Raw genomic sequence first — 115,343 nt, forward strand, 5'->3', positions numbered from 1 at the left:
ATGACAGTGACCCTCGACACTATCGAATTGCTGCAACCCTCTTCGACGCATCGCCGCCAAAAAGGTGGTGAGGGGACCGCGCTATTGCCCCATTTCATTGCAGGGCCCGAGAACGCGTTCGCGTTATTCGTCTGCCGCCAACAAGAATCGATCAGTCTGCGGGGAAATCCGTTATTGCTGGTCGGACCGACAGGGTGTGGTAAGACCACTCTGGCAATGACGATTGCCACGCTTGAACTAGAGCAGCACAACGGGGATGCATCGATGCTGTATCTGCCGGCAGCCGATTTCGCGAGAAACTACACCAATGCGCTTAGCGCTGACGATTTAGAGCATTTTCGCGAACGAACCGACTCGATCGATTTACTGGTCATCGATGACGTCCATTCGATAGCGGAGAAACCGTCCTCTCAAGAAGAATTGGCGGCCCGCTTGGAATCACGCGACCGCCGGGGGATGCCATCCATCTTAACGTGCCGGCGGCTTCCATCAGAATTTCGTGGGATCCGGCCATTATTAGCCAGTCGAATGCTACCTGGATTAACCGTTTCTTTGCGTCTGCCAGGGCAGGAAGCTCGCCAAACGATCATCGAACAATTGTGCCAGAAAAACTCGCTAAAGATCGACCCGGACTGGATCGATCTGCTTTGCCGAGGCTTACCCGATTCCCTCTCGGTTCGCCGGCTAGCGGCCGTCGTCAACCATTTGCGTCTGCTGGACGAGAACAAAAAACCTATCGACGCGGTCGCGATCCAAGCCGCAATAACCGTTGCCAGCGGTGGCAATGAACCGACCATTGGAGCGATTGCCAAAGCCGTAGCTCGCCGATTCCAGCTAAAAACGGCTGAACTGAAAAGCAGTACGCGACGTCAGCAAGTCGTAAGGGCTCGAGCCTTAGCGATGTACTTGGGCCGCCAACTTACCGCCTCCAGTCTGCAGCAAATCGGCGAATATTTCGGAGGTCGTGACCACAGCACGGTCCTCCACGCCTGCCGAAAAACATCCGAACTACTCGCCTCCAATAGCCAGTTAAGCCAGACCGCCGACGAAGTCCGCGAACAGCTCCAGACCGCATAAGAAATCGTTTTGACCGACTGACCGCGTGATCGAGAGCAGCCGTTTAAGCAAAGGAAATTGAATATCCGACGCCTGCAGGGAATTATCGAATCATTGGAGGTCGCTGAAATCGTAGCGGAAAAAAGGCTCGTCCCACGCGAAATGCGAAACGAAAAACCGATGAAACCGCCCACCCACAACGCTGAACGGGCCACTCCGCACTCACTCGCCAGGAAACGACATTCCGGCTTAAAAAGAAACAATGACACGATCAATGAACGGGTCGAATGGACGATGACGCCCTCCATTTCATTTCGCCACTATTTTTTTTGAACATCTCAAAGTTCCCAGTGGGCACAAACCGATTCTTTTTTTGCTGTGGATAACCCGTTCAGATTTCGTAGCGCCGCGGTGCAGCCAATTCCTGCGACTTCAACCGGCAAACGTCGACTGTCGAAAACGACCCTCTCGGTGAACATTTTCCGTCCAACTCTGAACGTTAACAGGACTGGTTATCCACCGGATGTTATCGTCCGCAACTGCTTGCTATCAAATAGGTTACAACCAGGAAAACGCCCTTTTCAACAATTTCCGCCGCCGCTTTACTACGACTACGGTTATTTTTAAATAGAAAGAGGCTATTTCTCTCTGAGCAATGGAGCTACGACACGGAGCGTCTGGAAGCTTTCCAGATGGTGGACGCTGTATTTCCTGCCACGGTTGCGATACAGTTTGGCGAAGCAAGAATCAAACATGAAACCAAGTGTTGATTGAGATCCGGAATGAAAATCATCTGTGAACGTGAATCCTTGGCCGCCGCTTTTCAGCTAGCGGCGAGCGTCGCTCCCGCTCGGTCCCCTAAGGAAATTCTTCAAAACGTGAAAATCAACGTGTCCAATGGCCAGGTCACGATGACAGCCACGGACATGGAAGTCGGGATTCGGCTGGATCTGGCGGAAGGGATCGAAATCGAAACCGAAGGGGCCGCCCTGCTTCCGGTCGCTCGGACCGGAGCGATTCTGCGAGAGAGCACCGATGAAAAACTGACGATCGAAACGGATGGATCGGGCGTTCTGATTTCAGGGAATCGCAGTAAGTTTAAGCTTCCTGGGGCGAACCCAGATGAATTCCCACGGGTCGTTGGTTTCGAGGAGGAATCCTACCACTCGATTCCAACGGGACTCTTTCGGCAGATGGTCAAACGGACGGTTTTCGCTACCGATGCGGAAAGCAGCCGATACGCGTTGGGAGGCGTCTTGCTGGAATTAGAAGGCGATTCGGTGCTGGCCGTGGGAACCGACGGTCGCCGATTGGCCAGAATGCAGGGAACGGGAACTTCCGTAGGCGATCACAAAACCACTGGCACAAGCACCATCGTTCCGACGCGAGCCATCCAGTTGATGGAGCGGGCCGTCGACGAGCAGGACGAACAAATCCAGTTGGCGGCTCGAGCCAACGATCTGTTGCTGCGAACCCATCGCTGCACGATCTATTCGCGTTTGGTTGAAGGTCGTTATCCAAATTGGCGGCAGGTTTTTCCACAGCGGGAAAACGCGTCTCAGATCGATATGACGGTCGGCCCCCTGTTTGCCTCTTTACGGCAAGCAGCGATTGTGACCGACCGGGAAAGTCGAGGGATCGATTTCACTTTTGCCGACGGGACCCTCAAGATGGAAGCCAACACCACCGGACTGGGAGAATCGGTCGTTGAAATTCCGATCGCCTACGAGGGCGAATCGGTGACTCTGACGATGGACCACCGGTTTGTGGCCGATTTTTGCAAGGTTCTGGATGCTGAAACGAATTTCATTCTGGAAATTGAATCGGGTAAGTCCCCTGCTCTGCTGAGCACCGAAGACGGCTATGGCTATGTCATCATGCCGATGGCTCGCGATCGATAATCCGATTTCGCTTGGTTTAACGGTTGCCTTCGGTTCCTTTGGAAAGAGAAAACCTGTGCGGAAATTGAATTCAGGAGATCCTGACGAGCGGCGTAACAGCCGTTATCCGCGAAAGATGGGATCCATCATGAATCAACTGATGGCCCGTCGAGGATACGCTCAGATCGGTGGAAATGAGCATTTGCGAACGATCATTGAACCGTTGATTGGTAAAGCCCTCTCGTCCCATATTCGCATTGGGAATCTAAAACGGGGCGTTCTTGAATTGTATGCCGCCGATTCAGTAACGATGCAGGAGCTGACGTTCAAGAAACGCAAGCTCCTACGTGGGATCCAGGCCGCCCTTCCAGAAGGCGGGTTCAAAGATATCCGCTTCCGCGTCAGCGTCTAAGAACTGACTTTCAGCGTGATCGGATTCGGGATTTGTTGGAACGCGTTGTAAAGTGCAATCCCATCGCGAAACCGTTTGCTCGGAACCGGTTCAATACATTTGCGAATCAAAGACGCAAACGGAGCGGCAAGTCCCCGCCGCAGTTTCGTGTATTCCGGCAGAGGCGGCGTGAAGGGGTATTCGGGCAGGACGCCGGCAAACAACCGGTAAAGGACCAGACCGAGCGAGAAAACGTCGCTGCGGAACGTCGCTTTCCCCATCGCTTGTTCTGGAGCGACATATCCCAAGGTCCCCGATCCCGACTGAGCCGCCAGCGGTTTTCCTAGTCGAGCCAACCCAAAATCGGTTAGGCAGATTCGATTGTGTGGAAAGAGAATAAAATTCTCGGGTTTGATATCGCGGTGAAGGACGTGATTTTCATGAGCATAAGCGACCGCTTCGATCATTTGCGAAGCGTAATCGAGGGCGGTCGCCCGAGCGATTCGCTTGCAGATTCGGTCGGCTAGCGATTGTTCGCCCATCGGGAAAACCATGACCAATTTGCCATCGATCACCCGAGCATCTTTTAGCCGGAGGATATTGGGATGGTCCAAGCGAGCCATGATGCGAATTTCTCGCGTCACGTCTTCAAGGCAATGGTAGCTATCGGTGAACGTATCGCTAGGAATTTTGATAGCGACACGTCGATGTTCCAGTTCGTCCATTGCCGCGTAGACCGTGGCAAAACCGCCTGAACCTAGTCGTTTCAAAAGTCGGTACTTGTCCAAACGAGTACCGACCCGAATCGTTTTCAAAGACGAATCGTTTTTGCCGCTAGTAAATAGCTTTAGGGCCGCCGCCATATGCTCAACATCATTGCGTGGATGAGACATCAATTTCCGTATACAACGGTTATCGGCATAGAGGGGGGGCGAGTAATAGCGATTTTGTTATTTCGGTCCGGGGAGAGTGTTTTATCCGGAAGCCAAGGCTGCAGCAAGCTGTTCATAAGTCCGTGAGGCATCCGTCGTGCTACCGGGATTATCCAGGGCAATCTGGTACAAATGCTGTCCGCACGGAGTCGGATATTCCCCGGTCACGCAAGCTTGGCATAACTTGTCAGCTGGCAGTTCAATGGCTTGGGCGATCGCTTCAACGGGAAGGTAACGCAGCGATTCGCAGCCAAGATGGTCCGCCATGCGTTGCTGATCTTCTAGGGTCAATTTGCCATTTGCGAAGTACTTTGGACCGATCAATTGATCGATCGTGCTCATATCGATCCCGTAGAAACAGGGGGCAATGATCGGAGGGCAAGCGACGCGGACGTGGATTTCCTTAGCCCCTCCCACTTCGCGAATTCGATCCAATAAAGCGTTCATCGTGGTACTGCGAACGATCGAATCTTCGACCAGGATCACTTTCTTACCCGCCAGAACCTCACGCAGCGGCGTGTATTTGCGGGCCGCTTTCGCTTTGCGAGCGATCCCGTTTTCAATAAACGTTCGCCCTGCGTAACGGTTTCGCATCAAACCTTCGCGGCTGGGTAGGCCTAGGTTAAAGGCCATCGAATCGGCGGCCGCTTTACTGGTATCGGGGACCGGAACAACGATGGTGTCCTCGGGGTCCCAGTCGAAGCGTGGGTCCGCTTTTTCCAGTTTGGCTAATTCTTCCCCAAGTCGAGTTCGACTGAGGTAGACACTTCGATCATCAAGCGTGCTGGCGACGTTGGCGAAATAGACCCACTCAAAGAAACAATGAGCCGTTTTGGGGCTGGGAGCGATCGATTCAATCCGCATTGAATTTCCATCGACCAGGATCGCATGTCCTGCAGGAAGCGAGTGAATCTGTTCCGGTTCGAATCCCAAGTTCAATAAGGCGACGCTTTCGCTGGCAGCCACAAAGACGCGGCCATCGTTTGCGTAACACATCGGTTTCATGCCCAGTGGATCACGGGCAATGATCAGTTCCCCTTTGGCGGTCAGCAACGCCATACAGTACGCGCCGTCAAAATCTTTGATGGCTTCTCGGATCAATTCAAACCAGTCGGGTTCACCACTCGATTCGCTTAGCAGACGGCCGATTTCATGGAGGATGATTTCGGTGTCAGTATCCAATTGCAAATGATGTTCACCATTCTCCGTCAAACGCTTTCGCAGCAGCCCGTAGTTGGCTAGTTGGCCGTTGAAACAAAAACTGAACCACTTTCTTTTGTGGATATGTTTTCGTTCAAAGGGCTGGGCGTAACTGCGGTCGTCTTCTCCACAGGTGGCGTAGCGGACATGCCCGATCGCAGCGCGTCCGGTCAGCTGCTTCATCAGGGATTCCGACTTCGCCCGATGGTTCAGGCGAAAGACTTCGGTCACGCTGCCGACATCCCGACGGGTTTTCAGGATTTGCCGTCGTTTGGCGGAATAGCTGGTCATCCCAGCGGCCAACTGACCGCGGTTTTGGATATCCAGCAGCAATCGCGGCATCAATCGCGAGATCTCGTCAGGTCCCTGTTTTGTGCAGATAGGGCTATCTGGCACATTATTCAGGTGATAGATCGCGGCGACACCGCATTCGTGAAACAACTCGCTCATACGTCGGTTCGCTTTTATTTCAGCGTGGTAATCATCAGTCGAACATCGTTTCCAAAGAACGAATGTAGTCAAGAGCGGCGTCGCTGTCGTCCACCGTCACACCACGTTCGCGGCCAGCCGCATCACAAGCGGCCAGTTCGAGCAAATCTTCGTACCAAGGTTGCTGCCTTAATCGGCGTCGGGCTCGAGCTCCTAAGCTACCATCACGCAGCCCATGGGCGAGCATATGATTCGCGATCAGCCACTCCGTTCTGGGGGTGATCAAACCATCTAACGCTTCTAAACCAGCTCCTACATGGTCCTCTGGATCGATCGCTTTGCCAATATCATGTAGCAGGGCTGCAAGTAAAAATTCTTCATCGTAAGGCATCGCTTCTCGAGCCAATTCAAAGACCTGAAGGCTGTGGTACAGGGCGTCCCCTTCAGGGTGGTACTTAGGATGCTGCTGAACCCGTTCCAAGGGGACCAGAAGGGCATCGTATATTCGCCAGCGATCGACAGGATTTTCTTGTTCCATCACCGATTTTCGAACATTCGATTCAGATTGTTCGGTTTCCAAGGCAATCATCCGGATCAATTCAGTCGTGGTTGCTCGAGGGATCGGTTTCCCATCGATTGAACTGCGGAAACGGTGTCCCAACAGGGAGGGATGATAGATTGTCAGTTCGATCGGATAGGTGTCGCGAATATGGATATGTGTAAAGACGCGGCACTCTCCGTCTTTAACAATCCGTTTGCGTTCCAGTTCACATTCCAGCCCATGATCTTCCACTTTGCGAGCGACCGCCGAAGGATTGCCGGTAAAGACATGGATATCGATATCGGACCCGTCGCGAACATGCCCTGTTAAGACACTGCCAATAAGACGCGGGTGGAACATCGCTAATTGCTCCATCCACCAGCAGGCTCGTTGCCGCATCGCCAACAACCGATCTTCGTGCCCCTGGTTGCCTTCGATCAGGCGTGCAAACAATCGGACTTCGTCCCGAATTTCTGCGTTGCTGGGTAGATCCGCGGGGCGAACCCAACCGGTGACAATCCGGCGGGCGGCTTTGCGTTTGGCTTGGAAATACTCGGACTCTTCGCGGGAATACAGCAGACGGGCTGCTTCCCACGCAATTTTGCGCCGTAATTTGGAGAGGCTCATTCGGTCGCGGCACGATTACCGCGAAGATGGAAGAGAGATTCAAATTCAAAAGAAGGTCCCCCCAGTATAGGCACCCGAACCACGACAGGAAAGGTTTACGAAGCGGAGCGGACAATTCGCCTCCCTTTCCTATCGTTGACGGTTCTTGATTGGCGGTCGACAATGGCTCTTTCTGTCCTGTATTGCATTCGTTTTCGCGCCGAGTTGATTCATGAACCAGTTGCAGTCTCAAGATCCAGAAATTTGGCAAGCCATTCGTGCTGAAGCTCGACGTCAGCAAGAAGGGTTGGAATTAATTGCCAGCGAAAACTACACCAGCTTGGCAGTGATGGAAGCTGCCGGCAGCGTGCTGACAAACAAATATGCCGAAGGCTATCCAGGACGTCGTTATTACGGTGGCTGCGAGCATGTCGACGTTATCGAATCCCTGGCGATTGATCGAGCAAAATCGCTATTCGGTGCCGATCATGCCAACGTCCAGCCCCACTCGGGATCTCAGGCCAACATGGCTGTCTATCTGACGGCATTGGAACCGGGCGACACCGTTCTGGGCCTCGATCTGGCGCAGGGGGGACACCTGACCCATGGGATGAAATTGAATATCAGCGGACGGCTGTACAATTTCATCAGCTACGGAGTCGATCGCCAGAATCAGCGGCTTGATTTTGACCAGATCGCCAAACTGGCCAAAGAACATAAACCCAAATTGATTGTCGCTGGGGCGAGTGCCTATCCGCGTGAAATCCCTCATGATCGGTTTGCCGAAATCGCTCGCGATTGTGGTGCCAAACTGATGGTCGATATGGCCCATTACGCTGGATTGGTTGCCGCCGGTCTGCATAACAGTCCTGTCCCGTTTGCTGATTTTGTCACCACAACCACGCACAAAACCCTGCGTGGACCTCGAGGTGGTTTGATCATGTGCCGTGAGGAATACACCAAAGGGATCAATCGAAATATCTTCCCCGGAATCCAGGGCGGCCCATTGATGCACGTCATCGCGGGCAAAGCGGTCTGTTTCGGAGAAGCTTCGCAGGACGCGTTTAAGGCCTACGGTCAATCGGTGATCGATAACGCACAAGCGTTGGCCGAAACGCTTCTCGGCGAAGGCCTGCGACTTGTCAGCGGAGGAACCGACAACCATCTGATGTTGGTCGACGTCACCGCGGTTGATTTGGGCGGCAAGGTGGCGGAAGCCACTTTGGAACGTTGTGGGATTACGGTCAACATGAACATGATCCCCTTTGATGAACGTAAACCGATGGACCCATCGGGGATTCGAATTGGAACCCCTGCCCTGACCAGTCGTGGCATGGGAGTTACAGAAATGAAACGTGTGGGCGGTTGGATCGCCAAGGCTTTGAAGAGTCCTCAAAATGAGTCTCAGCTGACCGAAATTCAAAATGAAATTCGTGAAATGTGCAAATCCTTTCCAGTACCCGCTGCGAATGCACCTGAGTACAGCCCCGAATAGCGTCTGATCACAGAATAGCGTCTGATCATACGCTCATCCGATTTTGATTTCTCCTTCCTTATTTCTGCCAATTGCGCATCAGGAAATCCCATGGCTAGCTCCAATCGAATTTTGATCGCTGACGATAACGCAGCGAATCGTGAACTATTGGAAGTTCATTTGGCGTCGATTGATTGCGAATTTGAAACGGCAGTGGATGGACAAGATACGCTCGATAAAACGGCAAGCTTTCATCCCGATTTGATTCTGCTGGATGTCATGATGCCCAAATTGAGTGGGTTTGAAGTCTGTAAGCAAATCAAAGAAAACCCGAAGACCAGCGGGATCATGATCCTGATGGTGACGGCACTGAATGAGTTAGGCGATATCGAACGAGCGGTTGCAGCGGGGACCGATGATTTCCTGAGCAAACCAATCAGCAAGGTGTCGCTGCTAAAACGAGTTGACACGATGTTGAAGCTGAAAGGGACGGTCGAAGAATTAGAGCGTCTGCGAATGTATATCCGCGATATGGAAGACGGCAGCCGCCCCTCCGCTTAATGGAGCTGTAATTCGATTAGGTGTCGCTGATTCTCCTGAAGCTGTTATCCCTCGCTAACGCATTTTGAAGTAGCGTTTTAGAGGTGATTGCAGTGGTCAATTGTCCTGATTTCCGTACTCTTGCGGATGCCTCAAATCATTTGGCTATTCCCGCACCTTTTTAGCTCCAAGTATCGAGAGTTCCGTTTCCGGGCTTGCTCCGGCGGACTCGCAATTGGCAGCTACCTTATTGGGCGATCAAAAGGTTGTTCTCCGCCAGCCCCAAATCGCCTAGGCGATTTGGGGCTGGCGGAGAAGGATGAAATAGCAAAGAGGCATGGGGGTAGCTGCCAGTTGTTGCCCCGGACCGGGACAAGCCCGGCGGAAGCAAACTAGCCAACTCCCAAAAGCGCAACATCAAAACTTACGCAGCGGGTTGGGATCTTTCGATATCTTGCCGTACAGCAGCAACCGTCACGCTCTCCGCAAAACGCGACACGAAAAGATCCACCAGCTTCGCAGTATTCAATCCAATGAAAAAACGCCCGTTGGTTTCCCAGCGGGCGTTTTTTTGCTTTAAGCAGAGATCAAAAGCTCTTCACGCGGTTAGCGTGTTGGATCGAATCCAGTTTGAGCGATTTCCTCTTCTTCCTGAATGATGATACGTGGAGTCACCATCAGCATCAGGCTGGAAGCGTCACGACCAATCGCCGTGTTGCGGAACAGACGGTTGATGTACGGCAGCTTGCTCATGATTGGCAAACCACGTTCACCGCGGCCTTCTCGCAAACGTTTGATTCCACCCAACAGGATCGTTCCTCCGTCCGGTACGCTAACGGTTGTGTTCACGCTAGTGAACGCAAACGTCGGCAACTGAACGGTCGAACCTTGGGTGATTCTTTCGTCTTCATCTTCTTCGACCGGTTCCCCAGTATCGGGGTCGGTCGTCGTGCTAGACGAACGCGTGGTGCTGCTACCGGTGTAAGTGAATGTATCGACGTCTCCGATCTGACTGAAGAACGGTACCAGAGTCAGGCGTACGAATCGTTTGTCATCGCTGACAACCGCTTGCACATTCAGTTCGGTACCTTCGTTCAAGACCACGATGATCGGCTGTTGAGCGACAGCAAAGTCACCGACAACCGGCGAGATACTAGTCACAAACGGTCGTTGTGAAACGTCTTGGATCGAAGCCGATTGACCGTCAAACAAAGTCACCTTTGGTGCCTGCATCACGTTCGTTCGGTTGTCCCCTTGGGCTGCTTGGATAAAGAAGAAGGCTTCAATATCACTCAGAATTGCAAATCCAAAGGTACTTAACGCTCCAGGGTCAACGCCACCGAAAATCGGCGAGACATTGAAGTTCTGGTTAGCGAATTTAATGTCAAAGTCGGACGTGAACTGACCGTTTGGACCAGCCAAACCGACAGATACCGAGGACCCACTATCATCAGCAGGCAGGATGCCGCCAGTGTTGTCATCGATCGAGAAGTCAAAGTCGACACCGATTTGTTCGAAGAACGAATCCGATAGCGAGATGAAGCGAACTTCAATCGTGACCTGGAGGTTCTGCAGACGACGCAAGCTGGCAAGCAGTTCCAAAATTTGGTCGTGCACGTCACTCGTCGTACTGATGACAAGGCTTAGGTTTTGATAATAGGGGGCCATCGTACTGGGGCCACCCATCGTGTCTTCCCAAGTCTCAGGAGCAATCGTTGTCTGAATCAACTGCATGATTGAACCAAAGTCAGCCAACGACCCTGCACCCGATGCACCACGCATTGGATTGGATCCGCTGCCAGGCATCATTGGGGACATCCCGTTGCCGTACTGAGCCAAAACGTTGGGGTTTTGGTTTGCCAGTGCTGGTTGAGGACCGCCCGCATTAGCGTGCATTCCCATTGCGGAAACCGGCATCACTTGAACATTGGTTGATGCGGTTGTCATCTGGTAGGCAGCCCGCAAGGCTCCCGCCAATCCATCTTCATAACTGGTTGTGAAGTTCGGGATCGGAGTCACCAAGTCGGCAACCTTATAGGTTTTGACAATCATCTTCCCACGTTTCACTTCGTTGGTCGTGATCTGTAGGACTTCGTTTCCGATGGTGTAGGTCAATTCGAATTGGCCAAGGATCAGATCCAGGGCACTCTTCAGCGAGATCGGTCGAGTCAGGTCCAGGGTGACTGGAGTGCTGCTATCGACTCGAGCAACGGCCAAAGCTTTCTCATCGACGAACATTGGAATCCCGGTGACCATTTCTAAGGTCTTGAGGACTTCACCAAGTGGTTGGTTGCGAAATTTGACATCGACTTCCGTGGAAAGCAGACGTTTGATCTCTTGTTCCGCAGGGCTCATCTTGTCGTTTAGATTGCTTAGCCCAAGACGTGCTTCGGAAAGGGAGGCCCATTCGTCAGCGTCCATGAAGCCCACCGATTGATCGGGAGCAAGCATGTCAAGGTTTTGAGCATCCTGAAGCTGCGTGATAAACGCATCTTCATTGTTGTCTTGGATCTCTTTCGCAATCCGGCGACGGACCTGGATCTGACTGACGCGGAACATCTGAGTTCCAATCGTCGAATCAGGGCTAAGGGCTTTCACCTGTTTGGCGATAACCTGAGCTTCAGCAAACCGTTGCTCCGACATCAACTGGTCAAACGTCTGGACCTTTTCGGCGATCAAATCGTCGATTTCAAGACGTTCACTTCGTTCGTTTTCAAGATCCGTACGGACCTGTTCGTTGCGAATGTCCAGTTCAATATCGGCTCGATTTTCTTCAACATACTTCTGCTGTTCGCGAATCGCACGGTCGACCATGGCCAACAACGTTTGCTTAGCGGAAGCGTCGACATCGGCGTCGACAACGTTCTTGCGTAGTTGATTGATCCGATCGAGTGCATCGAGAGGTTTTTCAATTCGGTCTTTGTAGGCGACACCCAGTTCACTGGTTACCTGACGGTACAGCCGTTGGCGATTCGCCAAAGTCTCTTGATCGACTTGATCAAGGGGTGACAACGCTTCCTGACTGTTGTTCGCAGAAGCAATCGGCTGCTGCATCAGTTGTAATTTCGCCTGTAGCTGACTTCGGATGGCCGAATCCAGTTGGGCTTCGTGTTGCCAAGCTTGAACAAACAAGCGGCGAGCCTCTTCACGGTTGCCCGCGGAAAGAGCGTCGACTCCCTGTTGGTAAAGCTGTGCTCCCACGCTTTCGGTTCCCGGAGGAGGCGAAAGTCGCGATGGTTCGGTTGCCTGAGCCGGGGTGGCGGCTGCGGGGCCCGAATTTGAACTGCTGTAGTCCGCACGCTGAATGTCTCCTGCAGAGCCAGTTGCTCCAGCAATCGGTGCGGTCGCACCTGCCTGCTGAACTGGATAAGGATTCATGTCACCGGCGGAACCGGTTGCACGACGTTTGGCGGCAGCTTCGACGTCAAGCGTTAGCTTGCCGATCGCTGAACGCATTGCAGAACTTTCTGCAGGCGTCAGTTGGATCTGCTTCGCTTGATTGGTCTTTTGCATCGCCGTTGCAATGTCGCCCTTGTCGTAAGCCATTCGAGCTTGAGCGATCAGGCTGGCAACTTGTTGTTGACCAGTTGTCGCGGGGGCTCCAACGGCAGGCAGCATGTTGGCGTCGATGCCAGCTTGCAAAAGGACTTGGCGGAGTTTTTCAGCATTCGCTTTCAAACCTGGCTCTTGAGCTGCCAAAGCAGCCACTTGACGATAGCTTCCAACCGCAGACACAAGGTCGCGGTTTTGCAATGCAACTTGTGCATTGCCTAACATTGTTTGACCACGCACCAGTGATGACTCACTGGTTTGGGGCGGCATGACCAACGGGGAACCCGGGGGTTCTACCGCGGTCGCTTGGGGCGCTTGGTAGGTGAGGACCGCAGCACATGCAGCAGCTACCAACCAAATTCTGTGTTTCGTAGTCCCAGTCAACGCGACACTCCTTCTTCGCGGTTGTGTTGGTGCAGCCTGTCCACGCGCGACAATTGCGAATTGCGGCAAGCTTGCCCGTTCTCATTCTCCGTCACCACAAACCATCCATGGTTGCAATAACGAGTTGCTCGGGGGGGAGTACCAATCCGCGGGCAGACCCGTCAAGGCCGGTTTTTTAGAAAGTGGGGAAAAACCCGTTTCTATCGGATTTGAATTCTCAGCAGATAACTGTCCGCAGTGATGTAAAGCCAGTTTTGTTTGCGATTTGGCCCACCAAGCGTACAGTTGCTGGTTTTTTGTCCCGTTAGTATGCGCCCCAATAATTTCCCCTCCGGAGAGAAAACATAGATCCCACCGGGACCGCTGCCCCAAATATGGCCGCTTTCAGAAACGGTCAGCCCATCGGGTAACCCAGGCAACTTGCCGACCTGGTCGGTGGCGTCATGCATGACCGTTCCCGCCCCCAAGGAACCATCGGCGGCGATCGGGAAAGACATCCAAATCGCATTGCTGGGATCGCTCTGAGCCACGTAAAGCGTTTTCTCATCAGGGGATATCCCAATCCCATTGGGACGTTCGAGCTGTTTGCTACCCAACTGGAGCGTACCGTCGGTTGATAGACGGTAGACGCCACAGAAATCGAGTTCGCGGCGATGGTCGTCGGCTCGCTCGGGTAAGCCATACGGTGGATCGGTGAAATAGATGTTTCCTTTGGAATCGACAACCAGGTCGTTCGGACTGTTCAGCCGTTTTCCCTGATAGGCATCGACCAATGTTCGTTTACCGCCATCTTTGGTCAGGACCGATAGCCGCCGGTCACCATGTTCGCATGCTAGCAATTGGCCTTTGCTGTCGAGTGCCAATCCATTGCTTCCCGGTTCCAACCCGTAATAGGTTGTCCCGGTGTAGCCGCTGGGCTGCATGAAGCGAGAAATTCCGGTGTTGGGATCCCAGCGGAAAATGGTGTTCCGGGGAATGTCCGAGAACAGCAGATGCCCAGCGTCTGGATTGTCTTGGTCAGTGACCCAGACGGGTCCTTCGGTCCAGGTAAATCCACTTGCCAGGACTTCGATTTTTGCAGAGGAGTCAAGGACAGCATCAAGTGCCGGATCGAGACGTTCGATCTGCCCCATGGTTTGCGGAGTCTGAGCATGGGCCGGTGATTTCAGGCCGAGCAACGAACCGATGAACAGCAACCAAACCACCGCAGAAAATCGCATTCGCATATCGTCGCCTTCAATTCAAATGGGGGGAAACAAGTTGTCCCCCCAATTGTAATCGATCTCAATAGCCATTCGGGCTCGGAGCCGAACCCAATGAATTTGATTTTTGGCTTTTGATGCTTGGCTTCTTAACCGTCGAAACGTCCCAGACAAAGCGTGACGTTCTGGCCGCCGAACCCAAAGCTGTTGTTCAATGCGTAGCGAACTTTGCCAGGGCGTGCTTCGTTTGGAATGTAGTCCAGGTCGCAAAGAGGATCTGGAGTGTGGTAGTTGATCGTTGGAGGCAGAACGGAATCACGGATCGTCAGCAGGCAGACGATCATCTCGGTGACTCCTGCAGCGGCAATCAGGTGTCCCATCATGCTTTTGGTACTGCTGATCGGGACGTTGGGAGCATCGTCACCAAAGACGGTTCGGCAGGCCAGCGTTTCAACCTTGTCGTTGACGGTTGTACTGGTTCCATGAGCGTTTACGTAGCCGATATCCGATGGGTTTAGGCCGGCATCTTTGATCGACATCCGCATACTCGCGATTCCGCCATGACCATCGGGCGGGATATCGGTAATTCGGTAGGCGTCGGCCGTCGTTCCGTAACCGAGGACCTCTCCGTAGATGGTGGCTCCACGTTTCCGGGCATGTTCCAGTTCTTCCAGGATTACCATTGCGGACCCTTCACCGAGAACGAACCCGTCGCGGGTCGCATCAAACGGCCGACTGGCGGTCGTGGGGTCATCATTCCGCTCGCTAAGTGCCGTCAGCAAATTGAATCCGGTGACACCAAACGGATGGATCATGCTATGCGTTCCGCCGGAAAGCATCACATCGGCGTCTCCGCGGCGGATGATTTCGGTCGCTTCGCCAACCGCTTGGCTGCTGGCTGCACAGGCGGTCAAGCAGTTGTAGTTTGGTCCCTGGGCATTAAACATTCCAGCCAGGTGGGCCGCTGGCATGTTTGGTTCTTGTTCCAATTCCATCGCGGGATTCAGGGTGCGTAGCCCTTCGCGAATGAATTCGGTCGCGTTGTATTCGCCACTTTTGAGGGCGGCGGACATCATGTTGGCAAACGCGGAGAAATCTTGGTTTCCTTCGCCGCTGCCCATGTAGATTCCGAAACGCGTCGGATCGATTTCGACATCTTGGATGCCACTATCGGCGACCGCTTGCTTGGCAGCACCCGCGGCAAATTTGGTGTGGCGGCCGCGATATTTCCATTCTTCAGCCGATTCACCGGAGTCCGTGATATCCCAATTTTTCACTTCAGCTGAAATTTTGGTTGGGAATCCGCTGGCATCGAACAGCGTGGTGTAACCGACGCCGCTTTCTCCCTTTTGAAGACGGGACCAAACAGTGTTTACGTCATGACCCATGGGGTTGATCATGCCGATACCGGTGACAACGACTCGACGACGCATGGCAAATGACGGATGGGGCAAGCGGAAAGGAGGGTAAAACGTTATTTACAAGTTTGACGAGATAGCCAAAGGCTGTCCATCGGCATCGACAGCGACATGAAACAGTTTCATCAGCCGAAGCATGACCAGCAGATCGCCATCTTCAAAGAGCGATTGGTCGCCAAAGCGTTTTTCATCCAAGAAAGCAAACATTAAATCGATCTCGGCCTGCAATTCACCGTTGATATGGCTGGTGCATCGGCAGGTTGCCCCTTGTTCTTGGACAAAATCCAACTGAGCCGCATACTCCAGCTGATCGCCAGGCTGAGCTAATTGGTGGTAGACCGCTTTGTTTACCTTCGCCAAGACGACACGTTTCTTGAAATCAAAGTGCTCCGCAACCAAGATTCCGCTCAATTGAGCGATCCCTTCGATGATCAGCGTTGGCGGGAGGAACGGGTGCCCGGGCGAATAATTGTCGATCGCCTCCTCGTCCAAGGCCACATTTTTAATCCCCTTGGCATGACTGCCGCTCTGGAATTCGGTAAAGCGGTCAAGCCACAGCCAACGCATGGGAATTCACTTCAAAAAAGAAACAACTGAAAAAGTGCATATCTCAAAGAAGAAAAAAGGTGCCTTGGGCATATCACCAAATGCCCAGGCACCTGTTACTTCAGATCATGTGGCAGCGAACTAAGCCGCTTTGGATTTGACGTACGAGCACATGTCTTGAACGGTCAACAAGTTGCCGAAATCTTGGACACGTGGGTTTTTTTCGAAGTTTTCGAGGTTTGCCCAAGGCATACGTCGCTTCAATTCCAACAATCCCTCAGGGGTGACCTTGCCGTCATCGACGTAGGTGCTGTTGGTAAGAATGTCTTCTGGCCAAAGTTCTTCACGAGGAATCTGGATATCGAAAGCTTTTTCTAGTTTGAAAACGATGTCCAAGAAATCGATCGATTCAGCACCTAAATCGCCAACCAAAGTCGCTTCAGGAGTGACTTCGTCTTCGTCAACGCCCAATGCGTCTTCTAGGGCTTCGCGAACCTTGGCGAAAATTTCTTCGTCGGTGTGTGCCATCAAATCGTTCCTGCAAAGAGGGAAATTGTACGTAAACGAGTATCTAGGAAGGGTTACGCTGTTGTGGAAGCTTCATCCAAAGAAAATTGATCGCCAAACAGTTCAGTGAATTGCTTTTTGATCCTTTCACGAATGTAAGCATCGGTTCCTAACCGTGCGTCATCCCCAGTCGATTGCTTTTTCATAACCAAGCGAGCGGAAACCGTGGTGCGGTCCCCTTTCGCTGCAGTTGCCTTGACCGTGATCAACGATCCATCTGTCTTAATTAATTCGGCAGTAATCTGGAGTGTCTCGCCCGGAGTTAAAAAATCTCCGAATTTGACGCTTTTCGCTTCGTGCAAAACAATTAATGGACTCTCGAATCGATCTCCCGTGCGGATCATCCAGATCGCCGCTTGATGCAAGGCTTCCAGCATCATGACGCCCGGCATGACCGGAAAACGCGGGAAATGGTCTAGTAAATAGTCTTCATCGGCTCGCAATGTCCGCGTCGCGACCAATTTACTACCGGGAACAAGTTCGGTGATTTTGTCCAGCTGGCGGTAACGCATAAACGGATTTCGGATTGGATAAAGAATTAAGGAACGCCATAGAATACTTAGACCTCATACCTTCCTCAACCGGCCTTTTCGTTTCCCTCCACTTTGCCAATCCGACTGAGGCCCTCAAAATAGGTTCGAAGTTCTTCATCTGTCAGTGACTCTTACTCCCCCTAATTAAGCAAGTGCCTTTAACCCCTTTCGAACCTGATAACGCTCCCGATCCACAACGTGTTCAATTGATCACCGAGATACAGACGGTGATTGTTAAAGTAGGAACTCGAGTCCTCACAGGTGGCTCGGGACAACTAAATCTTGAACGTATCAAACAACTTTCCGAGCAGCTTTGCAGGATTAGCAATGCAGGCTACCACACGGTCTTAGTCAGTAGTGGGGCCGTCGGCGCCGGGATGGGAAGGCTGGGAATGACCACCCGACCCACTGGGCTAGCAAAATTGCAGGCCGTTGCCGCTATCGGCCAGTCGTTGCTCATTCAGGCCTACGAAGACGCGATGTCGGAAATGGGCTACCACGCCGCTCAAGTCCTGCTGACGGCCGAAGACCTCAGACATCGCACGACCTACCTCAATATTCGCAATGCTTTGCTGCAAATTCATGAATTAGGGTCGATCGCCGTCATCAACGAAAATGACTCGGTGGCTGTCGAAGAATTGATGACCACCTTCGGAGACAACGACCGAATGGCGGCGGCCGTGTCGGGGCTCCTCCAAGATGCCCTGCTTGTCATGTTGTCCGATGTCGATGGACTGATGGACGGTCATCCCCGGGAAACGACCAGCCAGGTGATCCCCGAAGTCGAAACGATGGGCAAAAGTATCTGGAATTTGGTCCTTCCCCCAGATAGTGACGGAATGAGCAAAGGAGGAATGGCCAGCAAACTGCTCGCGGCTTCGACCGCAAACTCCTTCGGCCACTCGGCGATCATCGCCGCCGGACACACCTCCAATATCCTTGACCGGATTTTCGCGGGTGAACAGATCGGAACGCTCTTCCTTCCTTCATCCGAGCCTCTTATGGGACGGCGGCGTTGGATCGGGGATGCGGCCGCGATCGCCGGCCAGGTCCATATTGATGACGGAGCCACCGCAGCAATCTTTGATGGCAACAGCCTGCTTTCGATCGGAATTGTCCGCTGTAATGGCGGTTTCCAACGTGGCGATTGTGTTGAAATTTGTGAACCAAGCGGGCGAGTCGTCGCACGAGGGCTGACCAATTATTCTTCACAGGAATTGGAAAAGATCGCGGGCGTTCCAACCGATCGAATTGCCGATGTTTTGGGACATTGTCCCTACGATGCCGCTATTCATCGGGATAATATGGCGATTGGTGGCGAAGAAGAGACCTACGCAGTGCCGATGGACTTATAGGGGCGACTCACATTCGTCTTTAGTTTCGCGAGAGCGAATTTTTGGTGTTTGTGTTTCCGTTGATTATGCTTAAGGGAGCCCTCTGCGTCGCAGTGTGCGGTTTAATGGGGTATAATTAAGCAATGAGCGTTGGATTTCAAAAATGGTTGTCATTTTGACGGTACAGTGTGGCAGTAGTGCCACACTGTAGTCCTTTTCAGGAAACATTTTAAAATCCTTTTGTTTTTATTAGTTTTTTTAACTCCTTTGATAACCTTGGGTTAAGTGATGTAGGAAGTGGTAATCCCGGGGTTTGGTGCGGCGATTGCGACGAACGAATTTGCTGGAAAGGTCTCTAAGAAGAGAGCATCGTTCTGCTTTTAAAATTAACACCCGCAATGGATTGCCTGCGGAGAATCACCGATGACAACTTCATCTGATAATCGTACCCCCTCGGCTCCCCGACCAAATGGTGAGCATTGGGCTGAATTAAGCCAGACGTTACCAACGTCGTCTGTTGCACAATTAAGTGATTGGTTTGATACGCAACTGGCGGTTTTGGAAGAACGTCAGGCCCACTTTATTACGAAGCGGTCGCTTAAGAAAAGTCTGCGTCGTTAATCCGTTTTGCTGAAATCGCTGCAGGAATCCGTTGGGATTTTTCAGATCTTAATGTCCTCTGCTGCGATTTTCTCCGGGGCGGAGGAAGCGAAGGTATCAAAACCCTCGTGATGGACGTTGGTTTTCTCTACGTTAAAAACGGCGAGCCCGTCGAATTCGGAACCGCCGTTTCTCAGGGGCTGTTATTGCTTCTTCGCAATCAAAAACGTTGAACGTCTTGTGACACTTGTCGTCTAAATGATCGGCGTACTTGGTTATGGGCTGGGTTGAGGATTCGCTGCAACTTGTTTTGGCGACTTGTCTTCCCCACGCCTGTGTTCTTTGCGGAGGAGAAATCTCCGAAATCGACGAGCAGAATAGCGAACGATTTTGTACGGTTTGCCATCGCTATTTGCTAGCAAGTCGTCCTGTTCGATCCTGCGATCGCTGTGCGATGCCGCTCCCGGCCGGGGGCCAAACGGGCAGTCGCGACGATGCCCCAGACGCCGATCCCGCTGAGGAAGCACGTGCCGGCTGCGTTCACTGCCGGGACGATAAATTGGCTTATCACCACAGTTTTGCCCTTGGGACCTATCGAGGGGGCCTTCGCGAGGCGGTCATTCTGGCCAAGCAGGCGAATCGTCGGGTCGTTATGCAAGCACTAGCGGTGATGGCGGTGAAGGCCGACCGACAGGCATTGCTCGATTGCCGGTGTGACCTCGTGGTTCCCATCCCGTCCTATTGGCTGCGGCGTCTCCGCCGCCGGGGGACTCCAGCTCAGGTCATGGCGGAAGTCTTTGCAGAACAGCTAGAATTGCCGTCACGATCTTTCTTGCGACGAACCCGATCTACCCGTAAACAAGGGACCCTGTCGGTAACCGATCGGCGTAAAAATGTAGATGGTTCCTTTGCGTTAAATACGGGCTATGTTTTCAGGAGGGATAATGCAGCTTTGCGAAATCGGCACGTGTTGTTGGTGGACGATGTCCTGACAACCGGTGCAACCGTTAACGCGGCGGCAACTGCTCTTCGTAGAGCGGGGGCAGACGCAGTAACTGTGGCGGTTATCGCTCGAGCGACCGGTTGATAGCTTTTGGCACTCAACACCTAGCTATTAACTCTCAGCATTTTGCTCTTAGAATTTGAATTCGATACCCTCTCCCCTGATTGATTACCTAACCCGATGACACCAGTGCACAGCGCTTTGCCACCTGAGCCCAAACCAGGTGCCAGTCCTTTCCGACGTGCGGTCCTCCGCGGTCTGGGAGTGGTGATGCCGCCATTGTTGACGCTCGTTCTGTTCATCTGGGCATGGAACGCGATTGAGAGTTACATTCTTCGTCCGGTGGAAGCGGGGATTCGTTATACGCTTGTGTTGTCACTAAGCGATTCGATCACAACCCCGCCAAAGGATGCCGAGCCGCTTGAGCCGGGCGGGTTTTCCAAAGGGTATATCGCCGATGGAGTGACTTATATTCCCGATCCAACCGGGAAACGGTATCTGCGCAGCGACATTTTCCAGTATGTGAACGAAAATTTGGAGCGGATGGGCCCCTATCAGCCAGCTCCGGCAACCGCCAATGCCTACTGGCATCGGTATGTCGAACTCCGTTATTTGCCCCGCTACATGGTCGTACCGATCTTCTTGATCGTGTTCTTGATCGTGCTGTACTTCCTTGGGCGACTGTTTACCCATGGGGTGGGTCGTTGGCTGGTGAATCTGTTTGATAGCTTTGTCAGCCGATTGCCGGTGATTAGCAACGTTTACGGATCGGTCAAACAGGTGACGGATTTCGTCTTCAGCGATCGCGATATTGAATTCAATCGTGTGGTTGCCGTCGAATACCCCCGAAAAGGAATGTGGTCGATTGGTTTCGTAACCGGCAATTCAATGGCTGATATCACGGCCGCCGCAAATGAACCCTGCCTGAGCGTCCTAATGCCGACTTCGCCAATGCCGATGACCGGGTTCACGATCACCGTGCGAAAGAGTGAAGCGGTTGATTTGGACCTGACAATCGATCAGGCAATCCAGTTCGTTGTCAGCTGTGGCGTGGTGGTTCCGTCGAACCAGCAGATCGGTCAGTCGGGACGTTTGCAACTGAATTTGCCACCGACCGACTGATAGTGCGGCAGCACTTTCAAGGGGCTGCATTTCCATCGGCTTGGATTGTCGTCTTTCCCTGGGACGTGAAGTCGATAAGTGACGGATTCCAAGGCAGTCACGTAGCGACGCTCGCCCGAGCGTGGGCAGACCGGCAAGAACCACTGTCTGGCGACGGTAGCGTCGGCAGTTGCGTAGCTATTCTCGCTCGAGCGAAAGGCGACACGTTGCCAAGCCGCTCAACATAAATTCACAGCCTTCCTGCGAAAGAAGCTTTGAGGGGGCGTTCTTTGGGACACTCTATTCGGCCGGCATGGCTGCCAATTCGATTGCCCAGTCCGGAATTAACGTCGGGATTTCGCTGCGGACCGGGTATCCCCATTGTTGGTCTTCCGTCACGAGTAACTGTTCGATCGGTTCTGTGACGGCTCGTTGACCGCGGTCCTGAAGGGTGCCAGCGGTAACGCCTTGATTACAGCGGCTTACCAGATCATCGGAAGCTTGCTTGAGCGGTTGATTGGTGATGGGGCAACGAATAAGTGCTAGCAGTTCTTGGTCGATCATGGGCCTTGGGAGGGGTCCGATTCTATTGAGAATAAATCATGAAAAAAGGATTTGGTGCCGATAAACCATCGTACCATGCAATTTGTTGGATGCTGCGCTTGCTAGCGCAAGAAGATCTGCGGGAGAAGCGTGAAAACGCTCTAGGGACATTATGGTCACTTCCCTACACTCCCCGCTTCGGCGAAGGAACGTCGACCGAGAGAATCTATCCGATACAGTCTGCTGACGGAGATGGTGCATGGATGCTGCCAATCAACGACGTACGTACGTCATCGCGATATTGTTGTGTGGACTGGGGTATGGTTCACCATTTGCCTATGGGCAATCCTCTTCTGTTCGCACTCAAAATTTTGTAGTGAGTGCACCTTCGCCCGCTTTGGCGAAAGCCGTAGGCGATGCGGCGGAACAGTACCGGAGCCAACTTGCTGAATATTGGCTTGGTTATGAATTGGCACCGTGGGAAAATCCTTGTCCCATTCGTGTCGTCGAAGGACCTCAGTTAGCCGCTCAAGGAGTGACGCACTACGATATCCAACCGGTCCGAAATTTTCGGATGGAGGTGGTCGGTAGCTCGGAGCGTATTCTTGATAGCGTTTTACCGCATGAGATAACGCATACCATTCTGGCAACGCACTTCAAACAGCCTCTGCCCCGCTGGGCGGATGAAGGCGTTTGCACGATCGTTGAACACCACAGCGAAAAATCCAAACATGAATCCCATCTTCGGGAATTCTTGCGATCCCAACGCGGGATCGCGATGAACAAGCTGTTTTTACTGCGGGAATATCCGACCGATATCCACCCGATGTACGCTCAGGGATATTCGGTTTGCCGGTTCCTGGTCGAACAAGGTGGCCCACGCGTCTTTATGCAGTTCCTGGGGGACTACATCCAACAACGCAGCTGGACCGATTCGGTGCAGAAACACTATCAGTACGAATCACTGGCCGAACTTCAACAATATTGGTTGAAGTGGGTTGCTGATGGCAGCGGCGACGCACGCCAGTATGTGAAGGCTCCGCGACCCAATGCGGATTCGGATATTGTCCGTGTCGCGTCGGCAAGCACTCCGCTAGGACCGGCAAGCACTCCGCTCGGCTCGCTGGCTCCATCAGAAATCCCGTCTGCCACCGGTAGGGGCGATGCTCCCGCAACGGTTCGTGCGGCACGTGATGCTGGAAGCTGGTATCACTCTCAGCGAGACCAAATTCAACCTCGCTCACCAGGTGCTCCACAGCCTAAAGCTTCGACCGCTTCGGAAGATTCCCCCTACCAGCCGACGATTCGTCCTCGTCAATCCCGGCCACAACCGCACACGGTTGCTCAGCCACAGCCAGAACAAGGGATGGCACCCGCGCCTCAGTGGCCGGTTCCGACTTCAGGATCGACGAATACTACGGGTGCGTCGACGATCTGGCGATAGCTTACTTTTCTTCAGCCTTTTGATCGTCCTGCAGCAGTTGGACGATCTCTTGGTGTCCTTGGTTTTTGGCAAAGATAAGAGCGGTTTCACCATCTTTCTCTGCCAGCGTTTTGTCGGCACCACTGGCTAATAGGCGTTTGACGATTTCGGTCTGTCCCTCGGTTGCGGCGATCATCAATGCCGTCCAACCTTCATGACTGTCCCGCATGTTGACTTTGGCTCCTTCGCTAAGCAGTAGTTCAACGGCTTCTAAGTTCGGGCCGCTGGCGGTCACCATCAATGCCGTCCGATCAAGGACGCTGGTGTGATTGACGTCTGCCCCATGTTCCAGCAGTAGACGCATCACTTTGGTGTGCCCATTAAAGCCAGCGAACATCAACGCGGTTTGCCCATCGGGATCGGGAGTATCGACATTGATTCCTTGTTGAATCGCCTGTCCAATCGTGGCAATTTCTCCCGCCCCTGCGGCTTGAAAAAACTGTTCGTCGCTGACCGTCCGCTGTTTGGGGGACGCCACAGTGGGAGTGGATGCCTGCTCGGTAGTCCCTTCAGCAACGGTTTGGTTGGGAACTGGATCGGGCACGGGGCTGGCCTGCGGAACCTCCTTCGCTGTTTGGTCGGGGGTATCGGAACATCCCACCAACGCTAGACAACAAGCAACCGCAACGCCTTGCTTAAGGAGGTAGCGAGACATCGATTGGTGGTACTTGTGCATTTTGTACATACAGGATTTAGCTTGATAATCGGACAGATTGGGGAATCAGCCATGCTAATCGAGTTTACATTATTCCACTAGGAATATGTCATCCGCAGGGGGAAGCCGGTTCGCAGGGTTGAGGGTCAATTTCCCTACGGTCACAAATCGCATCGTGCCAGTGACCGCCGTCAGATCGTATTCGCCTCGCCCGGCCATCAACAGGTGGGCGGATTGAGCGTAGATCGAACCGGAAAGGACGCACGATTTTAACAGATCGTTAGCTTCGATGATCAACGGTCGACGATCGTCTCTTTCCTGGAAAAACAATAGATTGTTGTAGGGGCTGCCCGGATCGTTGATGCCGGTCAATTCCAGCCGACTGACCGCTTGAGCGATAAGGACGCTGGGCAACAGATCGACCGAGCCAACCACCGGTTCCAGAAGATCCAGTAAATCGCCGGAATCAGGGGTGGCGGGGGCACCTGCGGGAGCGCCGATGTAGAACATCACCCCTTCGCCGACGACGCTTCCGGTCAGCAATGCCAGCGAGTGTTTGGTGATCGGATGCCGCCCGGTTAGAAAATAGATACCAGGTTCGAATTTAACTTTTCCGGAAACGACTTGAATCCAGTCGTAGACGCCGGGATGCAGGGTGACGGTCGGTCCGATCAAAGGAAGCCCAACCACCGTCACTCCACCATACGAGCCACCTGAATTGCTAGGGATCGGTAGGCTGCGGTAGGGGTCCCGTTTGGGAAGTCGATTCGCTTTTAATACACAGTGCGATCCAGTGAGCGCCGCATAGTTCCCGGGATGGTCGACGCCACCAACAACGCGTATTTCTTCAGCGCGCAGGCCGACCAGTCCCAGACCGGGAAGGACGGAAATCCCATGGGGGGGCAAAAGGCCCAGCCCACATCGATGACCGTCTTCGTCCAGTGTCCCGTATTGGCTATTCACATGGACCGCTCCGTAGACGTCCAGTCCACCCAGCCCTTCTACTTCAAGACCAGCAAGTGAAGCGGAGCCTCCGATCAAAGCAGGAATGCCAAGGATATTGATCTGTTGATGTTGTGGATCGAGTGCGATCAGGGTTGATTCGATCCCCGATCCGCCGATGAAAGCAGTAGCCGTTGTATGGACCGGTTGACTGGCCGGCCCGGCAAAAAAACCACCAAATACCGACTTGTTAGCAATCATAAGGTCGACAGAAATGGCTTGGTCATTGCCCGCATAACGTCCGGCGATCGGTGGTGAAGTGATTTCTACGGTCGCTTCGGATAGGTCTCCGTGCGTATCGGCAAACGTGTAACCTCTTGAAATAGCCTGGTCCGCTGAATCGAATCGCAACAGATCGGCGGCGGTTGATAGCGCCAAAGCATCCGCAGAATTTTGCAGACGTCGGTGCTTTCCAAGCATCGCACTGCCGTCATAGACCATGGTCGCAACGGCGATAATCATTGACATCATCACCGCAATCGTGATAACGATCTTTCCCTGTCGTTTCGCAGTCCGCTGCCGACGATAAGAAGCTGGGACTGAGTGCATGGGTGTGGCAAACATTGAAGGTACCTCAGTTGACGACCAAAACTTCAGAGACTGCTGACAATCGAGTTTCGTCCCATGGGGCCAGCGAACCCACGATCGATTGGTGTGTGTATTCAAGGCGAATCGTTGCCGCCCCGTTTGCTCGTTCTCCGACATCGTGCCAGTCAACTTGTAAATCAACGTCGGCGGTTTTCATCGTCGGTAACAGCTGAAGCGCTTGATCGTTGATTCCAGTCAGTTGGTCGATGGAACCCGACATGGCGATCGGTTCCAAAAGAAGAGCTTCGTCGGGGAAATTGCCACTTTGAATCGACAAGGTTCGGCTAACGTTCCGAGCCGTCGCTGACAACGCATTCGAGCGAAGCACCAATAATCCAAGATCCAGACTAAAGAAAATCGCGATCAGAAAGGTTGGTAATACGATGGCGGCCTCGACGGCGGCCACCCCATGGCGGTTATTTGCACAACGTTGGCTGCGAAGTGAGGTCACGTTACGGAACCATATCGCAGGTCTATTTTCGGCTTGGATTCGATGCGAAGATTTCATTGTTTGCCCCTTGTTTTGGAATGTTTAGGCCGATTCCGTCGGTGTGGTTACAAGCTTTGCCCTAAGGAACATTACCTGTACCGGCGAATGGTTTGCCTGCGATGGATGTCGGTTTCCACGGGAATAAACTTCGACACGATCAGCGGCTTAAATTTGTATTCGATATCGACGGTCACCAAAAAGAACAGATCGTTCTCCGCAGTGGCGGTGATCGTGATCTCCGGCGCGTCCTCGGCTGGGACCTTCAATTGTTCTAGTTCTTCAGTCACGATGTCGCGGATCGATGTCTCCCAGGCCGCTTTCGTGTCGTCCACAAAGTTCTCGGACGCACCGTAAAGGGCTCCGCGTTCCGCAGCTTGAGTGACAATGATTTCCGCGTGGTAGATTCGCGAATAATCGATTGCAGCGGCTACCAGCAGCAACAGGACGGGCGTGATCACCGCCGCTTCAATTGCGGTTGAAGCATGACGCCGATTCGTGATTCGAGACTTTCTTGGTCGACGATGAAGCCCATAAGGCGTGCCGTGATTACTTTGCATCGGGGACTCCAAAGGCGATCGCAAGTTGGATGAACGCTGGACCCGCGACGACGATAAAGATCGCTGGAAGAATCAATAGCAGAACAGGAAACAGTATTTTGACGCTGGCGCGCTGCGCCATTTCTTCGGCGTTCGCTTCACGCTGGTTGATCATCATGCCAGCATGATCTCGCAACGCGTCCGAGATATTCGTGCCGTATCTTTGAGCTTCGCCGGTGTACATGGCGAGTGTTTTTAAAGCATCGAAATCGGTCCTCGCTGCAAAATTAGTCAGGGCTTCTTCTAAGGTTGCACCCATTGCAGTGTCCCGCTGGACGACGGCCAATTCGATAGCCAACCCCGGATGGGCGATCTCCATTTCTTCCGAAACGCGTTTAATGGTAAATGGCAACGTCATGCCAGCGTCTAAGCAAACGATCATCAGTTCCAGCAGATCGGGAATCGATTTTCGCAACATGCGATGTCGACGTTGGCCCATTTTCGTAACCCAGCCAACGGGCAAATAGGCTGCGACGACCATGATCGCTGCCGCAATGCATAGGGTGACGCCAAAGATCTGTGTCACTTCGCTAAAGAACAGCAGCAAACAACCGCAGGCCCCGGCAAGCAAGAAGATCACTCGAATCACAAGGTATCGACGGGCGGCACCCGGCGCATAATAACCAGCTCGGGAGAGCTGTTTTTGAACGGATGCCTTGTTCCCAAGATGGGGCATGATCGCATCAAGTCGCCGCCACCAACCGGTCGTTTTGCGGTCGGTCGCTTCGGCGGTGGTCGCATGGGCCAACGCTAAAGTTCGCTTGTGCAATGCTCGACCGTATGGGTCGACCTGCCGAAGCAAAATATAGAAAAAGCTGGCGGTGCTGACGAACGCAAGTCCGATGACGATCCATTGAGCGGTATTCATGGTATTTCCAGTGGTCCTTAGACGTCTATCCGCACGATGCTCTTGATCCACAAAGTTCCCAGGCCTTGAGCTGCGGCAGCGGCAACGAGGATCATCGGACGTTCGATCAAGGTTTCGATGTAATCAGGTGAAAGAAAGTACAACCCTAGAAAAGTTAGGATCGGCAACGCTAACAAAACGATGGCTTGCATCCGACCTTCGGCGGTCAAAGACTGCAGCCGTTGTTCGAACTTTTGACGTCGCTGCAACGTTTTTGACAAATTGTCGAACACGGAAACAATATCGCCTCCGCTTCGTGATTGGACCAACAGAGCGACCACGAACATTTGCAGTTCCATGACCCCACCACGTGCTCCCAAATCACGAAGGCTTGAATCTCGGCTTAGCCCCAGTCTCTGTTGGTCACAGCAGAGGGCAAATTCCGTAGCGATGGGAGCTTCGAAAGCCTTTGCAACCGAATTCATTGCAGCAGGAACCGTCTGTCCGGAGCGAACGGCGCGACCCAAAAATTGTAGGACCATCGGAAGCTGACGCGAAAGTTTGCGACGCCGTCGACCTCGTTGAAATTTCAGATAGAACAGGGGAATCGGCAGCCCAAGTGGAAACAATAGGATGCCGAGGATTCCAGCAAACAGAAAACCGAGTGCACTACTGATCACTCCGCAGCCGATCGCTAGGATGACAATCGTACGGACCGACGTTTCGACTCCGGATTCTTCCAACAACCGCTCGATCATACGAGTCGTCATGGCTCGGTTGTCGCCGGTCCATAAGCGTTCGCTCTCTTGCTTGAAGATCGAAGCTGTGGTGGTATTGTTGGTCGCTTTGCCCGAAGTCAAATCACGCAAACGAGATCGTAGCGTGGCGGGATAGCCACCCGCCCAAACCGTTACCGATTGGGACATCACAAAAACGACAGCCGAGATGCTGACAAAAACCAGCAGAGATATCAGCAGCGGAATCATATGGTTTTATCTCCCCAGATGCGATCGATTCGAGCGTCTGAATTTGGTGAGGCAGTGAATAGGTCTTTGGGGGGCTGCCATCCTTGGTTCATCAGTTTTTCAAGGCAATCCGGGACGATCCCGCATGCGCTGAAGTGGCCGATTGGTTTTCCTTCTTTGTCCACCCCTTCCTGATTCCACGTAAAGATGTCGTGGATATTGATGGCATTGCTCATCATGCCAGTGATTTCAGATATCTGAATCACCTTACGGGCTCCCGATGGCAGGCGGGCAACTTGCACAACCAAGTCGATGGAACTGGCGATTTGCCGTTCAATTAGTTGCATCGGTAGTTCCGGTGCGGCCAGGTTGGTCAACATGCTCAGTCGCGAGAGGGCTTCTCGACAATCGTTTGCGTGTAAAGTTGTCATCCCCCCGTCGTGACCGGTGTTCATCGATTGCAGCATGTCAAAAGCTTCTGCACCGCGACATTCGCCAACAATGATTCGATCGGGTCGCATTCGAAGTGCGTTTTTCAGTAGGTCACGACAGTTGATTTCGCCTTTGCCCTCTAGATTTGGTGGGCGTGTTTCCATTTTGGCAACATGCGGCTGCTGCAATTGGAGTTCAGCAGCATCTTCGATCGTGACAATTCGTTCGTCTGGCGAAATGAATGCAGAGAGGGCATTCAATAGCGTCGTCTTCCCTGCCCCGGTCCCACCTGAAACGAGAATGTTGGCTCCACCGCGAACCGCGGCTCCCAGGAAGGTCAGCATCTCTTTACTGATTGCACCGTGGGCGATTAGATCCGACGCGGTAAGGGGCCGGGTGGCCGCACGGCGAATCGAAACAAGGGCCCCATCGATTGCCAATGGTTTCACCACAGCGTTCAGACGACTGCCGTCCGGCAACCGAGCGTCGACAATCGGGCTCGATTCATCGATTCGGCGTCCGACACGACCAACGATCCGTTGGACAATTTCAATCAGGTGATCCAGGCTCCGGAAACAGGCCGTGGAGGGTTCGACCTTGCCCCGTCGTTCGACAAAAACACTGTTCGGACCGTTGATCAAAATATCGGAGATCGTCGGATCATTTAGCAATGGTTCTAGCGGACCGAATCCAAGCGTCTCGTCGACCAGTTCGTCGATCAACCGAGTGCGTTCGGCCTGGGTTAAGAGGTCGGTGTGTCCCCCACAGAGATGTTCCGCTGCGGCGCGCAACTGAGTCACCATGACTTCGGTGGAGACATTGTTTAGGACCCGCATGTCCATGCCACTAATCAATTTCTTATGCAACTGCACTTTCAATTCTGAAAGCCGTTTGGCACGAGCGTCTTGAGGGACTTTTTCGAGACTACGGATCACGGGAGACTTTCCTGACTATTTTGAGGTGTATAAAAGGAACAGCACTCTTCTTTAATTTGCGTGCGCCACGGCAAGGCCCAGCTTTTTAAGGATTCGATTGCGGAAACCCGTAGGTTCCTGGGGGACTTCGCCACTGATCAAACGCCGTGCGTTCAACAGTTGGGTTGACATTCCGCTGGTCGGATAACGGGTGATCACCGGTTGGCCAAGGTTCGTACTAACCGTCTGGGGGACCGGATCAAAGGAAACCGGATAGACCTTGACGTCATGCAACGCTTTGCGGATGTCACGGATATCGGGATGAACCCCGTTGTCAAAATCGACCGTGACCACATGGATGTGTTCGATCGGAATGCTCGCATCCAGCAACCGTACCAGTCGATATTTCGTACGCCAAAGCGCTGCAACATCCAGTCGAGAGCACAGCACAATGGAATCGCATTGCAAAATCGAATCGATATGATGATGGGTCGTGTAGTCGTCAAATGCGATTACGGTGGGAACGTTCTTGGCGCGCGAGTGCTGGAGCAGCGGCCGAGTGACGGTATCCAGAACGGGCGCATCTAAGGGAGCGCCGCGGCTTCCAGAAAGCAGTTTGACTCCTGACGGATGAGGCGTTAAAGCTTCGGCGATCATTTGATCGTCAATGCTTGGGTGGGCTAACAGATCATCCATCGAATACTGAGGATCTAACTGCAAACGAGCAGCCATTGCGGATCCCCAAAACCTTAATTCCAGCAAGTTACAGGTCCCTGAAACCTGTGCAAAATCCGCAGCAAAATTGATCGCTACCAAGTCTCCATCACTGACATCGCCGGTGGTGAGAACTGCGATTGCACTTGTGTTGGCAGTCGAATGACTACCTGATTTGATTCGGCTGACCAGTATCGGGATCTCGTTTTCTAGCGATCCATGAACGTCGATGTAGTCGTATGCTCCACTTCGGATGCACTCCACGACAACGCCTGGTTCGGCTACGGGGCCGACAACAATGATGCGTGCGTCGGTGCTACTTGCGAGACGCCGCACCAAGCCGAGATTGGCTTCACCTGCCTGCCGAATGCCAATGAAGATAAGGTCAATCGTGGAATCTTTACGAGCCTTATCAATCCAATCAGGATCGGATGAAACCGATTCGCAATCAATCCCGCAGAGGGTTGCGCTTTCTAAAATAGTGGCATCTAGTGAAGCGTCATCACTATAGACAATTCCAAACATAGGACTTATTCGATTTCGAGAATAGATTCGCACTGATGAGAGGAACCGCAGTGACAGAATGGTATTCTGGATATCTGTTGGTTGCCCCTCGAAGGCTAGAACGGAATCGAATGCTTGGTTTCGACTTTTCCTGCGAAAATAGGCTGTGGCAAAAAAACAACGCGAACGCAAAAAGCTAAAAACGGCATTTTTGCTAGAGAAAAATGGCAAGAAGACTCTTCAGGCGGATGTGTGCTTGCGGCAAACCGCATCGCCAACCGATCGGTGGGTGATCGGTAAGTGAGGCAGCCAAGCTGGATCCTCGTCGATTCAAGTGCCTGTAGATCAGCTACCGACGGTGATTCGTTCGGGGCTGTTTTTGGGTGTTTGCAGACGTCCCATATTTTAAAAAGGGGTGCACTGGAGGCAGGTCGAAGGACGTTCGGCGGCGTGGAGAAAATTGGATTGGATGGGCGCATAAAAAAACCGCACGAAGTCCGACAACTTCGTGCGGTTGATTGAGTCGAAGTGTTAGCGTTCCGGAGAACTAAGCACTTTTGCTCATTGGAAAGTGCTTTCCTTTTCCATTGATGACATCTTCATCAATGGTGTAGACGGTTCCTTCGGGTTGGTCAGGCAGTTCGTACATGATGTCTAGCATGACTTCTTCTAGGATCCCGCGAAGACCACGAGCCCCGACACCCTTATCGATCGCTTTCTGAGCGACTTGATACAAGGCTTCGTCGGTGAACTTCAGGTCACATTTTTCCATTTGGAACAATGCTTGGTACTGTTTTGTCAGTGCATTCTTTGGTTCCTTCATCACCTGAACCAAACCTGCGGCGTCGAGCGGACGAAGGTTGCTGACAACGGGTAGACGTCCGACAAGTTCGGGAATCAGCCCAAATTCTAGGATGTCATCACTTCGAACTTGACCAAGCAACGTGCCGACATCGGAATCGTCGCGATGGCTGGAACCACCACCGAATCCAAGCTTACGATCGCCTAGTCGTCGACGAATGATGTCGTCGATCCCGGTGAACGTACCACCACAGATGAATAGGATATTGCTGGTATCCATCTGGATGTACTGTTGTTCGGGGTGCTTTCGTCCACCTTGAGGCGGAACATTGGCAACCGTCCCTTCCAACATCTTCAAGAGGCTTTGCTGCACCCCTTCTCCGGAAACGTCTCGAGTGATGGAGACGTTGCTGCTGGTCTTGCCAATCTTGTCGACTTCGTCGATGTATAGGATCCCACGTTGTGCGGCTTCGAGATCAAAGTCGGCAGCGTGGAGCAGTTTCAACAGAAGGTTTTCAACGTCTTCGCCGACGTATCCAGCTTCGGTTAGGGTTGTTGCATCGCCGATCGCAAAAGGAACGTTTAGCATTCGTGCCAAGGAGCGGGCGAGCAGTGTTTTCCCACTACCGGTTGGTCCGACCAGCAGGATATTGCTCTTCTCGATTTCGACGTCGTTGCTACCTTCCCATTCATTGTTCAGTCGTTTGTAGTGGTTGTGGACCGCTACAGCGAGAACTTTCTTGGCGTCTTCTTGTCCGATGACGTACTGACTTAGGTGTTCTACGATTTCGCGAGGAGCCGCGATATCTCCAAACAGAGACTTAGAGGGTCCGCGTCGGCGTTGTTCTTGGTCCAGGATGGACTGGCACAATTCAATACACTCGCCACAGATGTAGACGTCTCCCGGCCCTTCGACCAGCGGTCCAACATCTCGATAGCTTTTGCGGCAGAACGAACAAAATGCGTTCTTCTTGGTCGTTCCACTGCCACGGCGGGCGCTAGGGGTTTCTTTGGAAGTCATGCACGGCTCCTTGCTGTGTTTGTCAAACGCGACGGCGGCGCGGCCCTGAGCCAAGCTCGAAACGTTGCGTCGTCATACGTGTCCGACAACGGACTGGGAAGGTCCACAGCTCGAATGCTTCCCGTCGACCCAGAATCGGTGGGAGAGCTGACGCAGAGGGTGTCTGCAATCAGCAACCGGTCTATAGGGGCAAAGCGGGTTCGGGGCATCCGTGTCCTCGAATTTCGAGCCAATCGTGGGGTTCAATCAAAAAATCAATATATAAAGCGGTGACGTCACATCACCCCTCTGGGGTTTGTAACGACGAGCGGTTTCACCTGCGGTCATCCTGACCACATTCGTATCGAAACCTTTGCCTCTCATTCGACGCCCATCGATAATCGCTTGGTTTGTTGCAGTTGCCCACAAGTCTGCCGCAATCATCCAGAGACGTTGAATGAGACACGTTCCTCACCGAAGTCTATCTTTCGGAATTTCAAGCTACGGTTGTCAACTCGCCGATTCGATTCTGGCTAATTTGCTAGCGATTAGCGAGTTAGCTCCCCGTCTTGGGCGGTGGAATCCCAACAACTTGCCACCATGAAAACTCCATTACCAAGCATGACAGTCATGTTCGGTACTGTAGAAGTAATCGGCATGCCCGGAGTTGTTGGTAGGTTCGTGCTACTCGGCAGACTTCGCTGCGTTGTAGTCGAATGATATGCAGTGTCCCATCCGAGGGTCCAGCGTTCTTGTTAAAAAAAGAAAAGAAAAACCGGTTTAGTGCTTGACGAATGGGCGTCCGGACGTTTTAGGTGACGCGAAATCGAGCCGATAGCAGGATGGCTGGGACCACTAACGCAAATAATCCGCCTCCCCAGGCCGGGCCCGCCCCTAACAACGCGATGGCGGCACAGAACGGGATTAAGGTCAGGATCGATATTTTGATCAGGATTTGGATCTTCGCGGGACTCGGGTCCGAGATCGCTCGAATGCCCCGCACAAAAACGGCCAGGGCAATCAATCCGATCAGCATGGGAAATGAGCGGCTTGGCGAAAGATGCCAGATTTCCCCTGGGGCGGCTAAGCGAGGCGCGAATGCCAACACCAACGCGCCCAGCATTGCAATGATCAATCCGATCGGAAGGACCGCCGATTTCTGCTGGGCCTTGGCTTCGTGACGTGCCATGCAGGTCACGCCCGTGATATACAACCCCATTCCGGCAGCAAATGCCAAGACGTGGGGTGCGGCAAAATCGTTTTCGCTTCCCGTCCCGATCCCCGCGAATTCCAGTGCCGCAGGCATTGCGGTAACGGCCCCCAATAAAAAACTAAGAAACCGACACAGCCCCATCACCACTGGAGCGATGATCGTTTGTTTTAGAGGCCCGTCGTAAGCGACGATCATGACCGCCAAAACAAGCCCCACGATCGCTGGTCGGAGGTTCCATACGTAGTCCGTTGCGGGGATTGCACCGCTTAACCCTGCGGCGCCAACCCCGGCAGCCAATAGGAACCAACCTGCGCGGCCTGCCACAGCAAGGGATAGATGCCCAGCTGGAAGAGGACGATGAGGGCGTTCCACACGGTCCTTTTCAACGTCAAACCAATCATTTAGCACCATCCCTGCCCAGTAAAGAAGAACCCCTGCGGCAACAACACATAACAACCGTCCGATCGGAGACCCGCTGTGGGCGACCAACACATACCCGGCGGTAACGTCCGCAAGAATGGTGAATGTGTTTGGGAAACGGACGAGCTGAGCCCAGCGATAGAGGGATGACGGACGGGACAAGTGTAGGTACCTCGGAACAAAGATGGGTGCAGGATTTTGCGATTGTAGCGAATGGAGCGAAGGGTGCCGTGGAGGGGGAAGAGAACTACCCAATTCTGTTTTCGTTTAAAGCGACCTCCTTAATCGCGACCTAGTCTTTTTGGAAGGCCGTGCAATCTGGGCGGCCGTGACCACAATCCTATTTCTTCTTGGAGTTTTTTCTATGGCTGGTCGTCTGAAACGCAAAGGATTTTCTCTATTGGAAATCATTGCTGCCGTGATCATCTTGGCTGTTGTTGCCGCGGCGACTGTGGCAACCGTTGCTCCGATGCGACAGAAAGCCGATGACAAAATGGTTATCCAAGAACTGGCAACACTGAACAGTTTGGCCAATACCTATTTCATCGAATATGGCAGCTTCCCCGCCAGCATCACCTCGCTGCGTACCACGGGTTACTTGGCTTACACCACGACCGAGGATAAAGCTCGTTATTCACGCTTGAATAGTCGTTACAAATACGATCGTTCAACCGGAACGTTTAGCGAGAAATAATCCATAGTGAATATTGCTCCTGTCCTATACCTTCCCTGTTGTCCAGCCCTTGTGCGGAACAACAGGGATTCGGATCGCGTTCACCGCCCTGGAGTGACATTGCTAGAAACGGTTCTTGCGGTGGTCATTCTTTCGGTCGCAATGGTGGCAACATCCGCACTGGTTCGCCCCGGGGTTTTTGCTTCGAGTGCAACACGTGGTGCTGCAGGGGACGCGGCCAGCTTGCTCCGGTTTGCTAGACAGGATGCGATTCTGAAACGTTCCGCCGTGGATGTCGAATTGGTGAGTAAAGGGGGCGTACAGCATCTGTTTATCACCGTTCAACCCAACGCCTTTGATTCGGGATCTCAAGTTCTATGGCCGCTTGCTTCGACCGTTCAGGTCACCGGAACGCCGACTCGAATCCGATTTCTACCCTCGGGCGACGCCGATTCAAGCCTTCGCTGGGACTTGATCGACGATTCTTCTCGACGCGAACTGCAAGTTCTTGCCGCCGGCGGTATCGTGCAGCAACGCTGATGGAAGTGATCGCGGCAACCGTGATCACCAGTTTGCTTCTGATCCCATCGCTTTCGATGTTGGACCAGACGAAGCGCCTAAGCAATCGTCTGGAGATCCGTGAACATCTGGTTTTTGAAGCGGAACGATTGCTCGATTTCCGCAAATATGAACTAGCGGATGACACACCGTTCATGCAGGCTCATGGACGAATCAGCGGGACGGTTTCTACCGGGTCCTTGGCTTCTCGAGGGCTCGCCCAAGGACGTTACCAGTTGACGACGATTCAAGATGGGACAGTCTCTTCCTCTGCGATGGAATTACTCGATTTACAAATCGTTGCTTGGAACGATGTCGATGGGGATCGATCGCTTGATCCCGACGAACCAAGCGTCCACTTGGTCAGCAAGTTAATGCGCCCTCCCCTTTAGGCATCGCGATCTGACGCCGGAGTTTGCTTTTTGCCTCTTCAAAAGTGCTCGTTCTATGTTGGTTGCTCATTATCCTTTACCGCTTGTCCGCACGCATTTTCATGGTGCATCGCCGCGGCAGGCGTTTAGCCTTCTAGAAGTGATCGCGTGTATTTCGCTGGTCGGAATCATGTTGATTCCGCTTGCCGGCATGATGCGGGCCTCTGCGCATGCTTGGGAAGATGTCGAAGCCGAAGGAGGTCAAGATGCCGATCTTCGGTCGGCTTGTCGCTGGGTCCAAAACACGTTGCGGAATGCGGATCAGGTTGTGAACGTTAACGCCGAATCGGTGCAGTTTACCGCCGCAGGCGAGCTCCAGACGATCCAGGTTCTGCGCAATCAACTGTGGTTGATCGCCCCCTCCAATCGGACGCTGATTGCGGACGCGATTGCAAAGATTGAATGCCAACCGCTGCGGCGAGCGTCCGATTCGCAAATCGTTGCAGTCGATTTTCAGCTGACCGCGGTCTCGGTCAGTGGAGTTTCGATTCCCAGTGTCGGTACGGTCGCAACGCTTGATGCATTGAGGCTTCGATGAACAGGTTCCACCAAAAGACAATTGTTGGGTGCTCGGTTATCCGTCGACGACGCGGAGCCGCGTTGTTGATTTGCATGTTGGCGGCCGCGGCGGTTTCCTTGTCGGCGATGGCCATTTTGCGGTCTCTTCATCGTTCGTCACTTCGGACGCAGAGTATTGAATCGATCGCGGCTGATCGACAGGTGGCGATGGGAATCGCCAATGCTGCGGTTTCCCAGTTGAAGGCGAATCCAACTTTGTCGGGGGACCTCTACTATCCGTCGCTAAGCGAGGACGCAAGAGTCGCGGTGACTCGCGTCTCTAGCAAGGAGACTTTGCTGACGGTTTGGCTTTTTCCGGCAGCCACACAACCGGCTTACATCCGCACCGTTGATCCCTCCAAACTGTAGATTTCTGATTTGGGCGTTGGTCTGGCAGAGGTAAACCGACGAGGGGACGTGTTCGTTATCGCGGCAAAGATCCGCCAGCTACCACTCCCAGTAGGTCCAAGGCCCAGGCCCCGAAGCTTCCGGAGGTTGTTCGATGAAGCCATCGCTGGCCGCTAACGCTACCAAGTCTCCGGATCCCTTTCCGGGCACAATGTTTGCGTTCCCTTGTGAATCGATTTTGACAAGACGCAGCCACCACAGCGGAAGCGTTTTTGAGGGTGGGTCTACCAATGGGATCGCAGGTGGATGGCGTTCGACGGCGCCTTGAAAACAAGCTAACAAAGGAAGGAGGAATCTTCTTGCTCCGACCGCGGCACTAACCGGGTTGCCGGGTAGTCCCAAAATTAACTGACCTTGCTTGGTGACGGCTGCCAAGATTGGTTTCCCCGGTCGCAACGGGACGCGGTGAAAAACAAGTTCCCCGCCGCATGCCAGAACGGCTGCCGGTACATGGTCATAATCGCCCATTGAAACCCCGCCGGTAAACACAACCACGTCGGATATAGCCAAAGCCTGGTTTAGTTTCGTCTGGATGTTGGGAAGCGAATCGATGACGCGCTGGACAGGATGCAGATGCACATCGGGTCGATGGATTAACATCGCCTGTAAGGTTGGTCCGTTCGAATCACGCAATTGCCAAGGCGTTACCGATTGTCCCACCGGTTGTAGTTCGTCACCGGTGACAATCACACTGACCCGGACCTGTTTTTGGACTTCGATTTGGGAAGCTCCAAAATTTGCGGCGGCTGCGATCGCGGCGGCGTTTAATAAAGTCCCAGCCTCCAAAACCACTTCACCGCTGGAAATGTTTTCGGCTTGTCGTCGGATGTTGTCACCATGCTTCGCCCGCCTAGCCGAATCCCGCAATGTGATCGAAGTCGCTGATTCTTTGGTCTCTTCGCGACGGATCACGCAGTCGAACTCACTTGGAACGATCGCTCCTGTAAAAATTCGGACGATTCCCTGGCTCGAGCCGGAGGGAGGCGCGTGCCCAGGGCGGCTTTCTCCGCAGACGTCTAAACTTCCAGGGTTGGCTAGGTCTTGCATGCGGAGGGCGTATCCATCCATCGCCGAAACGTCGGCGGCGGGGCTGTCACGGTCGGCGGTCAGCGACGTCGACAGGATTCGCCCGGTCGCTTGATCCAATCGGATTCGCTCGCTTGAAGTCCGCTGAATTTTGTCGCGCAGCTGTCGCACGGCCCCCGCTGGGGTCCATGGACTGGTGGGATGATTAGGATCGTTCATGAATGGCTGTCGAGGTATTGTTGGTATTGTTCGGGGGTGTTCAGATTCGCCGGTACCGTTTTCGGTAGGGAAACCAAAATTGGATTGGCATTTGCCAGCCAGCGGGAAAGACTGCGAGACTTGGAAGTCGCTAGTTGTTGCAGCGAATCGGAAAAACAACAGGGATAGATGGCAAGCATCGGTTCTGCAAACGATCCGTCAAAGGTCGCCGCGATCGGGCGATCGGGATGAAGTGAGAAGGTTCCAATTAACTCACTCAGATGATCGGAAGCGATGCCAGGCATATCGAGCGGGATGACCAACAGCCCGCGGATATTAGGATCCTGCGAAGCCCATTGGACGGTGGTCGCGACTCCTCCTGCGGGGCCCAGGTCCGGAAACCGATCGGGAATGAATTGTACGCATCGTTTTGAATCGGGTGCCGATTCGGATGAGTGTTGATCTGACGATCGGCCCGCTACCACAACTTGCGAACAGACTGTTAGCAGACGTTTGATCGCATGTTGCAAAAAACTGTCGCCACTGGGAAGCAACAACTTGGCCTTGTCGGATCCCATCCGCAGTGATTTGCCTCCTGCAAGGACGGTTCCGATCAACGCGGTTTGAGGCGGCAGTGGCTCGGGGGGAGGATTCGCAGAACTAGACATCGCGTGTTTCGGCTTTAGCAAGCACATCTTCCACCCAGCCGCGGTTCCGCATCATGGCTGGGAAACCGAGTGTCGGAGCCGTCAACAGGGCCACATGTCGCAGGTCATCGCCACTGCAGCTGGCTTCCAATGCCTTGCGGCAGTGAGAATGGGCGGCTCCCTCTTGTCCGGAACTTAGTGAGATCGCCAGTTTGACCAGTGCGACCTCGCGATCCGATAGCGGACCAGATTCCCGTGCTGCCTGACCCATCGCTTCGTAGGCTTGCATGAATTCGGGATGCGTTTGGTGCATCTGTTGATAGCGTTTGGGAATCATTCAATAGGTCCGGATGATGACATTTCAGGGCTTTCAGCTGCGGCAGGGCCGAGCGGTCCACGATCATGATTCGACCGAGGTCGCCGCTAGCGGTGCCATGGCTTCAGTTTAGCAAAGAACCGATCTTGGCATTTGACGTCGTTTTAAGAGGCCCATGGAATGGCTTTCTACGATCAAATCGGTTTGGTAACAGAGCGGCACTCGGATCCTTGCAGGCATTGCGAATTGGCAGGGAGGCCGTATCTCTCATCAGGGGGTTTCACCTTCTCCGTTCAACCATGACAATCAGGGTTTTGATGACCGCTGCTTCATGAGTGACTTAAATGTGCGGAATCACTGGAGCCATTTGGAACCGGCCCGATGGGGCGATTACGCCCGCTCAAATCCAGGGCATGGCGGATGCGATTCGTCATCGCGGACCCGACGACGAAGGGTTCTATAACGCCCCGTTTCACCGAGACGCAGCGGGCGACGTTCCAGGTGTGGGGCTGGGGTTTCGTCGGTTAAGCATTATCGATCTGGAAGGGGCTCGGCAACCACTCTGCAACGAAGATCAATCGATGTGGATGGTCTTCAATGGCGAGATCTACAACTACCCCACCCTGCGGCGAAGATTGGAGGGTGCTGGCCATCAATTCCGAACCGATGGCGATGGGGAAAATATCCTGCATCTTTACGAAGATGTCGGGCTGGATTGCTTTTCGCATCTGAATGGCATGTTTGCGATTGCGATCTGGGACGCGAATCGTAGAAGATTGGTTTTGGGCCGTGATCGTCTGGGGCAAAAACCGCTCTATTACACGATCCAAGATGGTCGTCTGTTGTTTGCCAGTGAATTGAAATCTTTTGCGACGATCCCGGGCGTTCTTGAAACGATCGATCCAGCGGCGATTGATGAATTCTTGACCTATCAATACATCCCGCATCCAAACACGATTTGGAAGGGCGTTTTCAAATTGCCGCCTGGTCATTGGGCTATCTATCAAGATGGGCAGCTGACGGTCAAACGATACTGGGACATCGCGTTTGATCAGGAAGAAAAGATCTCCGAACCCGAAGCGATCGAACAGCTGCGAGAATTGCTGACCGATTCGGTACGCTTGCGGTTGCAAGCCGACGTTCCTGTAGGAGCTTTTCTGTCAGGTGGGATCGATTCTTCGTTGATGGTTGCCTTGGCACAAAAACAGCGTACCGATCCGATTCGTACCTTTAGTATTGGATTTCCCAACAAGGACTTCGATGAAACCGCCTATGCCCAGCAGGTCGCCGATTATGTCCACACCAAACACACGCGTTTCGAAGTCCAGCCCGACGGCGTGTCGATTATCGATAAATTGGTCTGGCACTATGATGAACCGTTTGGCGATTCCAGTGCGATTCCAACTTGGTACCTGTCGGAGCTGACTCGCGGTGAAGTAACGGTTGCTCTGTCGGGGGATGGCGGCGACGAATTGTTTGGAGGGTATGAACGGTACCGGGCCCTCTGGCTCAGCCGAAAACTGCAGCAGGTTTTCCCGGTTCACAAACTGCCCGGTCTGGGGTTGATTCAGAAACTGCCCGATTCCTCCCGGCGGCGAAGCATTGTTCGACGCGGGAAGCGATTTTTAGAAGCGCTCGGCCAGCCTGCCCCTCGCCGCTATCTGAACTGGCTGCAGATTTTTCCGGAATCGATGCGCGCGGAAATGTATGCCGATGGCTTTGTATCGCAGCTGCCCGGCGAAGATCCTTTTGAATTTTTGCACGACGCGTGGAAGCGAAGTGATGGGCGTGACCTGGTGACGCAGGCGTCGATGGCCGATCTGCAGACCTACCTCCCGTGCGATCTGATGACAAAAGTAGACATCGCTTCGATGGCCCACGGGTTAGAGGTCCGTCAGCCGATGCTTGATTACCGTGTCGTCGAACTGGCGGCCCGGCTTCCGGTGGCGATGAAATTTCGTGGTCGTCGGGGCAAGCTGCTGCTCCGTTCGACTTTCGAAAAAGAAATCCCAGCTTCGATTTGGACTCGGCCCAAAATGGGATTCGGCGTTCCTATTTCCGATTGGTTCCGCAATGAGCTAAAACCGATGGTTCATGACCTGCTGTTGGACCCGAACGCCAAACTAAATCAGTACATGCGGCCGGAAGCGATCGCATCGATGGTCCAGCTACACGTTTCCGGTCAGCAAAACCACTCCTATCGTTTGTGGAATTTGCTGGTGCTGGAAAAATGGCTCCGCCGCTGGACTGGCGGAAGCCAGCCAGTTCAGTAGGGTAAGGATTCTGACCTGAGCGATGCCATCCGGGAGCGATATGTGTTATTACATTGGATGCTGAACGTTTTATGTATTGCTAAGGATTCGACGTATTTACGCGGTTGCAACCAAGGAGAGGGACATGCAGGATACACTAACCGTTATTTTGGCCGGCGGACGTGGCTCGCGTTTAGAGCCGCTGACCCGCGATCGAGCTAAGCCAGCTGTTCCGTTTGGGGGGCTGTACCGGATCATTGATTTCGCACTCAGCAATTGTCTGAACAGCGGAATGAAACGGATGCTGGTGCTGACTCAGTACAAAGCTCAAAGTCTTGACCGGCATTTGGACGTCGCTTGGCGGAACTATTTCTGCCGCGAACTGAACGAGTTTATCGATGTCGTTCCCCCCCAGCAGCGGATTGCGGACAACTGGTATCAAGGGACCGCCGACGCGGTCTATCAAAATATCTACGCGATCGAGCGTGAACGTCCGGAACATGTTGTGATCTTGGCGGGAGACCACATCTACAAGATGAACTATAAGGCGATGGTTGAATATCATCGGCAACAAGACGCTGATATTACGGTCGGTGCACTGCGAGCAACGGTCGATGAAGCGCGCGAGTTTGGGGTCATGCAGATCGACGAATCGCAGCAAATCATCGGTTTTCAAGAAAAACCAGCAAACCCTCAGCCGCTGCCCGACGACCCCAATGTCTGTCTGGCGTCGATGGGAATCTACGTCTTTAAAGCGCGTTACTTGTTTGAGCAGCTTTGCCGGGACGCCACGAATGAAGAAAGCCGCCATGATTTTGGTGCCAACATTATCCCGACCGCCATCGGCACTCACCGCGTTTTCGCATTCCCCTTCAAAGATGAAAATCGAGATGCAACGGGAGACATTAAAAGGGAAGCCTACTGGCGTGACGTGGGGACGTTAGATGCCTACTTCGAAGCCAATATGGACCTGATCCATGTCGACCCTCAACTGAATTTGTATGACCAAGCGTGGCCCATTCGTGGTTTCCAACCGAATGTGCCCCCCCCGAAGTTTGTGTTTGGCAGCAACAATACCGAGTCGGAAGGTGGGGAGCCTCAACGACGCGGCGAGGCTCTCGATTCCATCGTCTGCCAAGGAGCGATTTGCAGTGGTGGGAGTGTTCGACGCAGCATCATTGGTCCGGAAGTTCGCATCAATAGCTTTGCTACCGTCGAAGACAGCATCCTGTTTGAAGGTGTCGACGTCGGTCGTCATGCGAAGATTCGGCGAGCGATTATCGATAAAGGAGTATGCATCCCCGCAGGAATGCAAATCGGCTATGATTCCGAACAGGATCGTCAACGTGGATTTACGATCAGTCCCGGAGGTGTGGTGGTGATCGCGCGAGGTGAGCGTGTCGATACCGATCCGGTTGGCTCATTCTAATCCTGAATATTGACGCAGACTTTGTACGATTCGGAGCGATTTTATTGTGATTAGCCCGCTTACCCTGTTTGCACTTGGCCTAGTTATAGGTGCTTTGTTGCTTGTTGTAGGGGCGTACGCGGGGGTTCGGATCGGGACAAAACGGGCTCGGGCCGATCAGGCGGCCGACCGGACTCGCGTCTTAACTTTGCTTCAGGAATTGGGTAGCTGGACCCATGAATATTCGGGCAACGTTTCGCGGTATCAGGATCAGCTCGATGTAATTTCCAAAGCGGTTCAAGCGGAATCGCAGGAAGGCCCCAACAAAGTTATGCAGTTGTTGGAGCAAATCATGCGCAGCAACAAGGATCTGAAGAAACGCCTGGACGCTGCCGAATCTCAGCTAGACAAACAGACGCAGCAAATCGAAAGCTACCTTTCCGAGGCGCGTACCGACGGGCTAACCGGTTTGGCAAACCGCCGGGCTTTCGATCAACGACTGGAAGAAATGTTCTCGGCCTATCGAAAAGGAAATGGTCGCTCCTTCGTGTTGGCTTTGGTTGACATTGATCATTTCAAGCAAATCAATGATCAGTATGGCCACCAAGCAGGTGACGAGGTCCTTCGGCAAGTGGCAACCCTGATCGGAGAACGCTTAGAGGGTGCTTACCTGGTGGCACGATTCGGCGGCGAAGAATTTGCTGCGATCATGCCGACACCGCTGCGATTAGCGGCGGATCGAGCCGACAAGGCCCGCCAGATTTTGGCCGCTCAATCGCTCGATGCCGGAGACCTTTCCGTTGCGGTCACCATCAGCATCGGATTGTCGGAACTGCGTGACGATATGGTCAGTGGACCGTTGGTTCGCCGAGCCGACGAAGCGTTGTATGCAGCCAAGGGCCGGGGCCGAAATCGGGTCTACTTCCACGATGGTAGTGACACCATTCTAGTCGGAGCGCCCGAAGTCATTTCTTAGGTTTGTTCCGTTTTATTGTCGCCTTTCGCTCCATGAAAGTCGCTTTACGGGAGCGTTCTTTCGCGGGGCGAAAGGCGACATTCACTCTGCGGTTCTAATTGATCGCCAAATCGGATTCGATTGCCTCACGCATTTGGTTCACGCCATTCCGACTGTACCCTTCCCAGACTCCGGTGACCTTTCCGTCGCCATCGATCAGAATTGTGGTGGGGAACGACATCCCGTGACGGCCTAAAACCTTCGCTGCCGCGACGCGTGTATGTCCGTAAGGGTCGCAGTAGGTTGGGATTTCGATTCCGATCTGGCTGTAAAATTCAAGGGTCGCTGTGCGGAGGGATTCAAAGCTGTTGCTCCCTACCGAGGGCTCACACGAAACCGAAACGAAACGAAAATCATCGGCAGACATCAAAGTCACCTCTGAAGCCATTTCAGCGATTTCAGCGTATTCTTGCCGGCATGGCGGACACCAAGTACCCCAAAAATGGAGCAAGATCACAGGCTCTGCCGAACCTTCGGTCGGGGATATTTCCAGCGAAGCTGCCTGACCGATCAGCGGCATCACGGAAATGTCCGGCCCCGGCTTTCCCACTGCTGGGTGCTTTGTTGGGTTGTGGCTGTTCGTTAGCATCACAAAGACCAGTCCACCCACAGTCAAAATGGACACTAACCAAAAGATCCACGGACTGCGGTCAGCGATTTGCTGCTGCGGTGGAGGCAAGCCTTTATGATTGGAGTCAGGACTGGACATGAAAAATTCCCGCGAGCGGCCGATGAAAAACCGTATGATACTAAAACGCTACTTGGATAATGGTCAAGGCAAAGCCATTTCCGTCATCGTCTTTTGGACCTTCCTCGGGTTAGGGACTCTAAATGCGGTCGCACAGAATGAATCAAATCCCTCCAGCAGCGGCGTCATAACCGAAAACTTGCCAATTGTCGGGGACGTTCTGCAGGAGAAGGTAAAGCTGGCAGAGCCGCGTTTGACCGAAAGTAGTGGGTTGGCTTTCTCGATTCGAAATCCTGATCGGCTTTGGACTCACAACGATTCAGGCGATGGAGCTTGGCTATATGCGTTTAACCGACAGGGAAAAGCGACCGGCCGGTGGTTCTTAATGAGCGTCAAAGCGAACGATTGGGAGGATCTCGCTAGCTTTCAGGTCGATGGCCAATCGTACATCGTGATTGCCGATACCGGAGACAATGATGCAAAGCGGAGCGACATAAAACTCCATTGGTTCAAGGAACCCGATCCGGATGACTCGGGACGGCTTTTCCAAGGCCAAGTCCAGACCATTCGGGTCCGCTATCCATTTGGGGCTAGAGACTGCGAAGCAATTGCTGTCGATCCGAAGACCAAGTTGGTCTGGTTGGCGACCAAACGCTGGCTTCCTAGTTGCGATTTGCTAACCGTTCCGCTGGCCGCGTCGGATGATCTGGTTACCGCCACAAGTGCTGGCGTTTTGCCGTTACCCATGGTGACCGGGATGGATATTTCCGCTGATGGTCAATCGATGGTGATCGGAAGCTATTTGAATGCGGTTCTGTTTCACAAAAAGCAAGTCGCCGAAGACTGGTCAACTACGTTGCGTTCGGACCCACTCTCGTTGGCGATGCCAAAACTGAGACAAATTGAGGCCATTGCCTTTGATCTTCAAAAGAGAATTTGGGTGACAAGTGAAGGAAACCCCGCCTGGCTCGCCCCGGTTGCTGCGGAACCGGTAATGGAGAAGTAGAGGCGTTCTGCCGTGATGATTCATAATCCGGCATGTATCGGCAAACGCGATAACGCAGTGGTGTGGTCCCCCTCTCCTCGCTTTGGTTTGAGGCTCCTTAAGTAGGGATGAGTAGGGAAATGTGCCCGACGCTTGGAGGCAGTTCCATGCCAGCTTGCCTGCCTAGAAGCCAAGATTGGAAATTGAATTGCATCTCGACAACAACGTCCGCATCCGGTGGCGGCCTGAAAAGCATCGCTGCTATTTGTAAATTGTTCGTTTCACGGCGATTACTGAATCACCGAGAACCCGTACTGAAAGAAACACCATGTATGAAATTGAACTGAAGTACCGGATTTCGGACCCGGATACCTTCCGGAAAAAAATCGTTGCCCTGGGCGCCGCGGACGACGTTCCCTGGGAAGACCATGCGGATACTTACTTCGCTCATCCTTGCAAGAATTTTGCAGAAACGACGGAAGCTTTACGGATTCGCCGAATCGATGGGCATTCCAGGGTGACCTATAAGGGGCCTAAACAGGGTGGTCCGGTCAAGGTTCGGCAGGAATTGGAATGGCTGTTAGAGGGAGAGGACAAAGATGGTAGTAATCTGTTCACCCTGTTTGTGGCCCTTGGGTTCCAACCTGTGACAACCGTCCAGAAACGCAGGCAAAGCCTAGCGATAACCTGGGATGAGCATGCGGTTTGCGTCACGATTGACCAGATTCCTGAGGTGGGATCGTACAGCGAACTAGAAGTACTCGCCTCCTGCGACGCAGAAGTCCCGGCAGCAAAAGCGGCTTTGCAGCGGTTGGCGGAACAACTTGGCTTGACACAACCGGAGCCGCGGAGCTATTTGGCACTGCAGCTGGCTCGCCAAGAAGAAGGCCAAAACCCGGCGGATGGGCTTGAAAATCAAAGCAATGTTTGACTTTTCCTATCAACGCTGTCTAGATTGGTATCCTTAGCCTGTCCAAGTTTCTCTCGAATTACAAAGGTTGATCAATGCGTAAGATCCTGTCATCGATGTTCGCAGTTGCAATCGTCGCGTCAGCGACAGTCTGGGCAACCGAGCCAAATTTGGAAGGCGTGAAATGCGTCGTCGCGCCAAAAGCGGCCTCGGCAGACAAATCCGCCGAGTACAAAGAAGGCCACGTCTACTTCTGTTGTGGCGGATGTGCGTCAAAGTTTGCAGCCAACACTGAAGAGTTTGCTCCGAAAGCAAATCATCAGTTGGTGTCGACCAAACAGTATGAACAGAAGGCTTGTCCTTTCTCGGGTCAGCCCGTCACTGCCGATAAATCGGTAAAGGTTGCCAACGTAGAAGTTGGTTTCTGCTGTGGTGGATGCTTGAAAAAGGCATCCAGCGAAGAAGGTGATAAGCAGATCGCGATGCTCTTTGGAGATAAGACTTTTGTGAAAGGCTTTCAAGTCAAAAAAGAAAAGCCAGCTGTTCAGTAACGCTTGAACAGAACGATCCGAAATTTGCAAACGACGTCTCCTTTAAAAATGAGGCGTCGTTTTTCATTGGTATCTTCGCCTGCAGGCGATTGCTGGAGGATAAACCCATTCGGTTCCGGTTGTGATGACTGCCAGGGTTTTGTCGCTGATTGTTCGCGATCGCCTGCACGTTGTTTCACCGCGATCTTTCGCAATAAAAAGAGGCCTTCATTGGACCGGTGAAATTTTCTTTTCGGGCGTCATGAGGTAATACCGCAACCTACGTTTCAATACGAAAACTAGGGTATGCCCAAAATGAACAATCGAATCAAATCGAAAACCCAATCGAAGCGTGTATTCGGTTTGCGGATCGCCGAGAACGTGTTGCAATTGTCCGTTGCAACGCAGGGGTCCGATGGCGTGTATGAACTAGAAATCGACCAAGTTTTCAATCGTGGCGAGGCTGGCTGGTTCCAAGAAGAAGGTGCTCAACAGCTACGTGAGGGATTGGTCGAACTTGCGTCGAAATGGGAAATGCGGCATCAATCCGTTGCCGTATCTTTGGATGGTCATTTCTGTGTGACTCGAGTTGCGATGGGGCCTTCCGATCGCGTCGACGAAGAAACCCGCTCGCTTAACGGTCGTATCCAGCGTTATCTCTCCTTAGGGCCAGGAGAAAAGATTACCGGTTACGCTCGAGAGACACTGAACCCCGAAGTTGATTATTCGGTCACCGCGGTCGGAAATCGTGTCCTGATTCAAGAGATCTACCAGGCGCTCCGTTACGCGGACATGAGCGTCACATGGGTTGAACCTTCGCTGGTTTCGTTGGCCCGGCTGGTTGAGCGCGGTGGGATGGGAGACCAGCAACCGATTTTGCTTGCGGACTGTTCAGGAGATCAATGGGATATTGGAATCGCTTACCAAGGTCGTTTGCTTCTTGATTATCGTCCAGTCGCAGCACGGTCTGTTGAGGGGCTTCGAAATGTCCTGCTAGGTCACGTTTCACGACTGCGAAGGTTTTGTGACCGACATCGAGAGGTCGCTGCCGGCAATCTAGAACAGCTGCTTGTCTGTGGTGCACCTCAAATGGTCAGTGAGGCAATCGCAACGTTCCGAGGTCAGGATGAATTAGAGGTCTCTGTGATGCAGATTCCTGAATTGCCTAGTCTGTATCGGTTGAATACTCAGCAGACCCAAGATAATAAAATCGCCGCAGTCGCTGCCGTTTTGCCGCTGATTGACGATGCTGCGGAACCGCTGATCGCGGATTTATTAAGTCAAGTCCGACGGGATTCGGATCTGAGCATTTCTGCAATGGTCCTGCGACTTTTAGCCCCCATTTTGGTTGCTGCCGCGATCCTTTTACCGATGTGGGCTTTGGTCGCTAAAAAGCGAAACGCACTGCAGGACATGAATACCATGACACAAAATGTTGAATCCCAACTGGATGAAGCACAGGTGCGTATGGGCCAGTTAATGCAGAATCGGGCGCTGACCAATCATCTGAAACAGATCGATTGGATGACTCAGGAAACCCCGTGGCACGTACTGCTAAATCAAATCACCCGATGCTTGCCCGATTCGGCAAAGATCAACGAATTGCGGTGGTTATCGGGAAATGAGATTCTTATCGATGGTGCACTGCATGATGAAACCATGGTCTTTGACATTATTGGATACCTCAGGCGTTTGCCTTTGATCGAAGAGGTCGCGCTGCAAAGCACCAGTGGCGATGGATCGGACGGTCAGATCCGATTTGAAATCAAAATTCGTACTCGTATGCTCAACGACACTACCCCCCATAGTGAGTCCCCTCATGCGTAATCGGTACTTTCGTTATATCTGGGCGATCGTCCTATTCGGAGCGATAGGTACTGTGCTTCTGTTTGGTATTCGATTAGTCGATGAGTACCTTACGCTTGAATCGGAGGTGCGTGATATGCAACAGTTACAGCAACAGTGGGATGCGACACAAATTCGTACGCAATCTCTCCGAAGTGCGGAACAAAGAGTGGTAAATCTGTTAAATGAACTGCAGCCTCGCGAGGTCAGTGACGATCGGATCGCGGAGATTCGCGACCGAATCATTAACATTGTTCGGGACGCCGATTGCCAATTACGGAAAACACAGTTAAGTCCAACGGCGGTTCGCAGTTGGGCTGAAACGAATGATGATCCTCGACAGCCAGGATTTAGCATGGATCAGATTCCCTCGGGATATGATCTGCATGTCTACACATTGGAACTGCGGGTTCAAGGGCTTTTGGCAGCGATCCAAAAAGTCTTGCAGGCGTTGTCGCAAGAGCAATTCCTGATGACCACCGACGTGATGAACTTGTCGTTGGTGGATCAGCGCGGAGAGGTTGAGATGAGCCTTCGGGCGACGTTGTATGGACTGGTGAAACGGCAAGCAGAGACGCAAGACGATTTTTAGAGAGTTCCATGAAGGTGAAAGCACGTCGGATTGTTCTGATAGTTGATTTAACAAAATTGGATCGCCATGGATGGCGCAGCAAAAGGACAGCGCAGTGACAGGTGTCACCATATCTTTTTGATATGGGTGGGATGTGTCATTTCCGTGCTGATCGTTTTTCCGTTGCGTTCTCATGCCCAGACGCTGACGTTACCCTCTCCGACGTCAACGGACCTCTTAGAACCACCGGCTGTGGTCGTCGATCCGCCTCCGTCACGCTCGACCAACCGTGATGTTGAATCGATCCTAAAGACACCGGGAAGCGTTACGTTCCGTAAGAGTCCACTTTCTGAAGTGATCTTTTCGATCAGCGATGTTTGGGGAGTGAACATTGTTGCTGGCGGAGATATCAATGGCGAGGTCACGGGAAGTTTTCAAGATGTGCCACTGGCCGAAGTCCTGGGCGCAGTGCTTTCAGCAAACGATTACGCATACAAGCAAACAGGCAGTAGTTTGGTTGTCTTGCCCAGCGGTCAGGTCGGACAGGATGACGCGACCTTTGCATCGCGCGTTGTTACCCTTCCTCGAGGCGTCGAGGATCCAACCGAAATGGTTGAAGCCGCTCGGCTACTGCTTAGCTCCAGAGGTCAGATTCGGCCGATCAGCGGAACGGGAACGATTTTTGTTCTCGATTCGGCCGAACGTGTTGATCGGATTGAAGCCTTGTTTGGGCAGTTGGGGACATCGGGAGAACGGTATCGTACTGTCCCTTTGAGTGAAGCGAAAATTGAAACGATCGCGCCGGGGGATGTGGCGTTCAGAGAAACGAACCCCCAGCCGGGCGATTTGTCCGGCGGCGAGATCATTTACTTTACGCCTCAGTTCACCGATGCTGAAAATTTGGTCGAAGCCTTACAGGGGGCGGTCGATCCGTCGACAATTATCAGTCTGTATGCGGAGGAAAATCGGATCATCGTGCGCGGCGACGCCGAACAGCTTCGGCTTGCTTCGCAGATAGTGAATCAGCTGGATCGCCCTCGCCCGCAGGTCCGGATCACTGCACTGATCTATGACGTCAGTTTGGATGACATCGCCAACTTGGGAATCGATTGGGCTCATGGTTCGGGCGACGGCAGTTTGACTACCAGTGCAGGTAGTGGTTTGCTGGCGACCGTTGCCGATGGGGCAACGTTGGAGGGAACCAATATGGCGATCTCTATGCTTAAAGATAAATTCAATCTTGGCGTCACGATCAATGCCTTGAATTCCGCCGAGGGTGCCAAGTTGTTAGCCGACCCGACCATTACGGTTTCGGATCGCAATGAGGCTGTCATGAAGATCGTGCAGAAGATACCCGTGACGACCATTGGTCAGTTGGGCGATTCTGCGGCCACGTTCTCTTCGGTTACATTCGAAGAAGCAGGGATCATTCTGACCGTTACCCCGCGGATCAGTCGCGATGGGACGGTTCAGATGGTGGTCCAAACCGAGTTCAGTGTCCTTACCGGGAATCTAAATGGGCAACCGATCATTGACACTCGGACCGCCAATACCAGCGTTCGCGTTAGCAATGGACAAGCCTTCGTGCTCGGGGGACTGAGGCAAAAGAGTGTCAATGAAAAAGTCAAAGGCGTTCCTTGGTTAAAAGACATGCGCTATGTCGGTGGGCTGTTTCGCAGCCACGAAACCGAAGTTGTGGAAAGCGAACTGATCGTATTTATCAAACCAGAAATTGTCGGTCCCTACGATAATTCAACTCCACGTGAGCAGGCGGCGATCTGTGTTGGAGGTCTGGAATTGGATCGTATTCCACGTGCCGATTTGCGGCCGTTTATTCCCGATTGTGGCGACCCCAATTGCCCCTACCATTGCCCGCCGCGAAGAGTGAATGGCGGTGGTTCGGCACAGATGGCGATGATCGGCGGCTTTGGAATTGAGAGCTTACCTGCGGGCTTTTTGCCAGAGGGAGATGTACTGGACCCCAGTATGTTGCCCGGTATGAGGGTGGACCCAACGGTCATGCCGCAGCGGCAAGAATCGCGGTTTGGACCCAAGCAGAGTGAACCGCTATACCAAACGGCCGATCGTTCGGTTGGTGGGTATGCTCGTGACCAACCCGTTCAAGACTATTCCGAACGGCTGGATTCGCCTGTCCGTTTCTAACGTTGATGAACGCGCGTATCAATCAAACAACGAGGCGTTCCAGGTCAAATTACCTTGCCTTAATTTGACCGATGGAGGATCGATCGATACGACCTCAATACCCTGTGTTGTTTCCCCGACCGCCAATGTTCGGGACACATTCTTAACTTGCAGGAGGACACGGGGGCGATCGACTTTGACAAAGCCCAAGACGCGGATATCTGTCATCTTGGCGGTTACGGGCTGGATGACAACGGTTTCGGAGGGGAATAGAAAAGGATTTTCTCGCTCGGGAAACGGATAATCGATCGTGACCATGGAGGGATCGACAGGGACACTGCCCTTTGTTGCGTAGGTTTCGCGAACCGAAGGAGGGGCATGTTCTAAGGCCAAGGGAATCAGATCACTGGCCGAATGTCCGCACCCACCTACCGAACCCAACGCCAATACGCTGGCTAGTGGATACGCCAGGGATTTGGTGAGCGAGCGGGTTCGATCGGCGAACATTGGAATGTTTCCACAGTAGGACGGATAGGTGAGTTCGGCTGAAGTCTAGGTTTTTTGTTGGTTTATGGTGTTCCTCTCGCAATTTCTGCTGCCTCACCTAATAGGGTGAAACCGTTTGGAAGGGGGACTGGCAGGATCGTGCCGGTTCTTCAGTCGGTTGCCTGGCAATCCAATTAGCGGTTTAGCCTGGCTTGCTGGCCCGCCTGTGGCATGAGGTTCCCTTTTTTGAAGGGGATCTGTTTGTCACGTTTCCGTTTTCGCTCCGATCGGAGTAGATTGGGGGCTTGGAAGATCCAGCAAAATTTCTAAGTATCCAGCGCGTTGCGAGTCCAGCATGTTTTCTTTTCGAATCGTTTCTCTCTTGTTGATCGTTTTCACGACCGGGTTGGCACGGGCTGCCGAGCAACGTGCTCCCAACGTGATCTTTATCTTGTGTGATGATTTGGGCTGGGGAGATCTGGGGGTGTTTTATCAAAACCAGCTAACCAATCACCCTCATATGAAGACGCCGCACATCGACAAGATGGCCGAGCAAGGATTGCAGCTTCGAGCGCACTACTGCCCTGCCCCGGTTTGTGCGCCCAGCCGAAGTACGCTTTTGACGGGTGTGCACCAAGGGCACGCGGTCGTACGGGATAACCAGTTCGACAAGATGTTGGAAAACAATCACACGTTAGCCACTGTCATGCGAGATGCTGGTTACAAGACAGCCTTGATCGGTAAATATGGATTGCAAGGAGACGGATCCGACGCCGATAGCTGGCCCGGGTATCCGACCAAACGAGGCTTCGATGAATTCTATGGCTACGTTCGCCACAGGGACGGTCATTTGCATTACCCAGCGAACCCTTACCCTGCCGGTGACAGCCCAAACCACAAAGATCCCAAAGAGGTTTGGCACAATGATCAAGAAGTGAGTGCAGGTCTGAGCGGCTGTTATACGACGGACCTCTTCACCGCTCGCAGCAAAGATTGGATCGCGAAACAGGCGACGCAGCATCCTGAGCAACCCTTCTTCCTGTACTTGGCGTACGACACGCCGCATGCTGCTCTGCAAGTTCCTGCGGTTGAATACCCTGAAGGAAGTGGATTGAATGGCGGCCTGCAATGGCTTGGTGAACCCGGCAAGATGATCAATACCGCCGTTGGAACGATCGATTCCTATCGCCACCCCGATTATGCAGATCAAGAATGGAGTGATGGTGCTATTCGATTCGCCACCATGGTGCGAAGGATTGATTCCGCGGTTGGCGATTTACTGCAGACGTTGCAGGATTTGGGTATCGACGAAAACACCTTGGTTGTGTTTAGTAGCGACAACGGCCCCCACCGAGAATCTTATCTAAGCAATGTGAAGTACGACCCGACAGCATTCAAATCGTATGGTCGTTTTGACGGGATCAAACGGGATACGTTGGAAGGCGGGATTCGGGTGCCGACACTTGCTTGGTGGCCAAGTCATATCAAGCCCGGTCAGGTGACGCATGCTCCTTCGCAGTTCCATGATTGGATGCCAACCTTTGCCGAAATCGCAGGGGCCCTTTCCCCTGCCCGGAGCGACGGGGTTTCGTTGCTTCCAACGTTGCAAGGAAACCGTAAGCAGACTCCCAGCACGATTTACGTCGAATATGTAAATAACGGTGCGACGCCAAATTACTCCGATTTTGCTCCTCTCCATCGCGGGCAGAAGCGTCGCCAAATGCAAGTTGTGCATGTGGATGGATTTAAGGGGATCCGCGTGAACATTCAGTCTGCGAAGGACCCCTTTGAAATTTATGATCTAGCGAAAGATCCCCAAGAACGTACCAACCTGGCTGGCACCTCCGATCGATTTCGCCGTTTGCAGCAGAAGATGCAGGACAGGGTCCTTCAATTGCGACGCCCCAATCCATCGGCTAAACGGCCTTACGATGATGCACTGGTTCCAGCGGTGGACGGTTTGCCAGAAGAATCGATCGCGGAAGGGCTTCATTGGCGGGCCCGGAATGGCTCGTTTGCTTATGTTCCAAGCTTGCAGGGCCAGACGCCCGATCAAATCGGGACGGTTGATCATATCGATCTGAAGCAGATTTCTATCGCGACAGGTGCCGTGGAGTGGAGTGGCTACTTCAAAGTGCCTGCGGACGGTGATTACACCTTTACCCTATCGACCAGTCGCGGAGCATTCCTGCGTATCCACGATGCCGCGGTTATCGATGCGGATGCTCAGTACGAAGCTGGGTCTGACGTTACCGGGACGATCCGTTTAGCAAAGGGGTGGCATCCGATTCGTCTGACCTGCCTGAAAGCGGAGGCGGACGATTCGCTAACCCTGACATGGGCGGCCAGCGATTCAGAGCCGCAACCATTCGTCACCGCTGATTTGCGGCAGCCGTAGAAACGGTTACCAGTATTTTTCGAATCGGATGTGGCCAACGCCTGCGGGTTCATCGTTATGGACGAACCCTGCATCCTGCAAAATCTGCAACATCCCCGGTGCCTTGAGCGGCGGGGCGCCGGGTGGCGTATACCCGATCATGGCGGGATTGCCACAAAGGAAGACGTGGGTGGTCGCCGGAGTCAGTTCCGTTTGGCAGATGGTTGCTAGTTCCCCCGACTGATACAGATCTTGAATGTATTGCTTGCCGACGTAGTGAGGGTGATCTGGATCAATGTTGGCAGGTTCGCGGGTGGTGAAATTCAAGGAGAGGAAATTGGGGTATTGCTGCATCAGTTTTTGATGGATTTCGCGATAGGCGAAATCCCCCAGGTATCGCCCTGTTGTGGCCATGATGATCTTGCCGCGATGCCCATCGCGCAGCAGACGGGCGGCCATCGCATTGTGAGGAGCTTCTCCGGTTCCGGTTGCAATCAGCAGGAGCGTATCGTCCGGTTGAACGCCTCCGAGGACGTAATGTCCCACGATTTTGGATTCAACGCACAATCGATCCCCGGCGTGTAGCTGAAATAGTCGCGGGGTTAATGCTGGCGGTTTGCCGTCGGCCGTTCCGGCTTCACGGACCAGCGTGATGTAGAATTCCAAGTAGTCAACGTCATCGCAGGCGGCCAGATTTCCTTGCTGATCTAGCATCGGACAGGAAATTGAATAGGCGCGACGGACCAGTTTCCGCAGCCGTTTGGGCGGGACGGTCTCGCTTTGGGAGGGCTGGATCCTCGATTCCCAGTACCCCATCCCCAACGCAACATATTGTCCGGGCTGAAAAGGCGCGTGAGGGGTATCGCAGCGGATACGAAACCTCGCCAAATTTTCGTGACAGTCGATCCTTTCGATGACTTCAGCGTTGTAGTGCTGGGCACGTAACTGAACTTGCTCAGTGGCGTCTGGAGGTGACTCTTGAAGAGGCTGAGGCAACGGGCTGGTTCCTGGCTTTACGGGTGCTAAATGGCCCTCAGTCGAGCCGAGTGGTTGTGGAGTCGCCGTAAATATCCCAGTTAGGATCGTTGGCTGCAAGCTCGAATAACCATAGCTATGGTCGATTTACCGCATTCGGGCTACAGTAGCTCGAAGGCACTTGCTTAACCCTTGCAAAAGCATATATCGGAATTCCTAACCCAACTTGGAAACATGGCTCACACGATTGTAATTTTCGGGGCGTCTGGTGATTTGACCAGCCGCAAGTTGATCCCGGCTATCTATCGGTTGTTTCAAAAGAAACGCTTGCCAGAAGGGACCCAAATTGTTGGCGTTTCGCGGAGTGCCTTTGAGCATGAAGCATGGCGTGAACAGCTTGAAGTAACAACTAAAAAGTATGTGGGGGATGCGTTTAATGATTCCGTGTGGGGGGCATTTCGCGAGCAAATTTTCTATCAGCCTGGTGATATCCAGGAAGAATCCGACTTTCATAAGCTGGCCGATTTTCTCAAATCGATCGAACCAGAAGGGCCGGTAGAACGGGTCTATTATCTTTCGACGAAGCCTCAATTGTACGAAAAAGCGATCGCTCAATTGGGGGCGGCGGGGCTGAACGATGATTCCGATGGGGATCGTCGTGTGATCATCGAGAAACCATTCGGTACCGATCTCGCTTCAGCGAAGGCGTTGAATATCGCGACACATCGCGTATTTCGTGAAGATCAGGTCTATCGCATCGACCACTACCTGGGCAAAGAAACCGTTCAGAATCTGTTTGTCCTACGGTTCGCAAACAGTATTTTTGAACCGCTGTGGAATCGCCATTTCATTGACCACGTGCAAATTACCGTAGCCGAAGAGGTACCCGTTGGTCGACGCGCCGGATATTACGAAACCGCTGGGGTGCTCCGTGATATGGTGCAGAACCATCTGCTTCAGTTGATGATGATCACGGCGATGGAGCCACCGGCTCGCTTTGATGCAGACTTGGTCCGCGATGAAAAGGTGAAGGTCCTGCATAGCGTCCGCCCGAAGACCGGTGGCGATTTTGCCTCGGAATCCGTGCGCGGGCAGTATGAAGGGTACCTTCAGGAAGAAGGGGTTCCCAAAAACAGCCAAACGGAAACCTTTACGGCCGTGAAATTGCACGTTGATAACTGGCGTTGGCAAGGCGTGCCATTTTATCTGCGTAGCGGCAAGGCGATGTCGTGTCGAACCACGCAGATTGTGATCCAGTTTAAGGAAGCACCCCATTTGTTGCTCGGATCCAAAACGCGAATCCCAACTGCAAATCAATTGGTAATCCAGGTTCAGCCCGCCGAAGGTATCCAGCTGCATTTTCAAACCAAGGTCCCCGATACCGAACTGAAAACGAAGCTTAGTTCGCTTGATTTTCGTTTCCAGCAGGATGGCGGACAGGAAGGGATGCCTGACTCGTACCAACGTTTATTGCTAGATGCAATGAATGGGGACGCAAGCTTGTTTGCTCGTAGTGACGAGGTCGAACTTGCCTGGGGAATCATCGATCCGTTGTTGGCTGCGTGGCGAAGTCCCGCGTCTCCTCCACTGCAAGTCTATCCTCAAGGGGAATGGGGACCGCAGGAATGTACTCAGTGGATGACGGAGCAAGGACGCCAATGGTTCGATGTCTGTCCTGTACTGAGAGGCTAGAACGTGGAACCACTAACCAGTCGTGCGAACCCCCGCTTGCGACACGCAGCACGCCTGCGAACGGGACGTTATCGTCGTAAATCGGGGGAGTTTCTTGTCGACGGCTGGCGTGAAACCGGCCGAGCTTTGAACGCTGGTATCGAACTGGTCGAACTGTTCGTGGAAGCGGGGCGATTTGAATCGTCTCGTGCTTCCCTGCCCGCTTGGGTTTCGGCGGTTCAGAAAGAACAGAAACTGACGTTGGTGGCCTCGGGAGTGTTTGAAAAAGTGGCCTACGGCGAACGAAACGAAGGGGTCGTGGCCCTCTTTGCGACTCCCTCACGGGAGCTACAGTCGCTTCGCTTGCCAGCGATTCCGCTCTTGTTGATTGCGGATCAAATTGAAAAGCCAGGGAACCTCGGGGCGATCCTTCGGTCCTGCGATGCTTTCGGCGTCGATGCTGTTTTATGCAGTGACTGTGCGACCGATCTTTTTCATCCCAATGTGATTCGGGCAAGCTTGGGAACGGTTTTTCAGCTTCCGGTGGTCGCTGCAACGGGGCCGGAAGTCCGAGCATTTTTGGCTGAGCAGAAAATTGGCTGTTTGGCCGCTCGCGTCGATGCGACTCAGACGCTTTGGCAAGCCGAGATGACCAACCCGATTGCCTTGGTCGTCGGTGCCGAAGCCGATGGCCTTGGAAAAGACTGGGATTCGCAGGGAGTCACGATTCCAATGAGTGGTATCGCAGACAGTTTCAACGTTTCGGTGGCCGCCGCCCTACTGGCTTGCGAGGCCCGCCGGCAGAGGGGTGCGTGACTCCGTTTACCAGAGCAGTCCGCAGAATCGTTAATGCTTGACAGGGCCAAGTCCGATATCTAGACGGGATGACCTGCCGACTCTGGCAGGATTTAAATCCAAAGATGTGCCATGGGGGGCGCGTCAATCGGACCATTGAAGGCCAAGGATGCGGCATGCTTTCTAGCAAACATGAACGACGAATCACCCGGAAAGTGTTGAGGGCTACTATCGCTGCGATAGTGGTTGCAACAGCAACCCCTGTGGTGTCAGCAGACTCGCCGGTCGAAAAATCGAAGGGTGTGTTGCCTTTGCTGCCGGTGAATGTCGGACCATACAAGTCGGATGCTTCTACTGGGATCTTAAAACCAGAAGCTGACCAAGGACTTGGGGCACATCCGAATCCATACTGCAAAACCGCTCCGCCCGTAGCCGACGAGATCTCTTTGGTCTCGGGACAGCGGCAGCCGACAAAATTGAAACTTGATCAGGCGCTGGCTGACCTGTTGCCGATATCACAGAACTCCAAGTCGCCAGCGGAAACTACCGCTGCCGCATCGGTTGGAATTCCGGAACATCTATGGGAACCGCCGTTGCTGTCGACCGATGGTACGGTCGAATTGGTGCGTCCTCGGACGACAATGCGACTGCGAGCGCTCTCCAGCCCGGACCATGTGCCAAAGTCCAGATTACAACTGAAGCCGAGTGGAGCGGTTGCTTCGCCGGAACCAGATTCTGCACCGGTGAACCGACATCTATCCGATCAGGTTCGGCTGCCGGTATCCCTGTCGCTATCCGATAAGTCAGCATTGAAAATGTCACTTGGGGATATGGAACCAAGCAGTGATGTTCAGGCTCCCAAACGTGATAGCGAGCCGGTTACGATGCAACTAAGTTCACCGTTGCCGAAACGAAAGGCGATCACTCTGACGATGTCCGACGCGTCTCAAGGGACGTCTGAAAATAAGTCGCCGAACAAAGGCTTGATCATCGCCTCACGTGAAGCCGACCTGCCAATCCATCGCAATCAATTTGCAACGATGCCTACCGAATTTATCCCCGTTCCGACCGCGGAAGCTTTGCCTCCAGCAGCGTTGGCAGAGGAGCCTCGTCCTCTTCTGAAGGAAGTTGAAAAACCGAAATCCGCACAATCGGCGTTTGGTAAGCTGTTCCGAGGGAAAGCATCGAAGCCTGAGACGCCGGCGCCCATGGAGGAATCGGTGATCGCGTCGGAGGAGGCTTTGCCGGTCACCCCTGAAGCGGAAATCGTGCGTGAAAATGCACAGATGTCACTATCACTGACGGATGTGGAAAAACCGAAATCCGCACAATCGGCGTTTGGTAAGCTGTTCCGAGTGAAAGCATCGAAGCCTGAGACGCCGGCGCCCATGGAGGAATCGGTGATCGCGTCGGAGGAGGCTTTGCCGGTCACCCCTGAAGCGGAAATCGTGCGTGAAAATGCACAGGTGTCACTATCACTGACGGATGTGGAAAAATCGAATCCCGAGAGTGCTGCGAAACAGATGGGATTTGCGGTTTCAAGGCCTACTGTAATTTCCATGGATGCCGCCGATGTGAAGCCACTAACGTTAGACGGTAGCCTCAAACACTTCCGAATAGAAAATCCATCGATCTGCCAAGTGCTTTCGGTGGGAAGTTCGGAGTTGCGAATTATCGGTCAGATGCAGGGCCAGACACGACTGATGGTGTGGCTCGAATCGACACCTGCAAACCAACCTCTCCGTTACCAAGTCAATGTTCAGCATTTGGAAACAGAGGCTGACAAATTGGTTCAGACTGCGACGCAATTGAACCGGGTGTTGGCAGCGAATTTCGCTGCGTCCGATGTGGAGGTTTCGGTGTCCTCAGCACGGTTGGTTGTGACCGGCCAAGTTGCGGATGACGCTCAAGCAAGACAGATTTTGCAGTTGATCCGCAAAGCCTGCTTGGTGCCTGTTGTTGATCAACTCTTAGTACGTTGATATTCCCTTTTTGATTCTTCTGTTTGCTCCACTCAATGTTCAATCCGGCGGCTTGAAGTGTCGGGATGCCGTTTTGCCTAGAGGTTAATAAAATGTATCGATCCACAATGACGAGCAACTTCCGACGCTTTGTCTTTTCCACTTTGATGGGGATGAGCGTGTGCTGTGCAGCTTCCGCAAATGCTCAAGAGAGCGGACTTGCCGGAGGACATGAAGGGATTCAACTAGCACCGGGTGAGCGGATTATCCGTTCAATTGATAACGAAACCGGTCAGTCCATCCCATTGTATGATGCCCAAACAAATCAGCCGCTTGAGCGTTCATCGGCTCTCGGTTCTGGCGTTGCAACCGGTGCCGGACACGGTCCTCTTCATGGACATTCCGGGCATCATCCAAGCGATTGTGCTTGCTCGCAGTGTGCGGGCGCCGCAGGTGCTTACAACGGTTTAGGTTGTTTCGGCGGCTGTGCACCGGGTTACTACTTTCGCGCAGAAGCCCTGTACATAAAGCGTTCAGGCGATGAAGGCCAAACGCTCAGCCGCAATTTTCAGCTATCTGAATTCGACTATGAACTGGGGACTCGGTTGACGCTGGGGCGGACATTCGATTGCTTAGATGGATACGAGTTTGTCTATTCGGGCATCTTCGATTGGGGAAATTCTGGTTCGATAACCAATCCTGGGAATTTGGATTCTGTCCTGACGACCGACTTGGTCAATCCGGCGAATACCGTAAACGTGGATACTTTCGCAAACGCTGATTTTCAAAGCCTGCGATACGAAGCTGAATTTCATAGTTTTGAAATGAACCGAACCTACCGAGGTTGGGACGTCGTTAACATGCTTTACGGGTTTCGTTACATCGATTACTCGGAAGACTTTGGTTTCAACAGTACGAATGGTGCTGGGTTAAGCTCCGTGCGAAACTCGGTAGAAAACGATCTGTTGGGGGCTCAGGTTGGAATGGATTTGGCGTATCCGCTGGGAGAAAGACTCTGGTCGTTGTTCCGATCGCGAGCCGGAGCGTTCATCAATTTTGCGGATTCGAGCACTTCCTTTGTGAACGGCGATGCAGTGAATCCCGGCAACCAACGTACGATCACCGCGTATGAAGAAGACACAGGCCTGACCGGAATGATCGAGATCGGCGGATCGCTCCGATACCGAGTTGGACCCGCCCTGGCACTAACGGCCGGCTACGAGTTCTGGTACCTCGCGAACGTCGCAACCGTGCCTAGTCAGATCTCTCCTGTCGTCGTTCCCGGATACGGAGCGTATGTCGGAAACGATGAAGACATCTTCTTTCATGGGGCCGTCTTTGGTGCTGAGTTCGATTTTTAGGGTATGCTGGGGATGAAAGTAGCTGACAAGCATTTGTCCCCGAACCTGTTGATGAATCGAATCTACTTTGAGTACCTCGTCTGCTGCGAAACCGTTTGAGCCTCGACGCGTCGCTTTGATCATTGAGACTTCCAGTGTCTATGGTCGGGATCTTCTGCGAGGGGTATTGCGGTTCATGCGACTGCACGATGAATGGGCTGTGTTCTTAGAGCAGCGTGAGCTTTCAGCAAAACCTCCCGCGTGGCTGAGGACGTGGGATGGCGACGGAATCATTTCCCGTGCGACGACTCCCAAGCTGGCCGATGCGATCGCCGCGACGGGGGTCCCCTTCGTCGATCTAACCGATCGTGGTCGAGGCTACGACTTCGTCTCTTTGCGTTCCAACGATGACGCCATTGGGCGAATGGCTGCGAACCATCTGCTCGATCGAGGTTTTCAGAATTTCGGCTATTGTGGCTTTCAATCGGAAGCTTGGTCGGAACGCCGGTTGGTTGGCTTTCGGTCGGCCTTGGCAGATGCCGGATATGAATGCCAGGTCTACGAATCGTTATGGGAAGGTCGATCGGCAAATACTTGGGACGTGGAAAACCAACAGTTGCTTGAATGGATCGTCGCCCAGCCAACCCCGCTTGGGATAATGGCTTGCAGTGATATTCGAGCTCAACATGTTCTCAATGCTTGTTTCGTGGGACAGCGGAAGGTCCCTGAAGAAGTGGCCGTTGTCGGCGTCGACAACGATGAATTGCTTTGCCAGCTCTGCCACCCTCCGCTTTCTAGCATCATCCCAAATGCTGAAGGGATTGGATTCCGAGCGGCTGAACTGTTGATGGACCAGATGCAAGGGAAGGCACCTGTAGCGAATGAGGAAATCGAACCGCTAAGCATCTGTGTTCGTCAGTCGACCGATGTTGTCGCCATTGATGATGCCGAAGTCGCCGCAGCGATTACGTTCATCCGTGAACATGCCTGTCGCGGGATTACCGTCACGGATATCACGCAAAATGTCGCGGTATCCAGAAGCACGCTGGAGCGAAGTCTTCGGAAGTACTTGGGGCGGACTCCGCAACAAGAAATCCGCCGTGTCCAGATAAAGAGGGTGCGGGAATTATTGGCCAGTTCGGATCTAACCGCGGAACAAATTGCGATGCGATGCGGATTTGAACACCCTGAATACATGCATGTTGTCTTTAAACGATCTCAAGGGATGACGCCTGGAGAGTACCGAAAGACCGTTCAGTCTTGAAAAGTGCGTGATAATATATCTCAGGAAAACAACGCAGAGTCTCATTGTTTGTTCTCCTGGATGCGGCGATGCTGAAGGAACTGGTTCACGGTTCTCAATACCTAGGTCGTTTCATGCAACGTCTCACGTTTCTCTGGATCCTTGCTTTCTGCTCCGTTGGCTCGTTTCCGTGGGAGAGCACCGCGGTTGCGCAAATACCGGTGGAGGATGTTTGGCAATACACGTTCGAGCCGCCGGCTGGCGGGTGGTCCAAAGTTGATTTTGAGGATTCATCTTGGGCGACCGGCACCGCTGGCTTTGGAACGCATGGGACCCCTGCGGCAAGGATCGGCACCGTTTGGGATACCAGCCAAATCTGGCTCCGGAAATCTTTTCGAGTCTTAAACGTTCCGAAGCGATCCGCACTTCTGATTCATCATGATGAAGACGCCGTTGTCTATCTGAACGGGAAGCAAGTTGCCTCTTTGAAAGGTTGGTCGGATCGCTACGACATCGTTGAATTGTCCCCAGAAGATCAGCAGGTCCTGAAGTCTGGAGTAAACACTCTGGCGGTTCACTGTCGGCAGAATAACGGCGGGCAGTTTATTGACGTTCATGTTATCGATGTGGATGCGGTTCCTGTCCTTCCAAAGCCACCACGGATGACGAAGCCGTTTGCGTCGGAATTGTTGACGCAGTGGGGGGCTACTTTAACGCCTGAAAATGCCTGGACCGAGTATCCGCGGCCACAGCTTCGGCGTCCGGATTGGGTGAACCTGAACGGCGAGTGGCAATACGCGATCACATCGATCAAGCAAACAGAAGTTCCCGCCAAATGGGACGGACCAATTTTGGTTCCCTTTTCCTTGGAATCGAAACTAGGGGGCGTTCAGTATTTGCTGGGCGATGATGAGGCGCTCTGGTACCAGCGTACTTTTATAGCGACCAAGGCCGCCGGAAAACGAACTTTACTGAACTTCGAAGCGGTGGATTACCACGCCGAAATCATTTTGAACGGTCGCCATGTTGGAACCCATGTAGGAGGGAACGATCCCTTTTCGGTGGATGTTTCACTAGCCCTGCAAGACGGACAGAATCACTTGGTGGTGCGCGTGGAAGATGCCACCGAAAAATGGCAGCTGCGAGGTAAGCAGGCACTGCAACCCAACGGAATTTGGTACACGCGCGTTTCCGGAATCTGGCAAACGGTCTGGATGGAGCAAGTTGCGGATTCCTACATCGAAGACGTCACGATCCAGACGGATGCGGAGAGCCGTTCCATTCATCTGCACGTTGACTTCGCTGGTCGCGAAATGGCATCACCTCGTTTGAAAGTGAGCGTTTTTGATAGTGAGAAGGAGGTTGCCACCGCGGATACGCCGTCGAGGGAAGTTTCCATGACGATCCCAAATGCCAAGCTCTGGAGCCCCGATTCGCCTTATCTATATCAAATCAAGGTTCAGTTATTAGGTGAATCTGGCCAGGTTGTTGACACGATTGAAACCTATGCTGGAATTCGAACGATCGGGAAAGTGCGAGACAAAGCTGGGCACCTGCGGATGACCTTAAACGGGCAGCCACTCTTTCACTGGGGGCCGTTGGACCAAGGCTGGTGGCCCGATGGATTGCTGACGCCTCCCTCGGATGAAGCGATGTTGTTTGATATCCAATATCTCAAAGATGCTGGATTTAATATGATTCGGAAACACATCAAGGTCGAACCACGGCGTTACTACTACCACTGTGATCGATTGGGGATGTTGGTTTGGCAGGATCAGGTAAGCGGCGGAGCAAGTCCGCCATGGACTCGTTTGGCTCCCGATCCGCAGGATGCCGCTTGGCCTGCGGAACCGCACCAACAGTTCATGCTTGAATTGGAGCGGATGATTGACTCGTTAGAGAATCATCCATCGATAGTTGTTTGGACTCCATTTAATGAAGCTTGGGGTCAGCATCAGTCGGTTGAAGTAACCAAGTGGACGGAGAATCGCGACCCGTCGCGGCTCGTTAATATTGCTAGTGGCGGGAACTTTTGGCCAGCCGGTGATATCGCGGATCATCATCAGTACCCACACCCAGGATTTCCCTTTGATGCCAATCGGTATGCTGATTTTATCAAGGTTGTCGGCGAATTCGGCGGCCATGGTTATCCCGTGGCTGGGCACCTTTGGGATGCGAGCCGAAACAATTGGGGTTACGGCGGACTGCCAAAAGACAAAGCCGAATATAAGCAGCGATATGTTCAGTCATTGGAAATTTTAAATCGACTGCGACAGCAAGGGATCGCCGCGGGCGTTTATACGCAGACCACGGATGTCGAAGGGGAGATCAACGGTTTGCTCACCTATGATCGCAAGATCATTAAGATTCCGGCTGAAGAGTTAGCCGAGATGCACAAGTCTCTTTTCCAGCCTACCAGCAAGGATGACTCGGAGCGGTAGCGGGGGGCCGGTTTCGCAGTGACGGCGACGCGGAGACACGGAGACACGGAGACACGGAGACACGGAGACACGGAGACACGGAGACACGGAGACACGGAGACACGGAAAAAAGCACCATTCTGTTTGGGATGGTTTACAATAGGCAGGTTGGTTGGAGCTGTCTTTTGTTTCTTGAATCCGTTGAAAACCCTTGTACTGAGAATATTGGATGTTTTGTCGTAGTTATTTGGTTCTGGTGCTGTTGGCGATTGGTATGACATGCCAAGCAGGCGAACGCCCGAATATTGTTTTTGCGTTTGCAGATGACCTTGGCTGCTACGCGGGGGCTTATGCGGACGCTGCCCATCCGTCACCAAACGACGTAATTAAGACACCGAATTTCGATCGTGTTGCCCGCGAGGGGACGTTGTTTGATAACGCATTCGTGAGCGTTCCCTCCTGCACTCCGTGCCGAGCCTCCGTAGTTTCAGGCCGTCATTTTTTCCGCAACGGAAGTCATTCGCAATTGCACCATCCTTGGGTCGATGGTGTCCCCGATCCTTGGGCAAACGTTCGGGGGTGGCCGCTGACATTGCAGGATGCGGGGTACCACATCGGATGGTCCTACAAGATGCACATTAGCGAAGATCGGATGGGTGGAAAGAAGCGAAACTATCGCCAAGCCGGTTCGGCATTTAACCGATTTTCACAAACCGTTTCCAAAGCGAAAGATCCACAGGCTGCTAAGGAGCGGTTGCTGAATGAAGTCCGCGGTAATTTTGATGCGTTCTTAGGCGATCGAACAGACGATCAGCCGTTTTACTACTGGTTCAATCCAACCAACACCCACCGTGATTGGGTTCAAGGTTCTGGCAAGGAATTGTGGGGAATCGATCCCGACGATTTACAGGGAAAATTACCAAGTTTCCTTCCCGATCAACCGGTCATTCGTGAGGACTTCGCAGACTACCTTGGCGAAGCGATGGCGTTTGATGCAGCGGTTGGAGTCTTATTAGAAACACTGACGGAACGTGGCGAGCTGGAGAATACGATTGTCGTTATCAGCGGCGATCATGGAGCTCCCGGATTTCCACGCGGCAAATGCAATCTTTACGATTTTGGAACGCGCGTTCCGCTAGCGATTCGCTGGCCTGAAAAGATGGCTGTAGGGAGGCGGATTTCAGCACCGGTTAGTCTCATCGATTTGGGAGCGACCTTTTTGGACGCGGTGCAGGTTCCGCCCACTGAAGTCATGGATGGGGAAAGCTTGATGCCTGTCCTCTCCAAAGCGGCCGCTCCAGCCGCAGACGCGTTGCGTGGTTACGCAATCACCGGTCGCGAAAACCATGTACGCGATTCCAGGCCTGGCGGCCTGCCCTACCCGATGCGAGCGATTCGCACATCCGACTACCTGTACATCATCAATTTCGCAGCGGACCGTTGGCCGGTCGCGGAACCACCGTTAGCGTCTCCAATCGAGAAGGGTATGCGGAAACGGAACGGTAAGCCGGCGCGGCCAATGGATATCGATTACGGACCCACTCGCAGTTTTTTCGAGGAATTTGAAACCAGCGAATCGATTGCCAGAGAGTGGCAACTTGGATATGGAAAGCGTCCAGCCGAGGAGCTGTACGCGGTCAACGAAGATCCCGACCAGGTCCATAACTTGGCCGCGAACCCAGCTTATGAAGACGTACGTGCCGAGCTGCGGGCAAAGTTGATGGAGGAACTGCAAACCGGCCAAGATCCCCGCGTAGTCGACCCACAAGCCGGATTCGATGCACCACCCTACGCACCCGGCGACCCCGAAATGGGACGCGTCCTCCCTCCTCTCCTCCGGGGACAGTGATCGACTTTTTCGGGGACAGTGAACGCAAAGCCGCGGTGAACTACCATTGCAGGGACTTGTTGCTACGCAATATCGATGTTTTGGCCTGAGGATTCCCGCTTGCAGCGTTTCGGACATCGAAATATTGCGTATTTAGCTGCGATTGGCTGGCTAAGTACGCACCGGTAGCGTCTGCGACACGAATGTCCCTTTTTTTATACCGGCGAATGGCTTGTCGGAGCTATGACTGCGTACGGGTAGTGACCTGCCCGAGACCCGTCGCGGTCGAGCTCTGCTGATCAGCGGCTGCTCGCGCGGCTATTCGCTCACGAACAACACGGCAGGCATGCTTTCCGAGTTGTGTTTTGCAGCGGCGTTCGAATTGCATGTTCCGCTCGGCAACTTGGGCGATATTGATTGTTTCGCCCCTTAGGTAGATTGGTGTTTGAAGCTTTTGTTTCGTCAATGCTTCGTTCGCCTGTAGTTCGGGGCGTGATTCCAGTGCTAGGTGCCAGAGGAGGCGTTCGTATGCTTCAAGCCGCATCGGGAGGCAGCCACGACGCAATTGTGGTTCTGCGGTGGTTCTCAGCGAATTTGTTGCTTTTTTGCCTGCGACGCGAACCTTTTTGCCGTCCACTTCACTGCTCAGTTCTAGAGGGGCGAGCCAGTTTGATGAGTCGACTTGGTCATCTTCCAGTGTCCGTAATCGCTCGCCAATCGAGACTTCCTGGTAGTCTTCCAGTGAATCGGCTAGACCGGCCCGAAGCGGATTCAGATCGACGTAGCTCATGCACGCTAGAACGTCGGCTTCGTCTAGCAAACGATTCAGTTTGAATCGCTCTTCAAAAAACCTGCCAGTGCAATCGTCTTCAATATTGCACTCGCGAGCGATTGTCTGGCACATCAGACGAACAAACCAGGAGATATTGGAGAGTCTGGAACGAAGTTCTTCAACGCGTTTAGGGTCATTTACGATCTTAGAAATTTCGCTTTCCTGGATTTTGCCTCGATGTTTTTTGGGAACACGTTTGCGAGAAAGGACAGAGAGCCAGCGTACGGCAACTTCGCGATCCGTAAGCTTTTGCACTAAATCCGGGCGATTGCGGAGCACACAATGCCAGTGATTTGACATGATTGCGTATGAAAGTACGTCGACACAGAGGTATTTGCTTAGGAACTCCATTCGATCGCGAAACCGGTTGCGGCGGTAGGAGTAGTCGATCCCGGTATAGGGGTCGATTCCATGTAGAAAACTTTTTCTGACTGTGCGGTTATAGACATGATATACGCCTACCTCTTTTTTAGCGAAGATTTCGTAACGGCCTAGTCGACACATGGCACTGCCCTCCCATGAAAGTCAAGAAATTAGATTCAGCCAATATAACGCAGTTTCGTTGGCTTGCATCAGAAAAAAAGATTGCCTTTTTTATTTCGGTTGAAATGAACAACTAAGTTGATCGCCGTGTTGCACTTGAGTCGCGAGATGAGCTGGTTTTGTGGTTTTGCTAGCACAATAGTTGGTGAATCGTGTTTGGTTGTTGAGGCTAGCAAGATCACTTTGGGGACATCGCTGAAAAACCGGTCGGTGCGTTTGGCTTTGCGTGCACTGTCCCCGTAAGAGTTCTCGTTGGTCTTGCGTGTACTGTCCCCGTGAAAGATTTTGGTTGCGAGAATCGCTAAGTCGAGCACCAAGTTGCACTTGAGGAGAGGTTTGAGCTAACTTCATAGATTTGCTAGCACACTGTGTGGTAAATCGTGTTTCCCTGTTGAGGCTATCGAGGATCACTTTTGGGGCATCGCTGAAAAGCAGTCTGGATGGTTGGGTTTGCGTGCACTGTCCCCTCGGGAAATTGCTGAAAAGCAGTCGGAGCGTTTGGCCCTGTGTGCACTGTCCCCGCAAGAGTTCCGTCGGAGCGTTTGGCCCTGTGTGCACTGTCCCCGCAAGAGTTCCGTCGGAGCGTTTGGCCCTGTGTGCACTGTCCCCGCAAGAGTTCATAAAGTTGAGCTGTACTGATCGAGAGAATTTGTGAATAATGCCATCGCTGTTGCGTTCGTTTGCTTTGGGAGATTTCGTAACCAACCAATGCGAACGTTCGTAGCAGCTTCTAATCCAAATCTTTGCCGTGCTTACGAAAACGGCCTCCTTTTTGACGGACCAGGATTGGGGGTGGGGGCTGGTCGGTTTTATTTGCTTGGCTTGGCGACTTGTTTTTATTTTGCCCTGGGGCCACCGGCGATTCTTGGGCGTTACAATGGTCTCCTGATCTAACGTAATTCTCTGCGGCGAAACGTCGCGGTGGGTGGCTTTTCCTTTTCCTTCGATCACCATTTTGTGGACGACTGAAGCGATCTCTCTTTGTGAGGTAAATCGGATGTCGGATCCGCGACGTGGAATTCCTCCTGGCCGACTTGTTGGGCTGGGGATGGAACTGGCCGTCGTGATTTTAGTGGCCACTGGATTGGGCTATTTGGTCGATACTTATCTCCTCAAGGCGGAGCAGCCTTGGGGGTTAATTTGCGGTTGTTTGCTCGGATTTGCGGTTGGCATGACCAATGTGGTTCGCGTCAGTCGCAATTGGTAAGAACAGCTCGGAAACCTAATAAAACTGATGACTCTCGCGAAACCCATGGTCGATCCTCGTCGTGTTGCCGTCGCTACGGTAACCGTTTGGATGCTGCTGGCCGGTGGTCTTTTGGCGATGGAGTCGGCGACGGGCGCGGTCGTCGGTCATACGCTGGCACAGATTGTTGGCGGGATCTCGTTGGGGATTGCCCTGCTGGGCATCGTGCCTCTGCGGATGGCTTGTCGTGGTGCCGCCGCAGGCGAGAGCACTTCGGTGATGGCCGGGGTCATGATGTCTCTGTCGCTGAGGTCCTCTTTAACGATTTTCTTTCTGATTTTGGCGTGGAAAACGGGTATGGCCCCTCGACAACTAGTCGGCCTGTGGGCCATCTTCTGGTACGCCAGTCTCTTGGCAACTGAAGTAGTCGTTGTGGTCCGCCATTTCCTTGCCACAAACCGTCCTGATTCGCTGCTCGGCATTCCTGCCACGAAGCACATCACGGAGTCCCCTGCTCGATGATTTCCGCTTTGCTATCTCCGCTCGTTCCGACGTTTGCCTCCGCCGAAGGTGGTGGGCACGATCCGGTCGATCACGTTTTGCCGCATCCGCTGCATCACGAGCCGTTGTTCACCTATGACGTGCCCGGCATGGATGGGGACATGCCGTTTCTGCATATCTACGACGGCATCTATAGTTTTTACATTACGAATCACATGCTGATGACCCTGTTTTCAGGGGTGTTGGTCGTGGTGGCTTTTTGGTTGGTTTCGCGTCGCATTCGCCCCGTCGGTGATGGGATCAAAGCGGTTCAGACAGAAGGGCGATTTGCTCAGCTGATGGAAACCATGTGCGCCTTTGTCCGAGACGAGGTCGCGCGGCCTAACCTTCAGCACCTGACGGACAAATATATTCCGTATGTCTGGACGATCTTCTTTTTCATCCTGTTCTGCAATGTGCTGGGTTTGATCCCGTTTGGTCCTGTGCTGTACTTGCTTACAGGTAATCAAGAGTTTACGCATTGGGGTGGAACCGCAACGAGCAACTTGGCATTGAATGGCATTTTGGCTTTGCTTTCTTTTGTCGCGATCATTGTTATCGGGATTCGTGAATCGGGTGCGGCCGCCTTTTTCGGACACTTTAACCCGATCGGCTGGGATCCTAAGATGTTGCCCATGGCTTTGGGACTGTATGTCCTCGAGTGGATGGGGTTAGTGATCAAATGTGTGGTCTTGGCCATGCGGTTGTTCGGCACGATGATGGCTGGCCACTTGGTGATCGCCGCCTTTATCGCATTGATTTTTGCAGCTGCTGAAGCGAGTGCAAGTTTGGGATATGGCGTAGGCATCGCGGTCCTGATGGGCGGGACAGTGTTGACGTTGTTGGAACTGTTTATCTGTTGCTTGCAAGCCTTTATTTTCACCTTTTTAACTGTCTTGTTTATCTCCGCTGGTGCGGTCCATCACCATCATGGCGACGGTCATGATGACGAAGAATTGGATCCGCTAAGTGATGCAGGGCAAATGGATATGGACAAGCTGTTGGACCCGGCCCGGTTAGGGCCAGCCACCTAGTTTGTTTCTGAAGCACAACAAAAAATTACTTTGACCTTTACCTTTCGGCTTCGGCCAAACCAACCCCGACTGCACACCGTTGACAGTCTTATTGACAGGAGCGACCTGAGAGATGTTTGAATTCGCATTGATGATGGTAACTTTCGCCCAAGAGACCGCCTTGACCGTTCCTGACTGGGGACGTGCAGGTATTGGTGTCGGCATGGGATTGATCTTGATCGGTGCCGGATTGGGCATTGGTCGCATCGGTGGTTCGGCTGTTGAAGCGATGGCTCGTCAGCCAGAAGCGAGTGGACAGATTGGTACCAACATGCTGATCGCTGCCGCTCTGATCGAGGGTGTGACCGTGATCGCGTTGATCCTTGCGTTCATTCTGCCGAGCGTTAAATAGGTTTTCGCCCCGGTTTTGAATCGAACGAGACCACTGATTGTCGTAGGAAATCAAATGACCCGATTTACATTGTGGATGCTGCTGGCGATGGTGCCAGTGATGGGAATCGCTCTAGCCCCAGCCTCGTTGATGGCTGCGGATGAAGCGGTAGCAGGTGAGGTGGAAGGAGCGGAAGCTTCGGAAGATCACGAACATGCGGCCCATCCGGCTAGCCCTCTGCTGAACGTTGATGTTGGGTCCGCTATTTGGAATCTGCTGATTTTCGGCACGGTCTTTTTCATTCTTGCAACCTTTGTGTGGCCACCAATCCTGAAGGGATTGCAGGCTCGTGAAGACAAGATTCGAACGGATCTTGAAGGAGCGGAGGATGCTCGCAAAGAAGCGATTGCTCTTCGAGGCGATCTGCAGAAACAACTGGATGACGCTCAGTCAAAAGTCCAGGCGATGCTTTCGGATGCTCAGAAAGATGCCGATGTAAAGGGTCAACGGATTGTGGCTCAAGCGAAGGAAGCCGCCGAACGGCAGCTCAATCGCTCGATCGCCGAAATCCAGACCGCCAAACAGGTTGCCCTGTCCGAAATGGCAGGCCAGACCGCCGATATCGCGATGACGTTGGCCAAACAGGTCGTCGGTCGCGAATTGAAAGCCGATGATCATGCGGAGCTGATTCGTCAGTCGCTTGACCGTCTGCCTAGCAATAACTAGTAGCAAACTGCGTATCCCTGTGGCTTTTGTCACGCTTTGTTTTCTCACCTGCTGACGGGAATCGATGCAAGAGTCGATCAAACACGAAACGGTCCTCGACACGGGCGCTGAACAGCTAGGCGCTACGTACGCGACGGCTCTGTTGGCGGCTGCCAAATCAGAGGGTGCGGTAGATGAAGTGCTGTCCCAGTTGGGGCAATTGGTCACTGAAACGCTCCGTCAGCACCCTTCCTTGGCGTCGGTGCTTGAGTCTCCGCGGGTCAACGTCGAAGAGAAACAGCGGGTTCTCGATCGGCTGCTCGGAAGTCAAGTTCATCCGGTGTTGCTGCGGTTCCTGAAAGTGACTGCAGTACGCGGTCGGCTGGAATACCTGTCGGCCATGCTGCGATCGGCTGAGACTCAGCATAATGAAGCGGAAGGTCGCTTAGTGGCGGAAGTTCGTTCGGCGGTCCCTTTGACCGATACGCTGCGAAAACAAATCCGCGAACAGTTGTCAAGCAAGTTCTCCAAAGACGTTCGTTTGATCGAACAGGTCGACCCTGCGGTGATCGGAGGGGTTGTGATCCGCATTGGGGACACCGTCTTCGACGCGAGCGTTGCCCAACGGCTGGAAGCGATGTCGCAGAAGGCGAGTAGTGGTTTTGCAAAGCACCTGCTGGAACGTTTTGATCAGTTCGCAAGCGACGCTAGTTAGTTCGAAATTTACAGATAACCATCCTTATTTTTTACACTCCCGCCCCTCCCGGTAGGAAAACAGGCGAATGAAGTTTAACTCCGACGAAATCGCTTCGGTCCTGCAACAAGAGATCGAGCAGTTCGAAAATAAAATCGACGTCCGCGAAGTCGGTACCGTGCTGGAAGTAGGGGATGGTATCGCTCGCGTTTACGGTCTTTCTGGTGTCATGGCCGGGGAAATGGTTCAATTTCCTAACGAGGCAATCGGACTGGCTTTTAACCTGGAAGAGAATAGCGTTGGGGTCATCATTCTTGGTGACTACCTGACTATTAAAGAAGGGGATGAAGTCCGAGCCCTAGGGACATTGCTTAGCGTTCCCGCTGGCGATGCCGTTATCGGTCGAGTCCTCGACCCGCTGGGTAACCCGCTGGACGGCAAAGGCCCTGTTCAGACCGATATTCGCCGTCCTGTCGAAGTGATCGCGGCCGGCGTTGCTGAACGGCAACCTGTGACCCAACCGCTGCAGACCGGTGTCAAAGCGATTGACGCGATGACCCCGATCGGACGTGGCCAACGTGAATTGATCATTGGTGACCGCAAAACGGGTAAAACCGCGGTCGCTATCGATGCGATTCTGAATCAAAAAGATACCGGCGTAAAATGCTTCTACGTCGCGGTCGGTCAGAAAGACAGTTCGGTCGCCGGAATCATCGACGCTCTGAACAAATACGGCGCGATGGAGTACACGACGGTTATCGTCGCGGGTGCTAGTTCCCCTGCAACGATGCAGTACATGGCTCCCTATGCCGGTACCGCAATGGCCGAAGAATTCATGTTTAACGGTCAGCACGCTCTGATCGTTTATGATGACTTGTCGAAACAAGCGACCGCGTATCGTCAGATGAGTCTGCTGATGCGTCGTCCACCAGGTCGCGAAGCGTTCCCCGGGGACGTCTTCTACTGTCACAGTCGTTTGCTCGAACGTTCGGCTCGCTTGTCGGATGAACTGGGTGGCGGTTCGTTGACCAGCCTGCCGATTATCGAAACCTTGGAAGGTGAAGTTTCCGCTTACATTCCAACCAACGTGATTTCGATCACCGACGGGCAGATCTACCTGCAACCTGACCTCTTCTTCTCTGGGGTTCGTCCCGCCATGAATGCGGGGATTTCGGTCTCCCGCGTCGGTGGTGCTGCTCAGATTAAGGCGATGAAGAAGGTGGCCGGAGGTCTTCGATTGGACTTGGCAGCTTTCCGAGCTCTTGAAGCGTTTGCTCAGCTGGGTACTGACCTGGATCCGGACACACAGAAGCAACTGGATCGTGGTTACCGAATGGTTGAGCTGCTGAAACAGCCTCAATACAAACCACTTAATGTGACCGAGCAGGTTTTGGTGTTGTACGCCGGTACCAATGGTCACGTCGATGATGTTCCTGTCAAAGCAGTACAGCAATGGGAGACGGACTTCCTGCAGTTTGCTCATGACAAGCACCAGGCTTTGATCGATTCTTTGACCGAAAAGGGCGAATTGACCGACGAAATCGTCGATAAAATCAAAGCGATGATCGTCGAGTTCAAAGGAAGTTATAAGCCTGTTGCCGCAGAATAAGCATTGAATCAGCAACCCTATTTCACACCGCAGTCGCCAAAATCGTCGGTTCCCGGATACTCTGGGAACCCGACGAACAGCGAAAAGAATTTTGCCGTGTTGGCTCATCTAGGTGGCGTTTTAGGAGTGTTGGTCGGAGGGGTGCCAGGTTTCCTGGGGCCGTTCCTCGTATGGGTTTTGAAGAAAGATGAATCGGCTTATATCGAAGCCGAAGCTCGCGAGGCACTGAATTTTCAGCTGACGTTGCTGATTCTGTATCTCGTGATTTTGGTGATTGGGTTTCTCAGCTGTTTTGGGATGGTGTTTGTGTTGGTGCCGATGATCATGCAAGTGATCTTTGGTATTCTCGCCGCCGTGACCGCCAGCAAAGGGATCCCCTATCGCTACCCGTTTAATATTCGCTTGATTTCATAACGCTGGACCGCATCAACCACCATGGCCAACGCCCGCGCCCTCGATAAACGACGGAAGTCAATTCGTAACATCCGCAAAATTACGCGGACCATGGAATTGATTGCGACGGCCCGCTACAAAAAGGCCATGGACCGCGCTGCTGCGGCAACGGCGTATACACGGCAGATCACAAAGATCGTTGCCAGCCTGTCCCAGGCCGGATTGAGCGTCGAACACCCACTGTTGGAATCTCGCGAGAATCCGACCAGTGCCAAACTGTTGGTATTGTCCAGCAACCGCGGACTGTGCGGCGGTTACAACGGCAGCGTCCTACGAGCGGGTACCGAGCGTTTGGCGAAACTGGCAAGTGAACTGGAGACAGTTTCGTTAGAGGTGAGCGGGAAACGTGGTGTTTCCGGAATGAAATTCCGTGGAAAAACCGTGGATCAAGAATACCTGCAGTTCGACGATCAGCCAAAGTATGAAGAAGTCGCGGCGATCGCTGAACGCTACCTCGCGCTGTACACCGCCGGCGAAATCGATCGACTGGACGTTACCTACACAAAGTTCATCTCGACGAGCAAGCAGGTTACGGTTGTCGAGACCTTGTTGCCGCTGGGTTCACTGGCGGATGAAGACGAAGCAGCTGAAGAAGGCGGAAGTGCTGGCGACTATGAGTTCCTGCCATCGGCGGAAAGCATTCTGGAAGAAGTGGTTCCGACCAGTTTTAAAGTCCGCTTGTTTAAGTGCTTCCTCGATGCGGCGGTCAGCGAACAGATCGCTCGAATGGTCGCGATGAAGAGTGCGACCGAGAGTGCGGGAGACATGATCAAAGAACTGTCCCGAACCTACAACCGGGCTCGGCAGTCTCAGATCACCGGCGAAATTATGGAAATCATCGGCGGCGTCGAAGCGATGGCAAACTAGAAGCCAATAGATCCTAATAACATGTAACCATGCCCTCGCGGATGTGGTTTAGAAAAAGACAACTCCAACCAACCCAAGCAACGATGTCTACCGATACTGCACAGACCGTCGGCCGTGTCACCCAGGTGATTGGTTCTACGTTTGACGCTGAATTCCCCGAAGGCAAACTGCCTGCGATTTACAACGCTGTCACCGTACAATCGGAGCACAAAGGTGTTTCGCTAAGCATGACTGGCGAAGTTCAACAGCACCTTGGTGGGAACCGCGTTCGCTGCATCGCCCTTGGTAGTACCGACGGAATGATGCGTGGAATGGACGTCAACGATACCGGCAAACCGCTGACGGTTCCTGTCGGAAAAGCGACCCTGGGACGTGTTTTCAACGTTCTTGGCGATCCGATCGATAAACGTGGCGATGTCAAAGCGGACGATTACTGGCCGATTCACCGCCAGGCTCCTCCTGTTTCCGAACTGTCGACCAACACCGAAGTCTTCGAAACCGGGATCAAGGTTGTCGACCTGCTAACCCCGTTTGTGCGTGGTGGTAAAGCCGGTCTGTTCGGTGGAGCCGGACTGGGCAAAACGGTTATCCTGACCGAATTGATCGCTCGTATCGCCAGCAGCCACGGCGGTTACAGTGTGTTCGCCGGAGTCGGTGAACGAACTCGCGAAGGGACCGACCTCTGGTTGGAAATGCAAGACACCGCGATCGGCGATACCGGTCGTAAGGTTATCGAACAAACCTGTATGGTCTTCGGTCAGATGAACGAGCCACCAGGTTCGCGTCTTCGTGTTGCCCTTTCGGCACTGACGATGGCGGAATACTTCCGTGATACCACGGGTGCTGACACGCTGTTGTTCGTCGACAACATCTTCCGTTTCTCGCAAGCGGGTTCGGAAGTTTCCGCGTTGCTTGGGCGTATGCCATCGGCCGTGGGTTACCAGCCAACCCTGGCGACCGAAATGGGTGCTTTGCAAGAGCGGATCACGTCGACCAACAAGGGAGCTATTACATCGGTGCAAGCCGTTTATGTGCCTGCTGACGATCCGACGGACCCTGCTCCAGCGACGGCCTTTAGCCAGTTGGATGCGTTTATCTATCTGGAACGTTCGATTTCGGAAAAAGGTATTTACCCTGCTATCGACCCGTTGGCGTCGAACAGTCGTATCCTGGATCCGCAGTACGTCGGCGACCATCACTACAACGTCGCTCGTAGCGTGCAAACGATCTTGCAACGTTACCGCGAATTGCAAGACATCATCGCGATTCTTGGTGTTGATGAATTGTCCGAAGAAGACAAGATGATCGTTCATCGTGCTCGCCGACTGGAACGCTTCATGTCGCAGCCGTTTTTGGTTGCGGAAGTCTTCACCGGTAAGAAGGGCGAAATCACCCCGCTGGCGGACACCATTCGAAGTTTCGAAGGGATCTGCAACGGGACCTACGATCACTTGCCAGAACGAGCCTTCATGTACGTCGGTGCAATCGAGCAAGTTGAAGAGCAAGCTAAGAAGATGGCCGAGGAGGGCAAATAACCGATGTCAATCCGCTGCTTAGTCGTAACCCCTGAACGAACCGAAGTCGACCGTGAAGTCGATTTTTTGACGCTCCCTATGTTCGATGGAGAACTGGGGATCGGAAAAGATCGTGCTGCCATGATTGGTCGCTTGGGCTATGGGCGTCTGAAATTGAAGAGTGGCGGAGAGGTAACGGAATACTTCATCGATGGTGGCTTCGCCCAAGTCGAAGAGAACGTTGTTTCGGTGCTAACCGGACGGGCGATCCCCATCAGCGAACTGCAATCCGATGACGCGAAAGCGGCATTGGAAGAAGCGCTCGCATTACCCGCGGGTAATGCCGACATGCAGGCGTTGAAAGAGACCGCCGTCATGCGAGCTCGTGGGATGACCCGCACCGTCGCTGGGCACTAGTGCCTGGTGCCAAAGTACTAAAACGCCATGTTTACCGGTCTGGTCGAAACGCTTGGTCAAATTGTGGACGTTATTCAGGATCCGCCTGGACGACGCCTGCGGGTTGAGTGTGGGCTTGTTGCCGATGGGATGGCGGTCGGCGACAGTATCGCCATCAATGGATGCTGTCTGACAGTTGTCTCTTTTCAAGGCTCTCAAGCCGATTTTGAAGCGGGCGAAGAGACTCTCTCGCGGACCAATCTTGGCAACTTGCAAGTGGGCTCTGCAGTCAACCTTGAGCGTGCGCTTGCCGTTGGCGACCGGATGGGCGGGCACTATGTCAGCGGCCATGTCGATACGTTGGCAACGTTGAATCGCCGTGAAGAGGATCCGCCTTGGGCAAAGCTTTGGTTTGACGTTCCCCAACAGTGGACACGGCAAATGGCCCCCAAAGGGAGCGTGACGATCGACGGCGTCAGTTTGACTCTCGTGGACGTTTTGTCCACTCAATTCAGCGTCGCCCTGATTCCCCATACCCTAACGGTCACGACTCTGGGACAATTACAGACGAAGTCCCCAGTTAATATCGAAACCGACGTGCTCGCTAAATATGTCGGGCGCTTTTTGGAAACCCAAGAACGATGGCCGAACGCCAAACAGCCACCTACCTGAACGAACGTTTCGCTGCTGCGGGTTTACGCCCGCTGACACGTTTCGGTCAGAATTTTCTTATCGATCTAAATTTGCTGGAATTGATTGCACGCTCCGCGGAAATGCGGAAGACGGATGTGATTCTTGAGGTCGGGACCGGGATGGGGTCGCTGACGACCTTTCTTGCCAAAGCTGCCGGAGCGATTGTCACGGTCGAAATCGATGACAATTTGGCTCAGCTTTCCCAAGCTGAACTGGAACAGTTCCCGCACGTCAAACAGCTGCACGTCGATGCGCTGAAGAACAAGCACACGCTCGCGCCGGAATTGATGGACAGCGTCCGGTTCGCGATGGAAAAATTGGGCGAAGAGTCGCGATTCATGTTGGTTGCCAACCTACCCTACAACATCGCAACCCCATTGATCAGCAACCTGCTGGTCTGTGATACGCCTCCGGATCGGATGGTTGTCACGATTCAGAAAGAGCTGGCAGATCGAATCACCGCGGCACCCGGTTCCAAAGATTATGGTGCACTGACCGTCTGGGTTCAGGCTCAGTGCCGTCCGGAAATCGTGCGAATCATGTCCCCTCAGGTCTTCTGGCCTCGTCCGAAGGTCGATTCAGCTATCCTGCGAATCGATTTGCAGCCCGAGCGTCGAGCCGCCCTGCCCGATTTGAAATTCTTCCACGAAACCGTGCGAGCCCTCTTTTTCCATCGACGCAAATATTTGCGAAGTGTGGTCTGCAGCGGCTTTAAGGGGCGGCTGGATAAAGCGCAAGTCGATGCGGCTTTGGCGGCAGCCGGGTACACCGGCGGCGAGCGAGCTGAGCAGTTGCACGTCGAACAGATTATCGGTCTGACCGAACACCTGCGACAAGCGGTGATTTCAGCTTCCGAGTCTTGAGGTACCGGAGCGAGTTTTGAGATATCGGAGCGGTGCAAACCGCCCGGTCGTGCTGCCGGAGATCTCCCGTTTTGCCGGCAGCTTTCGCTGTTCTGCGGCGAATTAGGTCGATCTATCGGCTGGCCGCGGCAAAAGGGTGCTGGGATTACATACACCCGGGAGTGATAAATGTTGGTTTTTACGAGCATTTATCGCTGAAATGGTGACAGGCGTGAATTATTCTGAAATGAGGCTTGTCTGTTAGATGAGCCAATTTTGGATGTTCCTCAATGTCACTTGGAGTTTCTCACGCCATGAAACGTCTGTTTTCAACTTTGTCTCTCGCGCTAGCCCTTGGGTTTGTCCTGAACGCCGCAGTTTCGGCTCAAGATGCTGCGGCTCCTGCGCCGCCAGCGGCAGAAGCGGCTCCTTCGCCATCCGATGTGGCTCCTCCAGAACCACCAGCAGTGGAAGCCCCCGCCCCTGCTGCAGAGGCTCCAGCTCCCGCTCCTGCAGCCGAAGCTCCGCCAAAGCCAGTTGCTGAAGCGGCTCCAGAGCCGAAGCCAGCCGAAGAAGTTGTCGAGCCTGCACCGGTTGCTCACGAAGAAGTCATCGTCGAAACGAGTGGTTGCTGTCAGCCAGTTGTTTCCTGTTGCCAGCCAGTTCCGGTTTGCTGCGAACCCGCACCCGTTTGCTGCGAGCCAGCACCAGTCTGCTGCGAACCAGCACCGGTATGCTGCCAGCCACGTCATCGTCACGGTTTCTTCAAGCGTCGTTGCCGCTAAGTGCCGTTTAGGAAATGACGCTCCTTGACGGGAGAGTGTTTCTCAGAATTCGGGCGGTTTCTGAATCGATTATCGATTCGGATGCCGCCCTTTTTTTGTGGTTTCTTGGAATCAATTTTGTCGGTTGGTTCATGCATGGCGTTCACGTGACTGCCTGCAATGGCCTATCGGACGACCGCCAGGATGCGTCTTGATCGGTTGCCTAATAGAAAAAGAGGATGCCCTTTACGGACATCCTCTTTTGGGAAATCGAGAGTCGCTAGGATTTGGGGACCAATTCGAAATTGATCTCGTTGCTACCCGACTCGACGGTGATTTGGCGCGGTTCCAATTTGACATTCTTGGGACCGTTAGCCTTTGGCGGTGGAGGCATCGTTTCGTCGACTTCACCGTCGCTGGGAGGACTGCTCATCTGATAACTGATCTCGTGCTCTCCCAGCAATGCTCCGGGACGGTTGTGCAAGTAATACGCTTCGTACTTGCCTTCCTCATCCGTGACCGCCAGAGAAGGTCTTCCTCCGGCGGTGGGAGTGATTTCAAGGGCTACATTGGCGAGCCCTTTTCCGTCATGCATTACGACGCCGTGAACCGACCCGAGGGGCGGACCATCCTTTCCGCAGCCTGCCAGAAAACTAAAAGCCAAGCAAGGAAAAAGGATGCAACGGTTTAGTACGCTCATCGTCAAAACACCTTTACTACCAAAGGAAAATGCAAATTAAGCCGTAAGCCAGTGACCTGGCGATCTTGCGAACGCGTCGCATTACTGCGTGATGACGTAGCCATCGTCTCGCCCGCAGAGGGCTTGGAAGACATTGCGGAAGTCGGTTGAATCCGAGACAAACCGAATGGATCCGTCTCCCATCACAAACTGCACTCCCGAGGGATGGGCCGAGCGGTAGCCGTTGTGCAACGCCGTTGACCACTCCATCGTGTAGTTGCCGACGTTCAGGCTGTTGATCGGATAACGCGGGACGGTGACGTTTCGCGTCCATCCAAGCCAAGCGTGGAAACCGCGACCCGCTGACCACGCGCCCCCTTCACCGCGACCTGGACGAGTGTCCGTTTTGCCGCCATCGGTTCGATACATGTAATTCGAATGCTCGCCGACCATCAGCGTATTGCTGGTTCCGTCGATCACATTTGCGAAACGAGTCCCGCGATATTTGCTGTTCCATAGCGAGATCACACCGGAATCCTGCATCCAGCCATATCCGGTCCAGACGTTGTTGCTGCCGTCGCTGCGGGCCCCTGGGGTGAGTCCCGTTCCAGGTTCATAGTAGTACCCGATATTGGCGACATATTCGGGGATCTGGATATCGTAGTTTGATGGTGCTCCCAGTCCGGTCGTTCCCGCGGTGGCGGTATGAGAGCGGAAGCGTTCCAGCGGACTGGACGGACACCAGAAAGCGTCGACGCGTAGCTGAGACATCACTTCCCAGTTGCGGTTGGGGCCTTGGCGATCGCTGAAGTCCGAGTCGATAAACACCATCTGGTCGTAGGCCGCGTTCTGCTCGAGGAATGGCAGGATCATCACCATCCATGATGCGCCCATATTGGTCGTTCCCTCAGGCGAGCAAACGTTCCCAGGGAATTTTTGGAATGTGTCGTGGTAGTTGTGAACGGCCAAGCCAATCTGTTTCAGATTGTTGCTGCACTGCATTCGACGGGCCGCTTCGCGTGCTGCTTGCACTGCCGGCAGCAAGAGACCGACCAGTACTCCGATGATCGCAATCACGACCAGCAGCTCGACCAGGGTAAAACCACGCTGCGTAGATCGCCGTTCGCTGCTCTGAATAGAACCAAACATAGTGAACCTCATCGCGTATAAAGAAAAGAATCGATGTGGAGACCAATGAAGCAAGGGACTGGTATCTTTCCTCCTAAACAGACGCCTCGGAAAGGCTTTCAGGGGAGCCTAGGTTTCCCTAGCATTCGTTAGAATGCCTGTTTAGGTTGCTTCAAGTCACTTAGGTTCCAGAAAAGCACAGGTCGGATTTCTGTGCAATCCCTCTTTTGGTTGGATTGGTTTTTCCGGTGCAATGGTTCGGTGGCAATTTTTCGCTGTCTGGGTGGCCGTTGTTCCGGAGCGATACGATGCCGGCCGAGCTACCCGATTCGCTTATCCGCGGCCTCCTGGAACCGCAGGCAGAACCGTTGTCGATCACACAAATGGCCGGTTTTCCAATGTTTTGCAAGGCGACTAGCGGAACCTCAGCCCGGTTGTCGAGGTACATCCATGCGAACGAGCCCGGTGGATTATTGGAGTGAGCTTGCAGCTATTTGTCCGCCGATTCGGCGTGGGCTGGGAGCGTTTATTTGCCCTCCGGACGCTGGTCCGCGGTTTCCCGTAAACGCATAAAAGATCGCGGGCTATCGCCAAACGACTGGCTCTCAAGCTGTTTTCAGCACGGTTCACGGAACCTCAGCCTGGATGTCGGGGCGCAGCCAAGCCCACGGAGCAATTTGGGCTATGGGACTATCTGAGCTGTCCGCCCTAGAAGTCAGAATGGCTGATGAGGCATCCAAGCCATTCGTTTTAGAGACGACCGCATCAACAGTTCGTGATATGCACGCACTGTCCGGGTCGTTCCCGGCGGCATCGTTAGACGAGGCCTGACCCGGAAATCAAAAAAAGCGAGGGGGGATTGTTAATCAAAGGCCATCCTGCCAATCCAGGCTGAGGCCCAAAGCGACAGCCTACGGCAAGCGAAGAGTCTCCTTCACTCCCACCTCCTTCACTCCCACCTCCTTCACTCCCACCTCCTTCACTCCCACCTCCTTCACTCCCGCTTCCACTGCCCACCTCCAATCAACCCTTCACTGCACCGGCGAGCATTGCTTGGAATTTTTCAAACAAGTAATGGCTATCGTGAGGTCCCGAGGCGGCTTCCGGGTGGTACTGGACGCTGAACGCTCCCGATTCCTTGTGACGCAAACCTGCGATGGTGTTGTCGTTTAGGTTTCGGTGAGTGATTTCGAGGCAGCTGGGAAGGGAGTCTTCGTCGACGGCAAAACCATGGTTTTGAGTCGTGATTTCGACTTTGCTGGTCTCCAGGTCTTGAACCGGCTGGTTGACTCCACGGTGTCCGAACTTCAATTTGAAAGTTTTGGCACCACAGGCCAGGGCCAGCAATTGGTGTCCCAGGCAAATTCCGAATACGGGAACTTGCGGAAGCAGTTCGCTGATCGTTTTGTGTGCGTATTCAAGCGGTTCGGGGTCACCCGGTCCATTGGAAAGGAAGACGCCATCCGGTTGAGTTGCGAGAATTTCCTCGGTGCTGGTTGTGCCGGGGAGGATTGTGACGCGGTTGCCGCGAGCGTGGAAATGTCGTGGAATATTCCACTTCATGCCAAAATCGAGGCAGACGACGTGAGGTTGATTGCCCGCGGCTGCGGAGGCTCCAACCTGAGTCCATTCATCCAGGCCGTGTTCCCATTTCGATTGCTGAGCCGGCATGACTTCGCGGACCAGGTCTCGTCCGACCAACCCTAGGCTGGCCTTTGCCTTGGCGACCAAGCTGGCATCGTCCAGATCGGTTGTGGAGAGGACGCCTCGCATCGCTCCGGTTTCTCGGATGCGACGGACCAAGGCTCGGGTGTCGACACCGGCGATCGCGACGACGTTGTGTTTTCGCAGGTAGTCCGACAGCCCGCCCTCGCTGCGGAAGTTACTGTCGATGCGGCTGCTTTCGCGCACAACAAAACCGGAAAGGGCGGGTTTCCGATGTTCAACATCGGCTTCGTTGACCCCGTAATTTCCAATTTCAGGGTAGGTCATCGTGACAATTTGCCCACAGTAACTGGGGTCTGTCAGGATTTCCTGGTAACCGGTCATGGCGGTGTTGAACACAACCTCGCCAGTGACTTCACCTAATGCTCCAGTTGCTTTGCCGGAGTAAATGGATCCGTCTTCAAGGGCCAGTTTGGCGAGAGGAGCTCCGTTGAGATCGTTTTGAGCGTGCACGGTTCAGTCGGCCTGTTAAATGTCGCGGTGAAAGGATGGTTCCGGCTGTGCGGAAACGCTTTGCCACATGTAAAAATAGGCTAGACCGAAAGTGATGTTTCGACAAGGACCGCAGGTATCTCAAACACGCCATCGGTCGACAAAAACGAGGCATTCCCGGTACCTGTGCAGGTATTTGCACGGTTTTTCATCCGTTTGCCTGACTCTAGAGGCAATCAAGCATTCCCCTGCCCTTCGTCGTTGACCGATCGAGAGCAAACCGGAGTGCGGCCGCTTGTCGATTTAGCCCGGTTTAGACGGGGCTATTGGTTTAGGCGGGGTTATTGGTCTTTGGGAAAGGCGTCGTCAAACGCATCGGCATCGCCAAAGGGCTCGCCGTCGCCGAACGCATCATCGGCGAATGCCTCGCCATCGCCAAAGGAATCGGCTTCTTCTACTTCTTCCAGCGAAGCATCCATCTCTTCTGCGATTTCGACCTCGCCCTCTTCAACTTCGCCTTCTTCGAGCACGGCTTCGTCGTCAGAGAGGGGGTCTTCGCCGGCTGCCATGGCAGCATCGCGCTGGGCTTTTTTAGCTCGTTGCTTGTCGACAACCAAGGCAATCGGTACGGCGAGGATGGTCGTAAGAATAAAGACCAGCCAGAGAATGGTGTACAGCACGGCTAGTGAGGCTCCAGGCAGTGAGAAGCGGGCAACTCTTCGACTCTAATTACTCGACGAAGGGCTGGCAATGAAATTTTCGCTAGATGATCGCGGGTTCACCGCTGTACAGTTCCAGCATCTGCCCGTGAACTTTCGCGGCTCGTAGAAGCGTCCAGATCTGTTCGGGGTCGAAACGGACCGAACCTTCTCCACACAGCGTATCGAGTTCGTTTGCCATCGCGGTCATTTGGTCGGTCGCGGCGTCCAATTTAAAGGATGCCCTCTGCCAGTACCGTTTTAGCGCGTCATCATCGCTCAATTCCAACGGGCTGGAGGCCTGGTTGAGAATCAAGAGGCACAGTCGAGCCACGTCTGTGGCCGAGAGTCCCGGCTGAAGACGGTCGATTCGCTCGGCAAGTTCCGCACACGTCATGGAATATCGGTGGGATAGAAGGAGAATTGCTATTAACGGCCGTTCCTCAACGGTAGCTTACGGTTAACGGTACCTCTGTGAGAAAATGGCCCCCCTTTTGTCAAAAAGCGAACTCCGCTTAAAGGGCTCCGGTGTGGCGTCGACGAGATGCTGTCTAAGTGATTGTGATTTATGAACTTAGGGGGATTTCGTCTGTGATGGATAGGCATCGCATGAAAGGCCCGGAAATGGTATCATAGGGGTCGAAATTGATACCCCAATTATGCCGCCTTTTCAGGTCATCATAAACAGTATGAGCGACGTCCCTTCGAGCGATTCCACGACTCCTGATTCCGACCCCATTGGTAGTGACGAAACTCAATTGGAGGAGGCGGGTGCCAATCCTCATTCCAACAGAATTGCTGCAAATTCAGAATACACGTCAAAGGATTTACAGCATCTGTCGGACTTGGAGCACGTTCGTGAACGCCCCGGAATGTACATCGGCGATACGACGGGCCGCGGTCTGCATCACCTGGTATACGAGGTGGTCGACAATTCAATCGATGAGGCGATGGCCGAATTCGCCTCCGCCGTCACGGTGACGGTCCATACCGATGGCTCGGTCACCGTCGAAGACGACGGTCGAGGCATCCCGGTCACAAGGCATGATCAGCTGTCCGAAGAAATGGACCGGGAAGTGACGACCCTAGAGGGTGTCATGACCGTCCTGAAGTTTGGCGGCAAGTTCCAAAAAGGGGCCTATCAGACCTCCGGCGGACTGCACGGGGTCGGGGTGACCGTGGTCAATTTTCTGTCGCAGTGGTGTGAAGTCGAAGTGAGTCGCGATGGTTGGACATGGACGCAACAGTATGAACGTGGGATCCCTCAGGGGGCCGTCACCAAAGGACGCGCAACCAAAAAGAAAGGGACCAAAACCACTTTCAAAGCCGATAGCGAGATCTTCAGTACGACCAAGTACTCCTACGACGTCCTTTACAAGCGTTTGCAAGAATTGGCCTTCTTGAATTCGGGCGTCCGAATCCGCTTTTTGGATGAACGAAACGGTGAATCGGGTGATTTTAAGTACGAACGCGGGATCATCGAATTCGTTGAACATCTGAACCGAGCCAGCGACGTATTGCACTCCGATGTGATCCACATCGAAGGCGAACGCGACGGCGTCGAGTTCGAAATCGCCCTGCAGTACAACACCGATTACACCGAAACGGTTCAGTCGTACGTTAACAACATTCACACGATCGAAGGCGGGACCCACGTTTCGGGTTTCCGTTCAGCGCTGACGCGAACGCTGAATAACTATGGTCGCAAAGAAGGCTTGTTTAAGGCGACCACGCCGTCCGGGGATGACTTTCGCGAAGGTTTGACCGCGGTCATCAGTACTCGAGTCCCCCATCCACAGTTTGAAGGCCAGACGAAAACCAAGTTAGGCAATAACGATGTGGAAGGGATCGTGAATGGTGGGGTCGGTGAACAGTTAACCAAGTTCATGGAAGAGAACCCCAAGGCCGCCAAAGCGATCGTCCGCAAAGGGTTGCTGGCCGCGGAAGCACGTGAAGCGGCTCGTAAAGCCAAAGACATGCTTCGCAAGCGTAAGGATGTTCTCGGCGGCGGCGGCTTGCCAGGGAAACTTCGCGATTGCATTAGTAAGAAAATGGAAGAGTGCGAAATCTACCTGGTCGAAGGTGATTCGGCCGGTGGGTCGGCCGAGGGAGGACGGATGCGTAACTATCAAGCGATCCTTCCGCTTCGCGGTAAGATCATCAACGCTTACAAAAGCCGCGAAGATAAGGTCTTGGCCAACGAGGAAGTCAAATCGATGATCCAGGCCTTTGGCACGGGCATCGGAGCCGATCAGGATCTGTCCAAACGACGTTACAACAAAATCATTGTGATGACGGACGCGGACGTGGATGGTAGCCACATCCGCACCTTGCTGCTTTGTTTCTTCTATCGACAGATGTTTCAGCTGGTCGCCGGTGGACACGTCTACGTCGCCAAGCCACCGTTGTTCCGCGTCTCTAAGGGTAAGGAACGGTATTACGTTCAAACCGAAGAGGAAATGAAGTCTCAATTGCTGGAACGTGGTTTGGCCGATAGTACCTTCGAAGCCGAAGATGGACGGCGTATCGAAGGCGAAGAAATGCGGAAAATGTGTCATACCCTGGCCGGCATCGAAGATGCCATCATCGCCATGGAACGCCGCGGTATCAGCCTGAAGGCTCACGCCTTACGGTTGGACCCGCAAACGAATCGTTTGCCTCCGCTGCACCTGTTTGTCGGAGTGGATGACCATTGGTTCCACGGGGTCGAACAGGTTGACGAATATTTGAATGCAAACAACCTCGTTCTGGATAGCGAAAAAGAAAAACCGGAACCGGGGGAGGAACCCGAAGCGATCGATTTGACCGCCGAACAAGAAGCTACGGGGCCTTCGGTCAATTTGATCGAATTGCACGAAGTCCGGACCATCAACACCGCCCTGAAGGATCTCCAGCAGCTGGGCATCAGCATCGACGATTTGATCCCGCAGGAACGGACTGGTAGTACCGCTCCGCGATTTGAATTATTGCGAGGGGAAGATACCCGTCGGCCGCTGCAAGATCTGCGTGAATTGCTTCCGCAGGTTCGGGCAGCAGGTGAAAAAGGGCTGGCTGTGACCCGCTTTAAAGGGCTGGGTGAAATGAATGCCGAAGAGCTTCGCGAAACGACTCTGGATCCGGCCAATCGCACTTTGGTACAAGTCAATCTGTCCGATGCCGGAGCGGCGGACGAAATGTTCCGCCTGCTGATGGGGGACAAAGTCGAACCAAGACGCGAATTCATCGAACGGCATGCACTGGATGTGAAGAATCTGGACGTTTAGTCGATAAGGAGGCTTCTGCAGATTATTAATTGCACGTCCTGAATCCTTCCGGTTGCTCGACGCGGGGCGTTTTGTGTCGCCCCGCGACATCGGTTGTTCATTTCTAGATGGTCACTGAACTGTTTTGCAGGTGACCCTTCCCCAATCCCAACGCGTCTTATGCTCCGGACCCTCTTTTTTATTCCCCATGAAGTGGGTGGGATTCCCGTTTTCGGAGTCGGTTGGGCGTTATTGCTGCTGCTGATCGTTGCTGGCATCTATTTGTTGGTCGTGCAACGAAGTGGTGGCTCGATTGCGGATGAGCTAAAGCAAAGTGGATGGTTTTGGGGCATGGTCGCTGTAGCGATCGTCTTTGTATTGCCCAGTATCGAAATTCGTGGGCATTCACTTGTCGCCGGTCAGCCGGGGCCTCCGATCGGAATCGCCATCCGTGGGTATGGCGCCATGATGTTATTGGGGGTCGCGTCGGCGATCGCTTTGGCGGTTTACCGGGCGCCCCGCCGCGGATTGACCTCGGAGGCCATTTTCGGATTGGCGCCATGGGTGCTGGTTCTGGGGATTGCCGGAGCGCGGTTGTTTTATGTCGTTGAGTATTACGATCAGTTCGAAGCTCCGACGTGGGGCGAAACCTTCCGCAACCTGCTTGATTTTACTGGGGGTGGTCTGGTCGTTTACGGTTCGATCATGGGCGGTTTTCTGGGAGCCGCGATCTACTGTTATCGAAACAAGATCCCTCTGCTTCGACTTGGCGACGTCGTAATCCCTTGCCTCTTTCTGGGGATCTTTTTCGGCCGGATTGGCTGCCTGCTGAACGGTTGTTGCTACGGCGGACGTTGCCCTGATAACGGCTGGGCGTTGCGTTTTCCTGCCGGCAGTCCGATCTATTCGGAACAGCTGGTGACGGCTGAATTGGCGGGGTTAAGTTTTGATATCAGCCAGGCCGATGAACTGACCTTGCCGGCTAAGGTGTCCGCAGTTCTGCCAGGAAGTCTTGCTGCAGAGGAAGGCATTCAAGTCGGCCAAACCGTTACCCGTATCGCTCCTATCTATCCGTCCTTGGAGGATCTCGATCCGATGCAACCGGAAGAAGAGATCGCCTGGCAGGGATTGAGAGTCGACGTGGATGGTAAAACGTATCGATGGACCAACGATCAGCTTCCCGATCGCGCATTGCCGGTGGTCCCGTCGCAGGTAATCAGTAGCCTCGCCGCACTGGGGCTTTGTTTATTGCTGCTGGTTCTTTCGCCTTGGGCACGGCGATATGAAGGGTCTTTGGTTGTGGTCGGTTTCGCGGGGTATGCCATCATTCGGTTTGGTTTGGAAATGATTCGCAGTGACGAACCGGGCCAGTTTGGTACTTCATTGACCATTTCGCAGTGGGTTAGTTTGGCGACATTGCTGGCCGCTTCGGGGTTAGCTGTCTACGTCTGGAAAACCAGTCGTCCGCCCGCTCCAAGTACTGATACTTAGTTCATCAGGAACAGGTCAGCCTGCAAAATTCTTTCTGCGCGGCCGTGCGGAAGCGATCCGTTCAATGCGTGGCGCGGGCGACCGTGCCGATGCGGTACGGTGAATCCTTCCCGTCGTTAGGATCGAATTTCCTTGGGAGTAAGCAGTGAGGTATTGCACCGCTATATCTGGGAAACTTGCGGTTGCTGGTGAATCCCACGCCCTGAAAAGCGAGTGGAGCGGTTGCTTCGCGTTTTGGGCAAGATCTATTTGTGTCTTAACGATCGCACCGTCGATGCCTGCAGAGCGTTCTGCGATTCGGTAGACTGCCCCTCTTCGTTGTGTTGCACTTGGTGGGAAATCTTATGAAAACGATTTTGGCTTTGGATCAGGGGACAACCAGTTCGCGTGCAATTTTGTTTGCACATGATGGTTCGATTGTGGGAGTTTCGCAGCGTGAATTTGAACAGTATTATCCGCAGCCCGGTTGGGTCGAACACGATGCAAATGAAATCTGGCAGTCGCAACTAGAAGTCAGCCGGGAAGTTCTGCAGCAGAACAATCTTTCGGCCGCCGACGTTCATGCGATCGGGATTACAAACCAGCGTGAAACCACGCTGGTTTGGGACCGGAAAACGGGCGAGCCAATTCATCATGCGATCGTTTGGCAAGATCGTCGGACGGCAGGTGAATGCGACAAAATTCGCGAAGCGGGACACGCGGATTTGGTGCAGCGTAAAACCGGCCTAGTGATTGATGCTTACTTTTGTGCAACCAAGATTCGCTGGCTGTTAGATAATGTCCCCGGCGCCAGGGAACGTGCCGAAGCCGGCGAGTTGGCATTTGGGACGATTGATAGTTGGCTGTTTTGGAAATTGACGAACGGCCGGGTCCATGCGACCGATGTCACCAATGCGTCGCGAACGATGCTGTTGGATATCGCCAGTTGTCAGTGGGATGATGAACTGCTTGAGCTGTTTGGGATTCCCAAATCGCTCCTTCCAGAAGTCTGCCCCTCCAGCCACTTGTACGGGGAAACCGATCCCTCCTTGTTTGGCACCCCGATTGCCTTGGGAGGAGCCGCTGGGGATCAGCAGTCAGCGTTGTTCGGCCAGAATTGCACTCAGCCGGGGATGGCTAAGAACACTTATGGAACCGGCTGTTTCATGCTGATGAATATCGGCGACGAACCGGCGCCTTCCAAGTCGCGGTTGTTGACGACCGTCGCCTGTAGTTCCGGCGATAAACGGGAGTATGCCTACGAGGGTAGTATTTTCATCGCTGGCGCCATCGTGCAGTGGTTGCGAGATGGTTTGGGGATTATCAATAGCTCGGAGGAGGTCGAGGCACTCGCTGCGAGTGTTCCCGATTCGGAAGGCGTCTATCTGGTTCCAGCATTTGCCGGGTTGGGGGCTCCGCACTGGGATTCCTATGCGCGTGGGACTCTGATCGGGATGACTCGCGGAACCACCAAAGCCCACATCGCTCGCGCGGCCTTGGAGGGAATTGCTTTCCAAGTTGCTGATGTCTTGGATGCGATGAAAAAGGATTCAGGCGTTTGCATCGAAGAGTTGCGGGTCGATGGGGGCGCGGCGGCCAATGATCTGTTGATGCAGTTTCAGGCGGATATCATTGGGGTTAAAGTCGTTCGGCCTAAGATCATTGAAACCACAGCCGCCGGTGCCGCGTATGTGGCGGGACTGTCCAGTGGGTTCTGGAAAGGGAATGAAGAAATTGCCAAGATTTGGCAGACCGATCGAGTCTTCATGCCTCAGATGCCAAAAGCGGAAGCCAAGCGACGTCGAGCCCGTTGGGCTGAAGCCTTAGAACGTTCTAAAAACTGGGTCTCCGAGTAACATGCAACGCAATACTTCGATTGAACGACTGCAGCAGCGAGAAAAACCTTGGGACATGGTCATCATCGGCGGCGGTGCGACCGGTGTCGGGGTTGCCATGGATGCCGCCAGCCGAGGGTTGGATTGTCTGCTGCTTGAGCAGGCCGATTTCGGTAAAGGGACATCCAGTCGGAGTACGAAGTTAGTGCACGGTGGCGTCCGCTACCTGCAACAAGGGAATATTACGTTGGTGCGTGATGCCCTGCGTGAACGAACCCTGTTGCGGAACAATGCGCCGCACTTGGTCCATGACATGCCTTTTCTTATTCCCTGTCGCAACCTTTGGCAAAGGTTCTTCTTTGGAGTCGGATTAAAGGTTTATGACTGGTTGGCGACCGGGAATCGGTTTGGACGCTCCCACGGCGTTTCCGCGAAGAAGGCTTTGGAATTGGTGGAAACGATCCGCCCTGAAACGGCTCGAGGCGGAGTGGTGTATCACGACGGACAGTTTGATGACACAAGGCTGTTGATCAGTATGGCTCGCACCGCCACGGAGCAAGGAGCCTGTTTGCTGAACTATGTAGCCGTGACCGGTTTGCAAAAAGATTCCTCTGGGAAAATCGAGGGCGTGATTGCTCAAGATCGTGAGACCGGGGCGGAGCTAACCATTGCGACGCGGGCGGTTGTCAATGCCGCGGGTCCCTTCTGCGATGCCGTACGTGAGATGGATGACCCTGCCCTTCCCAAGATGTTGGCGGCAAGTCAGGGCGTCCATATCGTATTGCCTCGCCGTTTCTTTCCGGGCGATATCTCAATGATCGTGCCGAAGACTTCGGATGGGCGTGTCCTGTTTATTATCCCGTGGCATGATCATGCCGTCGTCGGGACCACCGATACACCGATCAGCGAAGTTTCCTTAGAACCTTCTCCGCAGCCGGCAGAGATCGATTTTTTGTTGAAAACGGTCGCAGACTATTTGACGGTCGTGCCAACACGAGCCGACGTGTTAAGCGTTTTCACGGGAATTCGCCCCTTGGTCAAAGGGGACAAATCCTCGCGCACCGCTTCGCTCTCTCGTGACCATACGATCCGAATTTCGGATGCCGGATTGATTACGATCACCGGCGGAAAATGGACGACGGTCCGCAAGATGGCCGAGGATTGTGTGAATCGGTTGTTAGCTCACACAGGTATTCAGGCGAAACCTTGTCAAACCAAGACGCTGCAGCTGCATGGCTATGTCGATGACGTGAAAGGAAACCAAGTCGCCAGCGCAGGCCGCGGTTACTATGGTGCAGATCTGCCGTTGATTGAACAGCTTGAAGCAGAGCATCCCGAATGGGCCACTCCGATGCACCCTCAATTGTCTATTAATGCTTCGGAAGTTGTCTGGGCCGTCCGCAATGAGATGGCTCGGACGTTGGACGACGTGCTGGCCCGGCGGACACGATGCTTGTTTTTGAATTCAGCGGCCAGCCTTGAAATCGCACCCGAAGTAGCTCGTCTGATGGCTGACGAATTAGGGCGAGATTCCGAGTGGGTTGCTGAACAGATTTCCCAATTCCAAGATCTTGCTAAGCACTATCAGATTTAAGAGAGGCTGTTTCATGCACCCGTATGTTGCTGAGTTTGTCGGGACAACGTTCCTGATTCTGTTTGGTAATGGCGTCGTCGCCAATGTTGTTCTGCCAAAGACCAAAGGGAATAGCGGGGGCTGGATTGTGATCGCTGCTGGGTGGGGGCTGGCGGTTTTTATCGGAGCATTCTGTGCGAATGAATTCAGTGGAGCTCATCTGAATCCGGCGGTAACGTTGGCGATGTACTTGGCGGGAGGTCTGTCGCTGCCCGACAGTTTCGGGTACGTCGGAGCCCAGATGTTGGGAGCAATGACCGGAGCCCTCTTGGTTTATGTCTTCTACCGTGAACATTTTCGCCAAGCGTCCGACGACCCCAATGCGATGTTGGCCTGTTTTAGCACGTCTCCCAATATTCGTAATCTTCCTCAGGCGTTTGTTTGCGAGGTGATTGGCACCTTCGCGCTGATCCTGCCGATTTTCTTGCTGGTGGCCCCGGGTTTCAGTTCGGGTGTTGAACCGAGTGATGGCGACCCCGTGCTAGGGTTGGGGTCGATTGGATTGTTACCGGTCGGTTTGTTGGTGCTGGGGATTGGATTGTCGCTAGGAGGGACCACCGGTTACGCGATTAATCCAGCACGCGACCTTGGGCCGCGACTGATCCATGCTTTGCTGCCGATCAAAGGGAAGCAAGGGAGCGATTGGCAGTACGCGTGGGTTCCTGTGCTGGGACCATTAACCGGTGCCGCCTTGGCTGTCTTGGTTAACGCGTTTCTGTAAGCCGACAAGTAGGACAGAGCTGCAATCCCAGTCCCTTCAAATGGAGGTCTGGAAGAGCCCTTAAAAGAATGGAACCGTCCTGGCGGGATGGTTCAGCCAGCAAATTGGCCAGCTTCTTCAACCGCACACCATGGGGTGTGCGGTTAACTTTGCAGCGTCGGTTTTATTCTTCGCTGATGGTGATCTTGTTGATTTTGTCACCCTGTTCGATGCTGTCAACGACATCTTGTCCTTCCAGGACTTTGCCGAAGATGCTGTGTTTGTTGTCCAACCATGGAGTTGCGACATGGGTGATGAAAAATTGTGAACCGTTGGTGTTCGGTCCGGCGTTGGCCATCGAGAGGACGCCTGGTCCATCGTGAGTCAGTTCGGCGTGAAATTCGTCTTCGAATTTGTAGCCAGGTCCACCGGTTCCGGTCCCTTGGGGGCAACCGCCTTGGACCATGAAATCAGGGATCACACGATGGAATACCAAGCCATCGTAAAAACCATCGGCGACCAATTTTTCAAAGTTGGCGACGGTTTTCGGAGTTTTGTCATCGTGCAGTTGAATGCGGATTTCGCCACGTGCGGTGTCGAAGGTTGCGACTTTCATGTTGAAACTTAGATAGGTGGAAATCGAATAGTGTGTATTTAGCAGCCAGTTGAGTTGGCCATGCTATTTGCCTAGCGGGTAACTTTGCCCGTCTTTTATAAGCACAAAATTACCAAACTGGTTGGGGCCAACTTGGGTTCCTGTTAACTGGCCGGATCCTTTGTCGCCTGAAATGGCGAACGACATCGCGTCGCTGTCTCCGGTCGCCTGTTGCAGTTCACCGGTCGCCATGATCTCCATGCTGGCGGTGAGGTTCTGGCCGAGATGTTCGACGATGACCGGGTCGTTTTCAACCTGTGCGACGATTTGTTTGCCAACTTGGTCAAAGCCCATTTTTGCCATCAAAAGGCAGCCGCCGCAGCATAATAGACCGGTCACGCCTAGCACTGCCAAAATTCCCAGCACCCACTTAAGGGCATTGGATTTTTTCGGAGCTTGCTGCGGAAGGTTCGGATTTGGCCCAAAACCGTCATTGACCATGGACATTGGGGATACCTTGAGGAAGTGTAGCAAGAGATTGGCATGCCGAACGGCGAATGTGCCCCCCAATGTACCAATGTGAGTCCCTGCTGGGAATCACGCCCGCGATTCGCCGCTGGAAAACCGGCCCTCTAGATGTCAACGCGGGTGGAGGCTTTATCCTGGGCGACCGTTCGCTCTCACCTGTATCGCTAATTGAAGATCCCAAAGGGTTCGTTGAAGTTTTCGTCTTCATCTAGTTCGTCGGCGTTCGGAGCTTCCGCTTCGGGGGTTTCTGGCGGAGGATCGTCCGAGTACATGAACTGCATGAACGAGGCACCGACCATCGCCGCGACCACTTTTTCATTGGTATCGACGTTCAGCAAAGTTGCCACGTCGTTGCCGGTGGAGCGGATTCTTAAATTGGTACGTTTCGCTTTGGTTTCGCCCGTCTGAATGTCGACCGCTAGAAGGGACAGTTCACGTGTTGGAGGGCCGGTTCTGGTGGGTGAATGAATCATTAACGCTCGACTGAAAATCAGCAGAGGCGAACCGGTTGCTTGGCCGACTGTGCAGCCCCATGGTCCGTCTTCCAGCGGTACGTTCCAGGCGATTTTGCCGGCTTTTAGATCGATCCCGATCAGAGGCCCATCGACTCGTACGTGGTTTTCGGATTGTGCGATCAATGGAACGGTGTTGGGGACACGTTCAACCGGCATGCTCGTTTCGGGCAATAGGATCAAGCGATTGCCGCGGGCGACCGCCTGGAGTCCGCTTAACTTTTCGATCGGCTCGATTTCTTCCGAAAGGACTTCGCTTCCATTTACCAGATCCCAGACGATCACTTTTCCTTCTGGATGCAGAATGGATAGCCAACGTCCGTCGGTGATGTCTCCCTTGATTTTATCACCAGCTGTCTCAGGCCCTTGCAAAGATTCCTCAAGGATAATTTTGTCTGCAAACAAGTCTCGAAGGCGAACGACAATTTCTTTCGCGTCTTTTGTTTCTTCGTACGTCAGCAGGTTGCGTCCGGCGGTCGACCAGATTTTTTCGCCGGCGGGCCACGGTTTACTATCAACCTTCATTCCATCGGCCGTCGAAAAGAAATCGATTCGGTTGTCACCTGACTGAGGCGAAGCGACTGCGATCTGCTGAGGGGAGGCAAGGATATGTCCCGTGCGAGGAGCTCCGCTGTTAGACCACTGGCGTGTTCCGCTGATGGTATGGATCGCTTGCAGGTCACCTGCATTGAGGATGTAAAGGTTGTTCTCCATGATCGGGCCAAGTCGATATTCGCCCTTTGGTGAATTGCGAAGAGGATCATCGATTTCGTAGGTTTTGTAGTGATCGCCAAACGGAGTGCCAAAGGTGTTATGGCGGGCGATTCGCCCTCCCAATTCGTTTCTCCAGGCATGCCGCCAGAGGACGGAATCGCGACTTCCTTGGCTGGCACTAAAAAGGTCGACGGCCACTAATTCCGTTGGCATTAACGCAACCATCAGCCCGCCATCCAGAACGGCGATCCGCTGTCCTTGGCTGCGGTTATCGCGATGATCCATTGGGATCGCGGTGATGCGGCCTTGCGGATCACGGAGGCTAAGGGATTTGCCTTCTTCGGTAACGATCTGCCAGCCTTGCAGGTGGGCTCCCTGTTGAGCCAGTATTTCAAGCAATTCAGGCGCGGGTGGGGTTCCGATTCGCTGTTGTGAATCGTTCCATCGGGTATGGACGTGAGCCGGCCAAGTGATTGGTTTGTCGGACTGTATTTGCGCCTGCAAATTAGCGAGAATCGCTTGTTTCCCTTCGTCCAAGTCGTCGGATGATAGGAGTGCCAGTTGTTCCTGTACGTCTTCGCGGAAGTTGCCTTGGGCGTAAATTTCAGCAAGACGCAAACGGAATTCGGATTCCTGAGCGGGCTGTAGATCGGATTGCAGCAAGGCCGCTTTGACCAAGCGTTCGGCCCGCAGTCCAGCATCTTCGCGGATCAGCCGATCGACAAGTTTTAGTCGACCTGCATTGGCTCCCGCCGCCGACGAGAAATGATGCAAAGCCCGCTCAAAGGCTCGGGTCGATTTGGAATAGGCTGTCTCCAGATGAAGCGAAACGGCTTGGTTCATTTCCTCCGCTTCTTCAGGGCTGGCGATTTCAAAGCTCTTCCGCACCTGTCCTGCGATCCAGCTATCCAGCGAGGGATGCGCGTAGGAATCGGCTGTTGGAATCGGTTCGGCATCGGTAAGCAAGTTGGATTCTTGGATCAACAAAGAGGAGTGCTCAATCAGTTGTTCGATCGCTTTTAGCGGGTGTCCTTGCTGGACATTCCCACGCGCCATCAGTGCCAACATTTCTGCTTGGCGGTTGGGCATTCGGACAAGCGTTTGCAGTGGGGCCAGCAGGTCCACGTGGCTTTCAAAATCACTGCGAAGCGCCCCTAGCATCGCTGTCACCGAAAGGGACCGAGCCTCCTCGTCCTGCGGGGCGATCTCTCTTGCGGTGGCCAGCCACTCCAAGGCATCTTCGGTTTGGCCGTCTTCGATCAACAGTTGGGCTTTTCGTTTGATCGCCCAAAGGTCTTTTGGGTTTTGGGCAAGGTGCTCTTCGACGGTGGGACGGAGCCATTGTTGACCAAACGCAACCGCAACTTCGGTGGGGCTTTGGCTGATTAATTGACCACCGGCTTGGAGGAGATTGCCGAGTTCAAAATTGGTCGGTTGGCGATGGGTAATGATGCCCTGAGCGAGATCGATTGTGATGATCTGACGATCGCTCATCGGGACAAAAAGAAGGTTGCCGCCGAAGGTGCTAAGTCCGGAAACCTGGGCGTTCTGCCCGGATTCGTTCAGCGCCGTGGTCCAGCGTCGACGTCCCGTTTTGACTTCATAGGCATGGACTTCGCGAGTCCCCACAATGATGATTTGTTCGTCCCGGATTCCCGCCAAATACCGCATGTCGGAACGTTGGATTTCAGGAAAGCGGGGTTTCCCTGTCAGAAGGTCCAACGCATGTAAACGATCGGAATCGACAGGGGTTATGTAGACCGTGCCGTCAACGATTTGCGGGGTTCCGTCATACCAACGCTGCATCATGCGATTGGAATCGACGGAGCTGTTCATGTTTCGCGGATTGGTGATGCTGCGGCTGCGCTTGTATTTTGCACCCCAGAGCAAACTGCGTGAAGCCAGGTCGATTGCCACGACGGCTCCAGCGCTGGTTGGGCAGACCAAAACGCCATCTTGATAAGCGGGCATCGCTCCGGAAATACGGCGGATGGGATCGTTTTCGATGCCGCCAGCTTCCATCGCCAAAATCTGCTGTCGCCATAGCGGCGTGCCGGTTTTTGGATCCATGCACAGCAGAAAGATATCGCCTTCCAGTTCGGCCAGTACATACAGCTGTCCGTTCACCGGCAAAGGAGGTCCAAGGAAAAAGGCTTCGGTGTAGATCGAAGGGATCTCTTCTCCAACTCCCGTCTGCCACAGCAGTTTGCCTTCGGATTCAATATTGAGGGCTACCAGGGTGTTGGACCCGGCGTTTTTTCGATCGGAAACCCCTTGGCGGATCGGCTGGAATCCGAAGGCTGGGTAGGCCTGGACCGTCTGCACCTTGCCGAGGTCTTCCAGGAGGAAAACACGTTTGCCATCGCTGCTGATTCGGCCGTAAGGGAGGTCGTACCAGACGCGTTGGTTTAGCTGGTCGGAATCGGTGGAGATTTCTTCACCCACCGACATCGATGTCTCTTTGGGAGCCGCACTTTCCCATGGGTACTCCCACGTGCGTTTGCCCGTTTCAAAATCGACTCCCATCAGACGTTCCGTCGTCCGCATCAGCAGTTGATTGCCCACGCGAAGTGGCAGCCAAGACGGAGGGGGAAGTTCACCTTGCGAAGCAAACGCTTGGGCCGCGTCGCGGATGGTGCGGGTTTCCAGATCGCCGGAGGTCGTCGGCAGGAGCCAGCGTTCGGAGCTGAGTGGTTTTTGCCCTCCTTCGTTCAATGATCGGCTGGCGTCTCCACCAGCAACCGGGTAGTCCATCGGAATCGGTGGCGAACTTCGCTGTAGTTTCGCAAAGTGTTCCTCCAGCCAGTCGGATTCGTTTCCCACTTCCGCGGCGGGCACCGTCGCTTCTCCGATCTTGTATTCCTTGGCGCGTTGTTGCTGGGAATCCGATCCGTCCGTTGCTGGGGATTGGCCTGCTACCGGACGCATCGCTGCGGTGATTTGTTTGGGATCTCGATTCGCTAATTGCAGCGAACGCGCCAGGGCAACATCCAATTGGCCGCCCAGTTGTTTTGCCGCGTTGGGCTGAGTGGCAAGTCGCCCAAACCGAACGGACGCCGCCAGCGGTCGCCCCGTCGCTAATTCGTGATAACCCCACAGGTAAGCCGATTGATAGCCAGCCTTGGTATGGAAGTAACGCCGGACGACATCGCGAAGCCCATTCCAGTCACGGTTTGTGGTGGCGGCATCTAGTTCTTTCCTGGCCGCGGCACCGTAATTCAGTTCATACAATTCAAGACCTTCGGGAGGCAACGCGCCCAGTTGGTCTTCCGCACGACGGAGGAGGCTCTTGATCGCGATGCTGTCGAGGTCTTCGTTTGCATCCAAGAAGAAATCTTGCCCCGCGATGTCCTCTTCCAGACCTAGTTCGTTGGAACGCTGCAGAAGTTTCCCTAGTCCGAGAACCGCATCGCTATAGCGTTTCTCCGAAATCGCGCGTTCCGATTCGCTTAATTGCTGACGGATAGCTCGGGGCGCTTCGATGAACCCCCCCGATGTGTCGATCGGACGGAAGACATTTTGAGCGTCCGCTGCCGTCACCATAAAGCAGGTGATTGCAACGATCTTTAAAACTAACGGGTAGTTTTGTTTGGGCATTTCAGTGGAAACCATAAGTCCAGCCGTAAAATGAACTGAGATTGGTTGATTGTAGCATCCCCAGCCCAATAGTATCGCCCAATAGTATCGAGGACGTCGTCTGACGACGGCAGCTACGTCGGGTTCGCACGGACCGGATTAGTCTGGCGTATCCAGGTAGGGGTCCTGGCCGATTTCACGCTGCATTTTCTTTCGCTCTTTCTCGTGATGCAGCAGCACCATACGGTCTCGAAAGTGTTTTCGTTCGACCTTTCGCTGGGCCTTGGTGAATAGTTTGGCGTAAGCCGGAAGTTCACCGGTGGCGGTTTCGCCGATCCTTTTTAAGCGTTCGGCTTTGTCGGGGCCGAACCCTCCTTTGAGGATGTCGTCATCAAGCGAGAGGTATTGGCGATACGAACCGCGGTCACCTTGTCGACCGCAGCGACCGATCAACTGGCGGTCAACCCGTGCGGCGTCGTGCAGTTCGGTGCAAATCACATGCATTCCGCCTTTGCTTTCGACCCCTGGGGCTAGTTTCACGTCGGTACCACGACCGGCCATGTTCGTCGCGACGGTCACTTTCCCTTCGCCCCCGGCTTGTTCGACGATCTCCGCTTCCGCTTCGACGTTATTGGCGTTGAGGACTTTGTGTTCGATCCCCCGCTCGGTCAGCAGTTGCGACAATCGGACCGATTTGTCGATCGAGCGAGTACCGATTAATACCGGCCGCCCGGTTTGATTCATTTCGACCGTTTCTTCGACAATGGCGGCGAATTTCTTTTCGATGTCCCCCATCACATTGTCTTTTAATCGAACGCGTCGCGGAGGCCGATTGGTAGGGACCCGGATAACGGGCGTGCGGTAAATTTTCTTCATTTCCCGGGCACTGGTTGCAGCCGTCCCTGTCATGCCTGCCAGATGGGGGTAGCGGAGAAAGAGGTCTTGAATGGTGATTCGTGCGGCTTGTCCGGTGGGGACGCTGATCTCAAGATTCTCTTTGGCTTCGATTGCCTGATGGATACCATCACGCCATTTTCGGCCTTCGGCTAGACGTCCGGTGAATTCGTCTACGATGACGATTTCTGGTTTCCCTTGTTCACCGGGGCGGACCACATACTGGCGTTCTTTCAGGAATTCCGCATGCACCTTGATCGATCGCTCAGCGAACTCGTACAGATCGACCAAACCAACCGTGCGGACTAGATCGCTCTTTTTGATCGAGCGAACTTTTTGTCGGCCCTTCGCGGTTAATTCGTACTGCTTGGTTTCATCGTCGATGATGTAGTGTTCGTCAAGTTCGTACTCCGGCGCGTGTTCCGCACCCCAGCGGTAGGTTTCTACAATTTGGTCGCGGACCGTATCTTCGATACTTCCGATGATAAGAGGGGTTCTCGCTTCATCGATTAGAATGCTGTCCGCTTCGTCGACGAGGCAGAAGTGCATCCCACGCATGACCGGCTGGTCGCCACTCCCGCTAAACCCATCCGCTCCGTCGCCAAGCATTTCCGTCTGCAGCCGATTCTGAGCTCGCAGTAGCAGGCGGTCGCGGAGGAAATCGAAACCGAATTCTTTCGCGGTCCCGTAGGTGACCGAAGCCGCATATGATTTGCGCCGAGAGGGTTGATCGTCAGCGGTTTGAATGATCCCCACGGTAAGGCCAAGACGTTCAAATAGCGGAGTCATCCATTCGGCGTCACGTTTCGCTAAGTAATCGTTCACCGTTGCTAAGTGCGCTCCTTTGCCGCTGAGCGAGTGCAGGTAGAGCGGCAGGGTTGCTGTCAGGGTTTTTCCTTCCCCGGTTTGCATTTCGGCGACGCAGCCTTCGTACAAACAAATCCCCCCGATCATCTGCACGTCGTAGTGCCGCATGTTTAAGGCTCGGCGCCCTGCCTCGCGGACAAGTGCGTAGGCCTCCGGTAGCAGAGACGCCAGTTTCTCACCCGACATCGCTCGATAGCGAAGCGCCAAGGAGCGTTTGCGGAGGGTGACGTCATCTTCGCCCGTCAGTTCGGGCTCCAGTTCGTTGATCTGGACCAGTTTGCGCCGCCAGCGGAGCATCCGCGGCGAAGCCCCGGTCGTAAAGACCGATCCCAATTGCGAAGACACACCGTCGCGACCATCCGATCGTGTTGGCGGCGCACCGCCAGACGACTCACTAGCCTCGCTGTCGGTTGCGGGGTCCGTGTCCGTTGCATCGATGCTGTCGGTTGCGCGGTTCGGCTGGTCAGGATCGCTTGAGGGCATAGATCTTTTCGGGAAAAAAGGTTGAGTCCTTCTCATCTTATCGTGGGGGGCTGCCGACGAGAGGGCTGATTTTGGGCTTTTTCGCTTGAAGATAGGTAATTTGTGGTGAGTTTGCCTCGGCTGCCGACTGTTCTGCATTTGCCGGTCGATCGCGTCGATCCATCTCTACAAGTTGTGTTAGTGTTCCCGGAATGTAAAAGCTGTAGAGCAATATTATGAAAAGAATCTTTCAAGTCCTAGCTTTGGCGGCCGCGGTCACCGGAGTATCCATTGGAAACGTTTCGAACGCCCAGACCGTTAGTGTTGGCGACATGTCGTCCTACACTCCACCTAGCGAAGCCTACCCTTCGATTGATGCCAGCGTAGGCGGTTATGTCGGAGATTTGGCGACGCCAGCAGGTCACCATGAACGCGTTCAACGATTGGCACCCCGTGTCGCATCGCACGGCGGGTACGAAACCTGTGGCGGTTGCAACAGTGTTAGTTGTGAAGGCGGATGTTATTCTAGCGGACAAAGTCGCCGAGGCAAAATCGGAGCCGCTCTGAATGATCCTTGTGCAAGTGGTTGGATGAACGCGGAGTTGTTGTTGTGGTTCCCGCAGGCACTTCAGTCGCCTGACCTAGTGGCGACCGGACCCAATGCGGCCGGAGCGATTCAAGGTGGCCCCGGTTACCAAGCCCTTTTCGGTGGCCGCATTGAACAAGGGATGCAACCAGGCTTTCGAGCCGACGTAGGACGTTACTTCTCGGATGGACAGTTTGGCGTTGGAGCCCGGATCTGGTTCTTGCAGGGAGCCGATACCGCTTTCTCCGCACAGTCAGATGGGTCTCCTGGAAGCCCAATCCTCTCGCGCCCGCTGTTCAATACCTCGGTAGGCACCGAAGGTGGCTTCCTGGTCGGTGGACCTCTGGGCCCGCTTACGGGTGAAATCAACATCAGCAGCCAATTGGATATGGTTGCCAGCGAACTGTACGGCAAAGCCTTGTTCATCCAGGGTGAAGACTATCGTATGGATTTGATTGGGGGATACTCCTTCTTCAACATCGAAAACGACCTGTTGATTACGCAAAGCAGCACCCAGCTTCCTCCAAGCCCAGCGGCTCGGCGTGTCGTTTTGGATAGCTTCAATACCGAGAATAACTTTCACGGTGGACAGATCGGTTTCCAAACCGAACTGAATCGCGGACGCTTCAGTTTCCTATCGCTGACGAAGGTTCACTTGGGGAACATGCACCAACGCGTCGACGTCTTTGGCACCAGTCGCAGCGACTTTGTTGGAGTCCCTGCTTCCCTGCAAACCTTTGATCGCGGTTTGTTGGTCGGCGACGACCAGCAATCACAGTCGCGTGACGTCTTCGCTTTTGCTCCAGAAGCGAATCTCAAGATTGGCTACCGGATGCGAAACCACGTGAACTTCACGGTCGGTTATTCGTTCATCTACTGGAACCGGGTCGCATTGGCCGGGGATCAAATCGATCGTAATGTGGATCAGACCGCTGTTCTGACCAACAACCCGTCGACCAGTCCTGCTCGTAAATTCAACGATCGCGGGTTCTTTGTTCAAGGCATCGACCTAGGGATTTCGGTCGACTACTAGTACGGATTGTTCGGCTAGAGGTCAAAAACGAGTTTGCAACATTCGCCTCCGATGCCGGGAACACAACGACAACGGAAGGCGTGACGGGCAAGAACCAATGGGGTTCTTGCCCGTTTTTTCGTTTTTGGCCTCCTCTTTGCAAACCACGCTTTACAAACCACAGGGCCGGCTGGCTTTGCGAAGTCGAGATCGCAATTTTTGTGCAAAATTCGGAAACTGCGGCGATTCATCGTGCGTCTACTGTGTTGTCCGCCTAAAACGTCGGGTTGGCAGGATAACTGGGCTGGAACCGATTCCGTGGCCTACCTTTCAAAGACGGACTGTTTCACTTTTTCCCTTGTCTTTTGTGCTTTTCCCGGAAAGAGTGCACCTAAACGTTCCTAACCAGAATTGAGCTCTCAACATGGCCGCGTCGCGTCGCTTTCCTCGTCTGTTCCTTGCACTGGGTGTCTTTGTCTGTGTGACCCCTTTTTTACTGGGAGCCCAGTCCCAAGAAGACCGCTGGAAAAAGGTAGATAAAGCCATTGCGGAGGGGCTGCCCAAAACCGCGATTTCAGAATTGCAGCCGATTATCGATTCAGCCCTTGCGGGTGAAAAATATGATGAAGCAATCAAGGCGATCGGACTGCGTGTCTCTTTAGAAGCCAATATTCAGGGCAATCAGCCGGCCGAACGCATCGTGCGGCTAGAAGCCGAAGTCGAAAAGGCTGCGGAGCCGATGAAGCCGGTGATGCGAGCCATTTTGGCAAATGCCTACTGGCAGTATTTCCAGCAGAATCAGTGGCGATTCCAGCAGCGGACTCAGACCTCGGGCCCGCCCGGTGATGATTTTACGACCTGGTCGCTGCCGCAGATCCTGGCACATGTCGATGCTCAGTTTCAGGCCGTGTTGGCAGATGCTGAAACCCTTCAGGAAATTCCCGTTCGTGATTTTGAAGCCGTTTTGGATAAAGGGAATGCTCCTGATTCCTATCGGCCAACGATGTACGACGTGCTGGCGCACAATGCGCTCGACTTCTATGCCTCGGGTGTTCAGGCTGGTTCTCAGGTCCAAGATTCGTTTGTGTTGACGATCGACAGTCCGGTCTTCGCCGACAGCCAAACGTTCATGGACTGGAAACCTGAGACCAGCGATAGCGATTCGCGGTTGGTTAAAGCGATCACTATCTATCAAGACCTACTTCGCTTCCACGCTTCCGATGACGATCCCGATGCTCGTCTGGATGTCGATTTGCTGCGATTGGAGTTTGGCAACAACGAAGCGGCCGGCGAAACCAAACCAAAATCCGAACGATTTATCGCCGCTTTACGCCGGTTTATCGACCAAAATGAAGACCATCCCATCGTCGCGCGAGCCCTGCACTTGTGGGCTCTTGATTTGCATTCCCAGGGGGATCTTGTCAAAGCCCATGCGATTGCGACGCGCGGTCTGGAGCAGTTCCCCGGGACCGTTGGTGGTAACCGTTGTTTCAATCTAATCCAATCGATCGAAGCCAAGTCCGCGTCTGCCTTGACCGAACGGGTTTGGAATGAACCGGCTCCGACGATCGATATTCAGTATCGAAATGTCAATAAAGTCTATTTGCGTCTGGTCCCGTTTGATTTCAAAAAAATGGTGATCGATTCCCAGCGTTGGCAAGCGACGGCGATCAATGAACAGACGCTGCAGGAATTGCTTGCGACGAAGCCAACCAAAGCCTGGGCGGTCGATTTGCCGGCGACGACCGATTATCAGTTGCGTGAGGAATCGATTCCGGCACCCCTTGATGTTCCATTGGGATCGTACTTTCTGCTAGCTAGCGAGAATGCTGACTTTTCGTCGCGAGACAATCAGATTTCGGTGGCGGAGGTTTGGCGAAGTGATTTGGCAATCGTGTCGCGCTCTCGAAACGGAGAAGGGATCGTCGAAGGTTTGGTTCTGGATGCCAGTTCCGGGAACCCGATTCAGGGAGCCTCCGTTCAGGCTTGGAATCGTGGGAATCGAAACGAAACTCAGCCGCTAAAGGTCGTCCGTACCGATCGGGATGGCCGTTATCGTTTGCAAGACGCCGACCGGTTGCAGTTGCAGATTTTGGTGACCGACGGAAAACAGCAGTTGTCGACAGACAACATGGTTCGTGCCTATCGGAATAATCAGAATTCTCGTCTTCAAGAACAGACGCGTTTTTTCACCGATCGAGCCATTTATCGTCCAGGGCAAACGATCCGGTACAAAGGAGTCTGCCTTGAATTCGAACAGGAAAAAGACCTTTACCAAACAATCCCTCACCGCGATGTGGTGGTGGTATTGAGGGATGTGAATGGTGAAGAAGTCGAACGCTTGAAACATCGCACCAATGGGAATGGCAGCTTCCAAGGGAGTTTCACCGCACCGCGAGGCCGCGTGACCGGGATGATGACACTAATGGTCGATGGCAAGCCCTCCGGAGCGACTTCGATCCGCGTGGAAGAATACAAACGCCCAAAATTTCGGGTTGCAATCGACCCGCCCACAAAACCAGCTCAATTGGGCGAAGACGTTCAAGTGTCTGGTAAAGCAACGGCTTACACTGGGGCCTCTATCGGAGGTGCCAAAGTTCAGTACCGCGTGGTTCGTGAAGTCCGCTATCCCGACTGGTGGTACTGGCGCTGTTGGTGGATGCCGCCAGCGAACAGCGGGCCGCAGGAGATCGTCAATGGAGTCACGACAACCGAAGCCGATGGCGGCTTCGATGTCCTCTTCACCGCTCGACCGGATGAGTCGGTTTTGCGAGAGAGTGAACCCGTTTTTCAGTTCACTATTTACGCGGATGTGACCGATCTGACTGGAGAAACCCGTTCGTCATCGCAGACCGTTCGTGTCGGTTACACAACCTTGGCTGCGACGCTGAATGCGGCCGCCTGGCAGACCGCCGACAAACCGGTTTCCATTGACGTGCAGACCTCGACCTTAAACGGTGATGGACGCCCTGCTAAAGGGACTTTGAAAGTCTATGCATTGCAACAGCCTGAAGAAGTCATGCGGGCTGAGCTTTCCGGAGGCCGTGGGCGAATTCCCTATCGTGGGAACGCAATGCCCGCCTCGCCCGATCCAGCGAATCCAAATTCCTGGGATCTGGGGAAAATGGTGGCGGACCTGTCGGTCGAAACCGATGCGGGAGGAAAAGCGACCGTCGAGGTTCCCCTTCCAGCGGGGATTTACCGAGCCGTTTATGAAACCACCGATTCCGCTGGCGAAAAAGTAACCGCGTTGTTGCAGCGCAATGTCCTGGATTTGGAGGCTGAAGACCTCGCGATTCGAATTCCCGATCTGTTTGCGATCAAGGAATCGACGTTGGAGCCAGGCGATGACTTGGTGGCCGTTTGGGGAAGCGGGTACGAGCAAGCACGTGCGTTTGTTGAAATCGAACATCGCGGAAAGATCTTGCAGGAATATTGGACCAATCCGCAGCAAACACAGTTTGTGATCGAACAGTCGGTTACCGAAGCGATGCGGGGCGGGTTTACGTTGCGAGTGACCATGGTTCGTGAGAACCGCGCGTACCTGCATACGGAGCAGATCCAAGTTCCGTGGACAAATAAGGAACTGGACATTCAGTGGGAACGATTCGTTTCCAAATTGGCGCCTGGAGCCGTGGAGAAATGGACGGCAAAGATCCAGGGTCCTGATGCGGAAGTGATGGCAGCCGAAATGGTGGCAACCTTATACGACGCATCCCTCGATGCCTTTGCGCCCCACAGCTGGATGTCTGGATTTAATGTTTTTCGAACCGACCATTCCAGCTTGTACAGTCAGTTTGAAAACAACGCTGAATCGTTGCGGACGCTTGTTTCGAATCGGCGTACCGATCAACGTGATGGTTCGCTCTCCTACCGGCACCTCGCGAATTCCCTTATTTCGCAAGCGTATGGTTTCGGTTTTATGAACCGAAATCGCATGATGCGTCGAGGTGGCGCACCGGAAATGATGATGGATTCCGCTCCGATGGGGATGGGTGGTATGGGTGGTTCTGCAATGATGCAAAAAGGAGCCGCGATGTCCGCCAGTGAACTGGCGCCCGCCGCGGCGCCGATGCCTGCCGACGCGGACGCGGCGATTGCCGGCGGTGGTGAAGAAGCGGCGAAATCGGAACCCGATTTAACCAATGTGACCGCTCGCAAGAATCTTGCGGAAACCGCATTCTTCTTTCCCCAGTTGATTGCCAATGATGATGGGACCGTGACGATGGAGTTCACGATGCCCGAAGCGCTCACCGAATGGAAGTTCATCGGTTTTGCTCATGACAATCAGCTCCGCGCAGGGATTTTGGATGGGACAGCCGTCACTTCCAAGGACCTCATGGTCGAACCCAACCCGCCTCGCTTTGTTCGCGAGGGAGATCGCCTTGAATTTACCGTGAAGGTCAGCAACCAGTCGCCAACGCGGCAGACCGGCAAAGTCCGCTTAGCGTTTCAAGATGCACGCAGCGGCGATTCCGTTGATGCGTCACTGGGAAATGCAAACGGTGACAAAGAGTTCGCGATCGCTGCCGGCGAATCGCAAACGTTTGCATGGCAAATCGAAGTTCCCGATAACCAAGGGGTCTTGGTCTACAAGGCGGTCGGAGCGACGGGTCGTTTGTCCGATGGCGAAGAAGGTTTCTTGCCGGTTTTGTCACGCAAGGTTTTGGTCACCGAATCATTGCCTTTGCCGATTCGTGGTAACCAAACCAAAAAGTTCGTCTTTGATCGTTTGCTTCATTCGGGCGATTCCGATTCGCTGCAGAATCAGTCGTTGACGGTCCAGATGGTCTCCAACCCAGCCTGGTACGCCGTCATGGCACTTCCCTACTTGATGGAGTATCCCCATCAGTGTTCGGAACAGACCTTCAACCGTTTGTATGCCAATGCACTTGGACAAAGTATTGCGAATTCCGATCCTCGGATCGAACAGGTCTTTGAGCAATGGCGAGGGACCGAAGCACTCGATAGCCCATTGGAGAAGAACGAAGACCTCAAGTCGGTGATGCTGGAAGAAACGCCTTGGCTGCGGGATGGCAAAAATGAGAGTCAAGCCAGGCGGAACGTTGGCATCTTGTTTGACGGGAATCGTTTGAGCGATGAAATCAATCGCAACGAACAACAGCTGGCCGAGATGCAACTGGAAAATGGGATGTGGCCCTGGTTTCCCGGTGGAGGCGAAAACGAGTACATCACGTTGTACATCACCACAGGCTTTGGCCGTTTGCGTCACTTGGGTGTCGATATCGATGTCGCCCCGGCGGTTCGTTCGCTGGCCGCTTTGGACCGCTGGATGACCGAACGTTATCGCAAGATCGCGGATCGGGACAAAGTTCATATCTCTTCGACCATCGCGTTGTACTTGTATGGCCGTAGTTTCTTTTTAGAAGACTATCCTGTTGCGGAAGCCGATCAGGTCGCTTTTGAGTACTGGCAGAATCAGGCTCGAACGCATTGGTTGAAATTGGCAAACCGTCAATCGCAAGGGCATCTCGCTTTGGCGTTAAAACGTCTGGGCGATCCGCAGACGGCGACCAAGATCATGGCGTCGATCAAAGAACGCTCTGTCACCGATGAAGAACTTGGGATGTACTGGCGAGAGCAGGAGCATTCCTGGTGGTGGTATCGTGCTCCAATCGAAACACAGGCCGTCATGATCGAAGCTTTTGATGAAGTGATGGACGACGCAGAAGCGGTCGAAGACTGCAAAGTTTGGTTGCTCAAGCAGAAACAGACGCAGGACTGGAAGACGACAAAGGCGACCGCGGACGCGGTTTATGCATTGTTGCTACGCGGGTCACAATTATTGGAATCCGACGCGCTTGTCGAGGTGACCTTGGGTGAAACCACGATCCAGCCTCAGAACGTTGAAGCGGGTACCGGGTTTTATCAACAACGGTTCACCGGCAGCGACATCCTGCCTGAACAAGGCGAAATCACCGTTCGAAAATTGGACGATGGAGTCGCTTGGGGAGCCGTCCATTGGCAATATCTAGAAGATATGACCAAGGTAACCGCCTTCGAGGGAACGCCGCTGACGTTGCAGAAGAAGTTGTATGTCAAACGGAACACACCTCAGGGGCCAACCCTTACGGAAGTCGAAGGGCCTTTGGAAGTTGGCGATGAAGTGGTGGTGCGGATCGTTCTGCGAAGTGATCGCGATATGGAATACCTGCATCTGAAAGATTATCGCGGAAGCGGCACCGAGCCGGTAAACGTTCTCTCGTCCTATCGCTATCAAGATGGTTTAGCGTACTACGAATCGACTCGAGACACGGCAAGCCACTTCTTTATCGACTACCTTCCTAAAGGGACGTACGTGTTTGAGTATTCAACACGCGTCCAGTTGCGAGGTGAATATCAGACTGGATTCGCTGAAATCCAATCGATGTATGCTCCGGAATTCAACAGCCATTCGGAAAGTCTGCCGTTGGTCGTTCAGTAAGCATGTCGAAGTTCAGGAATGCCTTTCAGGGTCTCGTCTTTGCGATGCGAGGCCAGAGCAGTTTTGTTATTCATTTGGTGATGGCGGCCGCCGTAATCGGTTTGGCTGCCATCTGCCAAGTGGAGTCTTGGCGATGGGCTGTACTGCTATTGGCAATCGGGATGGTGTTGGCATTAGAGACGATCAATAGTGCGATCGAATGCTTGGTGCATCGCCTTCACCCCGAGCACGATCCTGAAATCGGAAAAGTCTTGGACATGGCAGCCGGAGCGGTACTGCTAGGCGCCATCTTTGCGGCCGCAGTCGGTCTGATTGTTTTGTTGCCGCCACTTCTAGAGTGGTTCGGTTAGCACGAATCGGCAACACGCAGGTCCCCCGCCCCACATTCTTAGCGGAACGGCGCAAGCCGTCCGGCCGATGCGCTGGAAGCGGCGCGTACCCGCCGGGCGGCTCGCGCCACATTCTTAGCGGAACGGCGCAAGCCGTCCGGCCGTCGCGTTGGAAGCCGCACGTACCCGCGGTGCGGCTCGCGCCGCATTCTTAGCGGAACGGCGCAAGCCGTCCGGCCCTCGCGTTGGAAGCCGCACGTACCCGCCGGGCGGCTCGCGCCGCACCGCTAGGATTTGCGCTGGCTCTCTTCAGCCCAGCGGGCGGCAGATACTTGCCGGCGGCGTCAGCCGCCGGATCGCCTCCAACGCATTGTCTAGCCCAGCGGGCGACAGAATTGGTGAGGGATAAACTCTGTCGCCCGCTGGGCTTTGATATCCATCTTTGTTGCTCCGGCGGCTCTCGCCGCCGGCAAGTATTTGTCGCCCTCCGGGCTGTTTGCGCTTGGTGTTGGAGACTTTTGATTGGCGCATTAGGTTTGCTCAGTTTCATTGATCGTTAGGAACCGCCCCACATTCTTAGCGGAACGACGCAAGCCGTCCGGCCGATGCACTGGAAGCGGCGCGTCCTTGCCGGGCGGCTCGCGCCGCACCGCTAGGATTTGCGCCCGCAAGCCGTTCGGCCCTCACGCCAACGGGCTCCGTCGTTAGCCAAACCATTACTAAGTCGCGCTCGGTTTCCCTCCACCAGATGTGCTAAAATTTCAGCCGCTCAGAAATTATTGCGGTGCACTGTTTTTCGCAGTGAGTCGCTTTCTTGCTAATCGAGTCACTCATGTCAAACGTTTCTTTTCGCCCGCTGCTCGGGGCCGGTCTGCTGGTTTTGTTTTCCTTGTCTCTGCCGGCACAGGAGGACGTATCAAATAAATTGTCTGCTGAATTTGTCCCGGACAATGCATTGGCAGCGATCTTTGCTTCGCCTAGCAAGGTTTTGCAGGATCCCAGTTTTGAAATGATGCCGATCGAGGTCTTGCAGGCTCAAGGTTTGGAAATGATTGGTGTTGATCCGATGCATATCGACCAGTTGACGGTTGTTGTCGGCCCACCTGGACCGCAGGGGCCAGTCGGCGGGGTCGTCATCCAATTCAGTCAGGACTATTCGATTGAGGATCTAAATCCTCAGATCTTTCGTGAAGCAGAGCCGCAGGAGAGTAATGGACGTGAGGTGTACCTTCTTGCTGGGCCTCCTAATACCGTCCTTTTCCGGAAGGACGCAAGAACCTTTATCATCGGCGTTGGAAATTACTTGAATTCAATCGTTGACGGAAACCAGGGACAAGGATCTTTGGCGCGTTTACTGCCCAGGATTCCCGACCAAAACGGAATTACTGCAGTGGCCGTCCTGGATCAGATTCGTCCGATGTTAACGGGCCTGTTGAAGCAAAACGTCAGGCAAATGCCGGCCCAAGTGCAAGGTGTCGTTCGACTTCCGGAACTGACCGATGCATTAGTCGTCAATGTGAAGCCAGCCGGTTTGTTGAATTTTCAGGCGACTGTGGTCGCTCTGTGTACCGATGCGGATGCAGCACAAGAAGCCGCGGGCGTTCTAAATGATTCCATCGATTTTGGAATTGCGAAAGTTGTCGAGGACGCGACGCAGGGTATGGATTCGTCTGATCCTGTTCGAAATGCTTCTGCAAAATACGGGGTTCGGCTCGCTGATTTTCTTGGCAATAGCTTTCGTCCTAAAATCGTTGGAAACCGATTAGTGATTAAACCAGCCAGTAATGCAGGAACCGTCGGGGCTTTAGTTGGCTTGCTTCTTCCTGCGATCCAGGCGGCTCGCGGTGCTGCATCACGAGTGCGGTCTTCAAACAATCAGAGACAGATATTGTTAGCGATGCATATCTATCACGATACCTATCAGAAATTGCCGGATGCACAGATCAAAGACAAAGAAGGTAAACCTCTACTCAGTTGGCGAGTTAGTATCTTGCCATTTATTGAACATCAGGCGTTATATGAGCAGTTTCATTTAGATGAGCCCTGGGATAGTGAGCACAACTTGCCTCTGGCGAATCAAATGCCTGACGCCTTTCGGCATCCCGATTTACCGACCGAAAAAAATGAAACGGTCTATCAAGTCGCAGCCGGTAAAGGCTTGATGTTTGATAACGACAAAGCGAACCGCTTTCGGGATGTCGGGGATGGACTGAGCAATACGGTTTTATTGACTGAAACCGATGCAGCACACGCGGTTGTTTGGTCAAAACCCGAAGATTCGTCAATCGATATGAATGACCCTGCTGGCCACCTGCATGTTGCCCCCGGAGACGTTTATCAGTTCGGCTTTGGCGACGGTTCGGTTCAGGCGATTCCGTTGGACATGGATTTGGAGACGTTGAAGGCACTGTTCACGCGCGCAGGTGGCGAATTCGTCAAGCGTTAGAAATTGGTTGACTACTGGTAACCGTCCGGCCGATGCGCTGGAAGCCGCGCGTCCTTGCCGCGCGTACCCGCCGGGCGGCTCGCGCCGCACCGCTAGGATTTGCGCGGGCAAGCCGTTCGGCAGTCGCATTCTGTTTGCGCTGGCACCCTTCAGCCCAGCGGGCGGCAGATACTTGCCGGCGGCGTCAGCCGCCGGATCGCTTCCAGCGCATTGTCTAGCCCAGCGGGCGACAGAATTGGTGAGGGATAAATTCTGTCGCCCGCTGGGCTTTGATATCCATCTTTTTTGCTCCGGCGGCTCGCGCCGCCGGCAAGTATTTGTCGCCCTCCGGGCTGTTTGCGTTTGGTGTTGGAGACTTTTGATTGGTGATTTAGGTTTGCTCCGTTTCATTGATTGATAGGAACCGCCCCACATTCTTAGCGGAACGGCGCAAGCCGTCCGGCCGATGCACTGGAAGCCGCGCGTACCTGCCGGGCGGCTCGCGCCGCACCGCTAGGATTTGCGCCCGCAAGCCGTCCGGCCGATGCGTTGGAAGCCGCACTTTCTTGCCGAGCGGCTCGCGCCGCACCGCTAGGATTTGCGCGGGCAAGCCGTTCGGCCCTCACGCTAACGGGCTCCGTCGTCAGTTAAGCCATTCTTAATTCGCGCTCGGTTTCCCCCCACCAGATGTGCTAAAATTTCAGCCACTTAAACGTCGCTGCAGTGCTCTGTTTTTCGCAGTGAATCGCCTTCTCACTAATCGAGACTCTCATGTCAATCGTTCCTTTTCGACTGTTGCTTGGGACCGGTATGCTGGTCCTGTCTTCCTTGACGCTGCCGGCACAGGAGGACGGTCCGAAAAAACTGTCCGCCGAATTTGTCCCGGACAATGCACTGGCAGCGATCTTTGCTTCGCCTAATAAGGTTATGCAGGAGCCTGGTTTTGAAATGCTGCCGATCGAAATCGTGCGGGCTCAAGGGCTGGCAACGGTTGGTGTCGATCCGATGCATATCGACCGGCTGACGGTGGTTGTCGGTCCTCCCGGGCCACAGGGGCCGGTTGGCGGGATCGTCATTCAATTCAGTCAGGACTACTCGATTGAGGATTTAAACCCTCAAGTTTTTCGTGAAGTGGAACCGCAGGAGATCAATGGACGTGAGGTGTACCTGCTTGATGGGCCTCCTGATACGGTCCTGTTTCGCAAGGACGCACGGACCTTTATCGTCGGCATTGGGAACTACTTGAATTCGATCGTTGAAGGGAATCAGGGGCAAGGGTCGCTCGCTCGCCTGCTCCCTCGAATTCCTGATCAAAACGGTGTGACAGCGGTGGCGGTGTTGGATCAGGTTCGTCCAATGTTAACGGGCATGTTGAAGCAAAACGCCAGGCAAATGCCGCCCCAGCTACAAGATATTGTCCGTCTTCCTGAGCTGACCGATGCATTGATCGTCAATATTAGGCCGGCTGATTTGTTGAATTTTCAGGCGACGGTGGTTGCTCTGTGTACCGATGCCGATGCCGCACAAAACGCAGCCGAGATCCTTAATGGTTCCATCGACTTTGGGCGAAATCAGTTTCTTGGTGAGGTCACCAAGGATATGGATCTGTCCGATCCGGTCCAAAAAGCCTCTTCAGAGTACATGTTTCGGGTTTCTGAAAAGATCAGCGATAACCTCCGCCCTCAAGTCATCGACAATCGCTTGGTGATTAAGCCCGATAGCAATGTTGGAACCGTTGGGGTTTTGGTGGGGATGCTGTTGCCTGCCGTTCAGGCGGCTCGAGGCGCTGCAAGACGCATGCAGTCTTCCAATAACCAAAAACAGATCCTGCTGGCGATGCACAATTATCATTCTACCTTCAATCATTTGCCCGACGCTGCGGTGAAAGACAAGGACGGCAAGCCACTGCTCAGCTGGCGAGTCAGTATCTTGCCCTTTATTGGAGAGAACGAGTTGTATGAGCAGTTTCATATGGACGAACCTTGGGACAGTGAACACAACTTGCCGTTATCCAAAAAGATGCCCGCAATCTACCGGCACCCCTCTTTGAAGACCGAAGAGAATGAGACGGTTTATCAGGTCGCTGTAGGCGACGGATTATTGTTCAATGATCAGAAACCAACCCGGTTTCGCGATATCCTCGATGGAACCAGCAATACGATTTTGTTGACCGAAACCGATGCAGAACATGCCGTTAATTGGGCGAAACCGGAGGATTCGCCAATTGATATGGATGATCCGAAAGGGCATCTGAACATCATGCCCGGGGGTGTTTTTCAGGTTGGGTTTGCCGACGGATCGGTTCAAGCCATTTCCGAATTGGTGGACCCGAATATGCTGAAGGCGATGTTCACGCGGGATGGTCGCGAAGTGATCAACCGCTAATGGCATCTTGGTGAAGCGGCTTGCCCTAGGTACGCTTTGCGAATGGATTATCGATCTCTGATGAACGGCCAACGGCGAGATCCGTTGGCCTTTGTGCTGCGGCCGCTGTTGCGAATCGGCTCTTGGTTTTACGGGCTGGGAATCCGGATTCGCAATTCCCGATACGATCGTGGCGTTTCCGAAACGCACGATGCGGGGGTCCCTGTGATTTCCGTTGGCAATCTGACCACTGGCGGGACCGGGAAAACTCCACTGGTTTGTTATTTGGCACGCGAGCTACGCTCTCAAGGCTTCCGCGTCGCCTTGATCAGCCGGGGCTATGGGCGCGGCGATGGGGATCTGAATGACGAAGCCCTCGAGTTGGAATTGCGGTTGCCTGACGTGCCTCACGTGCAGGACCCCGATCGCGTCGCCGCCGCTGCAGTGGCGGTGGAGGAATTGGAAACCGAGATCCTATTGATGGACGACGGGTTCCAGCACCGTCGGCTGCAACGCGATTTAGATATCGTGGTGATCGATGCAACTTGCCCCTTTGGCTACGGGTATTTGCTGCCAAGAGGCATGTTGCGAGAACCGATTGCTTCCATCCGGCGGGCGGATGTCGCAATCCTTTCTCGTTGTAACCACATTTCTCCCGAAGAGCGTTTGCAAATTAAACAAGCCTACCTGCGGCGAAAACCTGATTTGATCTGGCTGGAAGCGGAGCATCACCCCGG

95 protein-coding genes (1 of these 95 running past the window's edge) are annotated in these 115,343 nt (G+C 53.7%); 57 read left to right on the forward strand and 38 right to left on the reverse strand.

The genetic code is table 11. From position 1 onward, the window contains the following. The 3 genes from FF011L_RS00005 (at position 1) to FF011L_RS26050 (ending at position 3,348) form a co-directional block, all read left to right on the forward strand. On the forward strand, positions 1-1,077 hold the full coding sequence (locus tag FF011L_RS00005; RefSeq protein ID WP_218932903.1) for a helix-turn-helix domain-containing protein: 1,077 nt from the start codon (positions 1-3) through the stop codon (positions 1,075-1,077). A gap of 761 nt (positions 1,078-1,838) precedes the next feature. Continuing rightward, positions 1,839-2,957 carry a DNA polymerase III subunit beta gene (dnaN, locus tag FF011L_RS00010; protein WP_145349365.1) on the forward strand — a complete coding sequence of 373 codons (1,119 nt, stop codon included), beginning with the start codon at positions 1,839-1,841 and terminating at the stop codon, positions 2,955-2,957. A gap of 127 nt (positions 2,958-3,084) precedes the next feature. Next, positions 3,085-3,348, forward strand: a complete 264-nt coding sequence (locus FF011L_RS26050) for a DUF721 domain-containing protein (RefSeq protein WP_218932904.1) — start codon at positions 3,085-3,087, stop codon at positions 3,346-3,348. On the opposite strand, the gene FF011L_RS00020 is transcribed toward FF011L_RS26050, so the two are convergent. From FF011L_RS00020 to FF011L_RS00030, 3 genes are all read right to left on the reverse strand, one after another. Continuing rightward, a complete protein-coding gene (locus FF011L_RS00020; protein ID WP_391560902.1) occupies positions 3,345-4,220 on the reverse strand; it encodes a serine/threonine-protein kinase in 876 nt (291 codons plus the stop codon). The genes FF011L_RS26050 and FF011L_RS00020 overlap by 4 nt on opposite strands. An 81-nt stretch (positions 4,221-4,301) precedes the next feature. Then, positions 4,302-5,909, reverse strand: a complete 1,608-nt coding sequence (locus tag FF011L_RS00025) for an amidophosphoribosyltransferase (RefSeq protein WP_145349367.1) — start codon at positions 5,907-5,909, stop codon at positions 4,302-4,304. 34 nt (positions 5,910-5,943) lie between these two features. Further along, a complete protein-coding gene (locus FF011L_RS00030) occupies positions 5,944-7,056 on the reverse strand; it encodes an HD domain-containing protein (protein WP_145349368.1) in 1,113 nt (370 codons plus the stop codon). A gap of 211 nt (positions 7,057-7,267) precedes the next feature. Between FF011L_RS00030 and FF011L_RS00035 the strand changes: the two genes are divergently transcribed. Beyond that, positions 7,268-8,530, forward strand: coding sequence for a serine hydroxymethyltransferase (locus FF011L_RS00035; protein WP_145349369.1), 1,263 nt, complete (start codon positions 7,268-7,270; stop codon positions 8,528-8,530). A 90-nt stretch (positions 8,531-8,620) separates the two neighbouring features. Then, positions 8,621-9,070 (forward strand): response regulator, encoded by a 450-nt coding sequence (locus FF011L_RS00040; RefSeq protein ID WP_145349370.1) that lies wholly within the window; start codon positions 8,621-8,623, stop codon positions 9,068-9,070. A gap of 585 nt (positions 9,071-9,655) precedes the next feature. On the opposite strand, the gene FF011L_RS00045 is transcribed toward FF011L_RS00040, so the two are convergent. The 6 genes from FF011L_RS00045 to FF011L_RS00070 form a co-directional block, all read right to left on the reverse strand. Then, positions 9,656-12,841, reverse strand: a complete 3,186-nt coding sequence (locus tag FF011L_RS00045; protein ID WP_246109641.1) for a general secretion pathway protein GspD — start codon at positions 12,839-12,841, stop codon at positions 9,656-9,658. Positions 12,842-13,185: 344 nt separating this feature from the next. Beyond that, positions 13,186-14,205 carry an SMP-30/gluconolactonase/LRE family protein gene (locus tag FF011L_RS00050; RefSeq protein ID WP_145349371.1) on the reverse strand — a complete coding sequence of 340 codons (1,020 nt, stop codon included), beginning with the start codon at positions 14,203-14,205 and terminating at the stop codon, positions 13,186-13,188. Positions 14,206-14,336: 131 nt separating this feature from the next. Next, positions 14,337-15,620 (reverse strand): beta-ketoacyl-[acyl-carrier-protein] synthase family protein, encoded by a 1,284-nt coding sequence (locus FF011L_RS00055; protein ID WP_145349372.1) that lies wholly within the window; start codon positions 15,618-15,620, stop codon positions 14,337-14,339. Positions 15,621-15,665: 45 nt separating this feature from the next. Further along, positions 15,666-16,172, reverse strand: a complete 507-nt coding sequence (locus FF011L_RS00060) for a 3-hydroxyacyl-ACP dehydratase FabZ family protein (RefSeq protein ID WP_145349373.1) — start codon at positions 16,170-16,172, stop codon at positions 15,666-15,668. A 120-nt stretch (positions 16,173-16,292) separates the two neighbouring features. Then, positions 16,293-16,679: an acyl carrier protein gene (locus FF011L_RS00065; RefSeq protein ID WP_145349374.1), complete on the reverse strand. Its 387-nt coding sequence runs from the start codon at positions 16,677-16,679 to the stop codon at positions 16,293-16,295. A 53-nt stretch (positions 16,680-16,732) separates the two neighbouring features. Then, positions 16,733-17,230 carry a 3-hydroxyacyl-ACP dehydratase FabZ family protein gene (locus FF011L_RS00070; RefSeq protein WP_145349375.1) on the reverse strand — a complete coding sequence of 166 codons (498 nt, stop codon included), beginning with the start codon at positions 17,228-17,230 and terminating at the stop codon, positions 16,733-16,735. Positions 17,231-17,403: 173 nt separating this feature from the next. Here FF011L_RS00070 and proB point away from each other — a divergent pair, with 173 nt between their 5' ends. The 4 genes from proB (at position 17,404) to FF011L_RS00090 (ending at position 21,310) form a co-directional block, all read left to right on the forward strand. Continuing rightward, positions 17,404-18,606 (forward strand): glutamate 5-kinase, encoded by a 1,203-nt coding sequence (proB, locus tag FF011L_RS00075; RefSeq protein ID WP_145349376.1) that lies wholly within the window; start codon positions 17,404-17,406, stop codon positions 18,604-18,606. A gap of 402 nt (positions 18,607-19,008) precedes the next feature. Then, a complete protein-coding gene (locus FF011L_RS00080; protein ID WP_145349377.1) occupies positions 19,009-19,206 on the forward strand; it encodes a hypothetical protein in 198 nt (65 codons plus the stop codon). Positions 19,207-19,639: 433 nt separating this feature from the next. Beyond that, positions 19,640-20,272 (forward strand): ComF family protein, encoded by a 633-nt coding sequence (locus tag FF011L_RS00085; protein WP_218932905.1) that lies wholly within the window; start codon positions 19,640-19,642, stop codon positions 20,270-20,272. 105 nt (positions 20,273-20,377) lie between these two features. Continuing rightward, positions 20,378-21,310: a DUF502 domain-containing protein gene (locus tag FF011L_RS00090; RefSeq protein WP_246109642.1), complete on the forward strand. Its 933-nt coding sequence runs from the start codon at positions 20,378-20,380 to the stop codon at positions 21,308-21,310. A gap of 279 nt (positions 21,311-21,589) precedes the next feature. Here the strand turns inward: FF011L_RS00090 and FF011L_RS00095 are convergent, their stop codons facing one another. Further along, a complete protein-coding gene (locus tag FF011L_RS00095) occupies positions 21,590-21,853 on the reverse strand; it encodes a hypothetical protein (protein WP_145349380.1) in 264 nt (87 codons plus the stop codon). A 238-nt stretch (positions 21,854-22,091) separates the two neighbouring features. Here FF011L_RS00095 and FF011L_RS00100 point away from each other — a divergent pair, with 238 nt between their 5' ends. Further along, positions 22,092-23,276, forward strand: coding sequence for a hypothetical protein (locus FF011L_RS00100; protein ID WP_145349381.1), 1,185 nt, complete (start codon positions 22,092-22,094; stop codon positions 23,274-23,276). A gap of 1 nt (position 23,277) precedes the next feature. Here FF011L_RS00100 and FF011L_RS00105 read toward each other — a convergent pair whose 3' ends face one another. From FF011L_RS00105 to FF011L_RS00150, 10 genes are all read right to left on the reverse strand, one after another. Beyond that, a complete protein-coding gene (locus FF011L_RS00105; protein WP_145349382.1) occupies positions 23,278-24,000 on the reverse strand; it encodes an ankyrin repeat domain-containing protein in 723 nt (240 codons plus the stop codon). Between the two features lie 60 nt (positions 24,001-24,060). Continuing rightward, positions 24,061-25,536 (reverse strand): Tad domain-containing protein, encoded by a 1,476-nt coding sequence (locus FF011L_RS00110; RefSeq protein WP_218932906.1) that lies wholly within the window; start codon positions 25,534-25,536, stop codon positions 24,061-24,063. A gap of 10 nt (positions 25,537-25,546) precedes the next feature. Continuing rightward, complete coding sequence (locus tag FF011L_RS00115; RefSeq protein WP_145349384.1) at positions 25,547-26,068, reverse strand: TadE/TadG family type IV pilus assembly protein; 522 nt, start codon at positions 26,066-26,068, stop codon at positions 25,547-25,549. A 71-nt stretch (positions 26,069-26,139) separates the two neighbouring features. Further along, positions 26,140-26,607, reverse strand: a complete 468-nt coding sequence (locus FF011L_RS00120; RefSeq protein WP_145349385.1) for a TadE/TadG family type IV pilus assembly protein — start codon at positions 26,605-26,607, stop codon at positions 26,140-26,142. Further along, the gene (locus tag FF011L_RS00125) at positions 26,597-27,514 is read right to left on the reverse strand and encodes a type II secretion system F family protein (protein WP_145349386.1); all 918 of its coding nucleotides are present in this window, start codon (positions 27,512-27,514) and stop codon (positions 26,597-26,599) included. The genes FF011L_RS00120 and FF011L_RS00125 overlap by 11 nt, the downstream gene beginning before the upstream one ends. Positions 27,515-27,531: 17 nt before the next feature. Continuing rightward, positions 27,532-28,479 carry a type II secretion system F family protein gene (locus tag FF011L_RS00130; protein ID WP_145349387.1) on the reverse strand — a complete coding sequence of 316 codons (948 nt, stop codon included), beginning with the start codon at positions 28,477-28,479 and terminating at the stop codon, positions 27,532-27,534. Further along, entirely contained in the window at positions 28,476-29,825 is a 1,350-nt protein-coding gene (locus FF011L_RS00135; protein ID WP_145349388.1) for a CpaF family protein, read from the reverse strand. Before FF011L_RS00135 ends, FF011L_RS00130 begins: the two co-directional genes overlap by 4 nt. Before the next feature lie 51 nt (positions 29,826-29,876). Continuing rightward, complete coding sequence (locus tag FF011L_RS00140) at positions 29,877-31,043, reverse strand: hypothetical protein (RefSeq protein WP_145349389.1); 1,167 nt, start codon at positions 31,041-31,043, stop codon at positions 29,877-29,879. Between the two features lie 526 nt (positions 31,044-31,569). Then, positions 31,570-32,844, reverse strand: a complete 1,275-nt coding sequence (gene clpX / locus FF011L_RS00145) for an ATP-dependent Clp protease ATP-binding subunit ClpX (protein WP_145349390.1) — start codon at positions 32,842-32,844, stop codon at positions 31,570-31,572. Between the two features lie 790 nt (positions 32,845-33,634). Then, a complete protein-coding gene (locus FF011L_RS00150; RefSeq protein ID WP_218932907.1) occupies positions 33,635-34,618 on the reverse strand; it encodes a UbiA family prenyltransferase in 984 nt (327 codons plus the stop codon). A 202-nt stretch (positions 34,619-34,820) separates the two neighbouring features. On the opposite strand from FF011L_RS00150, the gene FF011L_RS00155 reads away from it, so the two are divergent. Genes FF011L_RS00155 through FF011L_RS00175 form a run of 5 tightly spaced genes read left to right on the forward strand, consistent with a single transcriptional unit; the run spans position 34,821 to position 37,045 of the window. Next, entirely contained in the window at positions 34,821-35,150 is a 330-nt protein-coding gene (locus FF011L_RS00155; protein WP_145349392.1) for a prepilin-type N-terminal cleavage/methylation domain-containing protein, read from the forward strand. A gap of 6 nt (positions 35,151-35,156) precedes the next feature. Continuing rightward, the gene (locus tag FF011L_RS00160; protein ID WP_145349393.1) at positions 35,157-35,669 is read left to right on the forward strand and encodes a GspH/FimT family pseudopilin; all 513 of its coding nucleotides are present in this window, start codon (positions 35,157-35,159) and stop codon (positions 35,667-35,669) included. Further along, complete coding sequence (locus FF011L_RS00165; protein ID WP_145349394.1) at positions 35,669-36,079, forward strand: hypothetical protein; 411 nt, start codon at positions 35,669-35,671, stop codon at positions 36,077-36,079. The genes FF011L_RS00160 and FF011L_RS00165 overlap by 1 nt, the downstream gene beginning before the upstream one ends. A 55-nt stretch (positions 36,080-36,134) precedes the next feature. Further along, positions 36,135-36,656: a hypothetical protein gene (locus FF011L_RS00170; RefSeq protein WP_145349395.1), complete on the forward strand. Its 522-nt coding sequence runs from the start codon at positions 36,135-36,137 to the stop codon at positions 36,654-36,656. Then, positions 36,653-37,045, forward strand: a complete 393-nt coding sequence (locus tag FF011L_RS00175; protein ID WP_145349396.1) for a hypothetical protein — start codon at positions 36,653-36,655, stop codon at positions 37,043-37,045. The genes FF011L_RS00170 and FF011L_RS00175 overlap by 4 nt, the downstream gene beginning before the upstream one ends. 78 nt (positions 37,046-37,123) lie before the next feature. Here FF011L_RS00175 and FF011L_RS00180 read toward each other — a convergent pair whose 3' ends face one another. Genes FF011L_RS00180 through FF011L_RS00190 form a run of 3 tightly spaced genes read right to left on the reverse strand, consistent with a single transcriptional unit; the run spans position 37,124 to position 39,292 of the window. Next, entirely contained in the window at positions 37,124-38,329 is a 1,206-nt protein-coding gene (locus FF011L_RS00180; RefSeq protein WP_145349397.1) for a molybdopterin molybdotransferase MoeA, read from the reverse strand. Then, positions 38,326-38,976, reverse strand: a complete 651-nt coding sequence (locus FF011L_RS00185) for a molybdenum cofactor guanylyltransferase (protein WP_218932908.1) — start codon at positions 38,974-38,976, stop codon at positions 38,326-38,328. Before FF011L_RS00185 ends, FF011L_RS00180 begins: the two co-directional genes overlap by 4 nt. Further along, a complete protein-coding gene (locus FF011L_RS00190; RefSeq protein WP_246109643.1) occupies positions 38,969-39,292 on the reverse strand; it encodes a carboxymuconolactone decarboxylase family protein in 324 nt (107 codons plus the stop codon). Before FF011L_RS00190 ends, FF011L_RS00185 begins: the two co-directional genes overlap by 8 nt. A gap of 323 nt (positions 39,293-39,615) precedes the next feature. Here FF011L_RS00190 and asnB point away from each other — a divergent pair, with 323 nt between their 5' ends. From asnB to FF011L_RS00205, 3 genes are all read left to right on the forward strand, one after another. Further along, positions 39,616-41,544 (forward strand): asparagine synthase (glutamine-hydrolyzing), encoded by a 1,929-nt coding sequence (gene asnB, locus FF011L_RS00195; protein WP_145349399.1) that lies wholly within the window; start codon positions 39,616-39,618, stop codon positions 41,542-41,544. 76 nt (positions 41,545-41,620) lie between these two features. Next, the gene (gene glgC / locus FF011L_RS00200; protein ID WP_261342554.1) at positions 41,621-42,952 is read left to right on the forward strand and encodes a glucose-1-phosphate adenylyltransferase; all 1,332 of its coding nucleotides are present in this window, start codon (positions 41,621-41,623) and stop codon (positions 42,950-42,952) included. A gap of 46 nt (positions 42,953-42,998) precedes the next feature. Beyond that, positions 42,999-43,907, forward strand: a complete 909-nt coding sequence (locus FF011L_RS00205) for a GGDEF domain-containing protein (RefSeq protein ID WP_246109644.1) — start codon at positions 42,999-43,001, stop codon at positions 43,905-43,907. A 94-nt stretch (positions 43,908-44,001) separates the two neighbouring features. Here FF011L_RS00205 and FF011L_RS00210 read toward each other — a convergent pair whose 3' ends face one another. Next, positions 44,002-44,655: a TlpA family protein disulfide reductase gene (locus tag FF011L_RS00210; protein WP_145349401.1), complete on the reverse strand. Its 654-nt coding sequence runs from the start codon at positions 44,653-44,655 to the stop codon at positions 44,002-44,004. 22 nt (positions 44,656-44,677) lie between these two features. On the opposite strand from FF011L_RS00210, the gene FF011L_RS00215 reads away from it, so the two are divergent. The 3 genes from FF011L_RS00215 to FF011L_RS00225 all read left to right on the forward strand — a co-directional run bounded on the left by FF011L_RS00215 (position 44,678) and on the right by FF011L_RS00225 (position 47,080). Further along, positions 44,678-45,640, forward strand: a complete 963-nt coding sequence (locus tag FF011L_RS00215) for a hypothetical protein (RefSeq protein ID WP_145349402.1) — start codon at positions 44,678-44,680, stop codon at positions 45,638-45,640. Positions 45,641-45,947: 307 nt separating this feature from the next. Beyond that, positions 45,948-46,550: a class IV adenylate cyclase gene (cyaB, locus tag FF011L_RS00220; protein WP_145349403.1), complete on the forward strand. Its 603-nt coding sequence runs from the start codon at positions 45,948-45,950 to the stop codon at positions 46,548-46,550. 74 nt (positions 46,551-46,624) lie between these two features. Then, the gene (locus tag FF011L_RS00225) at positions 46,625-47,080 is read left to right on the forward strand and encodes a hypothetical protein (protein ID WP_145349404.1); all 456 of its coding nucleotides are present in this window, start codon (positions 46,625-46,627) and stop codon (positions 47,078-47,080) included. On the opposite strand, the gene FF011L_RS00230 is transcribed toward FF011L_RS00225, so the two are convergent. Next, positions 47,074-47,259, reverse strand: a complete 186-nt coding sequence (locus FF011L_RS00230) for a hypothetical protein (RefSeq protein ID WP_145349405.1) — start codon at positions 47,257-47,259, stop codon at positions 47,074-47,076. The two genes, FF011L_RS00225 and FF011L_RS00230, sit on opposite strands and share 7 nt — an antisense overlap. A gap of 106 nt (positions 47,260-47,365) precedes the next feature. Here FF011L_RS00230 and FF011L_RS00235 point away from each other — a divergent pair, with 106 nt between their 5' ends. From FF011L_RS00235 to FF011L_RS00245, 3 genes are all read left to right on the forward strand, one after another. After that, positions 47,366-48,886 carry a PilN domain-containing protein gene (locus FF011L_RS00235; RefSeq protein ID WP_218932909.1) on the forward strand — a complete coding sequence of 507 codons (1,521 nt, stop codon included), beginning with the start codon at positions 47,366-47,368 and terminating at the stop codon, positions 48,884-48,886. Further along, the gene (locus tag FF011L_RS00240) at positions 48,879-49,496 is read left to right on the forward strand and encodes a hypothetical protein (RefSeq protein ID WP_145349407.1); all 618 of its coding nucleotides are present in this window, start codon (positions 48,879-48,881) and stop codon (positions 49,494-49,496) included. Before FF011L_RS00235 ends, FF011L_RS00240 begins: the two co-directional genes overlap by 8 nt. Before the next feature lie 66 nt (positions 49,497-49,562). After that, positions 49,563-51,638: a type II secretion system protein GspD gene (locus tag FF011L_RS00245; protein ID WP_145349408.1), complete on the forward strand. Its 2,076-nt coding sequence runs from the start codon at positions 49,563-49,565 to the stop codon at positions 51,636-51,638. A gap of 18 nt (positions 51,639-51,656) precedes the next feature. On the opposite strand, the gene FF011L_RS00250 is transcribed toward FF011L_RS00245, so the two are convergent. Further along, positions 51,657-52,124, reverse strand: coding sequence for a hypothetical protein (locus FF011L_RS00250; RefSeq protein ID WP_145349409.1), 468 nt, complete (start codon positions 52,122-52,124; stop codon positions 51,657-51,659). A gap of 334 nt (positions 52,125-52,458) precedes the next feature. Between FF011L_RS00250 and FF011L_RS00255 the strand changes: the two genes are divergently transcribed. Next, entirely contained in the window at positions 52,459-54,501 is a 2,043-nt protein-coding gene (locus FF011L_RS00255) for a sulfatase-like hydrolase/transferase (protein WP_145349410.1), read from the forward strand. 6 nt (positions 54,502-54,507) lie between these two features. Here FF011L_RS00255 and FF011L_RS00260 read toward each other — a convergent pair whose 3' ends face one another. Beyond that, a complete protein-coding gene (locus FF011L_RS00260) occupies positions 54,508-55,476 on the reverse strand; it encodes a ferredoxin--NADP reductase (protein WP_145349411.1) in 969 nt (322 codons plus the stop codon). Positions 55,477-55,689: 213 nt separating this feature from the next. Between FF011L_RS00260 and zwf the strand changes: the two genes are divergently transcribed. The 7 genes from zwf (at position 55,690) to FF011L_RS00300 (ending at position 66,734) form a co-directional block, all read left to right on the forward strand. After that, on the forward strand, positions 55,690-57,147 hold the full coding sequence (gene zwf, locus FF011L_RS00265) for a glucose-6-phosphate dehydrogenase (protein WP_145349412.1): 1,458 nt from the start codon (positions 55,690-55,692) through the stop codon (positions 57,145-57,147). 3 nt (positions 57,148-57,150) lie between these two features. Beyond that, positions 57,151-57,942: a TrmH family RNA methyltransferase gene (locus FF011L_RS00270; protein ID WP_145349413.1), complete on the forward strand. Its 792-nt coding sequence runs from the start codon at positions 57,151-57,153 to the stop codon at positions 57,940-57,942. Positions 57,943-58,097: 155 nt separating this feature from the next. Continuing rightward, on the forward strand, positions 58,098-59,903 hold the full coding sequence (locus FF011L_RS00275; protein ID WP_218932910.1) for a pilus assembly protein N-terminal domain-containing protein: 1,806 nt from the start codon (positions 58,098-58,100) through the stop codon (positions 59,901-59,903). Positions 59,904-60,010: 107 nt separating this feature from the next. Next, entirely contained in the window at positions 60,011-61,243 is a 1,233-nt protein-coding gene (locus tag FF011L_RS00280) for a BBP7 family outer membrane beta-barrel protein (protein ID WP_218932911.1), read from the forward strand. Between the two features lie 67 nt (positions 61,244-61,310). Next, the gene (locus tag FF011L_RS00285) at positions 61,311-62,486 is read left to right on the forward strand and encodes a XylR family transcriptional regulator (RefSeq protein WP_315851697.1); all 1,176 of its coding nucleotides are present in this window, start codon (positions 61,311-61,313) and stop codon (positions 62,484-62,486) included. Positions 62,487-62,599: 113 nt separating this feature from the next. Continuing rightward, complete coding sequence (locus FF011L_RS00290) at positions 62,600-64,906, forward strand: glycoside hydrolase family 2 protein (protein ID WP_145354832.1); 2,307 nt, start codon at positions 62,600-62,602, stop codon at positions 64,904-64,906. A 208-nt stretch (positions 64,907-65,114) separates the two neighbouring features. Further along, complete coding sequence (locus FF011L_RS00300; RefSeq protein ID WP_145349417.1) at positions 65,115-66,734, forward strand: sulfatase family protein; 1,620 nt, start codon at positions 65,115-65,117, stop codon at positions 66,732-66,734. Positions 66,735-66,954: 220 nt separating this feature from the next. Here FF011L_RS00300 and FF011L_RS00305 read toward each other — a convergent pair whose 3' ends face one another. Beyond that, positions 66,955-68,049: a hypothetical protein gene (locus tag FF011L_RS00305; protein WP_145349418.1), complete on the reverse strand. Its 1,095-nt coding sequence runs from the start codon at positions 68,047-68,049 to the stop codon at positions 66,955-66,957. A 1,036-nt stretch (positions 68,050-69,085) separates the two neighbouring features. On the opposite strand from FF011L_RS00305, the gene FF011L_RS00310 reads away from it, so the two are divergent. The 14 genes from FF011L_RS00310 to FF011L_RS26055 all read left to right on the forward strand — a co-directional run bounded on the left by FF011L_RS00310 (position 69,086) and on the right by FF011L_RS26055 (position 79,776). Further along, positions 69,086-69,295 (forward strand): AtpZ/AtpI family protein, encoded by a 210-nt coding sequence (locus FF011L_RS00310; protein ID WP_145349419.1) that lies wholly within the window; start codon positions 69,086-69,088, stop codon positions 69,293-69,295. Between the two features lie 27 nt (positions 69,296-69,322). After that, complete coding sequence (locus FF011L_RS00315) at positions 69,323-69,796, forward strand: hypothetical protein (protein ID WP_145349420.1); 474 nt, start codon at positions 69,323-69,325, stop codon at positions 69,794-69,796. Further along, on the forward strand, positions 69,793-70,848 hold the full coding sequence (atpB, locus tag FF011L_RS00320; protein WP_145349421.1) for a F0F1 ATP synthase subunit A: 1,056 nt from the start codon (positions 69,793-69,795) through the stop codon (positions 70,846-70,848). The genes FF011L_RS00315 and atpB overlap by 4 nt, the downstream gene beginning before the upstream one ends. 112 nt (positions 70,849-70,960) lie before the next feature. Then, positions 70,961-71,239: an ATP synthase F0 subunit C gene (gene atpE / locus FF011L_RS00325; RefSeq protein WP_145349422.1), complete on the forward strand. Its 279-nt coding sequence runs from the start codon at positions 70,961-70,963 to the stop codon at positions 71,237-71,239. 54 nt (positions 71,240-71,293) lie between these two features. After that, positions 71,294-71,944, forward strand: a complete 651-nt coding sequence (atpF, locus tag FF011L_RS00330) for a F0F1 ATP synthase subunit B (RefSeq protein ID WP_246109645.1) — start codon at positions 71,294-71,296, stop codon at positions 71,942-71,944. Positions 71,945-72,008: 64 nt separating this feature from the next. Then, positions 72,009-72,638, forward strand: coding sequence for an ATP synthase F1 subunit delta (gene atpH, locus FF011L_RS00335; protein WP_145349423.1), 630 nt, complete (start codon positions 72,009-72,011; stop codon positions 72,636-72,638). Between the two features lie 67 nt (positions 72,639-72,705). Then, a complete protein-coding gene (atpA, locus tag FF011L_RS00340; RefSeq protein ID WP_145349424.1) occupies positions 72,706-74,226 on the forward strand; it encodes a F0F1 ATP synthase subunit alpha in 1,521 nt (506 codons plus the stop codon). 3 nt (positions 74,227-74,229) lie between these two features. Further along, entirely contained in the window at positions 74,230-74,640 is a 411-nt protein-coding gene (locus FF011L_RS00345) for a DUF4870 domain-containing protein (protein ID WP_145349425.1), read from the forward strand. Positions 74,641-74,661: 21 nt separating this feature from the next. After that, positions 74,662-75,546 (forward strand): ATP synthase F1 subunit gamma, encoded by an 885-nt coding sequence (gene atpG / locus FF011L_RS00350; RefSeq protein WP_145349426.1) that lies wholly within the window; start codon positions 74,662-74,664, stop codon positions 75,544-75,546. Positions 75,547-75,629: 83 nt separating this feature from the next. Beyond that, positions 75,630-77,081: a F0F1 ATP synthase subunit beta gene (gene atpD / locus FF011L_RS00355; protein ID WP_145349427.1), complete on the forward strand. Its 1,452-nt coding sequence runs from the start codon at positions 75,630-75,632 to the stop codon at positions 77,079-77,081. 3 nt (positions 77,082-77,084) lie between these two features. Then, complete coding sequence (locus FF011L_RS00360) at positions 77,085-77,477, forward strand: FoF1 ATP synthase subunit delta/epsilon (protein WP_145349428.1); 393 nt, start codon at positions 77,085-77,087, stop codon at positions 77,475-77,477. A 27-nt stretch (positions 77,478-77,504) separates the two neighbouring features. Continuing rightward, a complete protein-coding gene (locus FF011L_RS00365) occupies positions 77,505-78,128 on the forward strand; it encodes a riboflavin synthase (RefSeq protein ID WP_145349429.1) in 624 nt (207 codons plus the stop codon). Then, positions 78,098-79,012, forward strand: a complete 915-nt coding sequence (gene rsmA, locus FF011L_RS00370; RefSeq protein WP_145349430.1) for a 16S rRNA (adenine(1518)-N(6)/adenine(1519)-N(6))-dimethyltransferase RsmA — start codon at positions 78,098-78,100, stop codon at positions 79,010-79,012. Before FF011L_RS00365 ends, rsmA begins: the two co-directional genes overlap by 31 nt. A gap of 293 nt (positions 79,013-79,305) precedes the next feature. Further along, positions 79,306-79,776: a hypothetical protein gene (locus tag FF011L_RS26055; protein ID WP_218933252.1), complete on the forward strand. Its 471-nt coding sequence runs from the start codon at positions 79,306-79,308 to the stop codon at positions 79,774-79,776. A gap of 259 nt (positions 79,777-80,035) precedes the next feature. On the opposite strand, the gene FF011L_RS00380 is transcribed toward FF011L_RS26055, so the two are convergent. The 5 genes from FF011L_RS00380 to FF011L_RS00405 all read right to left on the reverse strand — a co-directional run bounded on the left by FF011L_RS00380 (position 80,036) and on the right by FF011L_RS00405 (position 84,814). Continuing rightward, positions 80,036-80,455, reverse strand: coding sequence for a carboxypeptidase regulatory-like domain-containing protein (locus FF011L_RS00380; protein WP_145349431.1), 420 nt, complete (start codon positions 80,453-80,455; stop codon positions 80,036-80,038). An 81-nt stretch (positions 80,456-80,536) separates the two neighbouring features. Then, positions 80,537-81,583, reverse strand: a complete 1,047-nt coding sequence (locus tag FF011L_RS00385) for a DUF1559 domain-containing protein (protein WP_145349432.1) — start codon at positions 81,581-81,583, stop codon at positions 80,537-80,539. 1,002 nt (positions 81,584-82,585) lie between these two features. Further along, positions 82,586-83,740: a glutamine-hydrolyzing carbamoyl-phosphate synthase small subunit gene (gene carA, locus FF011L_RS00395; protein WP_145349433.1), complete on the reverse strand. Its 1,155-nt coding sequence runs from the start codon at positions 83,738-83,740 to the stop codon at positions 82,586-82,588. Between the two features lie 320 nt (positions 83,741-84,060). Then, entirely contained in the window at positions 84,061-84,399 is a 339-nt protein-coding gene (locus FF011L_RS00400) for a hypothetical protein (RefSeq protein WP_145349434.1), read from the reverse strand. A gap of 82 nt (positions 84,400-84,481) precedes the next feature. Next, on the reverse strand, positions 84,482-84,814 hold the full coding sequence (locus tag FF011L_RS00405; protein ID WP_145349435.1) for a hypothetical protein: 333 nt from the start codon (positions 84,812-84,814) through the stop codon (positions 84,482-84,484). Between the two features lie 292 nt (positions 84,815-85,106). Here FF011L_RS00405 and FF011L_RS00410 point away from each other — a divergent pair, with 292 nt between their 5' ends. The 5 genes from FF011L_RS00410 (at position 85,107) to FF011L_RS00430 (ending at position 93,318) form a co-directional block, all read left to right on the forward strand. Beyond that, positions 85,107-87,680: a DNA gyrase subunit B gene (locus tag FF011L_RS00410; RefSeq protein ID WP_145349436.1), complete on the forward strand. Its 2,574-nt coding sequence runs from the start codon at positions 85,107-85,109 to the stop codon at positions 87,678-87,680. 159 nt (positions 87,681-87,839) lie between these two features. Further along, positions 87,840-89,150, forward strand: a complete 1,311-nt coding sequence (locus tag FF011L_RS00415; protein ID WP_145349437.1) for a prolipoprotein diacylglyceryl transferase — start codon at positions 87,840-87,842, stop codon at positions 89,148-89,150. A gap of 344 nt (positions 89,151-89,494) precedes the next feature. Then, positions 89,495-90,985 (forward strand): glycerol kinase GlpK, encoded by a 1,491-nt coding sequence (gene glpK / locus FF011L_RS00420; protein WP_145349438.1) that lies wholly within the window; start codon positions 89,495-89,497, stop codon positions 90,983-90,985. A gap of 1 nt (position 90,986) precedes the next feature. Continuing rightward, positions 90,987-92,558 (forward strand): glycerol-3-phosphate dehydrogenase/oxidase, encoded by a 1,572-nt coding sequence (locus FF011L_RS00425; protein ID WP_145349439.1) that lies wholly within the window; start codon positions 90,987-90,989, stop codon positions 92,556-92,558. Positions 92,559-92,571: 13 nt separating this feature from the next. Beyond that, complete coding sequence (locus FF011L_RS00430) at positions 92,572-93,318, forward strand: MIP/aquaporin family protein (RefSeq protein WP_145349440.1); 747 nt, start codon at positions 92,572-92,574, stop codon at positions 93,316-93,318. A gap of 163 nt (positions 93,319-93,481) precedes the next feature. On the opposite strand, the gene FF011L_RS00435 is transcribed toward FF011L_RS00430, so the two are convergent. The 4 genes from FF011L_RS00435 to FF011L_RS00450 all read right to left on the reverse strand — a co-directional run bounded on the left by FF011L_RS00435 (position 93,482) and on the right by FF011L_RS00450 (position 101,466). Further along, a complete protein-coding gene (locus FF011L_RS00435) occupies positions 93,482-93,913 on the reverse strand; it encodes a peptidylprolyl isomerase (RefSeq protein ID WP_145349441.1) in 432 nt (143 codons plus the stop codon). 63 nt (positions 93,914-93,976) lie between these two features. Next, entirely contained in the window at positions 93,977-94,399 is a 423-nt protein-coding gene (locus FF011L_RS00440) for a cytochrome c oxidase assembly factor Coa1 family protein (RefSeq protein WP_145349442.1), read from the reverse strand. Between the two features lie 185 nt (positions 94,400-94,584). Beyond that, positions 94,585-99,258 carry an outer membrane protein assembly factor BamB family protein gene (locus FF011L_RS00445; RefSeq protein WP_145349443.1) on the reverse strand — a complete coding sequence of 1,558 codons (4,674 nt, stop codon included), beginning with the start codon at positions 99,256-99,258 and terminating at the stop codon, positions 94,585-94,587. Between the two features lie 123 nt (positions 99,259-99,381). Then, positions 99,382-101,466: a preprotein translocase subunit SecA gene (locus FF011L_RS00450; RefSeq protein WP_145349444.1), complete on the reverse strand. Its 2,085-nt coding sequence runs from the start codon at positions 101,464-101,466 to the stop codon at positions 99,382-99,384. 215 nt (positions 101,467-101,681) lie between these two features. On the opposite strand from FF011L_RS00450, the gene FF011L_RS00455 reads away from it, so the two are divergent. From FF011L_RS00455 to FF011L_RS00465, 3 genes are all read left to right on the forward strand, one after another. Further along, a complete protein-coding gene (locus FF011L_RS00455; RefSeq protein ID WP_145349445.1) occupies positions 101,682-103,064 on the forward strand; it encodes a BBP7 family outer membrane beta-barrel protein in 1,383 nt (460 codons plus the stop codon). A 403-nt stretch (positions 103,065-103,467) separates the two neighbouring features. Next, positions 103,468-109,488 (forward strand): alpha-2-macroglobulin family protein, encoded by a 6,021-nt coding sequence (locus FF011L_RS00460; RefSeq protein WP_145349446.1) that lies wholly within the window; start codon positions 103,468-103,470, stop codon positions 109,486-109,488. 2 nt (positions 109,489-109,490) lie between these two features. Then, a complete protein-coding gene (locus FF011L_RS00465; RefSeq protein WP_145349447.1) occupies positions 109,491-109,838 on the forward strand; it encodes a diacylglycerol kinase family protein in 348 nt (115 codons plus the stop codon). Positions 109,839-110,126: 288 nt separating this feature from the next. On the opposite strand, the gene FF011L_RS00470 is transcribed toward FF011L_RS00465, so the two are convergent. After that, positions 110,127-110,348 (reverse strand): hypothetical protein, encoded by a 222-nt coding sequence (locus tag FF011L_RS00470; RefSeq protein WP_145349448.1) that lies wholly within the window; start codon positions 110,346-110,348, stop codon positions 110,127-110,129. 301 nt (positions 110,349-110,649) lie between these two features. Between FF011L_RS00470 and FF011L_RS00475 the strand changes: the two genes are divergently transcribed. From FF011L_RS00475 to lpxK, 3 genes are all read left to right on the forward strand, one after another. After that, entirely contained in the window at positions 110,650-112,263 is a 1,614-nt protein-coding gene (locus FF011L_RS00475) for a DUF1559 family PulG-like putative transporter (protein ID WP_145349449.1), read from the forward strand. A 750-nt stretch (positions 112,264-113,013) separates the two neighbouring features. Next, complete coding sequence (locus tag FF011L_RS00480; protein ID WP_145349450.1) at positions 113,014-114,627, forward strand: DUF1559 domain-containing protein; 1,614 nt, start codon at positions 113,014-113,016, stop codon at positions 114,625-114,627. A gap of 42 nt (positions 114,628-114,669) precedes the next feature. Continuing rightward, positions 114,670-115,343: the 5' portion of a tetraacyldisaccharide 4'-kinase gene (lpxK, locus tag FF011L_RS00485; RefSeq protein ID WP_145349451.1), read on the forward strand. 397 nt of this gene lie beyond the right edge of the window; only the first 674 of its 1,071 coding nucleotides appear in the window; the start codon lies at positions 114,670-114,672; its stop codon lies off the right edge, out of view.

This window comes from Roseimaritima multifibrata, from assembly GCF_007741495.1.
In the GTDB taxonomy this organism is placed as follows: domain Bacteria; phylum Planctomycetota; class Planctomycetia; order Pirellulales; family Pirellulaceae; genus Roseimaritima; species Roseimaritima multifibrata.

What these genes read in the sequence shown, in the direction of transcription:
- FF011L_RS00005 (WP_218932903.1), top strand. Translation starts at nt 1, where the DNA reads ATGACAGTGACCCTCGACACTATCGAATTGCTGCAACCCTCTTCGACG.
- dnaN (WP_145349365.1), top strand. Translation starts at nt 1,839, where the DNA reads ATGAAAATCATCTGTGAACGTGAATCCTTGGCCGCCGCTTTTCAGCTA.
- FF011L_RS26050 (WP_218932904.1), top strand. Translation starts at nt 3,085, where the DNA reads ATGAATCAACTGATGGCCCGTCGAGGATACGCTCAGATCGGTGGAAAT.
- FF011L_RS00020 (WP_391560902.1), bottom strand. Translation starts at nt 4,220, where the DNA reads ATGTCTCATCCACGCAATGATGTTGAGCATATGGCGGCGGCCCTAAAG.
- FF011L_RS00025 (WP_145349367.1), bottom strand. Translation starts at nt 5,909, where the DNA reads ATGAGCGAGTTGTTTCACGAATGCGGTGTCGCCGCGATCTATCACCTG.
- FF011L_RS00030 (WP_145349368.1), bottom strand. Translation starts at nt 7,056, where the DNA reads ATGAGCCTCTCCAAATTACGGCGCAAAATTGCGTGGGAAGCAGCCCGT.
- FF011L_RS00035 (WP_145349369.1), top strand. Translation starts at nt 7,268, where the DNA reads ATGAACCAGTTGCAGTCTCAAGATCCAGAAATTTGGCAAGCCATTCGT.
- FF011L_RS00040 (WP_145349370.1), top strand. Translation starts at nt 8,621, where the DNA reads ATGGCTAGCTCCAATCGAATTTTGATCGCTGACGATAACGCAGCGAAT.
- FF011L_RS00050 (WP_145349371.1), bottom strand. Translation starts at nt 14,205, where the DNA reads ATGCGATTTTCTGCGGTGGTTTGGTTGCTGTTCATCGGTTCGTTGCTC.
- FF011L_RS00055 (WP_145349372.1), bottom strand. Translation starts at nt 15,620, where the DNA reads ATGCGTCGTCGAGTCGTTGTCACCGGTATCGGCATGATCAACCCCATG.
- FF011L_RS00060 (WP_145349373.1), bottom strand. Translation starts at nt 16,172, where the DNA reads ATGCGTTGGCTGTGGCTTGACCGCTTTACCGAATTCCAGAGCGGCAGT.
- FF011L_RS00065 (WP_145349374.1), bottom strand. Translation starts at nt 16,679, where the DNA reads ATGGCACACACCGACGAAGAAATTTTCGCCAAGGTTCGCGAAGCCCTA.
- FF011L_RS00070 (WP_145349375.1), bottom strand. Translation starts at nt 17,230, where the DNA reads ATGCGTTACCGCCAGCTGGACAAAATCACCGAACTTGTTCCCGGTAGT.
- FF011L_RS00080 (WP_145349377.1), top strand. Translation starts at nt 19,009, where the DNA reads ATGACAACTTCATCTGATAATCGTACCCCCTCGGCTCCCCGACCAAAT.
- FF011L_RS00085 (WP_218932905.1), top strand. Translation starts at nt 19,640, where the DNA reads ATGCCGCTCCCGGCCGGGGGCCAAACGGGCAGTCGCGACGATGCCCCA.
- FF011L_RS00095 (WP_145349380.1), bottom strand. Translation starts at nt 21,853, where the DNA reads ATGATCGACCAAGAACTGCTAGCACTTATTCGTTGCCCCATCACCAAT.
- FF011L_RS00100 (WP_145349381.1), top strand. Translation starts at nt 22,092, where the DNA reads ATGGATGCTGCCAATCAACGACGTACGTACGTCATCGCGATATTGTTG.
- FF011L_RS00105 (WP_145349382.1), bottom strand. Translation starts at nt 24,000, where the DNA reads ATGTACAAAATGCACAAGTACCACCAATCGATGTCTCGCTACCTCCTT.
- FF011L_RS00110 (WP_218932906.1), bottom strand. Translation starts at nt 25,536, where the DNA reads ATGTTTGCCACACCCATGCACTCAGTCCCAGCTTCTTATCGTCGGCAG.
- FF011L_RS00115 (WP_145349384.1), bottom strand. Translation starts at nt 26,068, where the DNA reads ATGAAATCTTCGCATCGAATCCAAGCCGAAAATAGACCTGCGATATGG.
- FF011L_RS00120 (WP_145349385.1), bottom strand. Translation starts at nt 26,607, where the DNA reads ATGCAAAGTAATCACGGCACGCCTTATGGGCTTCATCGTCGACCAAGA.
- FF011L_RS00125 (WP_145349386.1), bottom strand. Translation starts at nt 27,514, where the DNA reads ATGAATACCGCTCAATGGATCGTCATCGGACTTGCGTTCGTCAGCACC.
- FF011L_RS00130 (WP_145349387.1), bottom strand. Translation starts at nt 28,479, where the DNA reads ATGATTCCGCTGCTGATATCTCTGCTGGTTTTTGTCAGCATCTCGGCT.
- FF011L_RS00140 (WP_145349389.1), bottom strand. Translation starts at nt 31,043, where the DNA reads ATGTTTGGAATTGTCTATAGTGATGACGCTTCACTAGATGCCACTATT.
- clpX (WP_145349390.1), bottom strand. Translation starts at nt 32,844, where the DNA reads ATGACTTCCAAAGAAACCCCTAGCGCCCGCCGTGGCAGTGGAACGACC.
- FF011L_RS00155 (WP_145349392.1), top strand. Translation starts at nt 34,821, where the DNA reads ATGGCTGGTCGTCTGAAACGCAAAGGATTTTCTCTATTGGAAATCATT.
- FF011L_RS00165 (WP_145349394.1), top strand. Translation starts at nt 35,669, where the DNA reads ATGGAAGTGATCGCGGCAACCGTGATCACCAGTTTGCTTCTGATCCCA.
- FF011L_RS00170 (WP_145349395.1), top strand. Translation starts at nt 36,135, where the DNA reads ATGTTGGTTGCTCATTATCCTTTACCGCTTGTCCGCACGCATTTTCAT.
- FF011L_RS00175 (WP_145349396.1), top strand. Translation starts at nt 36,653, where the DNA reads ATGAACAGGTTCCACCAAAAGACAATTGTTGGGTGCTCGGTTATCCGT.
- FF011L_RS00180 (WP_145349397.1), bottom strand. Translation starts at nt 38,329, where the DNA reads ATGAACGATCCTAATCATCCCACCAGTCCATGGACCCCAGCGGGGGCC.
- FF011L_RS00185 (WP_218932908.1), bottom strand. Translation starts at nt 38,976, where the DNA reads ATGTCTAGTTCTGCGAATCCTCCCCCCGAGCCACTGCCGCCTCAAACC.
- FF011L_RS00190 (WP_246109643.1), bottom strand. Translation starts at nt 39,292, where the DNA reads ATGATTCCCAAACGCTATCAACAGATGCACCAAACGCATCCCGAATTC.
- asnB (WP_145349399.1), top strand. Translation starts at nt 39,616, where the DNA reads ATGTGCGGAATCACTGGAGCCATTTGGAACCGGCCCGATGGGGCGATT.
- FF011L_RS00210 (WP_145349401.1), bottom strand. Translation starts at nt 44,655, where the DNA reads ATGTCCAGTCCTGACTCCAATCATAAAGGCTTGCCTCCACCGCAGCAG.
- FF011L_RS00215 (WP_145349402.1), top strand. Translation starts at nt 44,678, where the DNA reads ATGAAAAACCGTATGATACTAAAACGCTACTTGGATAATGGTCAAGGC.
- cyaB (WP_145349403.1), top strand. Translation starts at nt 45,948, where the DNA reads ATGTATGAAATTGAACTGAAGTACCGGATTTCGGACCCGGATACCTTC.
- FF011L_RS00225 (WP_145349404.1), top strand. Translation starts at nt 46,625, where the DNA reads ATGCGTAAGATCCTGTCATCGATGTTCGCAGTTGCAATCGTCGCGTCA.
- FF011L_RS00235 (WP_218932909.1), top strand. Translation starts at nt 47,366, where the DNA reads ATGCCCAAAATGAACAATCGAATCAAATCGAAAACCCAATCGAAGCGT.
- FF011L_RS00240 (WP_145349407.1), top strand. Translation starts at nt 48,879, where the DNA reads ATGCGTAATCGGTACTTTCGTTATATCTGGGCGATCGTCCTATTCGGA.
- FF011L_RS00245 (WP_145349408.1), top strand. Translation starts at nt 49,563, where the DNA reads ATGGATGGCGCAGCAAAAGGACAGCGCAGTGACAGGTGTCACCATATC.
- FF011L_RS00250 (WP_145349409.1), bottom strand. Translation starts at nt 52,124, where the DNA reads ATGTTCGCCGATCGAACCCGCTCGCTCACCAAATCCCTGGCGTATCCA.
- FF011L_RS00255 (WP_145349410.1), top strand. Translation starts at nt 52,459, where the DNA reads ATGTTTTCTTTTCGAATCGTTTCTCTCTTGTTGATCGTTTTCACGACC.
- zwf (WP_145349412.1), top strand. Translation starts at nt 55,690, where the DNA reads ATGGCTCACACGATTGTAATTTTCGGGGCGTCTGGTGATTTGACCAGC.
- FF011L_RS00275 (WP_218932910.1), top strand. Translation starts at nt 58,098, where the DNA reads ATGCTTTCTAGCAAACATGAACGACGAATCACCCGGAAAGTGTTGAGG.
- FF011L_RS00280 (WP_218932911.1), top strand. Translation starts at nt 60,011, where the DNA reads ATGACGAGCAACTTCCGACGCTTTGTCTTTTCCACTTTGATGGGGATG.
- FF011L_RS00290 (WP_145354832.1), top strand. Translation starts at nt 62,600, where the DNA reads ATGCAACGTCTCACGTTTCTCTGGATCCTTGCTTTCTGCTCCGTTGGC.
- FF011L_RS00300 (WP_145349417.1), top strand. Translation starts at nt 65,115, where the DNA reads ATGTTTTGTCGTAGTTATTTGGTTCTGGTGCTGTTGGCGATTGGTATG.
- FF011L_RS00305 (WP_145349418.1), bottom strand. Translation starts at nt 68,049, where the DNA reads ATGTGTCGACTAGGCCGTTACGAAATCTTCGCTAAAAAAGAGGTAGGC.
- FF011L_RS00310 (WP_145349419.1), top strand. Translation starts at nt 69,086, where the DNA reads ATGTCGGATCCGCGACGTGGAATTCCTCCTGGCCGACTTGTTGGGCTG.
- FF011L_RS00315 (WP_145349420.1), top strand. Translation starts at nt 69,323, where the DNA reads ATGACTCTCGCGAAACCCATGGTCGATCCTCGTCGTGTTGCCGTCGCT.
- atpB (WP_145349421.1), top strand. Translation starts at nt 69,793, where the DNA reads ATGATTTCCGCTTTGCTATCTCCGCTCGTTCCGACGTTTGCCTCCGCC.
- atpE (WP_145349422.1), top strand. Translation starts at nt 70,961, where the DNA reads ATGTTTGAATTCGCATTGATGATGGTAACTTTCGCCCAAGAGACCGCC.
- atpF (WP_246109645.1), top strand. Translation starts at nt 71,294, where the DNA reads ATGACCCGATTTACATTGTGGATGCTGCTGGCGATGGTGCCAGTGATG.
- atpH (WP_145349423.1), top strand. Translation starts at nt 72,009, where the DNA reads ATGCAAGAGTCGATCAAACACGAAACGGTCCTCGACACGGGCGCTGAA.
- atpA (WP_145349424.1), top strand. Translation starts at nt 72,706, where the DNA reads ATGAAGTTTAACTCCGACGAAATCGCTTCGGTCCTGCAACAAGAGATC.
- atpG (WP_145349426.1), top strand. Translation starts at nt 74,662, where the DNA reads ATGGCCAACGCCCGCGCCCTCGATAAACGACGGAAGTCAATTCGTAAC.
- atpD (WP_145349427.1), top strand. Translation starts at nt 75,630, where the DNA reads ATGTCTACCGATACTGCACAGACCGTCGGCCGTGTCACCCAGGTGATT.
- FF011L_RS00360 (WP_145349428.1), top strand. Translation starts at nt 77,085, where the DNA reads ATGTCAATCCGCTGCTTAGTCGTAACCCCTGAACGAACCGAAGTCGAC.
- FF011L_RS00365 (WP_145349429.1), top strand. Translation starts at nt 77,505, where the DNA reads ATGTTTACCGGTCTGGTCGAAACGCTTGGTCAAATTGTGGACGTTATT.
- rsmA (WP_145349430.1), top strand. Translation starts at nt 78,098, where the DNA reads ATGGCCGAACGCCAAACAGCCACCTACCTGAACGAACGTTTCGCTGCT.
- FF011L_RS26055 (WP_218933252.1), top strand. Translation starts at nt 79,306, where the DNA reads ATGAAACGTCTGTTTTCAACTTTGTCTCTCGCGCTAGCCCTTGGGTTT.
- FF011L_RS00380 (WP_145349431.1), bottom strand. Translation starts at nt 80,455, where the DNA reads ATGAGCGTACTAAACCGTTGCATCCTTTTTCCTTGCTTGGCTTTTAGT.
- FF011L_RS00385 (WP_145349432.1), bottom strand. Translation starts at nt 81,583, where the DNA reads ATGTTTGGTTCTATTCAGAGCAGCGAACGGCGATCTACGCAGCGTGGT.
- FF011L_RS00405 (WP_145349435.1), bottom strand. Translation starts at nt 84,814, where the DNA reads ATGACGTGTGCGGAACTTGCCGAGCGAATCGACCGTCTTCAGCCGGGA.
- FF011L_RS00410 (WP_145349436.1), top strand. Translation starts at nt 85,107, where the DNA reads ATGAGCGACGTCCCTTCGAGCGATTCCACGACTCCTGATTCCGACCCC.
- FF011L_RS00415 (WP_145349437.1), top strand. Translation starts at nt 87,840, where the DNA reads ATGCTCCGGACCCTCTTTTTTATTCCCCATGAAGTGGGTGGGATTCCC.
- glpK (WP_145349438.1), top strand. Translation starts at nt 89,495, where the DNA reads ATGAAAACGATTTTGGCTTTGGATCAGGGGACAACCAGTTCGCGTGCA.
- FF011L_RS00425 (WP_145349439.1), top strand. Translation starts at nt 90,987, where the DNA reads ATGCAACGCAATACTTCGATTGAACGACTGCAGCAGCGAGAAAAACCT.
- FF011L_RS00430 (WP_145349440.1), top strand. Translation starts at nt 92,572, where the DNA reads ATGCACCCGTATGTTGCTGAGTTTGTCGGGACAACGTTCCTGATTCTG.
- FF011L_RS00435 (WP_145349441.1), bottom strand. Translation starts at nt 93,913, where the DNA reads ATGAAAGTCGCAACCTTCGACACCGCACGTGGCGAAATCCGCATTCAA.
- FF011L_RS00440 (WP_145349442.1), bottom strand. Translation starts at nt 94,399, where the DNA reads ATGTCCATGGTCAATGACGGTTTTGGGCCAAATCCGAACCTTCCGCAG.
- FF011L_RS00445 (WP_145349443.1), bottom strand. Translation starts at nt 99,258, where the DNA reads ATGGTTTCCACTGAAATGCCCAAACAAAACTACCCGTTAGTTTTAAAG.
- FF011L_RS00450 (WP_145349444.1), bottom strand. Translation starts at nt 101,466, where the DNA reads ATGCCCTCAAGCGATCCTGACCAGCCGAACCGCGCAACCGACAGCATC.
- FF011L_RS00455 (WP_145349445.1), top strand. Translation starts at nt 101,682, where the DNA reads ATGAAAAGAATCTTTCAAGTCCTAGCTTTGGCGGCCGCGGTCACCGGA.
- FF011L_RS00460 (WP_145349446.1), top strand. Translation starts at nt 103,468, where the DNA reads ATGGCCGCGTCGCGTCGCTTTCCTCGTCTGTTCCTTGCACTGGGTGTC.
- FF011L_RS00465 (WP_145349447.1), top strand. Translation starts at nt 109,491, where the DNA reads ATGTCGAAGTTCAGGAATGCCTTTCAGGGTCTCGTCTTTGCGATGCGA.
- FF011L_RS00470 (WP_145349448.1), bottom strand. Translation starts at nt 110,348, where the DNA reads ATGCGCCAATCAAAAGTCTCCAACACCAAGCGCAAACAGCCCGGAGGG.
- FF011L_RS00475 (WP_145349449.1), top strand. Translation starts at nt 110,650, where the DNA reads ATGTCAAACGTTTCTTTTCGCCCGCTGCTCGGGGCCGGTCTGCTGGTT.
- FF011L_RS00480 (WP_145349450.1), top strand. Translation starts at nt 113,014, where the DNA reads ATGTCAATCGTTCCTTTTCGACTGTTGCTTGGGACCGGTATGCTGGTC.